Genomic DNA, 115,343 nt, shown 5'->3' on the forward strand with positions numbered 1-115,343 from the left:
TCGGGTTGTGCATCCTCGCCTTCTTCGTGCTCGTGGCGGTGTTCGCCCCCGTCCTCGCCCCCTACGGCGCGAAGGACAACACCTTCGAGCGCAACGCCGATGCGTCGTGGGCGCACTGGCTCGGCACGACGGCCGCGGGGGAGGACGTGCTCAGCCAGCTCATCTACGGCGCACAGGTCAGCCTGCTCGTCGGCTTCGCCGCCGGCATCCTGTCGACCATCGTGGCGGTGCTCATCGGTCTCAGCTGGGGCTACATGCGCGGTTTCGCCGGCGAGGTGGTCGGCTTCATCGTCAACCTCTTCCTGGTGATCCCCGGACTCCCGCTCATGATCGTGATCGCCGCGTACCTGCAGAACGGCGGCATCCTGATGATCATCGCGGTCATCGTGGTGACCGGCTGGGCCTGGGGCGCCCGTGTGCTCCGCAGCCAGACGCAGTCGCTGCGCGGCAACGACTTCGTCACCTCGGCGCAGTTCTCGGGTGACAGCAGGACGCGCATCATCTTCCGCGAGATCCTGCCCAACATGACGTCGATCATCGCCGGCACGCTCTTCGGGGCGGCGACGGCCGCGATCCTGGCGGAGGCAGGCCTGGAGTTCCTCGGCCTCGGCGACTCCAGCATCGTCAGCTGGGGCACCATGCTCTACTGGGCGCAGAACTCCAACTCCCTGCTCACCGGACAGTGGCTGCTGCTGTTCGCCCCCGGTCTGTGCATCGCACTGCTGGCGTTGAGCCTGACACTGATCAACTTCGGCGTGGACGGCATCTCCAATCCGCGCCTGCGAGAGGGGAAGGGTCGATGACCGCCATGGCACCCGCGACCACCACCACGGAGAACGACATCCTGCTCGAGGTGCAGGGGCTGTCCGTCGAATACGCCTCGCCGGGCACGAAGCCCGTCACCGCGGTCGAGAACGTGTCGTTCTCGCTCCGCCGCGGCGAGTTCGTCGGTCTGGTCGGCGAGTCGGGGTCGGGCAAGTCGACCCTCGGCTTCGCCCTCACGCGACTGCAGAAGCCCCCGGCGCGCATCAGCGCTGGGCGCATCCTCTTCGGCGGGCGCGACATCCGCGAGCTGGATGCCGAGGAGCTGCGTCGTCAGCGTCAGGGCGGATTCGCCATGGTGCTGCAGTCGGGCATGAACGCCCTCAACCCCGTGCGCACCATCGGCAACCACTTCCGCGACATCTTCGCGGCGCACGGACACGTGCCCAAGGACGCCCGCGATGCGCGTGCCCGTGAGCTCATCGGCAAGGTCGGCCTCGACGCGTCGGTGCTCGCCCGTTACCCGGGCGAGCTCTCCGGCGGTATGCGCCAGCGTGCCTCGATCGCGCTCGCGCTGTCTCTCGAACCACAGCTGATGGTGTTCGACGAGCCCACCACGGCGCTCGACGTGCTCGTGCAGCACGCGGTGATGGACACGATCAAGGAGCTGCAGCGGGCCGAGCACTTCACCGCCATCCTCATCAGTCACGACCTCGGCATCGTGCTGGAGGCGACCGACCGGGTGATGGTGATGCACGAAGGGCACATCGTCGAAGACGCCAGGAGCATCGACATCCTCGAGCGCCCGCAGGACGAGTACACCCGGATGCTGCTGAGCCACTACGCGGACCCCCGCGCGGAGAAGATCGAGATCCCCGGCTTCCTCGATGCCGGTACCCGCCGTCGTGAAGGACGTGCGCGGACCGACGTCACCGAGACGCTGCCGACCGTGTCGTCGCGCGACACCCGTCGTGCGGATGCGGCGATCGTGGTGGAGGGCGTCTCGAAGCACTACCCGGCCCCTCGACGTGGGCAGGACGCCGTGACCGCGGTCGACGACGTGTCGTTCCGGCTCGAACCGGGGGAGGCCCTGGCACTCGTGGGCGCCTCGGGCTCGGGCAAGTCGACCATCGCCAAGATGTTGACGGGCGTCGAGAAGCCGACCTCCGGTACGGTGCACTTCGGCGATGTCGACGTGGCCTCTCTCAAGCGACACGGTCTGCGTGACCTCCGCAAGGACGTGCAGATGGTGTTCCAGGATCCGTATGCGGCGCTCAACCCGCTGCACACGGTCGAGTACGCCCTCACCCGTCCGGTCATGAACTACACGACGCTGCGGGGGCCCGAGGCGAGGGCGCGAGTGCTCGAGCTGCTCGAGACGGTGGGCCTCACGCCCGTCGAGCAGTTCGCCGCCAAGCTGCCGCACCAGCTCTCCGGCGGGCAGCGGCAGCGCGTCGTGATCGCCAGGGCGCTCGCGAGCGACCCGCAGGTGCTGATCGCCGATGAACCCGTCTCGATGCTCGACGTCTCGCTGCGTGCCGGGGTGCTGGCGCTGCTGGAGGACCTGCGCGAGAGGTGGGGCATCAGCATGCTCTACATCACGCACGACCTGCTGAGCGCGCGCCTGGTGACCCAGAACATCCTGGTGCTCAACGGCGGACGGGTGGTCGAGCGCGGCGAGACCTCGGAGGTGCTGCAGCATCCGGAGGATCCGTACACGATCCAGTTGCTCGACGCCGTGCCCAACCCCGCGCGCCTGCGCTGACCGTCACGACTTCAACACAAGAGAGAGGAGAGCACTCGTGCTCGCATTCCCCGACGGCTTCCTGTGGGGTGCCGCGACAGCGGCCCACCAGGTGGAGGGCAACAACACCACGAGCAACTGGTGGGCGATGGAACACGCGCCCGGCTCGCCCATGGTGGAGCCCTCCGGTGACGCCGCCGACCACTTCCACCGCTACCCGGAGGACATGCGGCTGCTCGCCGCCGCCGGGCTGAACTCCTACCGGTTCTCGGTGGAGTGGGCGCGGATCGAGCCCGAGCGCGGCTTCGTCTCCCGGGCGATGCTCGACCACTACCGTCGCATGATCGACACCGCCCGCGAGAACGGGCTCGACCCCACGGTCACGCTCATGCACTTCACGGTGCCGCAGTGGTTCCAGAAGGACGGCTTCTGGCGTGCCGACGACGCGGTGGATCTGTTCGCCCGCTACGTCGAGACCGTGCTGCCGATCCTCGACGGCATCGACTACGTGTGCACGATCAACGAGCCGAACATCGCGGCGATGCTGGCCGGGGGAGAGGACGCGGCGAACCTCGTCGCCTACGGCCTCCCGAACCCCGATCTCGCCGTCGCCGACACGCTGCTCGAGGCGCACCACCGCGCATCGGAGATCCTGCACTCGGTGCCCGGTGTCAAGGCCGGATGGACCATCGCCACGCAGGCCTTCCACTCCACGGGAGAGCCTGGCGCCGACGAGATGCTCGCCGCGTACGGCGACCCTCGCGACCACTGGTACCTCGACCAGTCGGCCGGCGACGACTTCGTCGGCGTGCAGGCCTACACCCGCACCTTCATCGGTCCCGAGGGCCCGCGCCCGGTGGCGGACGATGTGGAGACCACGCTGACCGGCTGGGAGTTCTTCCCCGAGGCGCTCGAGATGGGAGTGCGCAGCGCCTGGGAGCGCAGCGGGGGAGTGCCCGTGCTCGTGACCGAGAACGGCATCGCGACCGCTGACGACACGCGGCGCATCGCCTACACGCAGGGTGCGCTCGAAGGACTGCACCGCGCCATCTCCGACGGCATCGACGTGCGCGCCTACCAGCACTGGAGCGCGCTCGACAACTACGAATGGGCCAGCGGCTTCCGGCCCACGTTCGGCCTGATCGGCTTCGACCACGAGACGTTCGAGCGCTCGCCGAAGCCGTCGCTCGCCTGGCTCGGAGAGGTCGCGCGCCGCAACGGCCTCTGAGAGGCGCCGCCGACCCCGCCGCGGATGCGCCCCCGGCATCCGCGGCGGGGTTACCCTCGGGTCATGACGAACGCGATGCACGCGACGCGGGGGGAAGAGACGCGGCGGGACGCCCTCCGGGCAGCCGCCGCCGGCCTGAGCGCGTCGTTCCTCGCCGTCGGCCTGGCGGAGCTCGTCGCCGCGGTGGTGGAGCCGAGCGCGAGCCCGTTCGCCGTGATCGGGAGCGGGCTCATCGATCTCGCACCGAGCTGGGCGAAGGACACCGCCATCGCGCTATTCGGCACCGGGGACAAGGCGGCCCTGATCACGGGGATCGCCGTCGTGCTCGTCGTCGTCGCCGCCGTCGCCGGGATCCTGGAGCGCAGACGATCCGGTCTCGGGGCGGTGATCCTGGGAGCCCTCGGCGTTCTCGCCGTCGTCGCGGCGATGATCCGACCCGGCGCGGGACCCTTCGCCTGGCTCCCCGGTCTCATCGCCGGGCTCGTGGCGGTGATCACTCTGCGTCTCCTCGTGGCGCGACTGCGACCGGTCGCGGGCCTGCAGCCCGACGGCGAGGACCGGAGACGGTTCCTGCTGTGGACCGCCGGGGTCGCCGCGGCCGGCGCCGTGGCTCTCATCGTCGGGAACGTCGCGCGCGGCGCGAGCCGTTCGATCGAAGCCGTCCGCGATGCCCTGCGGCTGCCGAGCGCGGCACGCGCAGCGGCCGCGGTTCCTGCCGGCGCGGAGCTGGGGATCCGCGGTCTGGCTTCCGTCGTGACACCGAACGCGGAGTTCTACCGGATCGACACCGCGCTCATCGTGCCGCAGGTCGACCCGGCCGACTGGTCGTTGCGCATCCACGGGATGGTCGACCGCGAGATCGAGATCACCTGGGACGAGCTGCTGGCCATGCCGATGCAGGAGTCCGACGTGACGCTCGCCTGCGTGTCGAACGAGGTCGGGGGATCACTGATCGGCAACGCCCGCTGGCTGGGTCTTCCGGTGCGGGCGCTGCTCGCGCGCGCGGGTGTGGATCGCGACGCCGACATGGTGCTCTCGACCTCGGCCGACGGCTTCACGGCATCGACCCCGATCGAGGCGCTCACGGATGACCGCGACGCTCTGCTCGCGATCGGCATGAACGGAGAGCCGCTGCCGATCGAGCACGGATTCCCGGTGCGGATGGTGGTGCCGGGTCTCTACGGCTATGTGTCGGCCACGAAGTGGGTCACACAGCTGGAGGTGACGCGGTTCGACCGTGCCACGGCCTACTGGACGACGCGAGGGTGGTCGGATCGCGGGCCCATCAAGCTGCAGTCCCGCATCGACGTCCCGCGCCGTGGGCAGTCGGTCCCGGCGGGGGCCGCGGTGATCGCCGGGATGGCCTGGCAGCAGCACGTCGGCATCGCCGGGGTGGAGGTGCGCATCGACGACGGCCCGTGGCGCGCCGCCGAGCTCGCGACCGCGATCTCCGCCGACACCTGGATGCAGTGGAGTCTCGACTGGACCGCCGAGAGCGGTGCGCACACCATCGAATGCCGGGCGCTGAGCGCCGACGGCGAGACGCAGACCTCGGATCCGGCTGCTCCGGCACCCGACGGCGCTCAGGGATGGCACCGCATCGACGTCTCCGTCGGCTGAGCGCGTAACCACCCGCGGCATCGCACCTAGAATTGCTCCATGCCCGCAGGCGAATCCTTCTACATCACCACGCCCATCTACTACCCGTCCGACGTGCCTCACATCGGTCACGGGTACACGACGGTGGCCGTCGACACGCTCGCACGGTGGCACCGCCAGGCGGGGGATGACACCTGGATGCTCACGGGCACCGACGAGCACGGTCAGAAGATGCTGCGCGCGGCGGCGGCGAACAACGTCACCCCGCAGGAATGGGTCGACAAGCTCGTCAGCGAGAGCTGGTTCCCGCTGCTGACGACGCTCGACGTCGCCAACGACGACTTCATCCGCACGACGCAGGAGCGGCACGAGACGAACGTGCAGACGTTCTTCCAACGCCTGTACGACCGCGGGTACATCTACGCGGGCGAGTACGAGGCGCTCTACTGTGTGGGCTGCGAGGAGTTCAAGCCCGAGTCGGAGATCGTCGACGGCACCGGTCCTTTCGAGGGACTCAAGGTCTGCGCGATCCACTCCAAGCCTCTCGAACTGCTGCAGGAGAAGAACTACTTCTTCAAGCTCAGCGAGTTCCAGGACCGCCTGCTCGAGCTCTACAAGACCCAGCCCGATTTCGTGCGCCCCGACTCCGCGCGCAACGAGGTCGTCTCCTTCGTGAGCCAGGGTCTGAAGGACCTGTCGATCTCGCGTTCGACCTTCGATTGGGGCATCCCGCTGCCCTGGGACGAGTCGCACGTCATCTACGTGTGGGTCGACGCCCTGCTGAACTACGCCACGGCCGTGGGCTACGGCTCCGATGAGGAGACCTTCGCACGCCGCTGGCCCGCCTACCACGTGGTCGGCAAGGACATCCTGCGCTTCCACGCCGTGATCTGGCCCGCGCTGCTGATGGCGGCCGGCCTCGACGTGCCCAAGGGCGTGTTCGCGCACGGCTGGCTGCTCGTCGGCGGCGAGAAGATGTCGAAGTCGAAGCTCACCGGTATCGCGCCGACCGAGATCACCGACGTCTTCGGCTCGGACGCGTACCGCTTCTACTTCCTCTCGGCGATCGCGTTCGGCCAGGACGGATCCTTCTCGTGGGAAGACCTGTCGGCCCGCTACCAGGCCGAGCTCGCGAACGGTTTCGGCAACCTCGCCTCGCGCACGACCGCGATGATCGAGAAGTACTTCGATGGCGTCGTGCCGCCCGCGGCCGAGTACACCGAGAAGGACCTCGCGATCCAGAAGATCGTGGCGGATGCGGCGACGAATGCGGATGCGTCCATCGCGCAGTTCCGCATCGATGAGGCGATCTCGGCGATCTGGACGATCGTCGACGCGCTCAACGGCTACATCACCGCGAACGAGCCGTGGGCACTGGCCAAGCAGGCGAACAGCGGAGACGAGGACCAGCGCGCACGCCTCGGCACCGTGCTGTACACCTGCGCCGAGGGGCTGCGCGCCCTCGCGGTGCTGCTGTCGCCGGTGATGCCGGAATCGACCGAGAAGCTCTGGGTCGCCCTCGGCGCCGCCGAGACCCTGGGCCGCCTGCAGGACCAGCCGATCCGCGAGGCGGGCGCCTGGGGCGTGCTGCGCCCCGGCACCAGTGTCAACGGCCTCTCGCCGCTGTTCCCGCGGGTGGAGTCAGCGGGCTGAGCCGCGGCCCGGAACACAGAGCGCGAAGAGATGGCCGAGACCTACGTGCGTGAGCGTTCGGGGGACGGACGCAAGGATCTGAAGTATCCGTCCGCCCCCGAACCGCTGACGGTTCCGGTGTACGACAACCATGCGCACCTCGAGATCCTCGACGGAGACGATCCGCTCTCGCTGAGCGAGCAGCTCGACCGGGCGGCGGCCGTGGGCATCGCCGGGGTCGTTCAGGCTTCGGGCGACATCGAGTCGTCGCGGTGGGCGGTCGAGGCCGCGGCATCCGACCCTCGTGTGCTGGCCGCCGTCGCGATCCACCCGAACGATGCGCCGACGTACGCAGAGGAGGGGCGTCTGGATGAGGCGATCGCGGTGATCGACGAGCTCGCCGCACACCCGCGCACCCGGGCGATCGGCGAGACGGGGCTGGACTTCTTCCGCACGGAGCCCGAACGGCGGGCGCCGCAGTTCGAGTCGTTCGAGGCGCACATCGCGCTCGCGAAGAAGCACGGCATCGCGATGCAGATCCACGACCGCGACGCACACGACGCGGTGCTGGAGACGCTCGCCCGCCTCGGTGCCCCGGAGCGCACGGTGTTCCACTGCTTCTCGGGCGACGACGCGATGGCGCGCATCTGCGCCGACGCCGGGTACCACCTGTCGTTCGCCGGCAACGTCACGTTCAAGAACGCCCAGAATCTGCGCGATGCGTTGAAGGTCACCCCGCTCGATCGCCTCCTGGTCGAGACGGATGCGCCGTTCCTCACCCCGGTGCCGCTGCGCGGACGCCCGAACGCGCCCTACCTGGTGCCGATCACGGTGCGCTTCATGGCCGCAGAGCTCGGCCTCGACGTGGATGAGCTGTGCGCCCAGCTCGCCGAGAACACCCTGCGGGTCTACGGCTCCTTCGACTCCTGAGGCTCGTTCGCCGACGGACTCGCGGGTTCCGCGTCGTCGGGACCGGTGTCGGCGATGGGCTTCGCCGACACGATCTGCGAGATGGGCTTCCACACCAGCAGCAGGGTGAGGGCTGCGCCGACGAAGGCGAACCACCACGGGGCGGTGAGCCCCCAGACCTGGGCGATCACGCCGCCGAGCGCCTGACCGACGACCATGCCGCCGAAGACGCCGACCATGTTCACGGATGCCACCCGGCCCTGGAGCTCGGCGGGGACGAGCCGCTGTCGCACGGTCGTGGAGATCGTGCCCCACACGAACGCGTAGGCGCCGAAGAAGAACATGATGACCAGCGCCACCCAGCCGGTGGTGGTGAGTGCGAAAGACAGGTGCATGAGCACCTCGAGCGAGAGCACGACGCGCATCAGCGTCGCGAACGACACGTGCCGTTCCAACCAGCCGAAGCTGAGGGTCGCGAGGATCCCCCCGGCCGCCGATGCCGTCGTGAGTGCACCGTAGCCGACCGCGCCCATGTGCAGGTGCTCGGTGGCGTACAGCACGAGGACGCCCCAGGGGGCCGCCCAGGTGATGTTGAAGACCAGGATGATGAGCACCAGCATCCGCACCGGCGGGTTGCGCCACAGCCACCGCAGGCCTTCGGCGATGTCGGTGTGCACGGGCGGGTGGGTGTCGGTCTCCCGGGGCGGGACGGGCGTCTTCGCCATGCGCGAGATGAGCACCACGGCGAAGCTCACGCACACGACCTCGAGCAGGAAGGGCCACGCCGTGCCGGCCGCGAACAGGAATGCTCCCAGCGGGGGACCGGCGAACTGGTTCGCGACCAGGTATCCGGCCTGCAGGCGCGCGTTGCCGACGCCGAGGTCTGCGGGTTTCACGAGCATGGGCAGCAGCGTGCTTCCCGCCGTGTCGACGAAGACCTCGGCGGTGCCGTAGAGGAACGCGACCGCGAGCACGATCCAGATGTTCGCGACCCCGGTGAGGAGGAACACGCAGAGAGCTGCGAGCACGAGGGCTCTGGCGGCGTTGGCGAACATGACCAGGCGACGACGGTCGAAGCGGTCGGCGATCGCGCCGGCGTGCAGGCCGAAGAGCAGCCAGGGGAGGAACTGCAGGATCGCGCCGGCCGCCACCAGGATCGGCGACGAGGTCATCGACGCGATGAGCAGCGGAGCGGCCGCGAGCGCGACGCCGTCGCCGACGTTGCTCGTCCACGACGACGCGAGCAGCCAGCGGAAGTCTCGGCCCATGCGGCGGGGCGCGACGAGTTCACCGAGAGAAGGCACCAGAGAAGACTACTGACGGCGGGGGACATCGAAGGAGTGGGGGAGAATGGGGGGATGACCGTCACCCTGCTCGGCGCCACCGAGATCCGCCGCCTCGCCGCCGAGCTCGACGTCACCCCGACGAAGAAGCTCGGCCAGAACTTCGTCACCGATGCGAACACCGTCCGCAAGATCGTGCAGGCGGCCCGCGTGCAGCCGCACGAGCGTGTGGTCGAGGTCGGACCGGGGCTCGGCTCCCTGACGCTCGCGATCCTCGAGACCGGCGCCTCCGTCACAGCCGTCGAGATCGATCACCGACTGGCCGCCCGCCTCGCGCAGACCGCGGCCGAGCACGGCGTCGAGGCCGATCGGCTCACGGTCGTCGATGCGGATGCGCTGCGCATCACCGCGCTGCCGGGGGAGCCCACCGTGCTGGTGGCCAACCTGCCCTACAACGTCTCGGTGCCGGTGCTGCTGCACTTCCTCGAGAACTTCGCCTACCTCCAGCGCGGCGTCGTGATGGTCCAGGCCGAGGTCGCCGAGCGCCTGGCCGCGAAGCCCGGCTCGAAGATCTACGGCTCGCCCAGCGTCAAGGCCGCCTGGTACGGGGAGTGGAAGCTGTCCGGAAACGTCTCCCGCCAGGTGTTCTGGCCGGTGCCGAACGTCGACAGCCTGCTGGTCGGCTTCGACCGCTCCGAGGGCGAGCGCGGCACCGAGGAGGAGCGTCGCCGCACGTTCCAGATCGTGGACGCGGCGTTCAACCAGCGCCGCAAGATGCTCCGCCAGGCCCTCTCCGGGATCTTCGGCAGCTCGGCCGCAGCGTCGGAGGTGCTGATCGCCGCCGGCGTCGCCCCGACCGCACGCGGAGAAGACCTCACGGTCGAGGACTACCAGCGCATCGCGCAGCACGCCCCGGCGGCGGACGCCGCGGCGGAGATCGTCACCGACGACGTCGCTCCCACCCAGTAATCTGGCACCGTGACCGACTCCCCCCGCTTCCGCCCCGATGTCCCCGAGCTGCACCGTCCGTATGCGGCGGACGAGAACCGCTACCAGCAGTTCGCCTATCGCCAGGTCGGCACGTCCGGCCTGTACCTGCCCCCGATCTCGCTCGGGCTGTGGTGGAACTTCGGCGACAACATCCCACTCGACAACCAACGCGCATTGCTGCGCCACGCGTTCGACCGCGGCATCACGCACTTCGATCTGGCGAACAACTACGGCCCGCCCTACGGCTCGGCCGAGAAGAACTTCGGGCGCATCTTCGCCGAAGACCTCCGCCCGTACCGCGACGAGCTGATCATCTCGTCGAAGGCCGGGTGGGACATGTGGCCCGGCCCCTACGGCGACTTCGCGAGCCGCAAGTACATCCTCGCCAGTGCAGAGCAGTCCTTGACCCGCATGGGTCTCGACTACGTCGACATCTTCTACTCGCACCGCGTCGACCCGGTCACCCCGATCGCCGAGACGGTCGGCGCGCTCGACACCCTGGTGCGGCAGGGCAAGGCCCTGTACGTCGGGATCTCGTCCTACAGCGCCGAGCGCACGGCCGAGGCCGTCGCGGTCGCGAAGGACCTCGGCACGCCGCTGGTCATCCATCAGCCCGCGTATTCGATCCTCAACCGCTGGGTCGAGGACGGCCTGACCGACACCCTCGAGCAGTCGGGCCTGGGGGCGATCGCCTTCACGCCGCTGGCGCAGGGGCTGCTCACCGACAAGTACCTCGGCGACGGTACGGCCGAGCGCGCGCAGAAGCGCGGCTCGCTGCCGGAGGGCCGGCTCACCGACGACGCGGTGCAGACGCTGCGTTCACTCAACGAGGTCGCGCAGGGACGCGGCCAGTCGCTCGCGCAGCTCGCCCTGCAGTGGACGCTGCGCACCCCCGTCGTGGCCTCCGCACTGATCGGCGCTTCCCGTCCCGAACAGCTGGACGAGAACATCGCGGCGGTGAACGGACCCGCCTTCACGACGGAGGAGCTCGCCCGCATCGACGAGCTCGCCGGCGCCATCGACGTCAACCTGTGGGCGAAGTCCTCGGAGCTGTGACCCGATCATGAGCCATGCCGCGTTCACCGATTCCGTGCACGTGCGCGCCCCGGGGAAGATCAACGTCTTCCTCGGGGTCGGCGGGCGGCATGACGACGGCTACCACGCGCTGGCGACGGTGTTCCAGGCGGTCTCCCTCTACGAAGACGTGATCGCGCGCCCGGCCGACGACTTCTCGGTCACGGTCTCGGGTGTGGAAGACATCGGCTCGGTTCCTCTCGACGACCGCAACCTCGCGATGCGTGCGGCCAAGCTGCTCGCCGCGGCCGTGGATCATCGCGGCGGAGTCGCCCTGGAGATCCGCAAGAGTGTGCCCGTCGCGGGGGGCATGGGGGGAGGATCTGCGGATGCTGCGGCCGCCCTGGTCGCCTGCGATGCGCTGTGGGGCACCGGGCTGTCGCAGACGCGCCTGCACGACCTCGCCGCGCGTCTCGGCGCGGATGTGCCCTTCGCGCTGCACGGCGGCACGGCGGTCGGCACCGGTCGCGGCGATCAGCTCAACCCGGCACTCGCGCGCGGACGCTTCGACTGGATCCTGGTGCCCAGCGAGCAAGGGCTCTCGACGCCCGTGGTCTACGAGCGCCTCGACCTGCTGCGCGAGGAGGAGGGGGCTCTCGCCGACGATCCGCCGCTGTCGCTCGACGTGCCGATCCCGGTGCTGCAGGCGCTCCGGTCGGGCGACCCGGTGAGGCTCGCCGAGACGCTGTTCAACGATCTGCAGGCTGCGGCCCTCTACGAGCGACCCGACCTCGCCGACACGATCCGTCAGGGGGTCGCTGCCGGCGCGTTGCAGGGCATCGTCTCCGGTTCCGGACCCACCGTGGCCCTGCTGTGCCCCGATCCCGAGACCGCACAGGACGTGCAGTCCTCGCTGCGGGAGGGAGGGCTCGACCCCCTGCATGTGCACGGTCCCGTTCCGGGCGCGCGCATCATCGGCTGACGGGCGAGACGCTCACTCCGCCTGCAGCAGTGCGCTCACCCGGTAGGGGATGACCTCGCGCAGGAACAGGCTCGTCGAGGTGCGGAGGATGCCGGGGCACAGCCGCACCACCTCGGCGACGCGGTAGAGGTCGTCCGGGTCCCGGGCGACGACGCGCAGCAGCAGGTCGGTGTCACCGGCCGGCGCGAAGCACTCCAGCACCTCGGGAACACGGCTGAGCGCCTCGATCGCGGCGGTGATCTTGTGCTGGTCGAGCTCGACGAGGATCGAGGCGGCGACGCCGCGGCCCAGTGCCTGCGGGAGGATGCGCGAGCTGTGCGCACGCAGATAGCCACCCGACTCGAGACGGTCGAGACGTGCGTGCACGGTGCCGCGTGCGAGGCCGAGGTCCTGGGCGATCAGGGCCACCGGGCGCCGTGGGTCGGTGTCGAGCACCGTGAGGATCCGTCGGTCGGTCTCGTCGAGGTTGGCCATTTCGATCACCGTCACCTTCTTCGGGTCGCGTGGATTGATCGGATCGATCAATCGAAACTCACTCTATGGTCTGAATGCCCTATACGTGTTGAAATGAGTGTCAGATACGCAGGATGTCGGCCACGAGCGGGCATCACGCGCACTCGACGGAGAGGCCACGAGCCGCCCCTGCCGGGTGTCGACGGCGACGGGCCACGAGCCTCTGCCGGCCCCGTCCCCGGGAGGGGCGGGGCAGGCGCTGTCCCTGAGGTGGCGCTGTCCGCTGATGCGGCCCTGTCCCTGAGGTGGCGCTGTCCCCTGATGGTGCGAGGGGTGCGTCAGTCGCGGGGAACGAGCAGACGCAGCTGCACCATGGCCGAGAACCGGGCTTCCGGATCGGTCAGATCGAGTCCGCTGATCTCCGACAGTCGGCGCAGCCGATACCGAAAGGTGTTCGGGTGCGTGTAGACCCGGGCCGCGGCCACCGCGACATCGCCGAAGGCATCGAGCCAGGCCCGCAGCGTCTCGACCAGGTGCGTGCCCTTCTCCCGATCCTGGGCGAGGAGATGGGCGACGGGGCCGGTGGGCTGGTCACCCCGTGCACGCACGAGGTCGCCGAGCTCGACCAGCAGTGCCTCCATCTGCACAGCGGTGAAGCGTGCCACCGGTTCATGCGACGGGGCCTGTCGGACCACGCGGAGGGCGCGGTCGGCGTTCGCGCGGGATGAGGGGATGCCGGTGGTCTCGTCCGCCACCGTACCGACGCCGATGCGGATCTCGCTGGTCGCTCCGAGCCGACCGAGGAAGTCGGTGGCCACACGCGCAGCGCGGTTGTCCGCGTCGCTGCGCTCGGCTCCGGATTCGGCATCGCCCTGCTCCGGGCGGGTGCCGACCACGGCGTACACGACATCGCCGATCACGGCGACGGCGGAACGGAGGTAGACCGCGCCCAGGTGCACGGCGAAGGCGTCGGCGATGTGCTGTCTCTCCGCGACGCCCCGGGCGCCGGCCGATGGTTCGTCGTCGGCTTCTTCCGCGGCGGACAGCGCGAGGACCACGCATCGGTGGTCGTTCAGCCGCAGCCGCGCCGTGGCATCCGCCGCCCCCGGACCCCCTTCGAGGATGGTGGCGAGCAGGTCGGCGCGCAGCCGGCGCTCGACATCGGCACCGGCCCGCAGGCGCAGCATGTGCAGGGCCACCAAGCCGGCGGAGTCCTTCAGCGCACGCACACGGTCGGGGGAGAGCGGTTCCTGCACCGCGGCCCAGATCGATCCGAGGATCTCGTCGCCCGCGCGCACGGCCAGGGCCACGCGGGGGAAGGACGGAAGGCCCTCGGTGTTGAGCACGGGGCCGACGTCGATCGGATCCTCGCTGCGATACAGCTCCTGGAAGACCCCGCGCTCTTCGAGCTGGCGTGCGAACCGCTCGGGGACCTGTCGTCCGAGAACCGTCTCGATGCGTGCCGGATCGGCTTCGTGCTGGCGCCCCGAGAACGCGACGACCCGGGAGTTGCGGTCCTCGATCGTGACCGGTGCGTTCAACAGGGTGGCGATCGCGTTGGCGAGGGCGAAGAGATCGCCGGAAGGCATCCCGCCGAGCGTGGTGGCTCCCTGATCGCCGACGTCGCCCTCGGCGATGAGCGAGCGCAGCATCGCGGCCAACTGTGCCCACGACGCCCCACGGGTGAGGGCGAGGACAGGGATGCCGGTGGCCTCGGACGCATCGCGCACCGGCTGCTCGGCGCGCACCGGGGCGCGTAGCACGAGGGCGGAGGCGTGCTGGGCGGCGAGGGTCTGCAGCAGTGCGGCGATCTCCTCGGGGTCGCTCAGCCCGACGCCGAGGACGAGGGCACCGCGCATCGGCATGGCGTCGTCGAGGACGTCGTGGATGACGACCGTCTCGATCTCGGCGTCGTCGTCGGCCGCACCGCTCACGACCTCGAGCAGGGTGTTGCCGAGGTCTTCGATGACCCGGCCGAGGCTGGCGCGGGGCCTGGTCGTCACGGACATGAGCACAGGGCCCAGGGTAGGGGGAGACCGCCGGTCGCGGAGCTGTGGGGCACGACGAAATCGTATCGACTCTTGGTCGATCTCGACAGGATCGTCGTGCCCCGCTCGGGCGGTCATCCTGTGCTCAGACGGCGATCCACTCGGTGCGGACCGTCACGGCGTCCAGCGCAGCCTGGTCCGGGGTGACACCGATCCCCGGGCCCGTCGGAACCGTGAGCGTGCCGTCTTCGACGACGAACGGCTCGGTGATGTCGCGGGAGTAGTAGCGGCCCGAACCCGAGGTGTCGCCGGGGAGCGTGAAGCCCGGCAGCGCCGCGAGAGCGACGTTCGCCGCACGGCCGATCCCGGTCTCGAGCATCCCGCCGCACCACACCGGGATGTCGTTGGCCACGCACACGTCGTGGATGCGACGCGCTTCGAGGTATCCGCCGACGCGGCCGGGCTTGATGTTCACGATCGAGCACGCGCCGAGGGCGATCGCATCCGCCGCCGCGCGGGCCGACACGATCGACTCGTCGAGGCACACCGGAGTCGTGATGGCCCGGGCGAGCTGCGCGTGGCCGAGCAGATCCTCCTCGTCGAGGGGCTGTTCGATCAGGAGCAGGTCGAACGGGTCGAGCTTGGCAAGATGCCGGGCGTCGCCGCGGTGGTACGCGGTGTTCGCGTCGACCTGCAGCAGCACGTCGTCGCCGAAGCGCTCCCGCACCGCGCGCACGGGGTCGATGTCCCATCCCGGTTCGATCTTCAGCTTGATGCGCACGTACCCCTCGTCGAGGTATCCGCCGACGGCGTCGAGCAACTCGGGAATGGAGTCCATGATGCCGACCGAGACACCGCAGTCGACCCGGTCGCGCACGGCACCGAGCTCGCGGGAGAGCGGCACTCCGGCCGCGCGCAGCTGCGCATCGAGGATCGCCAGCTCGACCGCGGCCTTCGACATGCGGTGCCCCTTGAACTTCGCCAGCGCCGGCGCGACGCCACCCGCGTCCAGATCCTTCACCTGCGCGAGCGCCGGTAGCAGGAATCGCGTGATCACATCCACGCTCGCCTCCACGTACTCGGAGGAGTACAACGGGTCGTTCATCGCGACCCCCTCGCCCCAGCCCTCCGCCTCGTCGGTGACCGCGCGGACCAGCAGCGCCTCGCGCACGGTCTGCACCCCGAACGACGTCCGGAACGGCGATACCAGGGGCATCTCGATCACGCGCAGCTCGAATCCGGTGAGCTTCATCCCTGTTCTCCTCTGTCGATGGTGTAGGCGCCGGAGCGGTCGAACGCGAGCACGCGACCTCCACCCTCCAGCGATGATCCGAGCGTCTCCCGCAACGCCAGACGCCACGCGGTCGCGCGGGCGGGTTCGGTCAGACGCAGGGTCTCGATGTCGCGCGGCAACGCCACGCGCACCAGGCGCGCGTCGGTGCGATGACGGAGCGGCCCGAGGTCTTCGCCCACGCTGAGCAGGGGCTCGACGTGCGCGGATCCGTCGGCGGATCCGTCGGTCAATCCCTCGTCGGGTCGGTCGGCGGAGACGGCGGGATCGCCGTGGCAGGCGGCCACGACCCGGGGGTCGCGCACATACCAGGTCACCAGCATCCGATCGGTGTCGTCCGCGCCGTTGAGGGCGTCGGCCATGTGTCCGTAGAAGTTGCGGTGATACGACGTCGGGCTCGCCGCGAGCTTCACGAGGTTGAAATGCGCGTTCCGGCTGATGAGCGGATCGAACGTCCAGGAGATCTCGTCCAGCCCCTCGTCGAGCGCCCATGCCCGCTGATGCACCTTGAGGGCGAAGCCGACGCTGCGGCCCCGCATGCGCGAGGAGACACCGGCGATGTGGCTGTGCAGGGCGCGCTGGCCGGGGGCGGCGAAGAACCCGAAGCACGCTCCCACCAGCTCGTCGTGCTCGAAGGCGCCGCCCACGTAGCTGCCGGCCTTCGACAGCGCCCGCAGGGTCTCGACGTTGACGGGAGAGGCCTCGCCCTGCTTCGTCCAGATGCCCTGGAACAGCTCGGCGACCCGGGCGAAGTCGTCGACCTCCGAAAGCAGGCGGACATCCACTCCCGCTCTCCTGGCGGCGGCGCTCGCGGCATCGGCCGCCTCCTCCGGCGAGGCCCGGAACGCGGCGGCATCCGTCATGCTCATGCCCTTCCTCCGGCCCGTGCATCCCGATCGAGCGGTGTCTCCCGCTCGGCCAGGACGGTGGCGATCAGCTCCTGCAGCAGCAGGGTGCGTTCGGGGATCATCGCGATCACCACGTGCTCGTCATCGGCGTGCGCGCCACCGCCGACGGCACCGAGGCCGTCAAGCGTCGGCACGCCGAGCGCTGCGGTGAAGTTGCCGTCCGAGGCCCCGCCGACCGCGACGCCCTGGAACGGAGTGAGTCCGGTGCGCGCGGCGATCGCGACCGCCTGCGCGAACAGGTGCGCCGACGACTCCGGCTCCAGCGGACGTCGGTTCGCACCGCCCTCGATACGGACGGACGCACCCGGAATCGTCGGAGGGAGGTCGCGGAGCGCCGCATCCACCCTGTCCTGCTCCGCCACCGTGTGCACCCGTACGTCGACCGCGAACTCCGCCGCGGCCGGCACCGTGTTCGTGGTGCTGCCGGCGCGCACGAGCGTAGGGGTCACACTGGTCCCCGCCGCGCGGTCGCCGAGGTCGGCGATCGCGAGCAGCAGATGCGCGGCCTCGACGGCGGCGTTCACCCCGCGCTCCGGTTCCAGCCCGGCGTGAGCCGCCCGGCCGGTGACGTGCACCCGGTAGAGCGAGACGCCCTTGCGCGCGATCTTCACGGCGCCGCCCTCGGCCGCGGCCTCCAGCACGAAAGCCGCGGCACAGCCGAGCGCCTCCTGCTCGATCAGTGCGCGTGAGCTCGGCGAACCGAGTTCCTCGTCACCCGTGATCAGGATGCTGACGCCGGTGCGGTCGGGCAGCGCCGCCACGGCGTGCAATGCCATCACCACGCCGGTCTTCATGTCGAAGCATCCCGGCCCCCGCAGCACGCCGTCGTCGAGGCGGAACGGAAGTCTCCGCAGCGAGCCGAGCGGCCAGACCGTGTCGTGATGACCGAGCACCAGCACCGCCGGTTCGCCGAACCGCCACCGCAGATGCGTGCGCCCTTCGATCACGATGCGCTCGGGGGCCACGCCCAGCAGCCGCTCGCCGAGGGATGCGACGACATCGGCGCTGCGGGAGACGGCGTCGAGGTCGTCGGAGGGGGACTCGCAGGAGACGAGGGTCTCGATGTCGGCCAGGACCCGGTCGAGGTCCACGTCCGCCTGCACGCTCATCACGACACCTTCGGCGCCGCGCGGACGCCGTGGTGCAGGTAGCGCTCGCCGGTGGGCAGGGAGTAGAAGACCACGGCATGCCACCCCTGCTCGCCCTCCGGCCGCATCACGAACTCGCCGTGACGCACCGGGACCAGCGGGTGCTCCTGCACCGGGTCGGGGAGCAGCGCGGCGAGGGGGCCGTTGAGCGTGGTGCGCATGCGGAGACCTTCGTCACCGCGGAAGATCTCGGTGCGGACCCCGGAGCGGTCGTAGATGCCCTCGAACTCGGAGAAGTCGTCGGCGAACGGCTCCTCCGGAGGGGTGAGGCCCGCCGGCACGTGCACATCCGCGAGCTCGGAGAAGATCTCGTCGAACAGCTCGGCATACAGGTCATGCGTGTTGCCGCCATTGGTGAGCATCGTCACCGCGAGCTGCTCGTCCGGCAGGATGCGCAGGAATGCGGCTTGGCCGATGGTGTTCCCGTCGTGTCCGTAGAGCCGGCGCCCGTCCCAGTCGAACAGGATCCACCCCACGCCCCAGGCATCGCCGAGCGAGTACGGATCGGGCATGTGGACCTCCCGCTGCTGCATCCGTCGCACGCTCTCCTCCGACAGCACCCGCGTGCCGTCGGCGGCGAGTCCCCCCGTGAGGTGCATGCGCGCGAACGCGAGCACGTCGGCGGTCGTGGAGTTCACCAGTCCCGCCGGTCCCATCGCACGGGGGAGCATCCACGCCGGGGCGAGCACGGGACCGTCGTCGCCGGTCTCGGTGTGGCCGCTGGCGGCACGGAACATGATGGCCTCTTCGGGGAGCGTGCAGGAGTGCGTGAGACCGAGGGGCGTCATCAACAGGTCGCGCATCGCCTGGTCCCAGCTGGTACCCGTGATCTTCTCGATCACCCGACCGGCCAGCACGAATCCGGAGTTGCAGTACGACATCGTGGCACCGAGCGGGTGGTTCTGCGCGATGCCGTCGAGCAGCGCGACGTACTTCTCCAGGGTGTCGTCTCCGCGGCCGGTATCGGTGAACACGTCGCCGTCGATCCCGCTCGTGTGGTTGAGCAGGTGACGCATCGTCACGGTGCGGGTGACCTCGGGATCCGACGAGGCGAACTCCGGGACGTACTCCACGATCGGGGTGTCGAGGTCGAGCCTGCCCTCGTCGACGAGCTTCATCACCACCGAGGTGGTCCACACCTTGCTCATCGAGCCGATCTGGAACACCGAGTCGTCGGTGGTCTCGATCCCCGTGCGCACATTGAGTATGCCGTGGTGCGCATACACGGGCTCTTCCCCGAGACGGAGGATGCCGAGGGTCGCCCCGGGAACCTTGTGCGCCTCGGCCAGGGCGCTCAGTCGCTGCTGCCAATGCCGGGCGTCGAGTCGTGCGCGCACGGGCTTCCCCGCGGCAGGGGCGTACTGCTCGACCCAGTCGATCACGCGCTGTGAGAAGTCCGCCCGGTGCGAGGGCGCGCCGGAGAGGACGAACAGGTGAGAACCGCCGGGGTAGAGCACGAGACGCGTGGGGACACCGCGTTCGCGCAGGGCGGTGAACCACTGCTCCGCCTGACCGACCGGGCAGCGGTCGTCGGCCGCTCCGTGCAGGATGAGGGTGGGCGTGGTGACCCGATCGACCTGCGTGAACGGGGACTGCGCCGAGATGCGCTCCTCGTCGCGCCAGGGCAGTCCGCCGTTCTCCTTCGACGACAGGTAGTGGCCGAAGTCGGACGTGCCTCCCATCGAGAACAGGTCGGTGACCACACCTCCGGCGACGGCAGCGGCGAAGCGGTCGTCGCGCGAGGTGAGGAAGCAGGTCATGAAGCCGCCGTAGCTGTAGCCGGTGACGGCGAGGCGAGCCGGATCCGCGATGCCCTCGGCCACGAGCTGGTCGATCGGCTCGAGGAAGTCGTTCGCGTCGCTGACGCCCCACCCTCCGGAGACTGCGGAGAAGAAGGCGTCGCCGTAGCCGTCGCTGCCGCGCGGATTGAGGGTGAGGACGGCCCAGCCGCGTCGTGCGAGCACCTGGTGATACGGGTGGATGACGTCGGCCGCGCCGTTCCACGCGTTGTGCGGGCCGCCGTGGATGTCGAGCAGCAGCGGGAGAGGCCCTGCGGCGTCGGGGTCTCGACGCAGCCATCCGGTGACGACCGTGCCGTCCGAGATCGTGAAGCGGCGCTCCTCGGCGCGGACGAGGTCGAAGTCGGGGGTGCCGTATCCGGTGAGCACGCTCGTCGTCCCGTCGGCGAGGTCCAGGAGTGCGACGTCGCCGAACGACTCCGGTGTGGCGAGCACGATCGCCGCGGATGCTCCGGCGACCGACAGCCCGGACACGTTCGCGGTGCCGCCGACGAGCGTCACAGCGCCCGACCCGTCGGGGGCCACGCGGTACACGTGCGAGTAGCCGTTGTCACGCAGGCAGAACACGATGTCCCCGCCGTCGGTGAACCGCGGCATCCCACCGGGGTAGCCGGGGCCACCCGGCATCACGTTGCGGTCGAGGCTTCCCGTGATGTTCTGCGGCTCTCCGCCGTCGACCGGGAACAGCAGCAGATCCGCGTTGCCGACCTCGGTGTCGAGACGTCCGGCCGCCAGCACGTGGCGACCGTCCGGAGTCCAGCCGACCGCTGTGGCCTGCACGTCGGCGGCACTGATCTGCACGGCCTCGCTGTTCGGGTCGGTGGAGGAGCGCACGAACACGGGGATCCGCATCGTCAGGTCCGCATCGTCCTCGACACTCGACGAGTAGGCGATCCGCGTGCCGTCGGGCGACCAGAACGGCTCGGAGGCGTGGGAGGATCCGCGGGTGAGGACCGTGACGGCGCCCGAGTCGACGTCGAGCACGTGCACCTGCTGCACGAGGGTGCCGAGGTTCCCCGCGCCGTCCGCCTTGTAGCCGAGACGGTCGGTGGCCGTCGGTGCCGAACGCCGGGCGAGGATGGTCTCCGCGCCCTCGCCGGGGAGCGCGGCGCCGTCGACCGGCGCCGTGAAGGCGATGCGCTGTCCGTCGGGGCTCCAGGCGGGGGCGCCGGCGCCGAGAGGGAGAGTCGTGAGGTTGCGCGCCTCGCCACCGGCAGCCGGGAGGAGCCAGAGCTGCGCGGGGCCGTCCTGCGCGCGCAGGAACGCCAGCTGCGAGCCGTCCGGGCTCCATACCGGCGTCGAGTCCGCCGTCGCGTAGGTCAGCGCGGAGGGGGTTCCGCCCGCGGCCGGAACCTGCCACAGCGCCCGTGCGTCGCGGTCGCCGTCGCGGTCGGTGGTCCGCAGCACGAAGGCGATGCGGGTGCCGTCCGGAGACAGCGCGGGCTGCTCGGGCGTGCGGACGGAGAGCAGGTCGTCGACGGTGACGCGGTTCATGAGAGCTCCAATCGATGGTCAGTCCACTGTGTCCGCTGAGGGCGGGGACCGTGTTGTGGTCGCGGCCGAAACCAGGGGGATGCTTTGGGAGGTGGGCACAGTCCCGAGCGCGGCGTCGGCAGGCGTCCCCGCGAAATGACAGGCAGCGCCCGCCGTGCCCGCGGGCAGCGGAGGCTCCGCGATGACGCAGATCTGACGGTCGGGTCGTGCGGCCGGGCCGATCGGACACCGCGGGTGGAAGCGGCATCCGCTGGGCGGCGCGTGCGGATCGGCCGGCTCGACATCGATCGGTGCGAGCGGATCGACCGCGAGCAGGTTCCCGTGCCGGGTGGGCGCCGCCTGCAGCAGATCCCGCGTGTACGGGTGCTGCGGGTCGGCGAGCACCTGCTCGGTGGGCCCGAACTCGACGATGCGCCCGAGGTACATCACCGCGATGTGGTCGCTCAGGTAGCGCACGACAGACAGATTGTGCGAGATGAACAGCATCGTGAGGTCGAGCTCGCCACGCAGCTCCCGCACGAGGTTGAGCACGGAGCCCTGCACCGACACGTCGAGTGCTGAGGTGATCTCGTCGGCGATCACGACCTCGGGCCGGGCGGCGAGCGCCCTGGCCAGGGCGATGCGCTGACGCTGTCCGCCCGAGAGCGCGGCCGGGAGCGACTGCGCGCGGTCGGCGTCGAGGCTCACGAGGTCGAGCAGACGGGCGACCTCGGTGCGCCGGGCGTTCGCACCGCGGATGTCACGCGGCAGCGCCTCGGCGATCGACTCGCCGATCGTCATGCGCGGATCGAGTGAGGAGAACGGATCCTGGAACACCATCTGGATCGGGCGACGACGACGGAAGGTCCGCACGTCCACGCCGTCGAGCGTGATGGTCCCCTCGCTGATCGGGGCCAGCCCGATCGCCGCGCGGGCCAGGGTCGACTTTCCGGATCCCGACTCGCCGACGAGTCCGACGACGGATCCGGACGGGACCACGAGCGAGACGTCGTCGACGGCGGTGAGGCCGGAACGATGCGTGCCGTAGCGCACGCTGACCTGATCGAAACGCAGCTCGCTCATCGCAGGACCGTCTCTTCCTCTTCTGCGGTCGTCTCGTCGGCGACCGTGGCGATCGCCACCGGGACCGGGGCCTCGCCGTCCACCGGGTGCCAGCACGCGACGCGGTGTCCATCGGCATCCGCCACCAGCTCGGGATCGCTCTCGCGGCAGAGATCGGTCGCGAGAGGACAGCGGGCGGCGAACGCGCAGCCGACCGGGAACGCCCCGGGAGCCGGGGGACGGCCGGGGATCATCTTGAGCGGCTCGCTGCGGTCGGCGTCGAGCTCGGGAACGACCTCGAGCAGGGCTCGCGTGTACGGGTGCCGGGCGTCTGTGTGCAGCGTGGCCGCAGGCAGGTCCTCGACGATGCGGCCCGCGTACATGACCAGCACGCGGTCGCAGGTCTGGGCGACCACGGCGATGTCGTGGCTGATCAGCAGGATGGCCGCATCGGTGTCGCGGCGCACGCGCGCCAACAGCTGGAGCACCTGCCGCTGCACGGTCACGTCGAGCGCCGTCGTCGGCTCATCCGCGATGATCAGACGCGGGTGGTTCATGAGTCCCATGGCGATCATGGCGCGCTGTCGCATGCCGCCGGAGAACTCGTGGGGGTACTGGTGGGCGCGTCGGGTGGCCGCGGGCACCCGGACCGACTGCAGGCGTTCGATCGCCCGATCCATGGCCTGCTTCCGGGTGATGTCCTGGTGCTCGGAGGCGGCCTCGGCGAGCTGCGATCCGATGCGCCTGGTCGGATTGAACGAGGTCATCGGGTCCTGGAACACCATCGAGAGCGAGGTGCCGAGCAGGCTCCGCACCGCGCGGTCCGATGTGGTCATCAACGGCGTGCCGCAGAAGTCGAGGCGGGCGGCGGCGACATGACCCGGGCGTTCGATGAGGCGGGCGGCCGCGAGCGCGGTGAGGCTCTTGCCCGAGCCGGATTCGCCGACGACACCGATCGCCTCACCGCGCGAGATCGTGAACGAGACGCCGCGCACCGGGGTGACCCAGCCGGCCGGCGTCGGGAAGGAGACGCGCAGGTCGTCGACGAGGAGCACCACTTCTTCACCGTCGACCTGCGCGGGCTGGGCGGCGCCGGGCGTGCTCGCGCCGGGGAGCGCGACGGCGGGGAGACGGTGCCGGCGCCTGGCGGATCGTCCGCCGAGGGCTGCGGCCGCGGTCTCGCCCAGGAGATTGAACGCGAGTCCCGCGATGACGACCGCCACGGCGGGGCCGAGGGCGGCCGCCGGGTTCAGGTAGATGCGGTTCAGGCCCTCGCCGAGCAGTCGGCCCCAGTCGTATTCGGGCACCTGCACGCCGAGGCCGAGGAACGACAGCCCGGCGAAGGCGAGCAGCGCCGAGCCGGCCGCCACTGTCGCGTTCACGATGAGCGGTTCGCCGATGTTCGGCAGGACGTGGCGGATCAGGATGCGGAAGCGCGAGACGCCGGCGACCTGGGCGGCGGAGATGAAGTCGCGGCCCGCGATCGCGGCCGACAGGGTCTGCGTGAGTCGGGCGAACTGCGGAGCCATCGCGAATCCGATCGCAAGCACGGCGCCCGTGGAGCCGACGCCGAAGATGACCGCGAAGAACAGGGCGAGCAGGAGGCCGGGAAAGGCGACCGCGATGTTGACGAACCCGACGATCGGGCGTCCGAGCCACCGGGGGAGCACCGACGGCGCCGTGCCGAGGAGGGTGCCGGCGACCACCCCGATGATCACGGCGATCACCGCGAGCACCACGGAGAGCCGGGTCGCGACCAGGACACGGGCGAGCACGTCGCGTCCGAGGGTGTCGGTGCCCAGCAGGTGCTCGGCGCTGGGGCCCTGGGTGATGGCGGCCGGATTCACCTGCTCGGCCTGCGCACCCCAGATGATCGGGGCGAAGATCGCGCCGAGGGTGACGAGGAGCATCAGGCTGAGAGCCGTGATCCCGAGGGGTGAACGGACGATGCCCGACCAGGCGGTGCGTGCCGACATCATGCCTCCCTGATGGTGGAGCGAGGATCGAGGAGCGCGAGGATCACGTCGATCACGAGGTTCACGACGAGCACCCCGACCCCGTAGACGAGCACGATGCCCTGCACGACGGAGTAATCCTTGCTGAGGATCGACTGCACGATCATGGTGCCAAGGCCCGGCCAGGCGAAGACGTTCTCCACCAGCACGGTGCCGGCGACCATGCCGGTCAGGAGCAGGCCGGTGAGAGTGAGGGTCGCGGTCATGGCGTTCGGCAGCGCGTGGCGCGAGTAGATGCGGTGCGGGGCCAGACGTTTCGCCCGTGCGGTGCGGATGAAGTCTTGACCGAGCACCGAGAGCACCTCGACCCGGATGATGCGGGAGAACACGGCGATCGGTCCGACCGCGAGCGCCACCACGGGCAGCACGAGCGAGAACGGCGCGGTGTTGCCCGCCACCGGGAACCAACCCAGCGACACCGCGAAGACGTAGACGAGACCGACGGCGAGCAGGAACTCGGGAATCGCGGCCAGGATGACCGATCCGGTCGCGAAGGCGAGTTCGAGGCCACGTCGCCGCCCGCCGCGGGTGGCGACGGCCATCGTCACCCCGAGGGGGACCGAGACCAGGAGCACGAGCACGACAGCGAGCACGGCGAGCTGCAGCGTGGCGGGGAGCCGGGTGGCGATGATCTCGGAGACCGGCTGACTGGTGATCATCGAGGAGCCCATGTCGCCCGTGAACAGGCCCCCGATGTAGCGGAAGTACTGCACGATGAGCGGCTGGTCGAGGCCGAGCGCCGCGCGTCGGGCCTCGACCAGCTCGGCCGGGGCGTTCAGCCCGAGGGCAGCGCGCACCGGGTCGCCCGGCACGAGGTGGATCATGAGGAAGGCAGCCGTGACCAGCACCCACACCGAGAGCACGAACTGCCCTCCGCGCCGGACCAGGAAGGACACCCACGGGTTGTCCGACCGTGCGGATCTGATCAGTATCGCCTGCGTGGCGGTGGTGCTGGCCATCGGCTGTCTCCGGTCTTCGGTCTACTCGTACATGCGGATCGACGTGGGGTCGATGCCGTCGCCCTCGGTGAACGTCGATTTGGTCGCGAAGGTCGAGCGGTTGATGTTCGCGTACGGCACGACGCTGGTCGTCGCGTACAGGGCCTGTTCCGCGGCGCCCCAGTCGTCGCATCCTTCGCTGCCGGCCTTGGCGGATGCCGCGGTGACGGCGTCGGTGTACTCCGGGTTGTCGATGGAGGCGAAGTTGGTGCCGTTGGGCGGTGTCGGACCGGAGTAGAACGGCACGAGCATGCTGGGCAGCGAGACCGTGAGCGGTGCGGCCGAGATGTCCCAGTCGCCGGTGGAGAACAGGGTCTCGCTCAGCGTCGGGGAGTCCACGGCGGCGACGGTGATGTCGACTCCGAGATCCTTCCACGCGGCCTGGGCGAGCTCCGCCGACGCGTTGCCGGCGTCGCCGAGCTGCGAGGAGTAGATCATGCGCAGCGTCAGCGTCTCCCCGTCCTTGGTGCGCACCCCGTCGCTGCCGGCCTTCCAGCCGGCGCTGTCGAGGGCGGCGGCGGCGGCCTTCGCATCGAACTCCGGCATGAAGCCCGTGAGCACGTCGGCGCGGCAGGGGTTCGGCGACACGGTCACGAGACCCGTCGGAACGGTGCCGGCGCCGCTGCCGAGCACCTGGCGCATCTGGTCGAGGTCGAGGGCTTCGATCAGCGCTTCGCGCACGGCCTGATCGGCCGTGGGGCGTCCCTCCGCCTGATTGAAGATGAACTGCCCCGCCGGGGTCGGGATCTCGGTGTGGAACAGGCCCGCGTCCTTCAGGCGCTGGTTGTCGGGGCCGATCACGAGAGCGGCGTTGACCTCACCGGGGAGCAGCAGGTTGGTGGCGGTCGTCTCGTTCGGGACCACCCGGAACACCACCGCGTCGGGGAGACCCTTCTGCTTCGGGTCCCAGTCGTCGGGTCCCCAGGTGAAGTCGTCGCGGCGGGTCAGCGTGTACTGGCTGTTCGGCACGACCTCGGTCATGGTGAACATCCCGGTCGCGCCGGCGCCCTTCGCGAGCGCATCCGGGTCGTCGATCACCGAGCCGCAGACGATGGAGATGCTCCCGATGTTCTCGATCAGGAACGAGTCCGGTCGTCCGCTGGTGACCGTCACGGTGCCGGTGGCGTCGTCACCCACGGCACTGGTGCCCGGCTGCACCTGCAGCCCGACCAGAGGAGAGCCGTTGGCGGGGTCGCCGATGTGGGTGATGTTCGCCGCCACATCGGTCGCCGTCAGCGGGGTGCCGTCTTCACAGGTGATGCCGTCGCGCAGCGTGAAGGTCGCCGTGGTCGTGTCCGCCTCCCAAGAGTCGGCGAGGCCTGAGGCGATGCTGCCGTCCTCCAGCACTTCCACGAGCCGTGCGTAGAGGAAACGGTCGATGGATCGCGCCACCGACATCACGGTGACGAACGGATCGAGACTGCCCGGATCGGTGGAGATCACCGAGGTGAAGGTCTTGCCGTCGGCGAGCACGCCGTCGGCGCCGTCGCCTCCGCTCGGTGGGGCGCCTGCGGCGCAGGATGTCAGGGCCAGCGCCGCAGCGCCGAGCAGCGCGATCAGCGGGGTACGAGAACGCATCAGAAGCCTCCAGCAGTGTTCGGGATGGTGCAGGTGGGTCGTGCAGGGGGAGTGCGGTGGTGCAGGGGGAGTGCGGATCAGACGGTCTGTGTGCGCAGGGCCTCGACGGCGGCGAAGGCGGCACGGCCGATCGAGGCGTCGACGAGCGGCTGCCGGTCGGCGAGCGAGGCGGCCCGGGTGAACACGGCCACCGCGTACCGACGGCCGTCGGGATAGGTCACGACGCCGGCCTCGTTGCGCCAGGTGGGCAGCGTGCCGGTCTTCGCGGCGATGCGCACCTCGCCGGGGAATCCGGCGGTCAGCCGATGCGGCCAGATCTGCAGCGCCATGATGTCGCGCGCCTGACGGCAGGCCTCGGCCGGGGCTGCGGTGTCGGTCCACAGGGCATTCAGCAGTGTGGTGACATCCCGCGGCGTGGAGTGCGAGGTCCGCAGCGGCTGCACGGCGTCGAGCGCGAGGATCTGCTCTGCGGTCGCGCCGGTGAACAGCTCGTCCAGGTGGCTGTCCGGGGTACCGCCGAGGTCGGCGATCACCGAGGCGAACAGGTCCTCGCAGCATCCGATGAGTCGGGTGTCCGCCAACCCCAGGTCGGCGATGACCCGGTCCACCGCCTCGGTTCCGAGGCGGTGGTAGATCACGTCGGTCGCCGCGTTGTCGCTCATCGACATCATGTTCAGCGCCAGGTCGCGCCAACTGGCCTCGACGTCGTCCGCGAAGCCGGCGGTGCCCACGCCGCCGATCCGGTAGCGCGCCGTCACGGTCGTGCGGGCCGTCGGGTCGAGCTCGCCCGCGGCGACCGCCCGCACGTAGGCGGTGAGCACCAGGATCTTGAAGACCGAGGCGAGCACCACCGGATCGTCGGCGCCGACGGTCACCTCGGGACCGTCGGCCACGCCGATCTCCCGCGCGTGCAGGAAGCCCGTGGCTCCCGCGCCGGCGAAGATCTCGGCGATCTGCGCCGACGTCTCGGATGCCGGGGTCGTCGTGATGGTCACGCGTCCACCCGGCGATCGGCGCGTCCGGTGTGCAGGTACAGCGCGCGGCCGCTGCCGTCGTCGCCGACGAACGCATGCGGCATGTGCATGCCGTTCTGCGGTTCGCGAGGGAGCAGGGTGTCGCCGGCCCAGCCGACGAGCTCCACCGGTTCGGGAGCCGGACCCAGCTCGGCGAAGATGCCCTTCATGGTGCGCTCCAGCCAGATGCGACCCTGGTCGTCGACGCGCACCGTCGAGTCGGAGACCGACGACGAGTAGGTGCCCAGCACCCGTTCGAGGTCGATCGGCACCGGTGACTCCGGAACCGAGGGGAGCGCGGGTACGGTGACCCCGGCGAGAGCCGCCAGCACCTTCGATGTGATCGCGTGATAGGCGTCGACCGTGCGCCCGCCGTTCGTGAGCACGGCCACCGCGACCCCCGCGCCAGGGACCATCCGTAGGAACGCGTTCTGTCCGATCGTGCCGCCGTCGTGCCCGATCACGGGTCCGCCGTCCCAGTCGAAGATCTCCCAGCCGAGGCCCCAGGCATCGCCCATCAGGCCGAGCTCCGGCAGATCGACCTGCCGCTCCTGCATCGCTCGCACGCTCTGCTCCGAGAGCACCCGCGTGCCGTCGGCGGAGACTCCGCCGTCGAGGTGCATGCGGGCGTAGGTCACGAGGTCGCGTGCCGTCATGGCGAGCATCGATCCGGCCGGGGCGTTCGAGCGCACCAGGCTCCACACCGGCGCGGGGACCGGCTCATCGCCGCTCTCGGCGGGGATGTGCCCGAGCGCTGCACGGAACATGATCGCCTCGGCGGCCGTCGTGGCCACGTGCGTGAGGCCCAGCGGGGCGGCGAGGTGCGTGCGCAGTGCCTGGTCGTACGATGTGCCGCGCAGCACCTCGACGATGCGGCCGAGCACCACGAATGCGGCGTTGTTGTACGAGAAGCGCTCGCCGGGGGCGAAGAGCTGCGGAGCGTCGGCGATCGTCGCGAGATACTTCTCGACCGCGTCATCGCCGACACCCGTGTCGTTGAAGAGGTCGCCCTCGAACCCGCTCACGTGGCTCAGCAGCTGGCGGGGGGTGATCGCGCTCGCCGCCGCGTCATCGCCGATCGCGAACGCGGGCACGGTGTCGCGCACCGGGGCATCGAGGTCGAGCAGACCCTCGTCGACGAGCTGCATGATGAGCGTCGCGGTCCACGTCTTCGTGATCGAGCCGATCTGGAAGACCGAGTCCTCGTCGGCTTCGACGCCGGTGTTGCGGTTGAGGATCCCGGCTGCGGTGGTGAAGATCTCGCCACCGGCCAGGATCGCGACGGATGCCGCGGGGATGTGCGCGTCGGCCAGCATCGTGGGAAGGTTCTCCCGCACCCAGCTGCCGATTTCGTTCAGGTCGGACACGTGCGCTCCTCTTCGTCGAGTGGGGCCGTCGTCTTCGGGCGACGGCGATGGGGCCGAGACTATTCGCGTGCTCCATCGCCTCGTTGGTGCCCGGCGACGAGACTTCCCCAGACCTTGGTGCGCTCGGACGAAGGATCGGCGGTCAGCGGCGTCGCACGGCGCGCATGCCCACGTGGAGCAGCTCGGGACCACCCTCAGCCGCGTCGAGCACGCGCCCTACGGGCTGATCGGCGTCGGTGATGAGGGCGCCGTCGGCGCGCACGCGCAGCCGCAGCGGCGGGCGGGCCGGGATACCGAGGGCGGCGATGTCCTCACGCAGCACCATCGCGAACTCGAGCGCATCGCCGACACGGGTGACGTCGTAGCGCCACTGCCCGGCGTCGTAGGTGCCGACCATCTCCTCGAGCAGCTCCACCGCGTGCAGCTCCGCCGTCTCGGGGGGCTTCTCGATGCCGCGAAGCCGTGCGAAGCACCAGTCGACGAGCTGCGCCCCGAGTGCCTTGCCGCTGCCGCTGTTGGTCAGCACGGTGACGGCCAGGTCTTCCTCCGGAGCCATCACGAACTCGCTCAGCTGCGTGTCGGAGATGTTCCCCCCGTGCATCACGACGCGAGCCGAACCGTGTCGGCTGAGCAGCCAGGGCAGACCGATCGCGTCGATGGGCGGACCGGCGGCGAGGTGGGGCTGCTGCATCAGGAGCCGGGTCGCGTCGCCCACGGGTGGCGTGCCCTCGGACTCGCCGCGCATCTGGAAACGGGCGTAGGCGAGCTGATCGCGCACCGACGACACGATGCCGCCCTCGGCCGCGATGTCGCGAGTCAGGGGCCAGTGCGGGAAGGTCGCCATCGCTCCGTTCTCGCCGGGGACATGCCCCACCGCATGGGGGCGAGCGATCACGTCCCACGGGAAGAAGAACGTCTCCGTCATGCCCAGCGGATCGAGGACGACGCGCTGCACCGCCTGCTCGAACGTCTCACCCGTGATCGTCTCGATCACGCGACCCAGCAGCCGGATGCCGGCGTTGCTGTAAGAGGCGATGGTACCGGGCGCGAAGAACTGCGGAAGATCGGAGAAGGTGGCCACGTTGCGGGCGAGGGCGTCGTCATCCCACCCTGGCTGATCATCCGCGTCACCCAGGAACCCTCCGGAATGCGTGAGGAGGTGCCGGATGCGCAGCGCCGCGAGGGCCTCCCCGTCGGCGAGACGAAAGTCGGGGAGCACGTCGACCACGCGTGTGTCCAGGTCGAGCGCGCCGTTCTCGACCAGGTGCATCGCGACGGTTCCCGTGAAGGTCTTCGAGGTCGAGCCGACCTGGAACAGGGTGCTCTCCGTCACCGCGGCGCCGGTGTCGACCGCGGCGACGCCGGTCGTCGCGATGAGCTCCCGATCCCCGTCGATCACACCGACCACCGCGCCGGGTACGCCCAGGTCTGCGGCGGTGGCGTCCAAGAACTCCTGCAGGTCGTCGTTCACGCGGCATCCCCTCGTACGGCGCGGCCCGGCAGGGCTGCGGTCACGATCTCTCCTTCGTGCACGACGCGAGTGCCGCGGACGTAGAGCTCCCGGACGCCCCGCGACGGTCGGATCGGGTCGGCGTAGCTCGCCCTGTCGGTCAACGTCGTCGGGTCGATCACCACGATGTCGGCATCCGCCCCGACCGCCAGATGTCCCTTGCCCCGCATGCCGGACGAGACCTCGTCCAGGACCCGCGCGGGGAGGAACGAGCAGCGGCGGAAGGCTTCGAGCCAGCTCCACGTGCCGCTCTCGAGAACCATGAGCCGCAACGACTTCGCGAAGGTGCCCGCGGTGCGCGGATGAGTGTGGCCGCCGGCGGGAAGCGGCCAGTCGCGCTGTTCGTACACGGTGCGTCCGCCGCTCGCGTTCCACGAGATCGGCATCGCATCGCTCGCCACGATCGAATCCGGGTAGGCCAGGGCACGGTGCAGGTGTGCGCGGTCGAACGGGTCGCCCTCGTCGAGGAACGTGACGATGCAGGTGGCGCCGGGGTCCGTCGCGCGTACCTCGCGCAGGCGGGCCTCATCGGCGATGCGCTCGCCGGTGTCGACGAGCACGAGAGACCGTGGAGTGATGCCGAGGCCTGGGAGCTTCTCCGGCGCCAGGAAGAAGGCGCCGATCGCTGTGCTGCCGGCCCCGTAGGGGTACGCCTCGACGGTGACGCGGGATCCGGCGGCGCGGCTGCGGTCGAGCAGGCCCAGCACGCGGTCGACGTGGCGCAGCGAGGTGCTGTTCACATGGCAGTGGTGCATCGCGGCCCCGGTCTCGGCAGCGGCGCGCACGAGCTCTTCCGAGCCGTCGATCGGCGTGCGGGGGTCGGCTTCGATCAGCTCCCGCACGTGCGTGAAGGTCGGGGCGTGCGCTGCGGCGGCCAGACGTGCGAGGTCGAGATATTCGTCGGGATCGGACCGTGGTGCGTATCCCATGAGAACGCCGATGCCGAGAGCCCCCGCCCCCAGCTCGTCTTCGAGCAGACCGAGCCAGCGGCGGCGTTCCGCGGGGGAGGAGGAGCGCTGCCACTCGGGCGTGCCGAGCAGATCCATCGACGCGGTGAAGTCGGCGACGGGCACCCGGTCGAGGTGCGCGTATGCCCGTGCCTGCGACCAGGAGGCCGAGAACCCGTAGTTCAGGGGGCGCCCGTCGGCCGCGGCGCGCGCGAGGGCCTCGGCGATCGGCATGAGCCCTGCTTCGAGGTCGAGGGCGGTGGTGACACCGTCCATCGCCTGCAGCCGGTGCCCCGCGATCGAGTGCACGTGGCTGTGCAGGTCGACGAAACCCGGCCCGATGATGAGGCCGGCGGCATCGACGACCTCGCCATCGGGTGGCGCCGTGAGCCCGTCGCCGACCGCCGCCACCCGCCCGCCCGCGATCAGCAGATCGGTGATCCGGTCGGTCTCCGTCTTCGGGTCGATCACGCGCCCGCCGCGCAGCAGAGTGTCCACGTCGTCACCATGCCATGCGGGCCGGAGCGGATCCGGTGCCGCCCGACGAAACCGGGGGGTCGTTCCGGTGCCCGGGCACAAGCCGTTCGGCGATGGTCCCGCCGTCGAGAGGTGCACGCACCGGCGTCGACCGACATAATGTAGTGGGGATGTGACCGTGCACACGCAAGGAGGCAAGTGATGTCCACCGCCTCCGAGCGCGCCCGCCTGCCGAGCATTCGCGACGTCGCCCGCCTCGCCGGTGTCTCGCATCAGACCGTGTCCCGCGTGCTCAACGATCATCCGAGCATCCGGCCCGAGACGAAGGCCAAGGTGCTCGATGCCATCTCGGTCCTCGACTACCGGCCGAACCTCGCCGCGCGCGCCCTGGTCACCAGCAAGTCGAACATGCTGGGCATCCTGTCCGCGACGATCGGCGAGTTCGGACCCACCTCGTCCATCGCCGGCATCGAAGATGCGGCGCGGGAGGAGGGCTATTCGGTCTCGACCCTGAACCTCGCCGACACGACACCGGAAGCCATCGGCCATGCGGTGCGGCAGCTGTCGCGTGAGCAGGCCGACGGCATCGTGGTGCTCGCCCCGCAGGTGCGGGTGTTCCATGTGCTGCGCGGCATGTCGGTCGACATGCCGTTCGTGACCCTGCAGACGGCTTCGGGTTCCGATGGCGTGAGCCTGTCCGCCGATCAGGTCGCGGGTGCCAAAGCGGCGACCGAGCACCTGATCTCGCTCGGTCACAGCGACATCCTGCACCTGGCTGGTCCCCAGGACTGGATCGAGGCGGAGTCGCGCATGCGCGGCTATCTCGACGGTCTGCGCGAGGCCGATCTGCCGACGTTCCCGCCGATCCGCGGCGACTGGACGGCCGACTTCGGTTACTTCGCCGGCAAGGAGCTGTCGCTCCGGCGTGACTTCACTGCGGTGTTCGCCGCGAACGATCTGATGGCGATCGGGCTGATGCACGGTTTCCGTGATTCCGGTGTGCGGGTGCCGCACGATGTGAGCGTCATCGGCTTCGACGACATCCCGGTCGCGGCGCACGTTGCTCCCACGCTCAGCACCGTGCACCAGGACTTCCCCGAGCTCGGTCGTCGAGCAGTGCGCATCCTGCTCGCGCAGATCCGGGGGGAGCAGCCGCCGACGTTCGGGCCGCTGCAGACGATCCTGCGCGCGCGCGAGTCCGCCGCGATCCGCTGACGCGTTCCGTGCAGCGCTGGCGCGCCGCTCGAATTCATCGAATCCTTTCGATCCGTGCCGTCGCATGGTGGATCGAGATGGCGCCGGCAGCAACAGTGTCACGGTCCGGATTCGAATTGCCGGTGCCGACTTGACACCGGTCCCACGGAAGACGACGATATACCGATGTGAACGGTCACATCGAAGGTGACCGCACGTCGCGAGGAAGATCCGTGAGCACCACAGCAACGTTGCCTACCGTGTCAGGCCCCATCTTGGAGATGCGCAGCATCACCAAGGAGTTCCCGGGGGTCAAGGCGTTGGCCGACGTCTCCATCACCGTCCGCGCCGGCGAGATCCACGCGATCTGCGGGGAGAACGGCGCCGGGAAGTCGACCCTGATGAAGGTTCTGTCCGGGGTCTACCCCTACGGAACCTACGACGGCGAGATCCTGCTCTACGGTGAGGAGCAGCGGTTCAGGGACATCGCGGCCAGCGAGCAGGCGGGTATCGCGATCATCCACCAGGAGCTCGCGCTCATCCCCGAACTCTCGGTCACCGAGAACATCTTCCTCGGCAACGAGATCCAGCGCGGCGGACGCATCGACTGGACGGCTCAGAAGGAGCGGGCCATCGAGCTCCTCGCCCGCGTCGGGCTGAGCGAAGACCCCGACGTGCCGATCAAGACCCTCGGCGTCGGCAAGCAGCAGCTCATCGAGATCGCCAAGGCGCTGAACAAGGACGTCAAGCTGCTCATCCTCGACGAGCCGACCGCTGCCCTCAACGAGAACGACTCGCAGCACCTGCTCGACCTGATCCTGGGGCTGAAGGCCAAGGGCATCGCGTCGATCATGATCAGCCACAAGCTCAACGAGATCGAGCAGATCGCCGACGAGATCACGATCATCCGAGACGGCCGCACGGTCGAGACGCTCGACATCTCACGCGGGGAGATCAACGAGGATCGCATCATCCGCGGCATGGTCGGTCGTTCGCTCGAGAGCCGCTACCCGGATCGCACCCCCGAGATCGGCGAGGTGTTCTTCGAGGTCAAGGACTGGTGGGTGCAGCACCCGACCGTGCCGGAGCGCATGGTCGTGAAGGGCTCGAACATCAACGTGCGCCGCGGCGAGGTCGTCGGCATCGCCGGTCTCATGGGTGCGGGGCGCACCGAGTTCGCGATGAGCATCTTCGGGCGCTCCTACGGCACCTTCCTCTCCGGCACCCTGATCAAGGACGGCCAGGAGGTCGCCCTGCACGACGTCGCCTCGGCGATCAAGCACGGGCTCGCGTACGTCAGCGAGGACCGCAAGGTGCTCGGACTCAACCTGCTCGACACGATCAAGCGGTCCATCGTCGCGGCGAAGCTCTCGAAGATCGCGCACAACGGCGTCGTCGACTCCCGTGAGGAGTTCTCGGTGGCTGAGCGCTATCGCAAGGCGCTACGCATCAAGACGCCCTCCGTCGAAGAGGGCGTCGGCAAGCTGTCCGGTGGGAACCAGCAGAAGGTCGTGCTGGCGAAGTGGATGTTCACCGACCCCGACCTGCTCATCCTCGACGAGCCCACGCGTGGCATCGACGTCGGTGCGAAGTACGAGATCTACGCGATCATCAACGAACTCGCGGCTCAGGGCAAGGGCGTCATCGTCATCTCCAGCGAGCTCCCCGAACTCCTCGGCATCTCCGACCGCATCTACACCGTCTTCGAAGGTCGGGTCACCGACTGCATCCCGGCCGACCAGGCGACACCTGAGGACCTCATGCGCAGCATGACCTCCGCGACCCAGAAAGCATCCGCATGACCACCGACACCACCGCAACGAAGCGCGGCTTCCACTTCAAGGACATCACGAAGATGTTCGGGGGAGGGCAGTCGACCCTCCGTCAGTTCGGCATCCTCGGCAGCCTGGTCGTGATCCTGGTCGTCTTCCAGGTGCTGACGTGGATCTTCAAGGGCACCGGACTGACGCTGTCCTCCGGCAACCTGATCAACGTCGTCAACCAGTACTCGTACATCCTGATCCTGGCCATCGGCATGGTGATGGTCATCATCATGGGTCACATCGACCTCTCCGTCGGATCCGTCGCCGCGTTCACGGGCATCGTCGTGGCCAAGGCCATGCAGGACTGGAACCTCCCCTGGCCGTTGGGCGTCCTCCTCGGTCTCGGTGTCGGCGTGCTGGTCGGTGCCTGGCAGGGATTCTGGGTCGCCTACGTCGGGGTGCCGGCGTTCATCGTGACGCTGGCCGGCATGCTGTTCTTCCGAGGGGCGAACCAGGCGGTGGGCGACTCGCTGTCGATTCCGGTGCCGCAGGGCTTCAAGGTCATCGGCGCGGGATACCTTCCCGAGCTGTCGTTCATCCCGGTGCCCTTCAACGTCTTCACCATGCTCCTCGCTCTCGCCGGCGTCGCGTGGATCGTGTTCTGGGAGATCCGCACCCGTCGCATCCAGCACAAGATGGGCGCCGACATGGCGCCGCTCTGGGTGAGCGTCACCAAGGTCGTGCTCATCTCGGTCGTGATCCTCGTCGCCGGTTGGCTGTTCGCCACCGGGCGCGAGGGGACCAGCTTCCCGATCTCGGGCATCATCCTGCTGGCCCTCGTCATCCTCTACTCGTTCATCACGAACAACACCGTCTTCGGTCGCCACATCTACGCGGTCGGCGGCAACCGGCAGGCCGCGCGACTGTCGGGTGTGAAGGACCGCTGGGTCGACTTCTTCGTGATGATGAACATGTCCGTGCTCGCCTCGTTGGCCGGCATGATCTACGTCGCCAGGGCGACGGCATCGGGTCCGCAGGACGGCAACGGCTGGGAGCTCGACGCGATCGCGTCGGTGTTCATCGGTGGCGCCGCCGTCTCGGGCGGTATCGGAACCGTGATCGGGTCGATCATCGGTGGTCTCGTGATGGCGTTCCTCAACAACGGCCTCGCCCTCCTGGGCGCCGGAGCCGACGTGGTCTCCATGATCAAGGGCCTCGTGCTCCTGTTCGCCGTCGGGGTCGACGTCTGGAACAAGCAGCAGGGCCGCCCGTCGATCATCGGATTCCTCACGCGTCGCTTCGGCCGCAAGCAGGACCCGGCGACCGACACGTTCGATCCGACCAAGACGAACTACCCCACGAGCCAGAAGTACGAAGCCCCCGCCGTCGAAGAGACGCGCGGATAGTAGGGGCCCAGGCGCGTACCGCACGCGCACCTGGACCTTCACACACCAGAGAAAGAGATCACATGAAGAAGATTCTTCTGTCGGCGACAGCGCTTGTCGTCGCGGGCGCCTTCGCCCTCACCGGCTGCTCCTCGGAGCGCGGCGGTGACACCGGTTCCGGATCGGGGGACGAGGCCAAGGGCTTCGCCGCCGATGCCACGATCGGCGTCGCCCTTCCGGACAAGACCTCGGAGAACTGGGTCCTCGCCGGTCAGCTGTTCACGGACGGCCTGGAGAAGGCCGGGTTCAAGGCTGACGTGCAGTACGCGCCGGCCAGCAACACGGTCGCCGAGCAGCAGAACCAGATCCAGGCGATGGTCACCGGTGGCGCCAAGGTCATCATCATCGGTGCGAAGGACGGCAAGCAGCTCGCCACCCAGGTCGAGGCCGCTCGTGACGCCGGCGTCACCGTCATCGCGTACGACCGTCTGATCGAGAACACGGAGGCCGTCGACTACTACGTCGCGTTCGACAACTTCAAGGTCGGTCAGCTGCAGGGCCAGGCTCTGCTCGACGGGCTCGCCGAGCGCGCGGGTCATGAAGCTCCGTACAACATCGAGCTGTTCTCGGGCTCGCCCGATGACGCGAACTCGGCCGTGTTCTTCAACGGTGCGATGGACGTGCTGCAGCCGAAGATCGACGACGGCACGCTGAAGGTCGTGTCCGGTCAGACCGAGATCGCCCAGACGGCGACCGAGGGCTGGAAGGCGGAGAACGCTCAGCGCCGCATGGACTCGATCCTGACGTCGACGTACAGCTCCGAGACGCTGGACGGCGTCCTGTCCCCGAACGACACCCTCGCTCGCGCCATCATCACCTCGGTGCAGGGTGCGGGCAAGCCGGTCCCGGTGGTCACGGGTCAGGACTCCGAGGTCGAGTCGGTCAAGTCGATCATGGAGGGTGTGCAGTACTCCACGATCAACAAGGACACCACGCTCCTCGTCGAGCAGTCGATCAAGATGGTCGGCCAGCTGCAGAAGGGTGAGAAGGTCGACGTCAACGACACCGAGCAGTACGACAACGGCGTGAAGGTCGTTCCGGCCTACCTGCTCGACCCGATCATCGTCACGAAGGAGAACGCGGCTGAGGCCTACGCCAACGTCCCGAGCCTCCTCGAGATCGTGAAGTCGTACCAGTAACACGCACCCTCTTCACGACGCTCACCGTCGTGGAACGGCGAGCCGTCCTGACCTTCGGGTCGGGGCGGCTCGCTCGCGTTCGGCACCGGCGTGGTCCGTCCGCCGCCTTCCTCAGCCGCGAAGGGCGCGGGTGGCCTGGCCCGTGCGCTGCAGAGCATCGACGGTCTCGGTGTATCGACGCTTCGCGACGCCGATGAACAGGCAGTCCACGAGCGTGAGTTGGGCGATGCGGCTCACCATGGCACCGGCGCGGAAGGTCGATTCGCGCACCTCGGTGAAGAGCGGGTGATCGGCCGCACGCGCGAGGGCAGAATCCTTGGCCGAGGTGACAGCAATCGTGGCGGCACCGCTGGCGCGTGCGGTCTCCAGGAAGCGCACCGTCTCGAGCGTGGACCCCGAATGGGAGAAGCCGATCGCGACGGTCAGAGCGGTGGGCAGCACCGAGACGGCCACGGCTTCGTGCGGGTCTGCCGGCATGTGCGCGTTCCGACCGACGCGCAGGAGTTTGTGGGTGAGGTCTTCGGCCACGAACCGACTGGCGCCGAGCCCGTAGAGGAGGATGCGGTCGGCGCGGTCGAGCGCATCGACCGCGGCTTCGAGCACGGCGAAGTCGAGACGGGCGACGGTCTCCTCGATCGCCAGCAGTTCGAGAGCCGCGACCTTCGACACCGCCTCCTGCAGGGTGTCGTCGTCGGAGATCTCCGAGCCGTAGGCTCCGCGTGCCGAGAACTGCGCCGCCTCCTTGCCGAGCTCGGCGGCCAGGGCCATGCGCAGCGGCGCGTAGCCGCTGAAGCCGATGGCGCGGCAGAAGCGCACGACCGACGCGACCGAGGTCTCGCATTCCGCGGCCAGCTCGTTGATCGTGTTGTCGATCACGACCGAGGGGTTCTCCCGGACGACCAGCGCGATGCGGGCGAGCGACGGCGTGAGCGTGGAAGCCGCGGCTTCGATCGTCGACTGGATGCTCATCGGTCCTCCATCGTGCGGTGCCGCCGGTGCGGTGAAAATTCTTTTTGCAGAGTCTACTTCGCATGTAGTCTCTTTTCATAGCCTTTTTCCGCCGATCCGAGGAGAGCCGATGAGCGTGCAGAAGAGCGCCTCCGTCGATCTCGGCAAGTCGCGGTGTCGTGTCCTGGTCTCCGACGCCGAGGGCCGGATCGAACGTGACGGTGTCGGCGCTCCCGGCCTGGCCGCAGCAGGCGGGGTGGCCAGCGCGTTCGACGCCATCCTCCCGCTCCTGGCGGGGGAGCGACTCGACCGGATCGGCGTCGGTGCCGCGGGAGCCTGGATGGCACCGGATGCGGCGCAGGGGCTGTCCTCTCGGCTCGCCGCCGCGACCGGTGCCGCAGTCGCTGTCGCCTCCGACGTGGTCACCGCCCACGCAGGTGCGCTCGACGGGGCCGGGGGAGTGCTCCTCATCGCGGGCACCGGAGCGGTGGCGCTCGGCATCGACGCCGACGACGCACGGCTCGTCGACGGCTGGGGGCCGGAACTCGGCGACTTCGGCAGCGGTTCGTGGCTCGGGCGCGAAGCGCTGCGTGCGGTGCTGCGCGCCGATGACGGGTTGGTGCCGGACACAGTGCTCACCGAGGCCATCGCCGAGCCCGTCGGCGCGGTCACCGACATCCAGTCCTGGCTCGCGGTCGGCGGTCCGCTCCCTCGGCGCCTCGCGACGCTCGCCCCGCTCGTCCTCGACGCCGCGCAGTCGGGCGACGTCGTCGCCGGCGCGATCGTCACCGAGGGGATCCGACTGCTCACGGCGACGGCGTCCGCCGCGTCCGCGCTCACGGCCGACGTCGTGCTCCATGGCGGACTCACCGCGCATTCGTGGTTCCGCGAGCGCCTCACCTCCTCCCTGCAGGCTGCCGGGCGTCGGGTCGTCCCCGCGCGCGGTGACGCCCTCGACGGTGCGCTGCTGCTCGCACGCCGCACCGACCTCCCCCACGAAAGGTTCGTCCACCGTGCCGAATGACGATTCCCGCCTCGCCGCCCTCCTCTCCGTGCTCGACCGCCTCGACACCGAGGCCTCGACGACCGAGCGCGGCGACCTCGACCTGCTCGGCACCGCTGAGCTCGTCCGGCGCATGAACGCCGAGGACCGGCGGGTGCCCGAGGCCGTCGCCGAGCACGCCGAGGAGATCGCGGCCGCCGTCGACGGCATCACCGCGCGGTTCCGGCGCGGGGGGCGCCTCATCTACATCGGCGCCGGCACGGCAGGCCGTATCGGCGTGCTCGACGCGAGCGAGTGCCCGCCGACCTTCGGCACCGATCCCTCGATGGTGGTCGGTCTGATCGCCGGCGGAGAGACCGCGATCCGCTCGGCCGTGGAGAACGCCGAAGACGACGACACCGCCGCGGAGGCTTCGCTGCGGAGGCTCGCACTCTCGGAGAGCGACACGGTGGTCGGCATCTCGGCATCCGGCCGCACCCCCTATGTCGTGGGAGGGCTGACCTACGCGCGCAGCGTCGGCGCCTTCACTGTCGCGATCGCCTCGAACGCCGACTCCGAGATCGGTGCGGCCGCCGAGATCGCGATCGAGGTCGTCACCGGTCCCGAGTTCATCTCCGGATCCACCCGGCTCAAGTCGGGCACCGCGCAGAAGCTCGTCGTCAACATGCTCACCACGCTGTCGATGATCAACCTCGGCAAGACATATCGAGGGGTGATGGTCGACCTGCTGGCCACGAACGAGAAGCTCCACGCCCGCTCCATCCGCACGGTGTCGCAGCTCGCCGGCGTCGACACCGATCAGGCGGCCGGGGCGCTGCAGGCGGCGGACGGCTCGGTCAAGCTCGCACTCCTCATGCTCGCCGCCGACGCGACGCCCGAGGATGCGGCATCCGCCCTCGACGAGGCCGACGGCATCCTTCGCGACGCGATCGCGGCACTCGCCTGATCTTCATACGCACCTGATCTCAGCACGCACCTGCGTCTCGGGCGCTGGGCGCGGTGCTGATTCCGGACGCCGGACGTGGTCCTGGGGTGCTCCTGCGTCAATAGGATTCGGGTGTGGATGATCTCGTTCCGGTGGCGCCCTGGTTGCTCTTCGGTGCGGCCGTCGTCGCGGCGGTGGCCTCGCTGATCGCGGGGCGCGCCGTGCCGTGGCAGGGTCGACAGGCCGTGCTGGTCATGGCGGCCGCGATGCTCGTGGCCGCGCTCGCCGGAGATGCCCCGATGGTCGGTCTGGGGCTCGGGGCCGTGCTTCTGCTCTCCGCCATGCTCGGCACGGTGGGGGTGCGCGGAACCTCGGCTGCCGGCGAGTGCTTCCGCCGTGCGCTCATCGCCCTGCTCGTCGCCGTCTGCTCGTTCGAGAGTGCGGTGACAGGCGAGGCTCCAGAGGCCGGTGCGGGGGCGCACGGAGGTCACGGAGGTCTCTCGGGGCTGCTGTCGGTCGTGATCGTCGCCGGAGTGATCGGCGTGGTGCTGTGGACCGTCGTGGCGGACTGGTTCGTCGAGCCCGTCCATCACGGGCGCACCGCGCGAATGGTCGCGACCGAATCGTGGGCGCTGGCCGCCGGGGTCGCCCTGATGTGCCTGGCGACGTGAGGGGAGTTCCGGGTTCCGATAGCGTGGCGACATGCCTCTCGCTCTGATCACCGGTGCCGCCCGTGCCGACAGCATCGCCGCCGGCATCGTCCCTCGACTGCGCGCCGCCGGATGGACCGTCGTCACCAGCGACCTGCACGATGCCGACCACCCGGCCGACCTCTCGACGCACGAGGGACCGGAGGCGCTGATCGCCGAGGTCACCGCCGCGCACGGACCGATCACCGCCCTCATCCTGAGCCATGCGCACGACGTGGAGTCGGGCATCCTCGACACGACCGCCGAGAGCTTCGACCTGCACGTCGCCGTGAACGCGCGGGCGACTCTGCTGCTGATCGCCGCGTTCGCGCGGCAGATCGGCGACGATGGGGGAGTGATCCTCGCGCTCACCAGCGACCACGTCACCGGCAACCTCCCGTACGGCGCATCCAAGGGTGCCCTCGACCGCCTCGTGATCTCTGCGGCGCGCGAGCTCGGTCCGCGCGGGATCTCGGCGAACGTGCTGAACCCCGGCCCCATCGACACCGGCTGGATGGACGACGAGACGCGCACGGGTCTGGCCGGGATGACGCCCCTCGGGCGCCTCGGGCAGCCGGCGGACGTGGCTGCGGTGGTGGAGTTCCTCGTGTCGGACGAGGGGCGCTGGATCTCCGGGCAACTGCTGAAGTCCGACGGCGCGTTCTCGGCGCAGTACTGAGGGGTGCGGGGCGCTCGATCAGTCGGCGGCGCTGGCGATCGTCAGTGCCCGCCGCCGAACTCGATCATCCCGACCCCGACGGCGATGAGTGCGACGCCGACGGCCATCATCGCCGAGAAGTGGTCCTTGAAGATGACCCGTCCCAGCACGGCGGTCAACGCGACGCCGGCGGCGGCCCAGATTCCGTAGGCGACGCCCACCGGCATCCCCAGCGCCAGGATCGTGCCGAGCAGCGTGAACGCCGCGACGTAGCCGACGACGATCACGGGGATCCAACGGCGACGGCGCAGACCCTCGGATGCGCGCAGGCTCAACGTCGCGGTGACCTCGCTGACGATCGCGAGGGAGAGGAGCAGCCAGGTCACGGCGCCACCTCCCTGGTCTCGCGCGTGTGGGAGCCGAGTTCGACGAGCAGCACGCCGACCACGATCACGCCGACGCCGACGATCTGCACCGGTCCCAGCAGCTCGCCGAACAGCACGGTGCCGAGCACAGCGGTCAGCACGACTCCGATCGCCGACCAGATGCCGTACGCGACCCCGACGGCCATGCCGCGATCGAGCACCACCGACAGCAGCCACAGTGAGCCGGAGTAGCCCAGAACCACGACGATCAGCCAGAGCGGATGCGTGAATCCCTCGGCCGCACGCAGCGAGAGGGTCGCGGTGACCTCCAGCCCGATCGCGAGCAGCAGGGGCGGCCATGCCGAACGGCGAGGACGATCTGTCATCGGGGGCCTTTCGTGGAGGGTCCGAGGGGGAGAACGCGAGGGCGGCGTGCAGGATTCCCGGCGCGTGTGGAATCGATGGCGGTCGAGAGCGGGACGGGAGCGAGCTGTCGACGTCGGACAGGAGAGGGATCGTGTCACCGCTGATATGCCGGCATGGATTCGAATATAGCTTCGAATGTCGGTGGTGGTCGCGGTAAAATCGAGTATGTCGAATTTGACCGCGTTGCATGAGGCGATGTCTCGCTTGGATGAGGTGTGGGCGGGTGTGGGGGATTCGGGGGAGTTGTCGCGGGAGCAGTTGGTCGTGGTGAGTGCGTCGATCGGGGTGTTGCGGCGTCGGTTGGATGCGGTGCATGTGTCGGTGGCGGCGTGTATCTCTCGGGAGTCGCGTGCGGAGTTGGGTGCGGGGAGTCTGGCGAAGCAGCAGGGTTTCCGTAGTCCGGCGACGTTGATCGCGGCCGCGACGGGGGTGTCGACGGGTGAGGCGTCGCGTCTTGTCAGGGTGGGTGAGGCGACGGCGCCGCGGAGTGATCTTCTGGGGGCGCGTCTGCCGGCGAGGTATCCGTTGGTGAGTGCGGCGTTGGATGCGGGGGTGCTGGGGGCTCCGGCGGCGGCTTTGATCATCGCGGCGCTGGATCGGTGCCGGGTTGTGGCGGGGGTGGAGCGGATCGCTGAGGGGGAGCGGATGCTGGTGGAGAAGGCGGCAGGGCTCGCGCTCGATGGTGTGCGCATGCTCGTGGTGCGGGTGGAGGCGTGGCTTGACCCGGATGGGGTGGAGCCGCGTGAGGACGAGCGCCGTGGCAGGCGGGCGTTGTCGCTGTTCGAGCGGGACGGGATGGTGCATCTGAACGCGGTGCTCGATGTGGAGACCGCGGCGCCGGTGGTGACGGCGATCCGGGGGTTCGTGACGGCGGTGTTCGCGGCGCGGAAGGATGCTCCCGATGCGGGCGCTCCTGATGGGGATCGGCGGACGGTGCCGATGATCCAGGCGGATGCTCTTTCGGTGTTCTGCGCGCATGTGCTCGGGTGTGAGCGGCGGGTTCCGGTGGCGGGTGCGAGGGTGATCGTGCGGGTGGGTCTCGATGATCTGGAGGCCGGGACCGGGTCGGCGACCGTGGATGGTGTGGATCAGCCGGTCAGTGTCGGGGCGGCGCGGCGGATGGCGGCCGGGGGTGGCGTGATCCCGTGTGTTCTCGGTGGGGACAGTGAGGTTCTCGATTGGGGGCGGGAGAAACGGTTGTTCACCCGGGCGCAACGGCTGGCGTTGGTGGAGCGTGACGGGGGATGCGCGATGTGCGGTTTGCCGCCGGAGATGACGAGGGCGCATCACATCCGCTGGTGGACACGCGATCGCGGGCCGACCGATCTCTCCAACGGGGTGCTGCTGTGTGAGACGTGTCACCATCGCATCCACGACAACGGGTGGGAGATCCGCATCGACGCTCCCGGGACCGGAACCAGAACCGGGAGTGGGACCGGGACCGGAACCGGGAGTGGGACCGGGACCGGAGCCGGGAGTGGGACCGGGACCGGAGCCGGGAGTGGGAGTGGAGCGCGGGTGTGGTTCATTCCGCCGCGATACGTCGACCCGCAACAGGCCCCGAGGCTCGGCGGGCGCGCACGCTTCGACATCGCCGCGTGACGGTGTCGCTGCACGATCACGGCGGCTCGGCATCAGGCCGGCGGCTCGGCGTCAGCCCGATCGTGTCATCCTTCGCACTCGGACATCTGCGGCGCGCTCCGCGACAAGCGCCGTGAGGAACGCCCGTCGACAATGAGAAGACGACCAGCTTCTCGACTGTCGCTGGCCCGCGCCACGCTCGAAGGAGAGTCCCCGATGTCCGATTCCGCCGCTTCCGCAGCCGCTGCGCTGCTCGACCGCATCCAGGCGCCGGAAGGCGCAGGCCGGGACATCCCGGATGCCGCGACCCGTGAGGTCATCGGGCGCGCCCCCGTGGCGTCGGTCGACGACCTCGACGATGCGATCGCTCGCGCGAAGGCCGCCCAACCGGCCTGGGAGGCGCTCGGCCACGAGAAGCGGAGCGCACTTCTCCTCGCAGCTGCCGATGCCATCGACGCCAACGCCGAAGGCCTCGCCCACCTGCTCTCCCGGGAGCAGGGGAAGCCGCTCAACGGTCCCAACGCCCGCTTCGAGCTCGGCGCGTGTTCCGCCTGGCTGCGCACCAACGCCACCACGGCGATCGAGCCGCAGGTCCTCGTAGACGACGAGACCCTGCACGCCGAACTCGTCTACAAGGCGGCCGGAGTCGTCGGTGCCATCGGCCCGTGGAACTGGCCGCTCATGATCAGCATCTGGCAGATCGGCCCCTCCCTGCGGATGGGCAACACCGTCGTCGCGAAGCCGAGCGAGTACACACCCCTGAGCGTGCTCGCGATGATCGCCGTGATGAACGAGGTACTCCCGGCCGACGTCTTGATCGGAGTCTCCGGCGACCGCGAGGTCGGCGCGCGGCTCGCCTCTCACCCGGACATCGCGAAGATCATGTTCACCGGTTCGACCGCCACCGGACGCCGCATCATCGAGAGTTCGGCCGGCAACCTCGCGCGCCTGACGCTCGAGCTCGGCGGCAACGACGCCGGCATCGTGCTGCCCGGCACCGACGTCGCGGCCATCGCCGAAGACCTCTTCTGGGGAGCCTTCATCAACACCGGGCAGACCTGCGCCGCGATGAAGCGCCTGTACGTGCACGACTCGGTGTACGACGAGGTCGTCGACGCACTGGCATCGATCGCCGGTTCCATGCCGATGGGCAACGGACTCGACGAGAACAACGTGCTGGGGCCGCTGCAGAACCGCGCACAGTTCGACATCGTCAGCCGCCTGGTCGACGATGCCAGGCGTCGCGGTGCGCGCATCGTCACCGGCGGAGAGTCGGCGCCCGAACTCGGGGAGCTCTTCTACCGCCCCACCATCGTCGCCGACATCGACAACGACGCGGCGCTCGTGCAGGAAGAGCAGTTCGGTCCCGCACTGCCGGTGATCCGATACAGCGACATCGACGAGGCCTTCGCGCTGGCCAACTCCCTCGACGTGGGACTGGGCGCCTCGGTCTGGTCGAGCGACCCGGAGGCGGCGCGTGATGCGGCCTCCCGGATGCAGTCCGGCACCGTGTGGATCAACTCGCACGGCGGACTGCATCCGATGGTGCCGTTCGGCGGCGTGAAGAGTTCGGGCTACGGGCTGGAGTTCGGCGTCGAGGGGCTCAAGTCCGTCGCCGTCACCCAGGTCGTCTCGGGCCCCGGCCGGAGGGCCTGACCCGTGCGCTCTGCCATCGTCGTCGGAGCCGGGACCTCGGGAGCCATCGTCGCGCGTCGTCTCACGGACGCGGGCGTCGCAGTGACCCTCATCGAAGCCGGCGGGTACGACACCAACCCGGCCATCCACGACCCCTCCCGCGCGGGCGAACTCTGGCACTCCGCAGAGGACTGGGATTACTTCACCGTCCCCCAGACGCACGCGGGCGGCCGTCGGCTGCATCTGCCGCGCGGCAAGGTCACCGGGGGATCGCACGCCCTCAACGCCATGATCTGGGTGCGCGGAGCCGCTTCAGACTACGACGCGTGGGAGCGCGCCGGCGCACACGGCTGGGGCTGGGCCGAGGTCGAGCCCGTCTACGAGGCCATCGAGAACGACCTGCTGCCGGTCACCGACGACTACCCGCTCTCGCCGATCCAGGCCTCGATCATCGACGCCGCGGTGCAGGAAGGACTGACGCACAACCCGGACTACAACGCGGGCACACTCGACGGAGTCTCGCAGGAGCAGGTCACCATGCGCGACGGCCGCCGGGCCAACACCTGGACGGCGTACGCGCAACCCGTCGCGGAGAAGCTGACGATCGTCACCGGACGCGAAGTCCATTCGGTCATCGTGCGCGACGGCCGCGCCGTCGGTGTGCGACTGGGGGAGGGGGAGGAGTCCGAAGAGGTCCTCGCGGACGAGGTCATCCTCTCGGCCGGTGCCATCGGGTCGCCCGTGATCCTGCTGCGCTCCGGCATCGGTCCGGCAGCCGACCTCACCGCGCTCGGCATCCCGGTCGTGCAGGACTCGCCCGGTGTCGGGCAGAACCTCCACGACCACCTCCTGTCGCCGGTGATCTTCACCACGCGGCGCCCGGTCGGGCCTCCGCAACCGGGAGTCTCCGTGACGCAGACGCACCTCTTCTGGCGCAGCCGCGACGACCTCGCCGAGCCCGACACGCAGCCGATCAACTTCTCGGTGCCCATGTGGGGCGAGCTCGAGCCCCGTGGCGACGACGGATTCACCCTCATGGCCGGCCTCGTGACGCCGCACAGCCGCGGCACTCTCCGACTCACCGGCGCGACGCTCGCTGACCTGCCGGCCATCGACCTGGCGGCGCTGGAGGACGACCGCGACGTCGCCTCACTGGCCGCATCCGTGCGGCAGTGCCGTCGGATCGGAGCACGCCCCGCCCTCGGTGAGGAGTGGGGCGCCGTCGAGGTGTACCCGGGCCCCGAGGTCTCCGACTCCGGAGTGGAGGACTGGGTGCGCCGCACCGCGATCACCTACCACCACCAGGTCGGCACCTGCCGCATGGGCACGGATGCGCAGGCCGTGGTCGATCCGCAACTGCGCGTGCGCGGCATCGCAGGGTTGCGAGTGATCGATGCTTCGGTCATGCCGACCGTGCCCACCGGCAACACCAACGCCCCCGCCGCGATGATCGGCGAACGTGGAGCCCGCTTCGTGCTCGAGGGCTGAGGTAAAAGGGCTGAGGTAAGAGGGCTGAGGGACGAGCGCTGGCGCCGGACAGATCCGGTGTCGACGCCTCTTCCTTTCAGTCGCCGTGCACCCGACGTCCGGCGAACCACGTCGAGATGACCTCGGTGCGCACGATGTCCTCGGCGGGGCCGGCGATCGCGTCACGGGCCAGCACGACGAAGTCCGCCGACTTGCCGGGGGTCAGCGAGCCGGTCTCGTCGCCGAGTCCCATCGCGGTCGCGGCGTTGATCGTGAAGACCTCCAACGCCTCCTCGGCGGTGATGGCCTGCTCGGGCCACAGGGTGCCGGGTGCGCGGCCGAGCGGATCGGCTCTCGTCACGAGACCCTGCAGACCTTCGAGGGTGTTCGGAGACTCGCTCACGGGCCAGTCCGAGCCGCCGGCGACGCGGGCTCCCGCGTCGATCAGTGCCCGGTTCGGCTGGGAATGCTCCGCGCGCTCGCCGAGAACCTCGGCCAGCGCCTGCGGGATCACACCCGGATACCAGATGAACGGCGAGATGTCGGCCGAGACGTCCAGAGCCTGCAGTCGCGGGATGTCCGACTCGGCCAGGAACTGCCCGTGCGCGATCTGGATGGGGGTGGTGAAGCCCTCGTCGCGCAGCTGCGCGGCCGCGTCGAGCACGAGGCGTGCCGAGCCGTCGCCCGTGCAGTGCACCTTCGCGCCGAGACCTCGCCGCGCCACGGAGCGGAGCCACCCGATGAGCTCGTCCAGGGTCATGGTGGTCTCGCCGTGGAAGTGCGCGCCGTGCGCGGCGTCCGCGAGATACGGCTCGAGGAACGACGCCGTGCGGGCGGGCGGGACACCGTCGAGGAAGATCTTCACGAAGTCCGGGCGGTGGTGCGCGGTGCGGAACTCCTCGCCGCGGTCGAGCAGCGGCTCGCCGATCGGGTCGAAACCGAAGATCTCGTCGTTGATCAGCAACGACGACACGACCCAGGCATCGAGCTCGTCGGCACGGTCGAGCGCAGCCAAGGCTTCGAGGATCTCGACGGACACGCCCGCATCCTGGAACGTCGTGATCCCGAACGAGTTGAGGATCTCGACGCCGCGGCGCGACGCGGCCGCGTGCTGTGCGGCAGTGAGGCCGCCGCTGCGGTCGTATGCCTCCTGCACCGGGATGCCCGCAGCCTCCAGCAGCACTCCTGTGGGGGTGCCGTCGTCGGGATCGAGCAGCGTGACGCCCGCCTCGGGGATGCTGTCCGCAGTGATTCCCGCGAGCTCCAGCGCCCGGCTGTTCGCCCACCGGTTGTGTCGTGAGTCCTCCATGAGGACCACCGGACGGCCCCCGGCCGCGTCATCGAGCAGCCGTCGGCTCGCGGTGTTCGCGAGCGACGGCAGCAACGTCGTGGCGACCGCTCCGCCCACGATCCACGCATCCGTCGGCAGGGTGGCCGCTTTCTCGCGCACCCGGTCGAGGATCTCGTCGAGCGTGAGCGAGGGTGCCAGCGACAGCTCGAACAGTTCGGTGCGCCCGGCGAGGGCATGGTGATTGTGCACATCGACGAAACCGGGGTACACCGCGGCGTCGCCGACGTCGAGCAGCTGCGTCCGGCGTCCGCGGAACGACTCGAGGTCAGCGCGCGACCCGACCGCGAGGATCCTGCCGTCGCGGACCGCGAAGGCCTCGACGATCGGGTTCGCCCGGTCGGCGGTGCGGATCACCGATCCGGTGACGATGAGGTCGGCGACGTCGCTCATGTCAGCGGTCTCCGAAGGTCGCGGGTTCGAGCTCCGGCGTGTGCAGCGTGGTGGAGAGCAGCCGACCGTGTGCACCGAAGGTGAAGTGCGTGGGCACCTCACCGCTCTCGTCGAGGCCGAACAGCACGCCGTGCGAGCGGATCGCGTTGACGTCGCGATGATCGGCGATCGTCACCGAGGCGCACGGGATCACCTTCTCGCGCCAGGCGAACACGTAGATACCCGGCCGCACCTCCCAGACGCTGTTCTCGTCGGTGTCGGCGAGGCCGCGCTCGGGGCCGGCGAGGCACTGCCACGAGTACCAGCGCGGCGAGAGGTACACGTGCTCGTAGGCGTGCTCGGTGCTGTAGACCCATTCGACGCGGCGCCCGATGAGCGTCGTCGTCGGTGCAGCCTCGGCACCCGAGACCTCGGCGCCCTCGATCACGCCGGGGGCGAAGTGGTGCTGCACCCGGGTGCGCCCCTTCTCGGGCGCGGCGAGGATCTCGGAGATCACCGCGAGGGCACGACCGTGACGGAGGTCGAGGATCAGCGAGACGGCCTCGTTCGGCAGGTACCGGTGGTGGAACTGCACGAAATACAGGTCCGCATCGACTTCGAAGGCCTCGTAGTCGTCGGTGTCGGATGCCGCCTCGGTCGCGTCCTCTGCGCCCGGCTGGTAGTCCCAGGTCACGGCGGCGTCGGCGAACCGGTGGACGATACGGGTGCCGCGGGCGTCGACGACCGTGATCTCGCGGCCGCTGAGGGCGGTGCTGTGCGGAGCCTTGTTGGCGTCGAAACCGGGGGCGAGGCCCTCCAGCGGCAGCCAGGTGGAGGTGTCGGCGGGGTTCAGCGTCGTCATGGTCTTCGTGGTTCCTTCTGTCGGTGGGGGCGGGGAGGTCAGCGGTCGCTGAACTTCTCGAGGTCGGTGGCGAGGCCCTCGTACACGGCGGGCCTGGAGCGGCGGAGATAGGCGCCGTAGACGATGCCGCCGATGAGGGCGAGCACCAGCAGCAGCGGCATCAGCCGGATCGCGAGCTCTTCGGACCCCGCCACGATGTTGAAGTTCACGATCGCGAGGACCGAGATCGCGGCGATACCGAGGAACCCGATGCCGGGGGCGATGAAGGTGCTCCACCACCGCGGATCCTGGCGGCGGCGGAAGTACACGACGATCGAGATGGCCGCGAGCCCCTGCAGGATCAGCACGCTCAGGGTGCCGAAGCCGAGCATCGCCGGCACGAGGGTGAGGATCGGATCGGCGCCGGCGATCGCGAAGATGATCGCGACGATGCCCGCGAACCCGGCCTGCACGATGCCGGCGAGCTGCGGGGCACCGTTCGCGCGGGTGCGAGCGAGTGCCTGCGGGAGGATCTTCGCGCGCCCCAGCGAGTAGAGGTAGCGGGTCGCCGAGTTGTGGAACGCCAGCATCGCCGCGAACAGGCTCACCAGGAGCAGGATCATCATCAGGGTCGTCAGCGGACCACCCAGGTACTGCTGCGAGATCGAGAAGATCAGGTCACCGGTCGGCAGATGTTCGAGGGCGGTGGCCTGCGCCTGGGCGACACCCGTCGCGCTGACGACCGCCCACGTGGTGACACCGAGGATCACGCCGATCGCGATGATCGAGGTGTAGGTGGCGCGCGGGATCGTGCGCAGCGGCTGCTTCGCCTCCTCGCTGAACAGCGCGGTCGCCTCGAAGCCGAGGAAGCCGGTCGCCGCCAGCAGCAGGCCGATGGGCAGCGACCCGGAGAACACGGCCTCGGGGCTGAAGGCCGCCAGGTCGTAGCCGGTCTGCACGAGCACGGAGATGTCGAAGACGACCAGCATGAGCACCTCGAGCACCAGGCAGACGCCCAGAACCTTCGAGCTGAAGTCGACGCCGATCCGAGCGAGGACGAAGCACACCACGATCGACAGCAGTCCCCACACCAGCCAGTTCACATCGAGACCGGTGAGGTCGCGGATGATCGTCTGCATGAAGAAACCGCTCGTGCCGATCGTGCCGACCACGAAGAAGTTGTAGCCCAGCGTGGCGATCAGACCCGCGATCAGGCCACCGGTGCGCCCGAGGCCCTTCACCACGAAGGCGTAGAAGCCGCCGGCATTGACCAGCTGCTTCGACATCTGCGCGTAGCCGATCGCGAAGAGCAGCAGGATCCCTGCCACCAGGAAGAACGACATGGGTGTGCCGCCGCCGTTGCCGAGGGCGATGGCCAGCGAGGCCACGACCACGATGCCGGTCAACGGTGCGACCGCGGCGAGGACGAGGAAGACGATTCCGGCGACGCCGAGGGCGCCAGGACGGAGGGAGGTGTGGTTCTGCGTCGTGGACGCAGATGTCGGGTCTGCCACGTCGGCTCCTTTGCTGGTGACGGCCGTGCGGACACGGCATCGACGACGAGGGGAATCGTCGATAGAGCGAGTCTGCTCGTGCCGCCGCAGCGGCGCTTGACCCTGAGCGAAGGACGGTGGTGTCACCGTGCACAGCCGCTCGGCGAGCGTTCGCGGTGCCGATGAGGGGGTGGAGGATGACCGGGACGACACCGCCGTCCTCAGATCGCACCGCCCGGTGCCAGACGGCGTGCGGAGGACGAGATGGATCTGCAGCTGCAGGGGACGACGGCCCTCATCACGGGGGCAGCCGGCGGCATCGGCCGCGCCACCGCCCACGGGCTCGCTGCGGAGGGCGTCCGTGTCGCTCTGCTCGACAGTGACGGTGCGGCGCTGGACGACGTGGCCCGCGACTGCCCGGATGCGGTGGTCCTGGCGGCCGATGTCACGGACGAGGGCCAGGTGCAGGCCGCCGTGCACGCCGGGGTGGCGGCGCTGGGGAGGCTCGACGCGGTCGTCTGCTGCGCCGGTGTGTCCGGCCCGGTGGGGACGCCGATCGAGGAGACCACTCTCGACGTCTGGAATCGGGTGCTCGCCGTCAACGTGACGGGGTCGTTCCTGGTCCTGAAGCACGCCCTGGCGGCGCTGCGCGAAGCGGAGGCCGCCTCCGTGGTGCTGCTCGCCAGTGACTCGGCCCTCGTCGCGTCGCCCGGTATGGTGCCGTACTGCACGTCGAAGGCGGCTCTGGTCCAGTTCGCTCGCGCGCTGTCCGTCGACCTCGCCGACACCCGTATCCGGGTGAACACGGTGGCCCCGTCGATCGTCGACACTCCGATGAGTCGGAGCGACCTCGGCGCTGCGGCCTTCGACGATCCGCCGTTCCCGGTGCAGAGCGCAGCGGAGGTCGCTGCCCACGTCGCGTACCTCGTGTCGCCTCGCACCAGGGCCGTCAACGGCACCAGCATCCTCAGCGACTTCGGGTACACCGCCCGTTCGGGATTCCCCGCCTGACGCGACCGCGTCGGGCAGCAACAGCGCACGCGCGCCAGAACACACAGGAGCACACATGGGAGCTGTGGTCGGATCGACCGTCTCGGGACGCGTCGTCGTCATCACCGGAGGAGGAACGGGCATCGGAGCCGCCATCGCCGAACGATACGCGGCCGAAGGTGCGCATGTCGTGGTCGTCGGGCGTCGCCCGGAGCCCCTGCATGAGGTCGAACGCGCGGTCGGGGCCCTGCCGATCATCGCGGATGCGGCCGATACCGCCTCCGCGAAGGCTGCCGTCGCCGACGTGCTCGCGCGGTTCGGGCGCATCGACGTGCTGGTCGCGAACGCGGGCGGCCACGGATTCTCGCCGGTGGGGGAGACCGACGACGAGAGCTGGGATGCGGCGATCCGCGCGAATCTCACCACGGCTTTCACGATGGCGAGGGAGGCCCTGCCCGCGCTGATCGAGGCGAAGGGGCAGATCGTGATCGTGTCGTCGCTCGCGGGGCTCTTCGCCGGACCCTCCGTCGCCGGGTACACGGTCGGCAAGCACGCCCTGGTCGGGCTCACGCGCACTCTCGCGCGGGACTACGGCCGGCACGGTGTGCGCGTGAACGCCATCTGCCCCGGGTGGGTGCAGACGCCGATGGCCGACGAGGAGATGGACGAGTTCGCCACGCACGCCGGTCTCGGCTCCCGCGAGGAGGCCTACGAGAAGGTCACCGCTGACGTGCCGCTGCGCCGTCCCGCCCGACCGGCCGAGATCGCCTCGGTCGTGCGGTTCCTCGGCTCCGGGGAGTCGTCGTACATCACGGGGGCGGTGATCGTCGCCGACGGCGGCTCGCACGTGGTCGACGTGCCGACCATCGCCTTCGATCACGCCGGGATGTGATCCGGCGCGCGGTCCGCGCTCATCCGCCGAGATAGGCGCGGTGCAGGAGGCCGGGGTCGGCTCGCAGGGCATCGGATGCCCCTTGGAACGACACCCGGCCTCCCGCCACGACCACGGCTTCCTGGGCGAGATCGAGGGCGAGCTGCGTGAACTGCTCGACGAGCAGCACGCCCACCCCGGAATCGGCGATCGACTTCACGATCGGCATCAGGCGCAGGAAAACGACGGGGGCGAGGCCCAGCGACATCTCGTCGATGAGCAGGATGCGCGGCTTCGCGGCGAACGCGCGCGCGAGCACCACCATCTGCTGCTCGCCGCCCGACAGCAGGGCTGTCGGCGCATCGATGCGCTTCTCGAGCTCGGGGAACTGCGCGAGGGCGGCGTCCAGCTCTCCGGGGGTGCGTGCGGTGAGGGAGATGTTCTCGCGCACGGTCAGCGAGGGGAAGACGGCGCGTCCCTGCTCGATGTGCACGATCCCGCGGCGGGCTCTCGCGACGCGGGACAGCCGGTCGATCGGCTCGCCGTCGAGGGTCATGCCGCCGGCGGAATGCGGGGTGACGCCGGAGACCGATTCGATCAGGCTCGTCTTGCCCGCGCCGTTCGGGCCCACCAGCGCCAGCACCTCGCCTCCGGTGACCCGCAGCGAGACGTCGGAGATCACGGGACCGGCGCCACGACTGACGGTGACACCGTCCAGGACGAGTTCGCTCACTTCAACAGCTCCGTCTCTCCCATGTACGCCTTGACGACGTCGGGGTTCGCGAGGACCTCGGCCTGTGGTCCGCTGGCCAGCACGCGGCCGAAGTCCAGCACCGTGAGGGTCGGGCACACGGAGCGGACGAGATCGAGGTCGTGCTCGATGATGATGAGGGCGACGCCGTAGCGCGCAGGCAGCTCCCGCAGCCTCGCGGCGAGGGCGAGATGCTCGTCATGCGAGAGCCCGGCGGCGGGTTCGTCGAGGATCAGCAGACGGGGACGGGAGACGACGTTCGCGGCGACCTCCACGAGCCGGCGTGTGCCGACGTCGACGCTCGACAGGCGTGCACGCGCGGGCGGACAGCCGAAGAACTCGAGCACCTCGTCGATGTCGGATGCGGCGAGCCGGCGCCGGGCCACGAACCGCACGTATGCGCCGACGGTGAGCGACGGCGGCACCCGGTCCTGCTGGAAGGTCCGGCGCAGACCGAGACGCGCGCGCCGCGTGGGGGAGAGGCCGACGAGGTCGCGGTCTCCCAGGAGCACGCGCCCCGTGTGCTTCGGGAGGAACCCGCTGATCGCGTCGACGAACGTCGACTTCCCGGCTCCGTTCGGACCGATGAGTCCCATGATCGACGCGGCGGGAACCTGGAACGAGACGTCGTCGAGGGCCTTCAGGGTGCCGAACTGCACCGTCAGGCCGTCAACGGTGAGCACCGGCGTCCCGGCGAGCGCCGCCTCGTCGACCGTGGCCGTGGTCGTGGTGGTGATCACCGCGGCATCCGCTCCGGCGTCAGGGGGAAGCGCCGTCAGCGCGACGGTGGCGGCCTGGCGATCCGCGCGGCGCCAGATCAGGTTGCGGATGCCCTGGCCGAGGTTCGTGCCGCTGGTGAGCGCCTGCACACCGAGCACGCCGAAGACGACGAAGCCCCAGTCCTGCGGGATGCCCCAGCGTTTGAGGAGCTCGGGGACCAGCACCCACAGCAGGCCCCCGAAGATCGCCATGTCGATCAGGTGCGCGCCCGACATGATCGCGAGCACGTAGAGGGCCAGCGACTGCAGGGGTGTGAAGCTCGAGGCGAACGGGAGTTGCACCTGACCGGCGAGCAGCCCGCCGGAGATGCCGCCGAGGGCGGCCGAGACCGCGAATGCGGTGAGCTTCGCGGTCTGCACGCTCTGTCCGGCGGCGGCCGTGCCGCGCTCGGAGAACGCGACGGCCTTCCAGCTCGATCCCCACCGGCCGCGCTGCAGGAAGAACGCGCCGAGTGCGCAGACGGCGAGCACGACGATGGAGAGGAAGAAGAACTGCCGGTCGTTCGAGAACATCTCGGGACGCTCGATCGCCGTGCCCTGAGCCGAACCGGGGAACTGGATCTGCACGAGCGTCACGTCGGCGGCTGCCGCGAAGCCCAGGGTCACGACGGCGAGGTTCACACCGCGCAGCCGCAGAGCGGGGAGGCCGACGAGAATGCCGACGAGGCCCGCCGCCACCCCGCCGAGGACCAGCCAGACGATGAATCCGCCCGGCGCCTGCATCACGTTCAGCAGGGAGACGATCCAGGCCCCCACGGCGGCGAAGGTGAGTTGGCAGAGCGCGATCATCCCTGCGGAGCCGGTGACGATGCCGAGACCGAGGATGGCGATCGCGGCCGTGACCGCGCTGATCGCGAGGAAGACGAAGTACCCCGGCAGGGAGGCGCTGAGGATCGCACCCGCTCCGATACCGGCGAGTGCGACGGCGAACGGCCAGGTGATCCGGAACCAGGGACGGTCAGCGAGCGGCATCCCACACCTCCTTGCGCTGCGTCCAGAGCAACAGGACGACGATGAACAGGAACGGGAGGAAGTTGCGCACCAGCGCCACTTCGTCGATCTGGGCGACGAGACCACCGAGCACACCCAGGACGATCCCGCCGACGACGGCGAGGTCGAGTCGTCGGAAGCCGCCGAGCAGGGCTGCCGCCGCGGCCGGGACGATGAGCATCGCGAGGCTGGTCGCGTCGTTCGACTGCGAGGGGGCCACGATGATGATGGCCATCGCGCTGATCACACCCGTGACGAACCAGACGGCGATCGACAGCGGGCGCGAGCGGATGCCGAGGAGTTCCGCCGTGGTCGGGCGCTCCGAGAGCGCGCGCAGCTGCGTGCCGACCCTGGTGCGGCGCAGCACGAGGCGGACCACGACGGCGGTGATGATCGCCATCGCGACGGTCGCGACCGTGACCTGGCTGATCACCACGCCGCCGAACGAGAACGCCGGTCCGGCGATGATCGGCGTGAACGGCTGCGGCTTGTTGCCGAAGAGGATGAACGACAGGGAGATGAGCAGCAGGAGGGGGCCGACGGTCATCGCCGAACGGGTGGTGGTGGAGGCCTCGGACAGCCAGGTCGCGGCGATGAACCCGATCGCTGCCGAGAGCAGCCCGGCGACCAGGACGCCGAGCACCGAGCCGAGCCAGATCGGCAGGTCGATCTCGCGCACGAGCCACACCGCGGTGAAGGCCCCGAACATCCCGGTCGCGGCCTGGGCGAAGTTCACCACGCGCACGAGTCGGGACATCAGCGTCAGGCACACGCCGAGGACGGCATAGAGGCCGCCGGCGGCGAGACCGGCGATGGCGCCTTGCAGCATGAGGCGTCCTTTCTGTTCCGAGGGGGGACCTGCCGCCGGTAATGCGCCCGGCGGCAGGCGAGGGGTGACTACTCGCCGATGCGGAGCCAGTCGTCGGCGACCTTCTCCCAGGCGTTCGTGCCGGACTCGAGGATGATCGGCCAGCCCGCGGTGTTCTGGGTGCCGAACGCGTAGGGCGTTCCGACCATCGGGTTCTCGATCGGCTCCATGCCCTTCAGCGCTTCCGAGACGGTCTCGCGGGTGATGTCGCCGTCCATCCCTTCGAGCACCTCGATGAAGTACGTCGCGGCGAGGTACCCGCCCTGGCTGAACGAGGTGAGCGGGATGTCGTTGGCCTCCATCAGCTCTCGCCAGTCGGCGTTGATCTCGCTGTCGTCGGTGAACGGGTAGAACTCCGCCGGCACGTAGATGCCCGCACCCGCGTCGTCGATCGCCTCGGCGAAGTTCTCGCTGTAGACGCTCGTCAGGTAGAGCCAGGTCACGTCGTCCCAGCCCTGGGCGTTCGCGGCCTTGACCTGTCCGATCGCGTCGGGCTCCACGGGATTGATCGCCAGGGCCTTGCAGCCCTGGTCGCGTGCCTTGACGATGTAGGGCGTGTAGTCGGAGGCGCCGTACGGGACGGTGTCGTCGACGTACTTCGGCTTCTTGCCGGTGATCTCGGTCCACTCGTCGATCGCGGCCTGGTAGGTGGGACGCGTGGAACCGGCGATCTCGAGCAGGATGCAGATGTCGTCGAGGCCGAGCACCTCGGATCCGTACTGCAGCGTGAGCGTCATGTCGTTGAACGGTCCGACGTTCGCGGGGGAGATGTTGTCGCTGTCGAAGCAGCCGGTGTCGACTCCGATGCCCGGCATCGAGAGGATGCCCTCCTGCTCGTAGTACTTGGCGTTGATCTCGCACTCGATGAGGCTGGCGGAGCCGACGAGTGCGACCGCGCCGTCGCTGCCGACAAGCTCGCGTGCGGAGGCGGTGGCCGTGGCCGGGTCGCCCTTGTCGTCCAGCATCTTGTAGTCGATCGTGCGGCCGTCGAGCCCGCCCGCCTCGTTGAAGGCCTCGAACACGGCGGCGGCGGCCTGCGAGGCCTCGGGGAAGGTCGCGGGACCGCTGATGGTGTTGACGGAGCCGACGACGATCGGGTCGCCGCTCCCACCGCCGGTTCCACCGTCTCCACCGGCGCAGCCGGCGAGGGTGAGGGCTGCCACGGCGAGGAGCGCCGCGGTGCCGGATGCTCGTGTGTTCATGTGCTTCCTGCCTCTCGTGTTCGGGTGGTGCTGTGTTCGGGTGGTGCTGTGTTCGGGTGGTGCTGTGCGGGGTGTGCGGTGTTCAGGCGCGCATGGCGCGGTTGACGAGCTCCGTGTCGGTGATCTGCTCGAAGGCGACGACCTCGCCGCCGACGACCCGCCACACATGGGCGACGCGGGCGGCGAAGAAGCGCCCGGTCTGCGTGTAGGTGCCCGAGTAGGTGCCGATGGCCACCACGACGTCGCCGCCGTCGACGATCTCGTCGATCGCGACGGTGTAGTCGTCCCATTCCTCCTGGATACGGCGGAACACGTTCCGGGCGACGGCATCCGGGCCGATGTACGTTCCGGCGTACGGGAAGCCGGCAGCCTCGGTCCAGCGGATGTCGGTGGCGAACGGCGCGAGCATCCCGTCGAGGTCGCCGCGGTCGTTGGCGGCGTAGTGCTGGCGGATCAGGTCGGCGTTGCTCATGGGCTCTCCTCGGAGTGGGGGTGCGGCGAACGGTCAGACGGGCTGGGCGTCGGGGTAGGAGACGGCGCCCAGCGGGTAGATGTGGCCGCCGGCCCGCGAGTGCTCGGCGTCGCCCTCTCCGGTGAGTCCGAGGAAGATCCCCGTGGTCATCAACTGGTAGCCGAGGTCGTGCAGCCAGACGCTGGCCACCGCGATACGGAACTCGCGGAAGCAGAACAGGTACAGGCCGTCGGCGAACTTCCACACGGTCGACAGGTCCATGTCGCCGTGGCCGCGCTGCACGCCCTCGAGGCACTGCCAGGCATAGCGCCGGCTGGAGATGTACACGTGCTCGTAGAGGTGGTGCGGGCTGTATCGGTAGAGGTTGCGTTTGCCGATGAGGTCGCGGCTCGGGCCGGGGGCGTCGCCGCTGACGGGCCCCGCATCGGTCGTCGCCGCCCAGAAGTCCTGGCCGACCTGAGGGGTGCCGTCGACGGCTTCGGGGGCGATGCGCGAACGGATGACGGTCGCCCGGTTCGTCGTCGTGGAGAACACCACGGTGACGGCCTCGCGCGGACGGCTCCGCATCGGGATGTTGACGAACACGACGTCGTCCCGCACTCGCACCGCGTCGTACGGGTCGGTGCCGGAGGCTCCGAGTCCGCTCCAGACGACGGCGTCCTCGGAGAACTCCAGGGTCAGGGTCGAGTCGTCGTCGAGGGTGAGGGTGAGGGCGGTGCCGGCGAGGGGCGTGTTCGGCAGGCGGAAGGTGTCGATGCCCGCGGCGAACTCGTCGTACGTGCGCCATTCGTCCAGCGCCGGGTCGGTGGAGGTGTCGGTCATGAGGGTCCTGACGTCGCACGCGGCGGGGCCGCATCGCCCCGGGCACCGCGTCGTCGCGGTGCGCTTGCCTCATGCTGGTGGGGTGTTCCTCATCCCCTCAAGGGGGCGGCGGTCATCGCGCGCCGAGAGTCAACCGGCGTGCCCTCCCGGGCAAGCAACGTGCCGGTGCGCGGCAGACGGAGCGTCAGTTTTCCTGGCAGACGGAGCGTCAGTGCGCGGCAGACGGAACGTCAGTGCGCGCGGCAGACGGAACGTCAGTGCGCGGCGCGATACTCACTGGGTGAGACGCCGAAGGTCGACTTGAACGCGCGGCTGAAATGCGCGGCGTCGACGAAGCCCCAGCGTGCCGCGATGGCCGCGACCGGGCGGTCGGCGAGCATCGGGTCGAGCAGGTCGCGACGGCACTTCTCGAGGCGCCGTGTGCGGATCCAGGTCGACACGGTCACGCCCTGCTCCTGGAAGAGCCCGTGCAGGTGCCTGGTCGAGATGAAGTGCGCGGCGGCGATCGACGCGGGTCCGAGATCGGTCGACGCGAGGTTGCGGTCGATGTACGAGCGGATGCGCTGCACCAGCGCACGGTGCGGGTCGGCGGACACCTGATCGAGTCCGAGCTCGCGTGTGAAGACCGTCGTCACGAGGTCGAGCGCGCTGTGCGCGAGCCGGGCCCCCGTCGTGCCGGCCAGCTGATCGAGATTACCGGCGAGCTGCGTCAGATACGGCACGACCATGCTGCCGAGGCCTTCGTGACCGGAGATGCGCACGGCGGTGAGCTGCCCGACCATCTCGGCGGGGAGGCTGATGAGGTGCTTCGGGAACATCACGACCATCGTGCGGAAGTCGTCGTCGAACACGAGGGAGTACGGGCGGTCGGTGTCGTAGACCGCGAGGTCGCCCGCCTGGAGCACGGCCTCGCGATCGTCCTGGATCAGCAGGCCGGTGCCGGCGATCATCAGGCTGACCTTGAAATACGAACGGTCGCCGCGGGCGATGAGCTCGGGGGTGCGCTCGACGACATGCGACGTGGCGCGCACGTCGTTCACATGCACCTCGTCGACGGAGGCTCCGCGGATGATCCCTCGGAAGTGGTCGGGTCCGGCGGTCGTGACCTGCAGGGGCACGAAGGACTCCGAAACGGCGGCACGGAAGTCGCTGATGTTGCGCGCGACGAGCGTGGAAACCAATTCGGAGGGGGCGGCGGGTGCACCGTTCATGACTGATCACCTCGGGTGGTGGAACGACGACGTTGTATACGATCCGTTCCGTGATGCTATCACCGGGATCGGCCGTGCGGGACGACGTCTCGCAGATCAGTGCTCGCAGGTGCACGCGCCTGCGCCGCAGCAGCCGGTGGACGCGACCGCGTGCGCCTGCGTCGACTCGGGCACATCCATCGCGGGGTTCTGGTCGAGGAAGCCGTAGGGCTTGAACCAGAAGCCGGCGTAGTCGACGGGCATGATGGGCCAGTCCTCCGGGCGCGGGAAATGCGTCAGCCCGAACGTGTGCCACAGCACGATGTCCTCTCCGTCGATCGATCGATCGCCCGCGGTGTACTCCGGCAGGCCGGCGCCGCCCTGGTGGGCGTTGGGATAGCGACCGGCCGGCCAGATCTGCCCCTGTTCGTGCCGGGTGGCCCAGAGGTGCTTCGTGGCGAATGCGGCGCGCGCGGCGACGGAGGATGCGGGATCGGCCATGAGCAGAGCGGTCGGCTCCGGCACCAGGTGGTAGGCGGTCGGGCGCCCGACGCGGTTCGTGCGGGAGGCGCTCTGCACCTCCCAGACGCGGGCGACCGAGCTGTCCGCCTCGCGCTGTGCCTCCGCTTCGGTCGCGAGGGTCGTCTCGGTCCAGCTGAACGCGTTGCCGAAGGGGTTCTCCTGGCCCATCGGCACCCGTTGAGCGTCGACCTCGACCAGGCGGTTGTCCTCGCCATCGATCGCCACGTCGAGGCGTGCGCAGAAGACGTGCTGGTGCACCGGGGCGAAGACGCCGGGGGCGAGTTCGGTCGCGTGCTTCTGGCGGACGCCCGGCTCGCCGGCCGCGGCGAACACGATGCCGGTCGCCTTCGCGACCACCTCGATCGATCCGTCCAGGGAGAAGTTCCAGTAGAAGCCGTAGTCGTAGTTGCCGATCGTGGAGAAGTACGACACCACGAAGCGGCGCGAGCGACGCACGTCGGCGCGGCCGGCGAGATCGGTGTGCTTCCAGAGGATGCCGTAGTCCTCCTCATGCATGCAGATCACATTCGAGATGCGCACAGGGTGACCGTGGTCGTCGGCGACGTAGCCGTCGAGGTAGCGGATGACGCCGAGGCAGTCGCAGCCGAGCTCGAGGTGGTTGGCGTTCTTTCCGAGCAGGTACTCACCGGCATCGAAGTAGCTGATCCAGAAGCGGCCGGGGGCGGTGTCGCCGTAGGGCACGACCATCTCCGGAACGCTGGCCCGACGGAGCACCGAGCGACCCTGGAAGCAGACGTCGTGCAGCACGAGTCCTTCGCGGGCGTTGAAGTCGACGCGCATCGACCAGCCTTCCCACTCGACGAGCGAGCCGGAGACCGTGAAGCTCGGACCCTCCGGCTGGCTGATCTCGATGGGCTTGAGCGAGGTGCGAGCGTCGCCCTGCGCCTCGGGGTAGTAGTTTCCATGGCCGGCGGGGACGGGCACGTCGCCATGGTCTTCGACGCGGATGACGCTGTTCGCCGTGAGGTCGATGTGCACGATGAGTCCCTCGACCGGGTGTGCCCACGGCGAGTCGTGTTCGTCGTAGCGGAGGAACGTGAGGGAGCGGATCACCCGACGCCCGACCTCATCGGCGCGTCCGGTGTAACCAGGGGCGAGCGGCCCGCAGAACGCGAGGTCCATGTGCGCGGCGAGGCCGCGGCGCGTCATCGCCGCCTGCCATTCGGGGGAGGCCTTCGCGATCGCTTCGGCGCGCTCGTACTCCTCGAACAGGTACTGCGGCTGGCCGTAGGGCGGGGCGTCGTTCGGCACGCGCGCGGTGCGCAGGACCTCGCCCCGTGTGATCGACACGATGGCCTCGGTCGCGACGCCGGTCGCCGTGTCGAGCAGGGTCACATCGACGCGGCGATCGATCGGGGCGCCGGGCTGCCAGGCGGCGAGCTCCTCCTTCGTGATCTCGTCGGGAAGCAGCATCGGCACGCGGGTGCTCTCCGTCAGGAGTCCTGCCGCGTCGAGGACCGCGCGAGCGGCGGCGATCTCGTCGCCCGTCAGCGGATCATGCGGGTGCGCTGCGGCGATCTTCTCGATCGAGACGGGCTGCGGTGCGTGGTGGGACATCATCGACCTCACTATTTTCGAGCAACTGCTCAATAAACGGGTTGCGATGATGATACGACGGGTCGTCGGCGGTCCACAACCACCGATTCCCGGGGCGTCGAGAGGGGCTGGCGCGGCTCAGGCGCGCCAGGGCGCGAGGATGCTGTCGAGCACCGCGAGGTGCGCGGCCGCGGGCTGGGGCTCGGTGACCTCGACGATCTGCTGCCCGTAGGTGATCGAGCGCAGCAGCGACAGTACGGCCTCGGTGGGGGTGTCGGTGCGCAGCTCGCGGTCGTGGACGGCCTCGGCGAGAGCGAGTCGGATGCTGCTCTGCCAGGTCGCGAGTGTGGGGGCTCCGGCGTCAGGGGTGGGGGCGAGGGTCGCCAGTCGTCCCCAGAAGCCGACGACCACGTGCGCCTCGGTGCGGGTGGTCTCATCGATCGGCAGCACTTCACGCATCAGCGCCTGGAGTCTCGCCAGTCCCCGCAGCCCCTCGGTGGCTGCGGCGATGCGGGCGTCGGTGCGGCGGGTGACCTCGGCGGCCGCGGCGCGCACGACCTCGTCGAAGCCCTCGAAGTAGTGCCAGAGCGATCCGGTGGCGACGCCGAGCTCCTTGGCGACGGCGCGTGAGGAGACGCTCTCGTGCCCGTCGCGGGCAGCCACGGCGAGCAGCGCCTCGGCGATCTGCCGGCGGCGCTCATCGTGGTCGACGATGCGGGGCACGTGCCCATCCTCTCGCATCATGACGAGGTCTAGCTAGATTGAGCGATTGCTCAATATACTTCCCGGGTGGAACACCTCCTTCCCGCAGCACCGTGGCTGATGGCCGCAGCGGCGATCGTCTCGGCGGTCGCCTGCATCGCGGCGTGGCGCGTCGTGCCGTGGCAGGGACGGCAGGCGGCCCTCGTGATGGCCGCGGTGATGCTGTTCCTCGCCGTCACGGACGGCGACACCCTCACGGGGCTGATCCTCGGCGCCGTCCTCCTGCTTTCGGCGATGCTCGGCACCATGGGGGTGCGGGGCACGCCGTCGGCGGCCACGTGCTGCCACCGCGCCCTCGTGTCGCTCGTGATGGCCGCGTGCGCCTTCGAGAGCGCGTCGACGAACGCCACGGGAGCGACCGGCGCGTCGATGCAGGCGGCGGATGCGGGGCACCGCGGTCATGCACTGGACGGCGTCCTGTCGGTTCTGGTGCTGGTCGGGGTGGTGGGGGTCGTGGTGTGGACCGTCGTCGCCGAGTGGTTCGTGGCGCCGGTGCATCACGGCAGGACCGCACGACTGCTCACGACCGAGTCGTGGGCCATGGCCGTCGGTGTCGCTGCGATGTGCCTCGGGTTCTGATCGGCGAGGCCCGTCTCCGCTGGCCGGTGGCCGACGGGCTGCTACCGAGGCTCTGCGGCGGGGCGCACGAACACCCAGGCCGCGACGGCTGCCACGGCGGCGGCGATCGTCATGGTGACGGCCATGGTGAGGGCATTCGTGCCGCCGAGGCCCGCGGCGAGGGGCGCGAGCACCGGACCGAACAGGAACGTCGCCATGCCGAGCAGGGCCGAGGCCGTGCCGGCGCGTGCGCCGTGGTGGGCGAGTGCGAGCGTCTGGCCGTTGGGGCCACCCAGCCCGGAGCACAGCATGAATCCGATGAGCGCCCCGATGACTCCGGAGACCCCGGTGCCGGTCGAGGTCAGCACGAGCAGCAGGACGGTGGCGAGCAGCGTCGCCGTGATACCGCCGAGATACACGCAGAGGGGTCCCCAGCGGCGCACCACGAGCCGGCTGGTCTGGCTGCCGACGATGCTGGCCAGCGCCCCCGCCGCGAACGCGAGGCTGAAGGCCTGCGGGCTGAGGCCGAACTGATCCTGCAGCACGAACGACGACATCGACAGGTAGGTGAAGAACGCGACACCGCCTCCCGCCGCGGCGCACAGCACCGCCACGAAGAGGCGATCGCGCACGACGGCTGCGGCGTGCGTCCGGAGCGCCACGGGGCCGGCGCCGTGCCGCCTCGACGGAGGCAGCGTCTCGGGCAGGGCGAACACCACGACGAGGAGCAGGACGACCCCGACCGCGCTGAGCACGCCGAAGATGCCGCGCCAGTCCATGATCAGGGCCAGCTGGCCGCCGACGACCGGCGCGATGATCGGCGCCGTGCCGGACACGAGGAACAGCAGTGACAGCATCCGCGACAGCTCGACACCCTCGAACTGGTCGCGGGCGATGGCCAGGCAGATCACGATGCCGGCCGAGCCCGCGAGCCCCTGCAGGAAACGGGCGATCAGCAGGAGCTCGATGTTCGGAGCGACGGCGCACACGAGGGAGAGCACCGCGAAAGCCGCTACTCCGACCATCAACGGCAGTCGTCGGCCGAGTCGATCGCTCAGCGGCCCTGCCACGAGCTGGCCGAGTCCGAGGCCGATCATGCACGCCGACATCGTCACCTGCGCGAGAGCCTCCGTCGTGCCGAGCGACGCGGCGAGCTGCGGCAGCTGCGGAAGGTACAGGTCCATCGACAGAGGCCCGAAGGCCTCCAGCATCCCCAGCACCAGCATCGCCCGCAGGGTGCTCATGCGCGGGCGAGCGGGCTCCTCGGGGGCGGAGAGGCTCATCCGCCGAGGCGCAGGATGCGGCGCAGCCAGCTCTCGCGGGCGGCGACGGCGGCCTTCGAGACCTCGGCATCGGGGGAGAACCCGGAGAACCCGTGATATCCGCCGGCCCATACGTGCAGTTCGGCTCGTCCCCCGGTCGCCCAGATGCGGAGAGCGTAGTCGACGGCCTCGTCGCGGAACGTCTCCGCGGCGCCCACCTCGATGAACGCGGGGGCGAGTCCTGAGAGGTCAGCGGCGCGCGCGGGCGCGGTGTACGGCGAGACGCCGTCGGTGAAGCGGTCCTCTCCGGCGATGGCGTCCCACGCGGTGTCGTTGTTGTTCCGATCCCACGCGCCGAAACCGTCGTACTGACGGCTGGATGCGGTCTCGTTGCGATCGTCGAGCATCGGACACCCGAGCAGCTGACCGGCCAGGCGTGGCCCGCCCCGATCCCGAGTGATCAGAGCGACCGCGGCCGAGAGGCCGCCACCGGCGGACATCCCCGAGGCGATGATGCGGTCGGGGTCGATGCCGAGTTCCTCGGCGTGCGCGGCCATCCACTCGAGCGCGGCGTAGCAGTCCTCCGCCTGGGCGGGGCCGGGGTGCTCGGGCGCCAGGCGATACTCGACGGCCACCCCGACGACACCGTGCCGCTCGGCGAAGTCGATGAGCTCCGCCGTGCCGAAGAACCGGGTGCCCAGCACCATGCCACCACCGTGGATCGACAGCACGGCGGGGGCGGGGGCGGGCGCCGGCCGGGCGGGCCGTACAATCGTGATCTCGATGGCGGGAGCCCCGATGGGCCCGGGGATGGTCCGGTCCTCCCACGTGATCGCACGGCCATCGGACTGCATGGCCATGGACGGGATGATCGTCGCGAAGTGGTCGCGGTTCGCGTGGATCGTGTCGGCACGCAGCGGGATGATCTCGACCATCTCGACGAACGCATCGAGTCCGGCGACGAGCTCCGGGTCGTAGGGGACAGGCAGCGGCGCGGTCATCGCGCGGCCCGCCAGATGCGACGCAGCCACGACGCGCGGGCCGCGAGAGCGGCGCGCGAGATCTCGGCGTCGGGCATGTACATGTCGAAGCCGTGCGCGCCACCTCCCCACACATGCAGCTCGGCCTGCCCGCCGGTAGCCCAGATGCGCAGCGCGTACTCGGTGTCCTCATCGCGGAACGCCTCGGCCTCGCCGACCTCGATGAAGGCGGGTGGGAGTCCCGCCACATCGGCGGCGCGGCTGGGGGCGGCGTAGGCGGGAGCATCCGGATGGAAGGCGAGGTCGTCGCCCAGCACGCACGACCACGCGAGCAGATTCATCTCGCGCTGCCAGGTTCCGATGCCGTCGTACTGAAGACTGGCGACCGTGGTGTTGGTGTTGTCGATCATCGGGCACAGCAGCAGCTGTCCGGCCATGACCGGACCCTGCCGGTCGCGGGCCAGGAGAGCCACGGCCGCCGTGAGACCTCCGCCCGCGCTGCCGCCGCCGACGACGATGCGCTCCGGATCGACGCCGAGCCCGGCAGCGTTCGCGTGCACCCAGACGAAGGCGGCATAGCAGTCCTCGACTCCGGCGGGGTAGGGGTTCTCGGGGGCGAGGCGGTACTCGACGTTGACCGCGACCACGCGGTGTTCGTCGACGATGTCGACCACGCGCCCCGTCTCCCACGAGCGGTGACCGACGATCATGCCCCCGCCGTGGATGTTCACGAAGGCGGGAAGCACCTCGTCGCGGGTGTCGGCCGGACGGAACACCGTGATCTCGATCTCGGGCGCTCCGGGAGGACCGGGGATGACGCGGTCCTCCCACTCGATGTCGCGCCCGGCGATGACCGCGTCGTTGTCCGGGAACATCCGGTCGACTCCGTCGCGCGGAAGGGTGTCGCGAGTGAGGGGCGGCTGCGGATTCTTGGCGAGCTCGTCGAGCACGGCCTGCACCTCGGGGTCGAAGGGCACGGGGGCGACGGTCGGGTGTCCGGCGGCGGTGGCGGTCATGGTTCTCCTGGAAGCGATGGGGGCGGCGGGTCAGGGGCCTTCGGGGTCGACGACCCCGCGGTCAGCCCAGAACGGCTCGACGAGGCGGCGCAGCTCCTCGATGCCGATGCGGTCGACCAGGGCTGCGGCGTCGAGATTCGCGCGCAGCTGGTCGATGCTCGATGCGCCGAACAGCGTGGTCGTGAGTGCCGGATGGGTGAGCGTGAACGCGATCCCGAGCTGCGCGGGTGAGACGTCGAGCGACGAGGCCAGGTCGGAGAAGGCGGGTACATCCGCGATGATCCGTTCCCGGATATCGCCGGGATCGCGGCCGATCTGCCTGTCCCCGTTGATCTTGCCTGCGAGCACACCGCCCTCCAGGCAGTCGGAGGCCTGGAGCGTCAGCCCCTGATCCCACAGGCGTGCGAAGGGCGCGCCGTCGGGGATCGAGCGCCGGGAGACGCTGTATTTGAGCTGCGCGATCTGCGGCCCGGAGACGCCCTCCGCGGCGGCGATGTCGATCAGGGTCTGGATGCTCGACGCCGACCAGTTGTTCACACCCCAGGCACGGATGAGTCCGGCCCCCTCGAGGCGGGCGAGGTCGAGGACGAGGTCGCGCAGCGCGAGGTCGTCGCGGCGCAGGTCGCCGAGGATCACCAGGTCGGCGTGCTCGACGCCGACCCGCATCAGCGCGTTCTCGAGCTGCGGGCGGAACCCGTCATCGCTGAACGCCTCGAGCCACAGCTTCGACGAGAGCAGCCACTCGTCGCGCCGGAGCCCTGCGGCGCGCACCATCGCCGAGAAGATCACGTCGGTGAAGACGGGCGGCGCTCCCGGTGCGGAGTACACGCCGACGTCGAACAGGTTCACGCCGCGGCCGACGGCCGCCCGGAGCATCGTGACCGCGTCGCCGAAGTCCATCCGGTCGTAGGTGTGCCAGGAGCCGAGGGAGAACAGCGAGGCGTCGATGCCGCTGCGGCCGATCTCGCGGCGGGGCAGGAGGGGAGTGGTCACGGGGTCCTCACCGTCTCGGGTCGATGACGGCCTTGACCTCATCGAGCTGGTGCATGTGGGCGATCTTCGCGGAGGCGTCGGCCAGGCCGACCGGGGCGCTGAACAGGTCGTCCCAGGGGAAGCGGTCGGCGAACGCGGTGAAGAAGTCGATCGCGCGCGAGTAGTCCGAGATGTCGCCGTTGAGCGAGCCGACCACCGTGAGCTCCTTGCCCATGATCGTGCTGAGCGGGAAGCCGTCGCCTGCGGGACCGGTGGACCCGACGATGGCGACCGTGCCGCGCTGTGCCGCCATCGCGATCGCGTCGGGCCCGACGCTCGGCGCGCCGGCGAAATCGAACACGTGGTCGGCTCCGCGGCCTCCGGTGAGCGCCATGACCTGTTCGACGACCGGGCCGTCGCGGAAGTCGACGACCGCGTCGGCGCCGAAGCGTCCGGCGAGTTCCAGGCGCGACGCGGGGGCGCCGATCGTGATGACCTGGCCGGCTCCCGAGATCTTCGCGACGGCCGTGGCGAAGATGCCGAGCGCGCCGGCGCCCTGCACGACCACGCGTGAGCCGGGCCGGATGCGCCCGGCCCGTTCGAAGGCCCGCAGCACGGTCTTGGCCGCGCACCCGGCCATCGACGCCCAGGTGTCCTTCACCGACGCCGGGAGCAGCAGTTTCGCCGCCCCCGGGGTCACGTAGGCATACTCCGAGAGTCCAGCGGTGGCGAAGGGATGCACGTCGGCCCGCTGCAGGAACCCGTAGCCGCGGCGGGAGCACGCGACGGGTTCGCGCAGCACCACGCATCCGTGGCACTCGCCGCAGGTCGACTCGGACCAGCCGATGCGGTCGCCGGGGGAGAGCGGGCGTCCCAGGGCGTCCTTCGTGTCGGGCCCCGTAGCGACGATCTCGCCGACCATCTCGTGTCCGAGCACCATCGGGAGCATGCCGGGGAAGCTCATCCGGCCCTCCCAGATCTCGATGTCGGTGCCGCACAGCGTGGTGCACGAGATGCGCACGAGGGCGGCGCCGGGCTCGATCTCGGCGGGGAGGGGAAGGTTCTGCAGGGTGAGCGGTTCGCCGTGCGCGGTGAGCACGGCGGCGCGGGTCGAAGTCGGAAGCCCGGGGGCGGGCGGCAGGTCGAGCGTGGGGAGGGACATGGTTCTCCAGACGGCGGTGTCGGTCAGACCAGGAGCTGTCCGCCGTCGACGGCGACGGAGACTCCGGTGATGTGGCTGGCGGCATCGCTCGCGAGGAACAGCACGAGCGGCGTGATCTGGGAGACCTCGGCGATCGAGCCGAGGGGGATGCGCGACTCCCAGGCCGCGCGCGCCTGCGGGTTCGACGCGAAGTCGGCGGTCAGGGGCGTGAGCACAGGCCCGGGGGCGACCGCGTTCACGCGCACGCCCGCCGCGGCGAGCTCGATCGCGGCCGTGCGGGTGAGGGCGTCGACCGCGGCCTTGGTCGCCTCGTAGTGGCCGAGGCCGGGGGTGGGCTGTCGGGCGCCGATCGAGGAGATGTTGACGATCGACCCGCGTCCCGCCTCGGCGAGCAGACCGCCGAAGACGCGGAGCATGAGGAAGGTGCCGCGCACGTTGACCCGCAGGGCCGCGTCGACGACGTCGACCGGGACCTCCTGGAGGGTGCCGCCGCCGGCGACGATGCCCGCGTTGTTGACCAGGACGTCGAGGCCGCCGTCGGCGACGACCCGCTCGGCCGCGGCGCGCACGGAGGTCTCGTCGCTGATATCGAGCGTGAGGGCCGTCGCGCCGATCTCAGCAGCGACGGCGGCCGCGGCATCCGCGTTCACATCGCCGATGAAGACCTCGTCTCCGGCGTCGCGGAAGGCGGCGGCGATGCCGCGGCCGAGCCCGGATGCGCCTCCGGTGACCAGGATCCGGCGGGGAGATGCGGTCATGTTCGTCCTCACTGACGGCTGTTCTGACGGGATGTCTCCGTTATATTCTACAAACATAGAAAAACACAACCCCGTGTCTCGAGAAGGCGAAGGAGCCTCCATGCCCGAAACGACATATCCCCGGAACCGCTTGGCCCCCGCAGGCGTGCCCGTGCCTCCGCTGGCGCTCGGATCGTGGAACACCTGGGACCGGATGGGGCCCGACGAGGCGGTCGCCCTGATCCGCCGGGCGGTGGAGCTGGACGCCGGGTTCTTCGACGTCGCGTACTACAACATGGGCCCGCACGCCGAGAACTCGAAGACCGACGTCCTGTTCGGGCAGGCGCTGCGAGCCAGTGGCGTCGATCGTGCCGAGATCGTGCTGTGCGGCAAGCTCTGGCTGTGGGACTGGCCGAACCAGGGATTCCGCGCGCAGCTCGAGGAGTCGCTGGAGCGAGCGGGACTCGACCGCTTCGACACCCTCGTGGTGGGCGACTACCTCGACGCCCCCGATATCCCGCGCCTCGTCGCCGACGTGAACGAGCTCATCGCCGAAGGGCTCGTCGACTCCTGGGGCATCAACAACTGGCGCATCGAGCACACGCGCCAGGCGCTCGCCGAGGCCGCGGAACAGGGCGCGGCAGGTCCCGCGTTCGCGCAACTGAAGTACGGCATCGCTCGGAGGGCGATGGCGGAGGGCGATGCCTACGGCCCGCTGTTCGCCGACGGCACGCTCGCCCTGCAGGCGTCCGATGTGTTCGAGGGCGGCATCCTGGCCACGGGGCGTGTGCCCGAGCGGAAGATCGGCGCCGACGTCGGAGGCGTCCGTGAGCAGATCGTCGCCGTGTATCCCGAGGTCGCTCGCGTCGCCGCCGGGTTCGGGGTCACACCGGCCGCACTCGGCATCGCCTTCTGCCTGTCGAACCCCGCCACCGCGAATGTGCTGTTCGGTGCCTCTCGCCTCGCGCAGCTGGAGGAGAACCACGCGGCGCTCGCGCTCGCCCGGGATCACGGAGCCGAGGTGCGTGCCGCGCTCGCCGGATGCCGGGTCGACCGCGAGGTGCGGGCCGACGGCGCGTGGTGAAGGGGGGCCTACGCCTCGCGCTCGCGGGCGACGGTCAGAGCGCGCTCGAACGTCGAGACGATGACCTGCCGCCGGTCGACGCGGTAGTCCTCATCGGGTTCGAGCTCATCGATGTACTCGTCCCACACGCGGACGTAGCGATCCCGCCAGGCTTCGAGCGTGCTGCTCGGCGGGAACGTCGCCCCCACGCGGCCGGCGGCACCCTCTTCCTCTCGGCCGTTGCGATCGGATCCAGTGAACCACGGAGTGGGTGCGGTCTGCGTGCTCGCGTCAGTGCGCGCCGCCGAACTCGATCATCGCCGCACCGGCCGCGATGAGCACGACGCCGATCGCCATCCCGCGATCGAGCGCGACCGACAGCAGCCGCAGTGAGCCGGTGTGGCCGATCATGACAACGATGAGCCAGAGCGGATGCGTGAAACCCTCGGCTGCACGGGGCGAGCGGGTCGCGCTGACCTCCAGGGCGATCGCGATCAGAAGAGGTGGCCAGGCCGACGGGCGCGGGCGGTCTGTCATCGCGTGCCTTTCGTGGAGCGCACGAGGGAGGGAAGGGGTTTTCGCGCGCAGCGCTCGACCGGGAACGACCGTCAGAATACCGGCATCCATTCGAAGATCTGTTCGAAACTCGCGACCTGCTTCGGTAGAATCGAGTCATGTCGAAGTTGGCCGTACTGCACGAGGCGATGTCCCGCCTCGACGCGGCGTGGGCTGGCGCGGACGAGTCGGGCGAGTTGTCGCGCGAGCAGCTGATCGCGGTGAGTGCATCCCTCGGGGAGCTGCAGAGACGGTTGGATGCGGTGCACGTCGAGGTGGCCGCGTGCATCTCCCGCGAGTCCCGTCCGGAGTTGGGCGCGGAGAGCCTCGCGAAGCAGCAGGGCTTCCGGAACCCGGCGACGTTGATCGCGGCGACGGTGGGTGTGTCGCGGGGTGACGCGACGCGGCTCGTGAGGGTCGGGGAAGCCGTGGTGCCCCGCGAAGACCTCTTGGGCGCGCCCCTGCCGGCGAAACATCCGGTGGTGCGCGAGGCGCTCGGTGCGGGGGTGTTGAGTGCCCAGGCGGCGGCGGTGATCATCGCGCTGTTGGATCGGTGCCGACTGCCGGCGGGGGCGGTGCGTGTCGCCGAGGCGGAGCGGGTGCTCGTGGAGAAGGCGGCGGGGCTCGCTCTCGACGACGTGCGCAAGCTGGTGGTTCGCGCAGAAGCGTGGCTCGATCCGGATGGCGTGGAGCCGCGGCTCGAGGAGCAGCGTTCCCGCCGATCGCTCACCATTCATGAGCGCAACGGGATGCTGCATCTGAACGCGATCCTCGACGCCGAGACCGCAGCCCCCGTCGTCACGGCGATCCGCGGGTACGTGACCGCCGCATTCGCCGCTCGGAAGGATGCGACGGACGCCGATGCGCCGGACGCCGACCGCCGCACGGTGCCGATGATTCAGGCTGATGCGCTCGCCGTGTTCGCCGCGCACGTGCTCGGTTGTGCGACCAGGGTGCCGCTGGCGGGTGCCACGATCGTCGTGAGGGTGGGCCTCGACGACCTCGAGGCCGGCACCGGCTCCGCCGAGATCGACGGGATCGAGCAGCCGGTGAGCATCGGAGCTGCGAGGCGCATGGCCGCCGGCGGGGGAGTGATCCCGTGCGTGCTCGGAGCCGCGAGTGAAGTGCTCGACTGGGGGCGCGAGAAGCGCCTGTTCACACGGGCGCAGCGGTTGGCGTTGGCGGAACGGGATGGCGGCTGCGCCATGTGCGGGCTGCCGCCCGAGATGACGAAGGCGCATCACATCCGGTGGTGGAGACGCGACCACGGACCGACGGATCTCTCGAACGGCGTGCTGCTGTGCGAGACCTGTCACCACCGCATCCATGACAACGGATGGGATGTCCGCATCGACGGTGGCGGCGGGTGCGCGAGGGTGTGGTTCCTCCCGCCGGCCTCGGTCGACCCCGCCCGCACACCTCGTCCGGGTGGCAGAGCGCGCTTCGACATCGCCGCCTGAGCGCTGCGATCCGAGGGCAGGATGCGCCACGCCCGGCCATGCCTGCGCGCACGGACAAGGCCGGTGCGCCCCGAGGCATGAGTCGGCGCTCTCCGCGGAGGAAACGCTCTTGCGCTCTTTTTCCACGCATGTAGACTAAACAGCACGACACATCGAAGTGACGTCGGATCCGGCCTCCGGTCAGCGGCACCTCACCCCTTCTTCACCACCCCTGCACCCGAGAGAAGGAACCATGAAACGAATGCCCCTCGCGCTCGTCGCGGCCGTCGCCGCGACCCTCGCGCTCACCAGCTGCAGCGGCTCGACACCCTCGCCGTCCGGCGGCAGCGATGTCGAGAGTCCCGATGCTCTCAACATCGGGAACTTCCTCGACATCACGTCCTGGGATCCCTCGCTCGCCGACATCGGCTTCGACGGCCCGTACCTCTCCGCGGTCTACGACGCCCTGATCGCCCTCGACGCCGACGGCAACCCGATCCCGTCGCTCGCCACCGAGTGGAAGGTCGCCGACGACGACCTCAGCATCGACCTCGACATCCGCACCGACGCCGTGTTCAGCGACGGCACCCCGGTCGATGCCGACGCCGTGATCACGAGCCTCGAATACCTCAAGGCCGGTGCTCGTTCGGGGGAGGCCTACGTCAATGCCGCCTCCTTCGAGAAGGTCGACGACGACACCGTCCGTATCGCCCTCACCCAGCGCGACGACACGATCCTGTACCTCATGGGACTCGGCCGCAGCTACATCGCCTCCCCGGCGTCGATCGAAGCGGGCACGCTCGGCAGTGAGCCGATCGGCTCCGGGCCCTACGTCCTCGACAGCGCGACGAGCGTGGCCGGCGCCGAGTATCACTTCACCAAGGCCGCCGATCATTGGGATGCCGAGACCTATCCGTTCTCCGAGCTGGCGATCTTCCCGATCACCGACGCCACCGCACGCCACAACGCCATGCTCAGCGGTCAGATCAACGTGCAGTACGGCGACGTCGCCAACCTCGAGCAGGCGAAGCAGCAGGGCTGGAACACTGCCGAGCGCGTCTCCGGCTGGGCAGGGCTCGTGATCACCGACCACACCGGCGCCAAGAGCGAGCCTCTCGGCAAGCTCGAGGTGCGGCAGGCGCTCAACTACGCCTTCGACGGAGCCGCCGTCCTCGCTGCCGTCGGCAGCGGAGCCGGGGTCGCCACGAACCAGGTGTTCCCCGACGGCGGGCCGATCAACGACCCGTCGCTGAACGAGACGTACGCCTACAGCATGACCAAGGCCAAGGAGCTGCTGGCCGACGCCGGCTACCCGGACGGGTTCGCGATCTCGATGCCGATGTCGCCCATCTTCGAGATGTGGAAGCCCTCGGCCGAGCAGGCGCTCAACGAGCTCGGCGTGAAGGTCACGTGGGACAACATGCAGATGCCGGACTACCAGTTGAACGCGCCGAACTACCCGATGTTCATCTCGTTCCTCGCGATGGACGGCAACGACGTCGCCACCGTCTCCCGTCAGGTGACCAGCGTGCAGTGGTTCAACCCCGAGCCCGACTACGCGCAGAACGAGGTCATCGCTCCGCTCGTCGAGAAGGTGCAGACCGAGCGCGGCGACGCGCAGACCGACGCCGTCAAGGAGCTCAACAAGGCCCTCGTCGACCAGGCGTGGTGGTCGGTCTGGTACCAGGCGAACAACATCTACTACACGGCGCCCGGCATCCAGCTGCAGCCGGTGGTGGGGATGATGTTCCCGACGCTGCGCTACATCACTCAGGGCTGACGCCCGTCGGGGCGGCCGCGACGCCGGCCGCCCCGACACCCTTCCCCCTCCGACCCCCACCTTCCGAGAGGTCCCCATGCTCCTGTTCACGGCGAAGCGGTTGCTGTCCGGCATCCTTCTGCTCGTCGCGGTCTCGATCGGCACCTTCTTCCTGGCGCATCTCGCCATCAGCGACCCGACCGCTTCGCTCCTGGGGACCACGGCGAGCCCCGCCCAGCAAGCGGCCCTCGCCGAGAAGATCGGTCTGGACCGTCCGCTCCTGGTGCAGTTCTGGGACTGGCTCTCGCATGCCGCGCTGCTCGACTTCGGCGTCTCCTGGCGCAACTTCCAGCCTGTCAGCGCACAGCTCGCGATCAAGGTGCCCGTGACGCTGTCGGTCGTGACGTTCGCGACGCTGATCACCGCTGTCATCGGCATCGCCTTCGGGATGATCACGGGGTTGCGGCCGGGAACCTGGTTCGACAGGATCATCAAGGGCATCTCCGTCGTCCTGTTCGCGCTCCCCGGCTTCTGGGTGAGCCTCGTGCTCGTCATGTGGCTCGCGGTGCAGCTGAAGTGGTTCCCCGCCGTCGGCTACGTGCCGCCCACGCAGTCGGTGGACGGATGGCTGCGTTCCATCACCCTCCCGGCGATCTCGCTCGCCCTCGGCGGCATCGTCGCCGTCTCCGAGCAGTTGCGCAATGCCGTGATCACCCAGAGCCGCCAGGACTGGGTGCGCACTCTCCGCAGCCGCGGTCTCTCGGCGACCAGGGTCAACCTGCACATCCTCCGCAACGCCTCACCGGCCGCCCTCACCGTCATCGCCCTGATGTTCGTGGGGTTGCTCTCCGGAGCCATCGTGGTCGAGCAGATCTTCAGCCTCCCCGGCCTCGGACAGCTCACCAACCAGTCCTCGCAGAACGGCGACATCCCGATGCTCCTCGGCATCACGGTCGTCTCCATCGTCTTCGTCGTCCTCATCAACCTCCTGCTCGACCTCGTGCTCGGCTGGATCAACCCGAAGGTGCGCGTCGCATGACCACCACAGACATCCGGGTCGCCTTCGACCGGGCGGCGCAGAAGCGACGGTCGAGCCTGTTCCGTCGCTTCCTCCGGCACCCCGGCGGGTACATCCCGCTGGCGATCTTCGTCCTCATCGTGCTCGTGGGGGTTTTCGCGCCGCTGCTCGCGCCGATGGACCCCAACTTCGTCGACCTCGCCGCAGCCAAGGCGCCTCCCGGGCCCGAACACCTCCTCGGCGGCGACTCGACCGGCCGTGACATCCTGAGTCGTCTCATCTACGGCACCCGCACGACCCTGTGGGGCGCGCTCATCACGATCGTCACCGCGCTCGTGATCGGCGTGCCGTCCGGCGTCGCGGCCGGCTACTTCGGGGGCACGTTCGACCGGGTCGCCACCTGGATCAGCGACGCACTCCAGTCGATCCCCGGCATGATCATCCTGCTCGTGGTGGCCGCGGGCAGCCGCAACAACTTCGAGCTGCTGATGGCGACGGTCGGCGTGTTCATGGTGCCCGGCTACTTCCGCATCGCGCGGTCGCAGACGCTCGCCGTCCGCAACGAGCCCTACATCGACGCGGCCCGTGTCTCCGGGCTGTCGGACGGGCGCATCATCTTCCGGCACGTCATCAGGGCCGTCTACCCGCCGGTCATCATCCAGACGGCGCTCACTGCGGGCATCGCGATGGGCATGCAGGCCGGACTCCAGTTCCTCGGCATCGGCGACTCCAACGTTCCCAGCTGGGGGGCGATGATGCTCGAGGGCTTCCGTCTCATGCTCACCTATCCGCTTATGCTGCTGTGGCCTTCGGCGGCCCTCGGGCTCACGATCGCGGTGCTCGCGATCATGGGATCCACGCTCGCCGAACTCGTGCAGGTGCGCACGCCGCGGGTCTCCCGACGGCGTGCCGACGCCGAGGCCACCCCGACGGCACCGCGGCACGCCGCCACCGGTCACGCACAGCACGCGCCAGAGGATTCGGCGCTGCGGGTCGAGAACCTCCGGGTCGTGCACGCCACGCCGACCGGTGAGACCGAGGTCGTGCACGGCGTCACCCTCGACGTGGCCCCCGGCGAGGTCGTCGGCATCGTGGGAGAGTCGGGCTCCGGCAAATCGCAGACCGTGTTCTCGGTGCTCGACCTGCTGCCCGCCACCGGGCGGGCGGTCGCCGATGCCATCTGGGTGCGCGGAACCGACGTGACGAAGGCGACGCCGAAGCAGCGACAGGCGCTGCTCGGCCGCGAGATCGGCTACGTGCCGCAGGAGCCGATGAGCAATCTCGACCCCTCGTACACGATCGGCAGCCAGCTCGTCGAGCCGCTGCGGCGCACCCACGGTCTCCGCAGGTCGGAGGCCGAGGCGCAGGCACGGGCGATGCTCGTGCGTGTCGGCCTCACCGACCCCGATCGGGTGATGCGCAGCTACCCGCACCAGGTGTCCGGCGGCATGGCGCAGCGGGTGCTCATCGCCGGCGCGATCGCGGGCAAGCCGTCGCTGCTCGTGGCCGACGAGCCCACCACGGCGCTCGACGTGACCGTGCAGGCCGAGGTGCTCGAGCTCCTGCGCGAACTCCAGGCCGAGTACGGCATGGCGCTGCTCATCGTCACCCACAACTTCGGCGTCGTCGCCGACATCTGCGACCGCGTGATCGTGATGCGCGGCGGCGACATCGTGGAATCGGGACCGGTCGATTCGCTGTTCGCCGCGCCGACCGAGGAGTACACGCGCCAACTGATCGCCGCCTCGCTCGACGACGCCGAAGGTCGCGCCGCGCTCGACCGCACCAGGATCGAGGCGAACGCATGAGTGCGCTGCTCGAAGTGAACGATCTGGTCGTGGAATACGGCCGAGGGCGGACCGCCTTCCGTGCCCTGCGCGGTGTCTCCCTCGACATCGCGCCGGGCGAATGTCTCGGCCTGGTCGGCGAATCCGGCTCGGGCAAGTCGACGCTCGGCAAGGCGATCCTCGGCCTCGCGCCCGTGACCGACGGGAGCATCCGCTTCGACGGGAAGGAGATCAGCAGACTCGGCGGCCGTGCCCGACGCTCTCTCGCGGATGATGTCCAGGTCGTCTTCCAGGACCCGTACGGCTCGCTGAACCCGGCCATGACGATCGGCGACATCCTCGCCGAACCGCTGCTCACCAGCGGCATCGGGACGAGGTCTGCCGAGACGAAGGTGCGCGAGATGCTCGACCGCGTCCGTCTGCCCGAATCGGCCATGGACCGCTACCCGAGCGAGTTCTCCGGAGGGCAGCGTCAGCGCATCGCGATCGCCCGTGCCCTCGTGCGCGGACCGCGGCTCATCGTGTGCGATGAGCCCGTCAGCGCCCTCGACCTGACCACGCAGGCGACGATCCTCGATCTGTTCATCGAGCTGCAGCGAGACACCGGGGTGGCGTACCTCTTCGTCTCGCACGACCTGGGCGTCGTCCGCCGCGTCTGCCACCGCGTCGCCGTCATGTACCGCGGCGAACTCGTCGAGGTCGGCGAGGGTGAGCAGGTCACCCGAGCCCCGGAGCATCCGTACTCCGAGCGGCTGCGCCTGGCCTCGCCCGTCGCCGACCCCGTCGCGCAGCGGGAGCGGCGTGCACAGTGGCTCGCTCTGCGGGAGGTGCGCGATGCGGCGGTACGGTAGCTCCAGGCCCGATCACTCCACGCACCGGAATCGGCCGGAAGGACCTCATGCCGAAGATCATCGATCACGACCAGCGTCGACGGGACATCGTCGAGGTGGCCAAGAGCATCATCCTGAAGGGGGGCTTCGAGGCGGCGACGATGCGCAGCATCGCGGCGGAGGCCGGCTTCGCGAACGGCGCACTGAAGCACTACTTCCCCGGCAAGGAGAGCATCGTCGCGGCGACGTTCGAGACGATCCTGCAGCAGATGTCCGAAGGGGTGCAGGCAGCGGGCGAGGAGCCGGCGTCGGCGGACGCCGCGTTGCGGGGGTTCCTGCGGGCGACGATTCCTCGCGACCAGGAGCAGATCGCGGCGGGGCGGGTGCTGCTCGCGCTGTGGGAGTACGCGATGGCCAACGAGGCCCTCGCCGAGCTGTATCGCGGGCACCTGGCGTCCTGGCGCACCTCGCTCATCGAGCGGATGGAGGCGGCGCGCGACGAGGGGTCGATCCGCGACCAGGACTACGGGCCCCTCGCGAACGAGTACATCTCGGCGGCGGTCGGCGCGACGGTGATCAACCTCATGTATCCCGATGGCGAGCGGATCGCCGACTACGAGACCTATATCGACCAGTTCCTGGCGCGGCTCCGCTGACCGCGACGCGCCTGATCCGAGAGGACGGCGCGTCATGACCTCACCTCTTTTCGTCGAGCGGCACCCGGGTGCCGGGCGTCCGGTGGTGTTCCTGCACGGCCTCGCCTCGCACGGCGCGCAGGACTGGCCGGAAGCCGAGTGGGGCGGATCCTTCGGCGACCGTCCCCGCGTCGTGGTCGATCTCCCGGCACACGGTGCGAGCCCGACGTTCGGCACGGCCCCGACCTCGGCGGTGCTCGACGCGCTCGCGGTCGCCGTCGGTGCGGATGAGATCGACCTGGTGGGGTACTCGCTGGGGGCCCGGCTCGCCTGGGACCTGGTGCGGCATCCCGCGGTCGCGGTGCGCCGGGCAGTGCTCGGCGGACTCAGCGCGGGGGAGCCCTTCACCCTGGTCGACCTCCCGGCCGCGCGCGCGGCCGTCTCCGGCGGCGCCGCCCCGGCGGATCCACTCACGGGAATGATCGTGCACATGGCCTCACTGCCCGGCAACAGACCGGGCGACGTGATCGACCTCATCGAGGGCCTGGCCGCGGAGCCGTTCGCCCCGCGGCCCGATGGGCTCACGCTGCCCGTACTGCTGATCGGCGGCACGGACGATGCGATGGCTGCCGGGATCGACGAGCTCGCACAGCTGCTCCCGGCGGCGCGCGCCCACCGCGTCCCCGGTGATCACCTCTCCGCGCTGCACACGGCGGAGTTCCGCACCGCTGTGCAGGACTTCCTGGCGGACTGACCCGGTTGGCCGTCCATCGGTCTCCTCATGCCCTTTAATTCCAACATTCGTAGATAAACATCGAAAGGCCACTCATGACCGACACTCCCACCGCGGACGCGGCCCGGATCCTCGACATCGCCACCGGATACATGGCATCGAAGCAGCTCTTCCACGCCCGTCGCATCGGCCTCTTCGCTGCCGTCGACGGCGGAGCCGACACGGTGTCGGCGATCGCCGAGAGATGCGGGGTGAGTGAGCGCATCGCGCACCTGCTCGCCGACGCGATGGCGGCCCAGGGGCTGCTGGTCCGCACGGACGGCAACTACGTCGTGGCCCCGGATGCGGCCGCCTACCTCACCGGTGCCGATGCGGCGATCGACCTCGGCCCGTTCCTCACGTTCCTCGACGAGATCAGCTACCCGCACTGGCTGCAGTTCGCCCATACGGTCGACACCACCGAACCGGGTGACCTGCAGATGGACGACGCCCGCTGGGCGACCTTCATGGCCGGCGTCATGACGTACAACCGCCTGCACGCCCAGGAGTTCGGCCGACACATCGACCTCGCCGGTGCCACGAAAGCCCTCGATTTCGGCGGGCTCTCGGCGGATTTCGCGCTGTCGGTCATGGCGCAGAACCCGGCGTTGCACACCACGTTCGTATACGCTCCCGGCTTCGAGGACGGCATCGCCGAAGCCGTGGCGGCGGCGGGCGTCGCCGACCGTGTCGTCGTCGAGATCGCCGACACCGCGACTGCCGCACCCGAGGGGGCATACGACGCCGTCTTCGCCAATCACGTCATCCATCGCTTCACCGCCGAGGAGAACGCCCGGATCTTCCGAAACCTGCGGGCGGCAGCGACTCCGGGAGCGACCCTGACCGTGCTCGACTTCTTCCTCGACGACGACGCGGAGCAGCGCGGGATCGACGCCCGGCACGCCGGGGAGTACCTCGTCATCGACGGGACCGTCGTGTATCCGGAATCTCAGGTGCGCGGCTGGCTGAACGATGCGGGCTGGGAGGTGCGGGATAAGGTCGCCCTGCCCGGAAGCCCGCGGGTGCTGGTCGCGACGGCGGTGTGAGACTTCCCCGGCGTCGGGTGCCCGACGCCGGGGGCGCGGACTGGTCCGAGGGGGATCAGAGGCGGGCGGCATGCGTGAACATGCCGCCCGCCGTTTTCGTGCGCGGGCGGGCTCAGTCGCGGGAGAAGACCGTACGGCCGTCGACGATCGTGCGCACCACCTCGAGCGAGGAGAACGGGCGGATGGGCGTCAGCGGGTCCTCGTCGAGGATCGTCAGGTCGGCGACGTGCCCGACCTCGAGCGACCCCTTCCAGTCCGATGCGCCGTCCTGTCGCGCGGCATCCACGGTCATCGATCGCAGGAGCAGGTGGCGGGTCGCTGCGTCGTCGATGAAGCCCGCGTCGGTGAGCAGGGCGAGCGCGGCGTCGAGCCCGAGCCGCCAATCCGGACTCGCGATCGGCGCGTCGCTGGTCACGGTCGTGAGGGCGCCGGAGGCGAGCATCGCGGCCAGCGGCCAGGCCGTGGCGATGCGCGCCTCGCCGAGCTGCGCCGCCGCCCAGGAATGGGTGTGCGCAGCGATCAGGGGCTGCACGGCGAATCCGGCATCGACCCGTCGCATGCGCGCGATCTGCTCGGGCGTGGCCAGGTCTCCGTGGACGACGTAGTGCGGAGCGGCCGGTGCGGGCGCATCGGAGAGGCGCTCCAGGACCGCGAGGAACTCGGCGATCGACCGGTCGCCGGTCGCATGCACGGCGATCTGCATCCCGCGGGATGCGGCCAGCTCGACCATCTGCTGGAATGCGGAGAGCGGGTCGCTCCCTCCTCGGGTGAGCAGTGCTCCGGTGGTGCCGTCCGCATACGGCTCCTCGACCCAGGCGGTCGCCATCGGGGGGATGCCGTCGGCGAAGATCTTCACTCCGGGGATCGCAAGCCATCGCGGGTCGTGGGTGGGTGGCGGGGTGCGGATGCCGTGCGCGAAGTCCTCGAGCGTGCTCTCGCCGTCGATCGTGCCGAAGAGCCGCAGCAGAGTCACCCGCGATGTCTGGGCGCCTTCGCGGTGCAGTTCGCCGTAGGTGTCGAGCATGTCGGCGCCGAAGCATCCGGTCTCCCCGGCGTCCTCTCCCGGACCGATGCCCGGTTCGGTGTAGCTCGTGATGCCGTGTTCGGCGAGGAGGCGCCACGCGCGGCGCAGGGCGGATCGCCGCTCGCTCGCGGTCGACACGAGTCTTCCGGGCGGCTGCTCCTCCGGGGGAGTGTCCGAGAAGAACAGGTGCGGCCAGCGCGCACCGAGCCATGCGGCATGCAGGTGTGCATCGTTGATGCCGGGGACCGCGGTGCGTCCGTCGAGTTCGAGGACGTTCCGTGCGTGGAGTCGGGTGGCGGCGGCATCGGTGGCGACGATAACGCCGTCGCGAACGGCGAGGGCGTGAGCGATATCGCCCGTCCCGTCGAAGGTGTGGATGCGGCCGCCGCGGATGATCAGGTCGGCGTCGTCGCCGGGAAATGTCTGGCTCATTATTCCACCAGTGTAGACGTAAAACCCGGCCGAATGCGGGGCGGGGACGCACCGATTCGGCGCGCGGTTCTGCGGCTTGTACGCTGGAGACATCCCCCCGATTCACCCGGCAACTCGCGCGCCGGCGACCTCGGCGCGCGCTCACACATGCAAGGACGCAGATGAACGATTCCGCGGCACACCGCGACGACTGGACTGAGAGCGAAGAGCTGGCGGAGCGGATGATCCCGCTCATCGGGGCGCTCCGACGCGAACACGACGTCGTCACCTCGCTCCACGGGCACCGCCTGCTCGGTCTGTCGGCGACCGGCCTCGTCGAGGTGCACGAGCGCGTCGCGCAGCTCGGGCACGAGAGGCTCCCCATCGAGGACAGCCTGGCCGTGCTGGAGGCGATCCATGCGCTCGCCCCCGGTGCATCCTCCCTCGATGTCGCCCGCCTCGTCGCCGGCCATGCCGAGAGCGGTCAGCCGCTGGAGACGTACCTCGCAGACGTGCTCGCCCCTGCGATGGGAGCCGTCGCCGCCGAACCCACCGACGTCGTGCTCTACGGCTTCGGGCGCATCGGCCGCCTGCTCGCCCGCATCCTCATCGCCCACACCGGGGGAGGAAGCGGACTGCGCCTGCGCGCCATCGTCGTCCGCCGCGGCGCCGAGAACGACCTCGTCAAGCGCGCATCCCTGCTCCTGCGCGACTCCGTGCACGGCCGCTTCGCCGGCTCGGTCACCGTCGACGAAGACGCCGAGCAGATCATCGCCAACGGCACCCGCATCCAGGTGATCTACTCCGACGACCCGGCGACCATCGACTACACCGCCTACGGCATCCACGACGCGATCGTCGTCGACAACACCGGGCGCTGGCGCGACGAGGCCGGTCTGTCGCAGCACCTGCGCTCGACCGGCGTCGCCCGGGTGCTGCTGACCGCGCCGGGGAAGAGTCCGCTCAAGAACATCGTCCACGGCATCAACGACGACACGATCGTCGAGACCGACCGCATCCTCTCGGCCGCCTCCTGCACGACCAATGCCATCACGCCGGTGCTCGCGGCGATCGACGAGGCCTACGGCGTCGTCAAGGGACACGTCGAGACCGTGCACTCGTTCACGAACGACCAGAACCTGATCGACAACTTCCACAAGGGCGATCGACGCGGACGCTCGGCGGTGCTCAACATGGTCATCACCGAGACCGGTGCCGCCAAGGCCGTCGCCAAGGCGCTGCCGCAGTTGGAGGGCAAGCTCACGGGCAGCTCGATCCGTGTGCCCACCCCCGACGTCTCGCTCGCGGTGCTGCACCTGACGATCGAGCGGCCCGCGACGAAGGATCAGGTCAACGACTACCTGCGCCGGGTCTCGCTGCACTCGAAGCTGCGCCAGCAGATCGACTACGTGGAGAGCCCGGACGTCGTCTCCACCGACTTCGTCGGGTCGCACCGTGCCGGCATCGTCGACGGTCTCGCCACGATCGCCGATGAGGACACCCTCATCCTGTACGTCTGGTACGACAACGAGTTCGGCTACTCGTGCCAGGTGATCCGCGTGCTCGAGGTCATGGCGGGCTCGCACCCGATCGTGCTCCCCGAGCGCCGAGAGGTGACGCTGCAGAGCTGAGGTTCCTCGTGCGCCGCGTCGGCGGCACCCGGCATGATGAGGTCATGAAGACCGCGACCCTGCGTGCCGAGCGCCTCCGATCGCACCGCTTCCGATCGCACCGCCTCCAATCGCACCGCCTCATCTCGCCGGCACCCACGGTGACGGATGCGGCGCGCCACATGCTCGCGGTGCAGAGCCAGGACTTCACCGCGGGTCGCTGGGCTCTGGCCGTCCGCACCCGAGGAGAGACCACGGTGCGCGACGTCGACCGCGCCTTCGACCGCGGCGACATCGTGCGCGGGTGGACCATGCGCGGCACCCTGCACACCGTCCCGGCGCGCGACCTCGGCTGGATTCTGCAGGTCACCGCGGGGCGGCAGCGACAGCAGGCGGCCTCGCGCCACCGCGATCTCGGCATCGATGACGACATGGTCGCCGCGAGCGTCCGGGCGCTGACGCCGGCGCTCCGCGACGGAGGGTGCACCCGCGCCGAGGTGTTCGACATCCTCCAGGGCATCGACATCGACCCCTCGGGCCAGCGCGGCATCCATCTGCTGTTCACCCTCACGATCGACGGTCTGATCTGCCAGGGGCCGGTCGTCGCCAGGGCCGGCTTCGCCCGCGAGCAGCGCTTCGTGCTCGTGCAAGATCACATCCGCGAGCACGTCACGCCCGATGACCCGCTCGCCGAGCTGTTCGTCCGCTACATCGACGGACACGGCCCCGCCGGTATCGCCGATTTCGCCTGGTGGGCGGGCCTCACCCTCGGTCAGGCGCGCGAGGCGGCCGAGCGGGCGGGAGCGGGAACGGACGGTGGCAGGCTCGACGAGATCGACGAGGGTCTCTTCGCCGCGCGCCGACGTCCGCGAAGAGCATCGGGTGCGGCCTCCGTCCACGCCCTCGGCGCGTTCGACGAGTACTACATCTCCTACGCCGATCGCACGACCGTCTGCGCCCCGGAGCATCTCGCGGCCGTCGGCCCCGGAAAGAACGGCATGGTGCGTCCGACCCTCGTCGAGCAGGGGCGCGTGATCGGGACCTGGTCCCACGCGACCGCGACCAGGGGTACGCCGCCTGAGCTGTTCGAGGAGCCGGAGGATCCCGCCGCCGTGGCTGCGGCCCTCGCCCGGTTCGCCCGGTTCGCCGACGACTGAGCCGCAGGGATCACCGACCCCGCCGCGACTACTCGCTCGCGTGACGCGCGAGGAAGTTGTAGACCTCGTTGTCGTCTACCCCGGGGAACGCGCCGCGGGGGAGCGGCGAGAACATGTGCGTGTGCACCCGCGCGCTCGGCCACGCCCGTCCGCTCCAGCGATCGCTCAGCTCGGCGGAGGGGCGACGGCAGCACGACTCGTCGGGGCAGGTCGACACCGCTCTGTCGTTGGTCTCGCGTCCGCGCCACCAGCGGGCGTCGTCGAACGGCACGCCGACCGTCACCGAGAACTCGCCGTCGCTCGACGATCCGGTCTGGGTCGAGCACCAGAACGTGCCAGAGGGGGTGTCGGTGTACTGGTGGTGCTCCACCGTGCGGTTCTGCTGCGTGAACGCCGCGCGTGCCTGGAACTTGCGGCACACCCGCTGTCCCTCGACCGCGCCGGTCACGTCCATCGGCAGCGGGAGGTCGTCGTTCTCGTACACGCGGGTGATCGCGCCGGTGGAATCCACGCGCAGGAAGTGCAGCGCCATGCCGAGGTGCTGCGTCAACAGGTTCGTCATGCGCATGCCGGCGGCTTCGTGCGTCACGCCGAAGCCGTCGCGGAAGTCCTCGACCGCGAGGTTGCGGTCCTTCTTCGCCTGCTGCAGGAACGCGACCGATGCGGTCTCCGGCATCAGGCAGCACGCGGCGAAGTAGTTGATCTCCAGGCGCTGCTGCAGGAAGTCGGCGTAATCGGTCGGCGGTGTGTGCCCGAGCAGTCGGTGCGCCATCGCCTGCAGCGCCATCGAGCGCAGACCGTGGCCACCCGGGATCGACGCCGGCGGCAGGTAGATGCGTCCGTTCTCGAGGTCGGTGACCGAGCGGGTCGAGTGGGGAAGGTCGTTGACGTAGATCAGCTCGAAGCCGAGCTTCTCCGCCATGATGCTCACCGTGCGGTGGGTGAGCGCCCCCTGTACGTGCCCCGCGGCCTTGAGGTGCTTCTCGGCGAGCTTCTCGATCTCGGGGAGGTAGTTGTTCTGCGCGCGCATCCGCAGCCGCAGCTCGGTGTTCGCGCGCCGCGCCTCCTCCGGCGTCGCGATGGCCTCGCGTTCACGACGCTCGAGCTCGCGGTGCAGCCCCAGGACCGATTCGATCGTCTCGTCGCTCATGCCCTTGGTCACGCGCACGGGCGCGACGCCGAGCTGCCGGAAGGCCGGGCTCTCCTGCGCGCGCTCCAGGGCGATCTCGAGGGCGGCCCGACGGTTCGGCGGTTCACCGGAGATCAGGTCGGTCACCTCGGTCTTGGTCGCCTGTGCGATCGCCTGCAGCAGCGAGAGCTTGGGCTCGCGCTTGCCGTTCTCGATCAGGCTCAGTTGAGAGCCGGCGACGCCCACCAGAGCACCGAGCTCGTCGAGCGTGAACCCGTTCTCCAATCGGTGGTGACGGATGCGGTGGCCGAGAGTCGTGAGGTGGATGCCGGAGGACGCCATTCCTTGAGTCTAGCGAAAGAATTGAAGTTCTTATCGCTCGAATTGTCCGAAAGTCGCGCTCAAACCGGAAGAAGATAGGTGCAACGCCCCACACTTCAAAGGAGCACACGTCATGGCTATCGCCGAAGTCTTCACCCCCCGCACGTCTCCCGTCGCACCGACGCGTACGTTCGGCGCGGCTCCGACGTATGACACCCCCGCCATGGCGGAGCTGGCCGCGTGGGTCGAGGAGATCCGCGCTCTCACCCAGCCCGACGCCGTGCACTGGGTCGACGGCTCGCGCGCCGAGAACGACTGGCTGCTGCGCGGGCTCGTCGATGAGGGCAAGCTCATCAAGCTCAACCCCGAATGGCGTCCCGGTTCGTACCTCGCACGCTCGCACCCCAGCGACGTCGCCCGCACCGAGGGGCGCACGTTCATCGCCTCCGAGCGCGAGGAGGACGCCGGCCCCACGAACAACTGGGCGGCACCTGCCGACATGCACGCCAAGATGGACGAGATCTTCGAGGGCTCGATGCGCGGCCGCACGATGTACGTCGTGCCGTTCTCGATGGGCCGCGTCGGCGGCCCGCTCTCGCACATCGGCGTGCAGATCACCGACAGCGCCTACGCGGTCGCTTCGATCGGCATCATGACCCGTGTCGGCGATGCCGTCACGCGGCAGATCGCCGAGGGTGCGCCGTGGGTCAAGACCGTGCACACGGTCGGCGCCCCGCTCGCCCCGGGGGAGCAGGACGTCGAGTGGCCCTGCAACGACGACAAGTACATCGTGCACTTCCCCGAGACGCTCGAGGTCTACTCGTACGGTTCGGGCTACGGCGGCAACGCGATCCTCGCCAAGAAGTGCTTCGCTCTGCGCATCGCCTCGGTGATCGCCCGCGATGAGGGGTGGCTCGCCGAGCACATGCTGCTCATCCGCGTGATCGACCCGCAGGGCAAGGCGTACCACGTGGCCGCGGCGTTCCCCTCTGCCTGCGGCAAGACGAACCTCGCGATGCTGCGTCCGACCATCCCCGGATGGCGGGTGGAGACCCTCGGCGACGACATCGCCTGGATCCGTCCCGGCGAAGACGGCCGCATGTGGGCGATCAACCCGGAGGCGGGCTTCTTCGGCGTCGCACCCGGAACCGGCGAATCGACCAACGTCACGGCGGTCGAGACGCTGTGGGGCAACACCATCTTCACGAACGTCGCTCTCCGTCCGGACGGCGACGTGTGGTGGGAGGGTCTGACCGATGAGGCGCCCGCGAACCTGATCGACTGGGAGGGCAACGACTGGACTCCCGAGTCGGGACGGCCGGCAGCGCACCCCAACTCCCGCTTCACGGTGTCGGCGGCGCAGTGCCCGCAGATCTCCGAGGACTGGGAAGAGGCCGTTCCGCTCGACGTCATCCTGTTCGGTGGACGCCGCGCCAGCAATGTCCCGCTCGTGGTCGAGGCCACCGACTGGACGCACGGCGTCTTCCTGGGCTCGAACATCTCGTCAGAGCGCACGGCTGCCGCCGAGGGCACGGTCGGGGAGTTGCGCCGCGACCCGTTCGCGATGCTGCCGTTCTGCGGCTACAACATGGCCGACTACTTCGGGCACTGGCTCAAGGTCGGGCGCGGTCTGCGCTTCGACCGGGCGCCGCGCATCTTCCAGGTGAACTGGTTCCGACGTGGCGACGACGGCCGGTTCCTGTGGCCGGGCTTCGGCGACAACTCGCGTGTGGTCGACTGGATCATCCGCCGCATCGCGGGTGACGTTCCTGCGGTCGACAGCCCGATCGGTCGCCTGCCGCGCGTGGAGGACCTGAACCTCGACGGGCTCGACATGCCCGCCGCCGACCTCGACGAGCTGTTCTCGGTCGATGCCGAGGCATGGAAGACCGAGGCCGACCTGACCGAGGAGTTCTACGACACCTTCGGCGACAAGGTCCCCGCAGCGCTGCGCGCCGAGCTGGCGTCGCTGCGCTACCGCCTCGACAAGGCGTAGTTCCCCCAGACCGGTGCCGGTTCGGGGGAGCCGGCACCCTCGGGGCTTCGTGCCCCGCAAACCCGCGAAGGCGGGACATCAGAGACGAACCCATGGCTGAGTGGTCTCCGACGTCCCGCCTTCGTGTTGTCGTGCGTCAGGTGAGCAGCTGGTGTCGCGCGAGGCCGCGGTACAGCGGCGTCGACTCCACGAGCTCGGCGTGCGTGCCCTGGCCGACGACGACGCCGTCCTGCAGCACCACGATGAGATCGCTGTCGACGACCGTCGAGAGGCGGTGCGCGATCACGATGAGCGTGCGGTCGGTCGACACGGCATCGATGGCTTCCCGCATGCGCTGCTCGTTCACGCCGTCGAGCGATGACGTCGACTCGTCGAGCAGCAGGATCGGGGCGTCCGTGAGCAGGGCGCGCGCGATCGCGAGACGCTGACGCTCACCGCCCGACAGCATCACGCCGTCTTCGCCGACGGGGGCTTCGATGCCGAGCGGATCGCGCTCGAGCACGTCGCCGAGGTTCACGGCGCGCAGCACCCGTTCGCAGTCGGTGTCCGTCGCTTCGGGAGAGGCGAGCCGCAGGTTCTCGGCGAGCGTGCCGGCCAGCGTCGGCGCATCCTGCTCGACGTAACCGAAGTGGGCGCGCAGCTCGTCGCGCGGGTAGGTGCGCGCGTCGTGGCCGTGCAGGCGGATCGAGCCGCCGGTCGGGTCGTAGAAGCGCTCGATCAGCGAGAGGATCGTGCTCTTCCCCGCGCCGCTGGGGCCGACCAGGGCGACGCGGGAGCCCTGCGGCACGGCGAACGACACGCCGCGGAGCACCTCGTGGTCCTGCACGGCGGGGGCGGCGTCCTCCGCGGTTTCCAGGTGCGCATCGGCGAGCAGCGTGCGCGCCTCCTTGGCCGCGGCCTGACGGGCGGCGACGACGTTCGCAGGGTAGTGGAAGCGCACGTCGCGGAACTCGATGGCCGGTGCGTCCGCCGCAGCGGTCTCGCGCGGCAGCGAGGCCGCGATCTTCTCGTCGTCCTGCGACTCGGTGGGCAGGTCGAGAACCTCCTGGATGCGGCCGAGCGCACCGAGAGCCTGGTTGACCGAGGTGATCGCGCCGAACGTCGTGGCCAGCGGCATCACGAGCAGGAACAGGAACATGATGAACGAGATCAGCGAGGCGATCGTGATCGCTCCCGCGGCCACCCGGAATCCGCCCACCCCGAGCACCACGAGCAGCGACAGCTGCAGGGCGATGCCGGAGACGGGAACGACCATCGAGGAGATCTTGGCGATGCGCACGCCGATGCCGTAGGCGTCGGAGGCGAGGCCCGACACGGCGGTGGTCTCCCGTTCGGTGGCTCCCGAGGCGCGGATGGTGCGGATCGAGCCGACCGCGCGCTCCACGCCGGAAGCCAGCTCGCCGACCTTCTCCTGCTGCGCGGTCGACGCGGTGCGGATGCGTCCGCTCAGCAGCACGACGACGGCGACCGAGATGCCGATCACCACGACGATGAGCAGCAGCAGGATCGGGTCGATCACGAGCATCGCGATGAGCGCGCCGAGGAAGAGCACGGCGCTGCCGACAGCATCGGCGAGGCCCTGGGTGAGCACGGCGTAGAGCAGCGTCGTGTCGGTGCCGACGCGGGAGACGAGGTCGCCGGTGCGGCGGGCATCGAACTCCGAGGTCGGCAGGTGCAGGATGCGGGCGATCAGCTTGCGGCGGCTCGAGTACACGACCGCGGTGCCGGTGCGCTGGAGCAGGTAGTGCTGGAAGCCGGAGATGACCGATGACACGATCACGAAGCCGACGAGCAGCCACACCAGGATCCCGATACCGGTGTCGGACTGCACGGCCTCGATGACCTGGCCCACGAGCAACGGCTGCACGAGCGAGGTCGCGGCGCCGATGACGCTGAGCACCGCGACCACGATGAGGGTGCGCTTGTGTTCGAAGAGGAAGGGGAGGAGCTGGCGGAAGGTGGCGCGGGGGCCTTCGGGCTGTGCGCCACGTCCGCGGCGGCGTGCTGTCGCCGAACCGGACATGCGGGACCTCTATCTGGAGATGGTACTTCGACCGTACTTCGTTCGCGGTCGAATCCTATGGAGCGGCTGTATGCGGCATATCGCGGGCTCAGGACCGGCCGAATCGCCGATGAGCCGCCTGCTTGCTCACGCCGAGGGCGCTGGCTATCGCCTGCCAGGAGTACCCGAGGTTCCGCGCGCGACGCACGTTCGCCTCCTCGGCACGGGCCACCTCCTTGCGCACCTCGGCGAGCCGGTGCAGCGCGGCCAGGGGCTCGCTGCCGTCGTCCTGTGCGATCGCGGTCGGCATTGTCATGATGGACCTCCTGCGTCAATCATCGTTGACGTGTCCGCGAGTGTCAATACATGTTGACGTGGCAGTCTGGGGGGATGCCGACGAAGAAGTGGATCCTGTTCGACATCGGGGGAGTGCTGGAGGTCGTCGACGACGATGCCTGGCAGCAGCAGTGGTGGGAGCGCTGGCGTGCGGTGGTCGGTCTCGAACCCTCCGCTTTCGAGGTGCGCATCGCAGAGGCCGATCTTCCGCCGATCGATGTCACCGTCGGCACCGAACCCGCTTTCTGGACGGCGGTGGGCACGGCGCTCGGTCTCGACGAGGTCCAGCGCCGCGCGATGCGCGCAGACTTCTGGGATGCCTACTGCGGCACCGGCAACCACGACCTGATCGCGTACGCGCGCACGCTCTCGGCGCGGGCGGGAACAGCGATCCTCTCCAACTCCGCCGATGGCGCGCGCGAGGAGGAGGAGCGCCGCTTCGGCTTCTCCGAGGTGTTCGACCCGATCTGCTACAGCCACGAGCAGGGCGTGAACAAGCCGGATCCCGAGGCCTACCGACGAGCACTCCAGCGCATGGGCGCCGACCCGGGCGACGTGCTGTTCATCGACGACCATCAGGTATCGGTCGACGGTGCCGAGGCGGTGGGGATCCGCGCCGTGCGACACCTCGACAACGCGACCACCATCGCCGCGATCGAGGAGTTCCTGCGGCCGTGACGTGAATCGTCACGGCCGCAGGATCACAGCTCGACGGCCGCCGCGACGCCGAGGTCGTCGTCGTAGTCGTGGTCCTTGGTCTCGGGGGAGAGGATCAGCGCGATGAACGTGAGCACACCCATCGCGGACAGGTACAGACCCACCAGCCACGGAGCGCCGCCGGCCACCTCCCACAGCTTCAGCGCGATGAGCGGGGCCACCGCGGCGCCGAGGATCGACGAGACGTTGTAGGCGATCGCCGACCCCGTGTAGCGCACGTTGGTCGGGAACAGCTCGGGAAGCAGAGCGCCCATCGGGCCGAACGTCGCGCCCATCAGCATGAACCCGAACACGAGGAACGCCTGGGTGAGCGCACCCGTGAACTTCGGGTCGACCGCGGGCAGGAGGAAGGCGTTGAACGTGAGACCGAACACGATGATGGTCCCGGTGACCCACAGCAGCAGCTTCCGTCGGCCGACCGCATCGGCGATCGGACCGGAGAGCAACGTGAAGATGCCGAAGAACACCACGCCGATGATCTGCATCAGCACGAAGTCGGTGTAGCCGAAGCCGAGACCGGGATAGAACTGGGCCGCGAACTTGATCGGGTCGAACGGGGCGCCGGTCGCCTCGGCAGCGGCCTTCGCGGCGGCGGTGGCGGTCTCGAGCGAGGCGGCCTTGGTTCCGTAGGCGAGGGTGAAGTTCGTCATCAGGTAGAACAGCACGTACGTCGCCAGCATGATGAACGTGCCGAGGATGAGCTGCTTCCAGTGGTGACGGAACACGGTCGCGAGCGGGAGCTTGCGGATCACGCCCTTCGTCTCCGCCTTCTTGAAGGTGTCGGACTCGACGAGCTTGAGCCGCACCCACAGGCCGATGATGACCAACACTGCGGAGAACAGGAACGGGATGCGCCAGCCCCAGGAGAGAAACGCCTCGGACTTCAGGACCGGGTTCTCGGCGTGCGGCAGCAGCCAGTTGATCGCGAGGAAGAGGAAGTTGGCGATGATGAAGCCCAGCGGCGCGCCCAGCTGCGGGAAGGTGCCGTACCAGGCGCGCTTGCCCTTCGGCGCATTCTCGGTGGCGACCAGTGCCGCGCCCGACCACTCGCCGCCGAGCGCGAAGCCCTGAGCGAGTCGCAGGATCAGCAGCAGCAGGGCGGCCCACCACCCGATGTCCTGGTAGGTCGGCAACAGGCCGATCACGAAGGTCGCGATGCCCATCGTCAGCAGTGATGCCACGAGCGTGGCCTTGCGCCCGAACTTGTCGCCGAAGTGGCCGAAGACCACCGCGCCGATCGGACGGGCGACCATCGCCGCACCGAACACCGCGAACGAGGAGAGGAGCGAGGTGGTGTCGTCGCCGGTGGGGAAGAACAGCACCGGGAACACGAGCACGGCCGCCGTCGCGTACGCGTAGAAGTCGTAGAACTCGATCGTGGTGCCGACCAGGCTCGCGGTGATGACGCGCGAGCGAGGATTCGCGGGCGCAGTGGCAGTACTCATGAAGCTCCTCCGATCGAGTCCCCGGTATACCGGGGGACCCGGGCGAGTTTACGCCTTCCTGAGTGTTTGCTGTGCGCGTGTTTCGCGTGTCATCTCGCAGCGGGACCCGGCCCCGGGTCTCCCACGGATCGGCGACGGCAGCCCGTCTGCACGATGATGCGGGTCGGGATCGAGGGGACGATGGTGGACGCGACACCGGTGCCGCTGACGTGAGCGGTCCGCCCGCCTCCCGCGCGGGGACTATTCCTCCGTGTCGCCGAGCGCGGGGGCTCCGACGAAGACGGCGCGCGGCTGCAGCACGTCTTCGAGCTCCAGCACGACGAGGTGATTGGCGCCCGCTCGGGTGACGGGTGCGGGCACGGCGAGCGTGCGCTGCGGGCCGTTGCGCCAATATCGACCGAGGAAGAATCCGTTCACGAACGCGTAGCCCTTGCTCCACGATGCGGTGTCGACGAAGAGATCCGCAGGGGCATCCAGGGAGAACTCGGCCGTCCACGCGGCGGGACCGACCTCCCGGCCGCGCTCGCGGCCGCCGTCCGCATCGATCTCCGCGGCGATCTCCGCGACATCCAGGGTCGTCGCTCGCCAGCCCGTCACGGGCGCACCGTCGAGGGTGATCTCGCCGATCAGCCCCTTCTCCTCGCCCAGACGACGGTCGTAGTTCACGCGCCCCTGATCCTCGACGAGAATGCGGAGGCTGCGGCCATCCGGGATCCGGATCGCGCGGTCGTGCCGAGTGCGGGCGAGTGTGCCGACCGGGTGACCGTCGACGCTCACCCAAGCCAGGTCGCGCACGTCGTCGACGACGAGGAGCCCGCCCGCTCCTGCCGGCAGCTCGGTGTCGTAACGTACGAGGGCGCTCAGATGTCCGAGCTCGTCGAAGGTCTGCGGCAGGGCGGTGGTCGGCGCAGCCCCCGCGACATCGGTCCACGGTCCCGCCGCTCGAAGCGGAACCTCGAACGCGGGGGAGGCCTCGGCCGCCGCGGGCACCTCGTCGGGCACCGGCGCGTAGCGGGCGATCACCTCGCGGAAGGCGAAGAACTTCTCCGTCGGGTTCCCCGTCTCATCGAGCGGGGCGTCGTAGTCGTAGGAGGTCACCAGGGGCAGGTAGCGCCCCTTGTCGTTCGCGCCGTTGGTCAGCCCGAAGTTGGTGCCGCCGTGGAACATGTAGATGTTGACCGAGGCGCCGGCCGCCAGCAGCTCGTCGAGGTCGGCGGCGGCCGCGGCGACATCGGTCGTGTGATGCACGCCGCCCCACCAGTCGAACCATCCGTCCCAGAACTCCGCGCACATCAGCGGACCCGTGGGCTGATGGCGGCGCAGGGTGGCGAGCCGTTCGGTGCTCCGGGAGCCGAAGGATCCGGTCTTGTGCAGCCCGGGGAGGCTTCCGTCGCTCAGCATCCGGTCGACGGGCTGATCCACGGTCGTCAGCGGAACGGTGATCCCGGCATCGCGAGTCGTGGTCACCAGCGACTCGAGATAGGCGCGGTCGGCGCCGTAGGCGCCGTACTCGTTCTCGATCTGCACCAGGATCACCGGCCCACCGTGGTCGATCTGCCGCGGTGCGACGATGTCGTACACGCGGCGCAGGTAGGCGGTTACCTCGGCGAGGAAGGCCGGAGCGGAGGAGCGCAGTCCTTCGACGCTGCCCGTGAGCCACACCGGCAGTCCGCCGTTGTGCCACTCGGCGCAGATGTAGGGGCCGGGGCGCACGATCGCGTCGAGGCCCTCGGCGTGCACCAGGTCGAGGAAGCGCCCCAGATCGTTCCATCCACTAGCGTCCCACTCTCCGCGCCGAGGTTCGTGCGCGTTCCAGGCGACGTAGGTCTCGATCGTGTTCAGTCCCATCAGTCGGGCTTTGCGGATGCGGTCGCGCCACTGGTCGGGGTGCACGCGGAAGTAGTGGATGGCGCCGGAGATCACCTGGTGCGGCTGTCCGTCGCGGAGGAAGTCGGTGTCGCCGAGGGAGAAGGAGGTCACGTGTCGTGGTGCTTTCGATGAGGCGGGCGGAGCCGGCCCGGCGGGGACCGGGCCGGCTCAGCCGCGGGGTCACTTGTTGACGCTGAAGCCCTGGGAGTTGCCGTACTCGACCAGCGCGTCCTGCCAGGCGGCGAGGCCCTCGTTCAGGTCGGTGCCGTTCTGGTACGACTGGCCGACGGTGTCGCCGAAGATGCTGTTCCCGTACACCTGGTAGGGCAGGTAGCTCCAGCCCTCGACCACGTCATCGGCCGCGGCCGCGAGGACCTCGTTGATCTTCTGGCCGCCGAAGTACTCCGGCGCCTCGGCGAGGAACTCCGTGCTGGACAGCTCCGCGGTCGTCGACGGGAATCCGCCGGACTCGAGGGCGATCGAGGTGCTTTCCTCGGAGTTGTTCAGCCACCACAGGAAGCCCGCCGCCAGCTCCGGGTTCTTGCTCTGCTTCGTGACGGCCTGCCCGCCCCCGCCGTTCTCCGCGCTCGCCGGGGAACCGTCGTACGTCGGCATCGGCGCGACGCGCCAGTCTCCGGCGCCGTCAGGGGCACCGGAGATGAGGTTCGCGGGCATCCACGCGCCGATCACGAGGCTCGCCAGGCTGCCGTCGCCGAGGGCGCGGAACCATTCGTCGCTCCAGCTGCCGTACGGGGCCAGCAGGTCCTCCTCGACGAGGCGGTTCCAGTTCTCGGTCCACTTCTTCGAGCCGGTGTCCTGCAGGTCGATCGTGACGTCGGTGCCGGAGGTCTCGAACGGCTTTCCCCCGGCCTGCCAGATCATCGAGGTCGCGAAGCCCGCATCTCCCGTGTCGTTGGTGATGTACGCGTCGGGGTTCGCCGCGTGGATCGCCTTGGCGGCCTCGTAGTACTCGTCCCAGGTGGTGGGGACGGCGACACCGGCCGCATCGAACACGGTCTTGTTGTAGAACAGGGCCATGGGGCCGGAATCCTGCGGCAGACCGTAGATCGCGTCGCCGTCGGTGACGGAGTTCCAGGTGGAGGCGGTGTAGTCGTCCTCGAAGTCGGCGAACCCGTACTGCGACAAGTCGGTGAAGGCGTCCGTCAGCGCGAACTGCGGGAACGCGTAGTACTCGATCTGCACGACGTCCGGAGCGCCGGAGCCCGCCTTGATCGCGTTCTGCAGCTTGGTGTACTCCTCGTTGTTGGTGCCGGCGTTCACCAGCTTGACCTTGACGTTCGGGTACTCCTTCTGGAAGGCCTCGACCTGGGCCTCGGCCGACGGTGTCCACGACCAGTACGTGATCTCGCCGCCCTTCTCGAGCGCCGCCTCGACGGAGTCGAACGAGCCGGAACCCGTGTTGCCGGCGCCGGCGTCGCCGCCGGTGCTGCATCCGGCCAGCGCCAGCGCTGCCACGGTTCCTGCGGCGAGCACCGCGAGGGTGCGCCGCGTCGGGGAGGGAAGGTGCTTCATTGCTGTGTCCTTTCGGGAGGTGCGGTCCAGCGTCGGATCGCAGAGGTGATGCAGGGGGTACGGGGAGCTACTGCTTGACGCTTCCCGCGGTGAGACCTGACTGCCAGAAGCGCTGCAGCAGCAGGAAGGCGATGACGATCGGCACGATCGTGAGCAGCGAGCCCATGATCACGAGGTTGTAGATGGGCTGGGACCCCGCGCCGATGGCCTGGGCGCTCCACTGGTTCAAGCCGACCGTGAGCGGATACCAGGCGGGGTCCGAGAGCATGATCAGGGGCAGGAAGTAGTTGTTCCAGGTGGCGACCACCGTGAACAGCGCGACCGTCACGATGCCGGGCGCGAGCAGCCGCATCGAGATCGTGAAGAACGTGCGGAACTCTCCTGCGCCGTCGATGCGGGCCGCCTCGAGCAGCTCGGTCGGCACCGACTCCGACGCGAACACCCAGATCAGGTACAGACCGAAGGGACTGATGAGGGACGGGATGATCACCGCCCACGGCGTGTTCGTCAGTCCGAGCTCGCTGAACAGCAGGAAGGTCGGGACCGCGAGGGCGGTGCCGGGCACCGCCACGGCGCCCAGGACCACGGCGAACACCGCACGGCGTCCGGGGAAGCGGAACTTCGCGAGTCCGTAGCCGGCCATGGTGGCGAGCAGCGTCGCGCCCCCGGCGCCGACCACGACGTACAGGAGGGTGTTCCCGAGCCAGCGCAGGAAGATGCCGTCGCGATACGAGAACGTGGCGACCAGGTTGTCGAAGAATGCGAAGTCGTCGGCGAACCACAGTCCGAACGAGCTGAAGAGTCCCGCCTGCGTCTTGGTCGAACTGAACAGCAGCCACACCAGGGGCACGAGCGTATACAGCGCGTAGAGGATCATGACGATCAGCAGGGTGTTCGACGTGCGCGGCTTCAGCGGATCGTGGCGGCGGTGCGCGGGGCGGGCGAGGGGGAGTGCCATGTCAGCGCACCTCCGACTTCGAGCCGCGCAGCTGCACGACGTAGGCGATGACCGCGGTGATGACGCCCATGATGATGGCGATCGTCGCGGCGTAGTTGAACTGCTGCCCCGCGAACGACAGGTTGTACGCGTACATGTTCGGCGTGAAGAACGTCGTGATCACGTTCGGGGCCAGGGGGCGCAGGATGTTGGGCTCGTTGAAGAGCTGGAAGCTGCCGATGATCGAGAAGATCGTGGCGATCACGAGCGCTCCGCGCACGGACGGGATCTTGATCGAGAAGATCGTGCGCCACGCCCCGGCGCCGTCGAGGGAGGCCGCCTCGTACATGTCGGTCGGGATGGTCTTGAGCGACGAGTAGAAGATCAGCATGTTGTAGCCGACGAACTCCCAGGTGACGATGTTGCCGATCGAGACCAGCATCCACTCCTTGGCGAACGGCGTGATCGCATCGACGCCGAGGATGTCGTTGATGTTGCTCGTGAGGCCGAACTGGTCGCCGTAGATGTAGCCCCACATCAGCACCGCCACCACGGCCGGCACCGCGTAGGGCAGGAAGATCAGGATGCGGAAGAACGACGCTCCGCGCAGGCGGGCGCTGTCGAGGGCGAGGGCGGCGCCGAGGGCCAGGATCAGCATGATCGGCACCTGCACGACGAGGAAGACCAGTACGCGGCCGAACGCCTCCCAGAACTGCGGGTCGCTCAGGGCGCGGACGTAGTTGTCGAGCCCCACGAACGCGGTGCCGCCGATGAGCTTCTCCTGGAAGAAGCTCAGGTACAGCGCATAGGCGAGCGGCGTCAGGAACACCAGGGCGAACACGACCATGAACGGGCCGACGAAGGCCCATCCCCTCCAGTCGCGCTTGTCGCGGCGCCGGATGCCGGGGGCACCCGGGGCTGCGGGGATTTCAGTCGTCATCGACGAGTCCTTCTTACGTTTCGGGCGCACCGTGCGCCGTGTGTCAACGTCAACATATTGGACCGACTGGTAGTGTGTCAACGTCAACATATGAGGGGATGGGTGATCGTGACCCCGGAGCATCCGACAGAGACGTCGACGCGTCGACGTGAGCCCTCGATGGAAGACGTGGCCCGCGAGGCCGGCGTCTCCGGCCAGACCGTGTCGCGCGTCGTCAATGCCAGGGGCTACGTCGGTGCCGCCACGCGCGAGCGTGTCGAGGCCGCCATGCACAGTCTGGGGTACCGGCCGAACAGCGCCGCCCGCGCACTCCGGTCAGGGCGATTCCGCACGATCGGCGTCGTGATGTTCTCGTTCAGCTCTTACGGGAACCAGCGCACGCTCGATGCGATCGCCGTGCGCGCCGCCCAGCTCGGCTACGCGCTCACTCTCATCCCCGTCGAGTCGAGCGCGGGCGAGACCGTGGCCGGTGCGTTCCGTCGGCTGGAGGAGCACGCGGTCGACGGCATCATCATCGTGATCGAGGCGCATCAGCTCGACGAGGCCGACATCGAGATCCCCGAGGCGCTTCCCGTCGTATTCGTCGACTCGAACCGCACGGCGACGCATCCGTTCGTCGATACCGATCAGGCGCAGGGCGCTCGGCTCGCGACCGAGCACCTGCTCGAACTCGGTCACGACACCGTGTGGCACGTCACCGGTCCCGCGCGCTCCTACTCCGCCGAGCGCCGCCGTGAAGCGTGGCGGGAGACGCTCGAGACGCACGGGCGCACGGTCCCGGAGCCGCTGGCGGGGGACTGGACCGCGTCGTCCGGCTACGCAGCCGGTCTCGAACTGCGTGCGATCGGCGGTGTCACCGCGGTGTTCGTGGCGAACGACCAGATGGCGATCGGCGTGCTGCGTGCGTTCCGAGAGATCGGGCTCGACGTGCCGCGAGACGTGAGCATCGTCGGGTTCGACGGACTGCCCGATGCGGCACAGCTCTGGCCGCCGCTGACGACCGTGCAGCAGCACCCGGAGCGCGTGGGCGCGCTCGCGGTGGACGCGCTGCTCGCCGAGCTCGACGGTGTCGAGCGTCAGCAGACCCCGCTCGTCGGTACCGAACTCATCGTGCGGGCGAGCACGGCGGCGCCGCGGACGCGCTGACGGCTCAGCGCCAGATCGCGGCGATCGCGGCGTTGACGGCGGTGAGGATGCCGACGAGCCAGAACACCGCCGGCGGGATGGCCGCACCGCGGCGCTGACGACCCAGGCCGATGCCGAGCAGGGCGCCGATGATGAGCAGGATCACGAGCTTGACGCCGATCTTGACGTAGTTGAGCTCGTAGGAGATGCCCCACGGCGCCGCGAGCGCGAGGCCCGCGACCGCGGCGATCGCCATGCCGATGTTCATCAGACGCGTGAACTCACGCTTTCCGCCGAACGCCTGCGCGGCCCAGGAGCCGAAGAGCACGGCGAATCCGATGAGGTGGACGAACAGCACGATATGACGGAGGGTCTCCATGCCCTCACCGTACGAGTGAGGCGAGGTCCAGCGCTAGCAAGGGCAGGCTGACCTCAGCCGCGCAGCTCCCGTGTCACGAGGGCTGTGCGCAGGGCGGCGTCAGCTGCTTCGGCGCCCTTGTCCTCCTTGGAGCCCTCCAGGCCCGCACGGTCGAGACCCTGCTGCTCGTCGTCGAGGGTGAGCACGCCGAAGCCGACGGGCTTGCCGGCGTCGAGGGCGACGCGGGTGAGGCCATCGGTGGTCGCCGCCGACACGTACTCGAAGTGCGGTGTGCCCCCGCGGATGATCACGCCGAGTGCGACGACGGCATCCGCCCCGCCGGCGAAGGCCGCCTGGGCGGCGATCGCGAGTTCGAACGAGCCGGGCACGCGCACCAGTCGGTGCGTGGCCCGGGCCACGTCCAGCACGCGCTCCGCACCGGCGATCAAGCCGTTCGAGATCGTCTCGTGCCAGGTTCCGGCCACGATGACGACGTTCAGACCGCGTCCGTCGATGGTGCCGATCTCGGGTGCTCCTGCGCCGCTCATTTGTCGTCCTCTCCGTGGGCGAGCGCCTCTGCGAGTTCCGCTTCGCCGATGATGTGACCCATCCGGTCACGCTTGGTCTCCAGGTACTGATGGTTGTTGGGTCCCACACCGACGATCAGCGGCACCTGCTCGACGACGTCGAGGCCGAGCTCGCGCAGCTGCGCGACCTTGTCGGTGTTGTTCGTCAGCAGGCGCACCTTCGACACGCCCAGGTCGGAGAGGATGCCGGCCGCCGCTGCGTAGTCGCGGGCATCGGCCGGCAGCCCCAGCGCGAGGTTGGCGTCGACCGTGTCGAGCCCCTCCTCCTGCAGGCTGTAGGCGCGCAGCTTGTTGATGAGGCCGATCCCTCGACCCTCGTGACCGCGCATGTAGATGACGATCCCGCTCTCCTTCTCGATCGCGTCGAGGGCGGAGTCGAGCTGCGGGCCGCACTCGCATTTGAGCGAGCCGAACGCCTCGCCGGTCAGGCACTCCGAGTGCACCCGCACGAGCGCGGTCTCGCCGAGTTCGCCCGAGACGACCGCGATGTGGTCGGTGCCGGTGATGCGGTCCTTGTAGGCGAGGAAGCGGAAGGTGCCGTGCGTGGTGGGCACGGTGGCGTCGGCGCGCAGGCTCACGCGACGGCCGCGATGCGCACTCGGGGTGGCGCCCTCGGGATCGATCTCGTTGAGGTGGGCGATCAGCTGCTCGATCGTGATGACCGGCACGCCGTCGCGCGCACCGAGCTCGATCAGGCCGGGCAGCCGCATCATGCTGCCGTCCTCCGCCACGACCTCCGCGATCGCGCCGACGGGGCGGAGACCGGCGAGCTTCATGAGTTCGACCGCGGCCTCGGTGTGGCCACTGCGCTCGCGCACTCCGCCGTCGACCGCCCGCAGCGGCAGCACATGGCCGGGCCGGATGATGCTGGTCGACGTGGACTCCGGGTTCGACAGCACGTTCAGCGTGTGGGCGCGGTCGTGGGCGCTGATGCCGGTCGTGACCCCCTGCGCGGCGTCGACACTCACCGTGTATGCGGTCGAGCGGGCGTCTTCGCTGGCGGCGACCATCGGCGGCAGGTTCAGGTGATCGGCGAGATCGGCGGGCATCGGGGCGCAGATGAAGCCCGACGACCAGCGCACGGTCCACGCCACCCACTCGGGCGTCGCGAGCTCTGCCGACAGGATGACGTCGCCCTCGTTCTCGCGGTTCTCGTCGTCGGCGACGAGGACGGGACGCCCGGCGCGCAGCGCCTCCAGGGCCTCGGCGATGGTGGAAAGGCTCATCGCGAGCCTCCTTCCGGTGCGGCGCGGAACGCGAGCAGTCGCTCGACGTGCCGGGCGAGGATGTCGGTCTCCAGGTTCACGCGGTCGCCGACGGCGCGGACGCCGAGCGTGGTCGCGGCGAGGGTCTCGGGGATCAGCGAGACCTCGAACCAGGGGGAGGGGTCTGCGGGGGCGCTGACGGCGCTCACGGTCAACGAGGTGCCGTCGACCGAGATCGAGCCCTTGTCGACCACGAGCGGGGCGAGGTCGAGGGGCAGGCTGATCCGCAGCACGCTCCACTGCGCGCCGGGGCGCACCTCGAGCACGTCGCCGGTGCCGTCGACGTGGCCCTGCACGATGTGACCGCCGAGACGGGCGCCGACCGGCATCGCCTTCTCGATGTTCACGCGGGTTCCGACCGTCGCCGACCCGATCGCGGCGACGTCGAGAGTCTGCTTCATCACGTCGGTGTCGAAGGTGTCGGCGGTCGACCCCACCACGGTGAGGCACACACCCGAGACGGCGATGGACTCGCCGTGCACGGCGTCCGCTGCGGCCCGGGGCGCGCGGACGGTCAGGCGCCAGCCGTCACCCGCGGGGGCGATCGCGGTGATCTCGCCCATCTCCTCGATGATTCCGGTGAACATCAGGCGGCTCCTTCGTTCTGCGGGTCTTCCGCGGGATCGGTGGCGTGCGCGGGGTGCGCGATCGCGAGCAGGTCGTCTCCGAGGGGAAGCCACTCGTCGACGGTCAGGCGTCGGGCCTCGTCGATGGAACCGACGCCGATGTCGTTCAGGGCGAGTCGGCTGCCTCCGAGCAGCACCGGGGCGATGTAGGCGAGCACGCGATCGGCGAGCCCCGCCTCGATGAAGGCGCTGGCGAGCGTCGGGCCGCCCTCCACGAACAGGCTCTGCACCCCGCGGGCGTGCAGGTCGGCGACGACCGCGTGCAGATCGTGGGTCTCGAAGAACAGCGGGGTGCGGGGATGCCGGTGCACAGCGGCATTGGACGGGGTGGGCCGGGAGCCGATGACGACCGGGATCGGCTGGTGCGGCAGCAGGGCGTCGCCGTCGCGTGCCGTCAGAGCGGGGTCATCGGTCAGCACCGTTCCGGTGCCGACCGCGATCGCGTCGGCCTCCGCACGTCGGCGGTGCACGTCGGCGCGTGCGGCGGGCCCCGTGATCCACTGGCTCGATCCGTCGGCGGCGGCCGCGCGGCCGTCCAGGCTCTGCGCCCACTTGACAGTGACATGGGGGCGTCCGAGTCGTTGGGCGGTCAGCCATCCGGCGATGAGCGCGTGTGCGGCGTCCGCCTGCTCACCCGACTCGACGTCGACGCCTGCGGACCGCAGGCGTTCCGCCCCGCCGCCTGAGGCGACGCCGGGGTCGTCGAGCGCGTACACCACGCGTGCGACGCCCGCGTCGATGAGAGCGACGGCGCAGGGGCCCGTGCGGCCGGTGTGGTTGCAGGGTTCGAGGGTCACGACGGCCGTCGCTCCTCGCGCCTCGCCGGGGGCGAGCTTCGAGAGCGCGTCGACCTCTGCGTGGGGGGTGCCGGCGCCGTGGTGCCAGCCCTCGGCGATGACCCTGCCGTCGGGGGAGAGGAGGACCGCACCGACCTGCGGGTTCGCCCCGCGCGGTCCACGGGCGGCGAGGTGGAGCGCGCGATCCATCGCGTGGCGCTCTGCCGCGTTCACTGCCATCCGTCGTCCTCCTCTGAGGCTCCGGGTTCAGACAGGGGTGGCGGAACGGACGCACGGATGCGTCTCGTGCTGCCTCCCTTCCGGACTAGCGAGGTCGCCCTCGCATCACCGTCGGTCCCGGAATTCCACCGGATCGGCATCCCGATCTCTCGAGACGCTCGCGGACTGTCACCGCCGGTTCGGATTCCCACCGACCCCGGAGCACGTTGTTGTTCTGAGTGTACTCAACGCGTTCGGGCGCATTTCATTCCGCGACAGATCATTCCGCGACAGACGACTTCACCGTGCGGCGCGTCCGCCATCACTTCAGCAGTCGGGAGAGGCGACGGTCGGCCAGCACCTTGCCACCGGTCTGGCAGGTGGGGCAGTACTCGAGCGAGCGGTCGGCGAAGAACACGCTGCGGACCGTGGCTCCGCACACCGGGCAGGCTTCTCCTCGGCGCGCGTGCACCTGCATGCCGCGGCGCTTGGCATCCTTCAGGTCCGCCGGCGGTTTGCCGGAGGCTTGGGCGACCGCCTCTGTCAGCGTCTCGCGCATGGCTCCGAACAGGCGGTCGATCTCGGCGTCGTCGAGCTTTCCGGCGATCGCATACGGTGACATGCGCGCGGCATGCAGGATCTCGTCCGAGTACGCGTTGCCGATGCCCGCGATCACCGCCTGATCACGCAGCAGCCCCTTGATCTGCATACGCCGATCCTCGAGCAGGGCGGCGAACGCCTCGCGCGTGAACGCGGGGTCGAGAGGGTCGGGGCCGAGCCGGGCGATGCCGGGCACCTCCTGCGGATCGCGCACCACGTACACGGCGAGCGACTTCTTGGTCCCCGCTTCCGTGAGGTCGAAACCGCTGCCGTCGTCGAGGGCGATGCGCAGGGCGATGGGGGACTTGCCCGGTTTGATGAGCGTGGTCGGGAGCGTCTCGTACCAGCGCAGCCACCCGGCCTTCGCGAGGTGGAACACCAGGTGCAGCTCGTCGCCGCAGGAGAGCACGACGAACTTGCCCAGACGCGCGGATGCGGTGATCGGGGCTCCCTGGAGGGCGTGGATCGGAGGATCGTAGGTCTTCAACGCGGCGATCGCCGAGACGGTCGCGCGCGTGATGGTGCGCCCGACGGCGCGTTCGGCGAGAAACGTGGTCAGGCCCTGGACTTCCGGCATCTCCGGCATGGGTTCATCCTGTCATCGGGCGCCGACACTGTCACCCGGGGGCGCGCCCCTCAGAGGATCGGCCAGTCGACCGGCGTGCGGTCGTCCCCGGGGAGGAGGCCGGCCGTCCAGCCGTCGTCGCGCCCGCGCGGGCTCGTCAGCGCCTGCCGCTGCAGGCCCTCGTAGCGGAAGCCGAGGGCCCGGGCGGCGCGGGCCGAGGGGATGTTCCCCGCGACGGCCTGCCAGCGGATGCGGACGAGCCGGAGTCCGACGAAACCCCAATCGATCACGGCCGCTGCTGCTTCGGTGAGATATCCGCGGCCCCGTGCGCGGGCCGTCACCCAGTAGCCCAGCTCTGCGGTCGCGCCCGTGAAGTGGTCGGTCATGTTGTGAAGACCGATCATGCCCACGAGCTCGCCGTCCGCATACATGCCCCAGACGACCTCGGAACCGGCGTCCCACTGCGCGGCTGACAGACGCACGAACTGCGCGGCGTCCTCGCGGGTGTACGGACTCGGCACGGTGGTCCAGCGCGGGATCTCCGGATCCTGGCACGCTTCGGTGATCGCGTCGATGTCCGCCTCCGTCGGGGCGTGCAGGACGAGTCGGGGCGTGGTGAGGGCGACGGATTCCATCCCGACAGCCTAGGCAGGCTGGCGTTCCTCGACGGGCGCGGCGGCCGGAGTGTCCGTGGGCGCGACTAGTCTTGTCCGGTGACTGTTCCGGGGATTCTGCGCGCCTTGGAAGAGGCGTCTCTGTACCGTGACGCCCTCAGCTGGGCGCGCACCGACGCCGACCTCGGCCTGGTCGACGGGCTCGACGCCCCGGCGCTCGCCGGCCTGCTCGAGAAGAGGGCGGCGGCGGGACACCCGGCCGCCCTCCTCGCCGTCGTCCCCACCGGGAGGCGGGCGGAGAGCCTCGCGCTGGCGATGCACGCCTACCTGCCCGACGCCGACATCCTCACGTTCCCCGCCTGGGAGACGCTGCCGCACGAGCGGCTCAGCCCGAGCCCGGACACGGTCGGTCAGCGTCTGCAGACGCTGCGCCGGATCGCGGAGTGGTCGGGCGACCACCCGCTCGTCGTCGTCGCGTCCGTGCGGGCCGCGCTCCAGCCGATCGCCGGCAACCTGGGCGAGATCGCCCCGCTCGAACTCGGCGTCGGCAGCCGGGGGCACGAACTCGACCGCGTGGTCGAGCAGCTGGTCGAACGGGCGTACTCCCGCGTCGACATGGTGTCGCGGCGCGGCGAGTTCGCGGTGCGCGGCGGCATCCTCGACGTCTTCCCTCCCACGTCGGAGCACCCCTATCGCGTCGAGTTCTTCGGCGACGAGATCGACCAGATCCGTGCGTTCTCCGTCGCGGACCAGCGCTCGCTTCCGGGTGATGTCACCGGCGTCGACCTGCCGCCCACCCGCGAACTGCTGCTCACGGCCGAGGTCCGCGATCGGGCCCGCGCACTCGTCGGCGGCTTCCCGGCGATCTCGGGCATGCTCGAGAAGATGGCCGAGGGCATCCCGGTCGAAGGCATGGAGTCGCTGCTCCCCGCGGTCGCCGGACCCTTGAAGTCGCTGGCCGAGTACCTACCGGCGGGAAGTGCCACGGCGGTCATCGATCCCGAGCGATCGAGTGCGCGCGCCATCACCCTGGGCGACACCAACCGCGAGTTCCTCGACGCTGCCTGGAGCGCCGCCACCTCCGGCGCCTCCGCGCCCATCGATCTGGGGGCCGGTGACTTCCTGACCATCGCCGAGCTGCGCGAGGTCGTGCGCGACCGGGGCGGGGTGTGGTGGCGGCTCAGCCCGTTCGGCGCCGGGCTCGGTGAGGGCGATGCGGAGGCCACGAACCTCGGCGCCGCCGTCATCCCCTCCTTCCACGGCAACGTCGACGGCGCGATCTCGTTCGTCGAGGCGAAGGTGACCGACGGCTGGCGGGTGGTCGTGATCGCCGCCGGTCACGGTCTGGTCGATCGCGCACGCGACGTGCTCGCCGACCGCGGCCTGGCCGCGCGGGTGGTCGAGACGCTCACCGACGCACCGGAGGGCGGTGTCGCGACCCTCGTCACCGGATCCGTCGAGGCCGGCTTCCAGGTGGCCGAGGCGAAGCTCGCCGTCCTCACCGACAACGAGTTCTACGGCCGGACCATCGGCGGCGATCAGCGTGTCGTCAAGAAGCTCGCCTCGCGGCGCAAGAACGTGGTCGACCCGCTGCAGCTCAAGCAGGGCGACTTCGTGGTGCACGCCACCCACGGCATCGGCCGCTTCGTCGAGATGACCCAGCGCGAGGTGTCCACCGGCGGGCGCAACGCCACCAAGTCGATCCGCGACTACCTCGTTCTCGAGTACGCGCCGTCCAAGCGCGGCTACCCGGGCGACAAGCTGTTCGTGCCGACGGATCAGCTCGATCTGCTCTCGAAGTACGTCGGCGGCGAGGCCCCGACGCTCTCGAAGATGGGCGGCAGCGACTGGTCGCAGGCCAAGGGCAAGGCGCGCAAGGCCGTGCGCGACATCGCGGTCGAGCTCGTGAAGCTCTACTCCGCGCGCATGAGCGCGAAGGGCCACGCGTTCGGCCCGGACACCCCGTGGCAGCGCGAGTTGGAAGAGGCGTTCCCGTTCGCGGAGACACAGGACCAGCTGCAGACGATCGACGAGATCAAGGCCGACATGGAACGGCCCATCCCGATGGACCGGCTGCTCTCGGGCGACGTCGGCTTCGGCAAGACCGAGGTCGCGGTCCGGGCGGCGTTCAAGGCGATCCAGGACGGCAAGCAGGTCGCGATGCTCGTGCCGACGACGCTGCTGGTGAAGCAGCACCTCGAGACGTTCACCGAGCGCTTCGCCGGCTTCCCTGTCAAGGTGCGGCCCTTGTCGCGCTTCCAGACCGACAAGGAGGCGCGTCTCACTCTGCAAGGCCTGCTCGAGGGTTCGGTCGACATGGTGATCGGCACCCACCGCATCCTCACCGACCAGGTGATGTTCAAGGACCTCGGCCTGATGATCATCGACGAGGAGCAGCGGTTCGGCGTCGAGCACAAGGACGCGCTCAAGAAGATGAAGACCAACGTCGACATCCTCGCCATGAGTGCCACGCCCATTCCGCGCACGCTCGAGATGGCGGTCACCGGCATCCGGGAGATGTCCACGCTGGCGACCCCGCCGGAGGACCGGCACCCGATCCTCTCGTTCGTCGGCCCGCGCAGCGACAAGCAGATGGCCGCGGCGATCCGTCGCGAGATCCTGCGCGAAGGGCAGATCTTCTTCGTGCACAACCGGGTGCAGTCGATCCAGCGCGTCGCGAGCGAGCTCGCCGAACTCGTTCCCGAGGCCCGGATCGCGGTCGCGCACGGACAGATGGGAGAGCACCAGCTCGAGCAGGTCGTCGACGACTTCTGGGAGCGCAAGTTCGACGTGCTCGTCTCGACGACCATCATCGAGACGGGTCTCGACATCGCGAACGCGAACACGATCATCATCGACCGCGCCGACAAGTACGGACTCAGTCAGCTGCACCAGCTGCGTGGACGCGTCGGACGAGGGCGCGAGCGCGCCTACGCGTACTTCCTGTACGACGAGATGAAACCGCTGAGCGAGACCGCGGCCGACCGCCTGCAGACCATCGCGGTCAACAACGACCTGGGCTCCGGCATGCAGGTCGCGCTGAAGGACCTCGAACTGCGCGGGGCGGGCAACCTGCTCGGCGCCGAACAGGCCGGACACATCGCGGGCGTCGGATTCGACCTGTACCTGCGCATGATCGGCGAGGCCGTGGCGACGTTCCGCGGGGACGAAGTCGAGACCGGGCAGGAGCTGCGCCTGGAACTGCCCCTCGATGCGCGCATCCCCGAGTACTACATCGACAGCGAGCGGCTGCGGCTCGAGGCCTACCAGAAGCTCTCCGCCGCCTCGGCGGCGACCGCCAAGGATGAGGCGATCGATCTGGTCGTCGAAGAGCTCGTCGACCGCTACGGCACGCCGCCCGAAGAGGTCGAAGGCCTGTTGGCGATCTCGCGTCTGCGCCGTCGCGCTGCCCGGGTCGGGCTGACCGACGTCGTCGTGATGGGCTCGAACCTGCGCATCGCGCCCGCGCGGCTCGAAGACTCGATCAAGGTGCGGCTGCAGCGGCTCTACCCGAAGGCGAAGCTCGTGGCCGGGGGAGAGGCGCTGGTCGTGCCGATGCCCACCGTCCCCGCGGCGGTCGGGGTGGGTCTCGAGCCGCTCCCCGACGCACAGCTGCTCGAGTGGGTCGGGCAGCTGTTCACCGCGATCTTCCCCGAGCCGGCCAAGACCGAGTAGCGCGCGACGGGGGGCCGCGGTACTAGTCTGGCCGCATGTTGTACGAGCACCTCGGGGCTCGGCCCCGCGTCCATGACACCGCCGTCATCGCCCCCACCGCCGTCGTCTCCGGAGATGTGGAGATCGGGCCGGGCTGCCAGGTTCTGCACGGTGCCGTCATCACCGCCGAGGGCGGAGCGATCACGCTCGGCGAGCACGTCATCGTGATGGAGAATGCGCTCATCCGGGCGACGGCGGCGAATGCGGTGCACATCGGGTCGCACACCCTGATCGGCACGCTGTCGAGCATCGCCGGTGCGACGGTGGGAGACGAGACGTTCCTCGCCTCGGGGTCGCGGCTGTTCAACGGCTCGCTGATCGGGCCGCGCTGTGAGGTGCGCGTGAACGCCATCGTGCTCCGTCGCGCCGTGCTGCCGGAGGGCACGGTCGTGCCGATCGGCTGGGTGGCGGTGGGCGACCCCGCACAGCTGTTCTCGCCGGACCGTGAGGAGGAGATCGCGGCGGCACAGCCCGATCTCGACTTCCCGGGGCACGTCTTCGGCGTCGATCGGGACACCCCCGACCTGATGGTGCAGCTGACCGAGCGCTACGGCAGCTCGCTCGCGCGGCATGCCCACGACGTGAGCCTCGGCGACGCGCACCGCGGGCAGCACCGCGCATGACGGCGGGCGTGGGCCTGGTCCGTCCCGACGTCGATACGGCCGATGCCGCGCGCATCGCGCTCGAGTGCTGGGGGATCACGGCGACAGCGGAAGAGCTCGGCAGCAACCAGGACCGGAACTTCCTGCTCACGGCAGAAGACGGCACGAGGAGCGTGCTGCGGATCGACAACCCGGTGTTCGGCGACGACGAACGCGACGCCCAGCATGTCGCTCTCGAGGCCTACCGCGCTGCCGGCGTTCGCGTACCGGCAGTGCTCCCCGGCCTCGACGGTGCGCTGACCCAGCGCTGGAACGGCTTCGCCGCGCGGCGCAGTGAGTTCGCGCCGGGCGAGCCGATGGTGGGTTCCGGATATCTCGCACCCGTCGTGCTCGCGGAGTTCGGCGCGCTCGCCGCCGCCTCCGTGCGCGCGCTGGAACCGCTCCGACACCCCGGGCTGGATCGTCGGCAGATGTGGGACATGCGCGTCGCATACGAACAGATCGATGCGCTCGCGCCGTCGATCGCCGATGCCGCACTTCGGGGACGGGTGCTGCGCGCCGCGACCAAGGCGCACGCCGCCGTCGAACCTCTCGCCGACCGGCTCCCCGTGCAGACGATCCACGGCGACCTCACGGACGACAACGTGATGGGCGAGCGGGGCGACGACGCACGGCTGCACCCGCGCACGGTGCTCGACCTCGGCGACCTCGGGCTCGGTTGGCGCGTCGCCGAACTGGCGGTGTGCGCGGCATCGATGCTGCACCACGACCCGGAGCGGCCGCTGCGGGTGATCGAGACGATCGCGGCATTCCATCGCCAGGTGCCGCTGGGCGATGCGGAGGCGAGGGCGGTCTGGCCGCTCGTGGTGCTGCGCGCTGCCCTGCTGGTGGCGAGCGGGTGGCGTCAGCTCGAGATCGACGGGGACAACGACTACGCGCGTGAGAGGGTCGCGGGCGAGCAGGCGATCTTCGACGCCGCGACGCTGCTGCCGCTCGTGGAGATGACCGAGCACGTGCTCGCCGCGGTCGGGATCGACGCCCCGGGATTCTCCGCGCCCGAACTCGCAGGGGACGACGACGAGGCTCCGCTGCGCGCACTGCTGCCGGATCTCACCGGTCGCGTGGCCGTGATCGATCCGGGTGTCGAGTCCGCCGCCCTCGACAACGGGCGCTGGCTCGAGGAATCGGTCGAGCACGCTCTGGTCGCCGAGGCATTCGACCTCGGCGCCGCTGTGGCGGTCATGCCGTACGGGGCGTTCCGCCTGACCCGCGCGACCGTCGACGAGGCGGACCCGGGGCATACCTGGGCGACCGCGACCGAACTGCATCTGCCTCCCGGCCCTCGGGTGCGGGTGGTGGCACCGACGGAGGCACGGGTGACGCAGCGGGGCGCGATCGCCCGCTTCGCGCTCGACCTCACCGGTCCGGACGACGGCCAAGAATGGGTGCTGGAGGTCTCGGGTCTCGATGCGGAGGAGCGGCGCGAGCGCCCCGTCGATGCGGGGGAGACCGTGGGCTGGCTCGCCGCGTCGTTCGAGCCGCGGCGCCTGACCGTCGGAATCCACCGCGACGACGCTCCGGAGCGCCAGGCGGACGGAGCGGCACTGATCGCCCCCGATCGGGTCGCGGCCTGGCGCCGCCTCACCGCAGATCCTGCGCCGCTGCTCGGGCTGCCCTCCTTCGCCCAGCGGGATGATTCGGCGGCGGAGCAGGCGCGCCGTGAGCGCATCTTCGCGGCGGCGCAGGAGCGCTACTACGCGCACCCGCCGCAGATCGAGCGCGGCTGGCGGCACCACCTGGTCGACACCACCGCGCGCACCTACATCGACATGGTGAACAACGTCGCCGGTCTCGGCCACGCGCATCCGAAAGTCGCGGATGCGGCGGACCGCCAGCTGCGCACCCTCGCCACGAACTCCCGGTTCCTGTTCCGCGATCTCGCGGAGTACAGCGAGCGGCTGCTCGAACTGATGCCGGAGGGCAGCGACCTCGACACCGTCCTGTTGGTCAACAGCGGCTCGGAAGCGGTCGACCTCGCGATCCGTCTGGCCCAGGCCGCGACCGGACGGCGGACGGTCGTCGCACTGCGCGAGGCGTACCACGGCTGGACCATGGCGAGCGATGCGGTCACGACCAGCGCCTACGACAATCCCTCCGCCCTCGCGACGCGCCCGGACTGGGTGCACGTGGCCGATGTCCCCAATCGCTTCCGCGGCACCTATCGAGGCTCCGACGTGGCGGGCGACTACCTCGCCGATCTCGCTGCCGATCTCGACCGGCTGCAGGACGAGGGACGAGAGGTCGCCGCGTTCCTGTGCGAGTCGATCCTCGGCAACGCGGGAGGCGTGGTGCTCCCCGACGGCTACCTGGCCGGGGCCTACGCACAGATCAGGGCGGCGGGTGGACTGTGCATCGCCGACGAGGTGCAGGTCGGATTCGGGCGGATGGGATCGACCTTCTGGGGATTCGAGCTCGCGGACGTCGTGCCCGACATCGTCACGATCGCGAAGCCGATGGGCAACGGGTATCCGATCGGCGGGGTGATCACGACGAAGCGCATCGCGGACGCGCTGTCGACGCAGGGACAGTTCTTCTCGTCTGCGGGGGGAAGCACGCTCAGCTGCCGGGTCGGCATCGCGGTGCTAGACGCGATGGCCGAGGACGACCTGCAGCACAACGCCGCAGTGATCGGTGCCCGCCTCGCCGAGGGCCTGCGCGGCCTCGCGGACCGGCATCCGCTCGTCGCCGTCGTCCACGGCGAGGGGTTGTACCTGGGCGTCGAACTCGTGCGCGATCGCGAGACCATGGAGCCTGCCGCCGCCGAGGCTGCGGCGATCTGCGAGCGGATGCGCGAACTGGGGGTCATCGTGCTGACGACCTCGGAACGCTCGAACGTGCTGAAGATCAAACCGCCCCTGTGCCTCAGCGCCGAGAGCGCCGACCACGTCGTCGCGATGCTGGATCGCGTGCTCACCGAGGGATGGTGAGGTCGGGCGTCTCCTTCGAATCCCGCCGTCGTTCGGAATGTTAAAAGCGCATTTCGAACCGAATTCACCGTAGCGCTGACGATTCCCTCCGGTCCATACTGTTGCTCAGCGTCGGACGACCCGAAGTCCGACCCATGCGCTGTCCCCCGAGGAGTACCCATGGCCACGAAGACGAAGCCGCTCGCGCACGGCGGAGGAACGCTCAAACGAAATCTCGGACTGTGGGCGATCGTCGGGCTCGGGCTCGGATACATGACGCCGACGGTCGTGTTCGACACGTTCGGCATGGTCGCCCGTGACACCGACGACGTCGTACCGGCCGCCTACCTGGTCGCCTTGGTCGTGATGGTCTTCACGGCGATCAGCTACGGCAAGATCTCGAGCGCGATCCCGAGTGCCGGTTCGGCGTACACGTACGTGCGCGAGTCGATCCACCCGAATCTGGGGTTCATGGTCGGGTGGACCTCGCTGATCGACTACGTGCTGCTGCCGATGGTCAACTGCCTCATCATCCGCAGCTACCTCGAAGCGCTGTTCCCCGAGATCCCGGGCTGGATCTGGGTCGTGCTGTACTGCATCCTCGTCACCACCATCATCTACCTCACGATGCGCGGCACCTCGAACATGAACATGATCCTCCTGGTGTTCTCGATCGTCGTCATGGCCGTGTTCGTGGTGATGGTGATCGCCCAGCTGATGCGCGGCGAGGGGGCGGGAACGGTCGCGTCGATGACCCCGTTCTTCCACGACGGCGCCACGATGGGCGCGGTGCTGATGGGCGCCACGATCGTCTGCTTCTCGTTCATCGGCTTCGACGCCGTCACGATGTACGCGGAGGAGGCGAAGGATCCGAAGATCATGCCGAAGGCCATCCTGTTGACGGTGCTGCTGGGCGGGGCGATCTTCCTGATCTCGGGTTACCTCACGCAGTTGCGCTTCCCCGACTGGAACGAGTTCGCGCCCGGCGGCGACATGCAGTTCGTCGAGGACTCCACCCTCCCGATCATCGGCAACCTGGTCGGCGGACCCGTGCTCATGGCGGTGCTCACCGCGGCCGGTTTCTGCGCGACCCTCGCCTCGGGCCTCGCCTCGCACGCCTCGGTGTCGCGCATGCTGTTGGTGATGGGGCGCAACAACGTGCTGCCGCAGAAGGCGTTCGGCTACATCAACCCGCGCACCCACACGCCGACGTTCAACATCGTGCTGGTCGGCGCCATCTCCCTGCTGGCGATCCCGTTCACCCTGGAGCTGATCGCGGCGTGGATCAACTTCGGGGCGCTGATCGCCTTCACGTTCGTCAACATCTCGGTGATCGCCTGGTTCGCGATCCGCAAGGGCCGTCGCAAGACGCCCGGCGACATCTTCAACTTCATCGTGATGCCCGGCATCGGCATGGTCCTCACCGGCCTGCTCTGGGCGAACCTGCATGAAGACGCTCTGCGCGGGGGCCTCGTGTGGACCGCGATCGGAGTCGTCTACCTCGCGATCATCACCAAGGGCTTCCGCAAGAAGGTCGTCGCGTTCGACGAGAACCAGGCGGTGACCGGGTACAACAAGGTCGTCAAGGTGCCGGTCGACGAGAGCTGACGACGGCTCCGTGACGCAGAAGAGCCGCCTTCCGAAGAGGAAGGCGGCTCTTTCGCCGCGGGAAGGGACGGATCAGATGACGCCCTGGGCGAGCATCGCCGCGGCGACGCGCTCGAAGCCCGCGATGTTGGCACCGGCGACGTAGTCGCCCGCGACGCCGTGACGCTCCGCGGCGTCGAAGGCGGCATCGTGGATGTCACCCATGATCTCGCGCAGCTTGTTCTCGCTGTCGCCGAAGCTCCAGCGCTGACGGGAGGCGTTCTGGCTCATCTCGAGCGCCGAGGTCGCGACACCACCGGCGTTCGCGGCCTTGCCGGGGGCGAACAGCACACCGGCCTTCTGGAAGGCGTCGACGGCATCCGGCACGCAGGGCATGTTCGCGCCCTCCGACACGGCGCGCACGCCGTTGGCGATCAGTGCCTCCGCGTCGGCGAGGGAGACCTCGTTCTGCGTGGCGGACGGCACGGCGATGTCGACCGGCACCTCCCACACGCTGCCGCCCTCGACGAAGCGGGCGCTCGGGCGGCGGTGGGCGTACTCGACGATGCGGGCGCGCTCGACCTCCTTGATCTGGCGCAGCAGGTCGACGTCGATGCCGGCATCGTCGACGACGTAGCCGGAGGAATCGGAAGCCGTCACCGCGGTGGCGCCGAGCTGGGTGGCCTTCTGGATCGCGTAGATCGCGACGTTGCCGGATCCCGAGATGCCCACACGCTTGCCGCTCAGGGAGTCGTCGTGCACGGCGAGCATCTCCTGCGCGAAGAAGACCGCGCCGTAGCCGGTGGCCTCGGTGCGCACTTCGGCACCACCCCACCCCGTGCCCTTGCCGGTGAACATGCCGGACTCGTGGCGGTTGGTGACCTTGCGGTACTGGCCGAACAGGTAGCCGATCTCGCGGCCGCCGACGCCGATGTCGCCCGCGGGAACATCGGTGTGCTCGCCGAGGTGGCGGTACAGCTCGTTCATGAACGACTGGCAGAAGCGCATGACCTCGGCGTCGGACTTGCCGTGCGGGTCGAAGTCGGAGCCGCCCTTGCCGCCGCCGATGCCCTGACCGGTGAGCGCGTTCTTGAAGATCTGCTCGAAGCCGAGGAACTTGATGATCGACAGGTTCACCGAGGGGTGGAAGCGCAGTCCGCCCTTGTACGGGCCGAGCACCGAGGAGAACTGGATGCGGTAGCCGCGGTTGACCTGCAGCTTTCCGGAGTCGTCGATCCACGGCACGCGGAAGAGGATCTGACGCTCGGGCTCGACGAGCCGTTCGAGGATGCCGCCGTCGACGTACTCCGGGTGGCGTTCCAGGACCGGGGCGATCGAGTGCAGCACCTCGTGGACGGCCTGGTGGAACTCCGGCTCGTGCGGGCTGCGGGAGAGCACCGTGTCGAACACGGGCTGCACCGATGCGGCGAGCGGATGGAAGTCGGCGGGAGACGAAGCGGTCACGCGGAAGAGCTTTCTGGTG

95 protein-coding genes, 1 pseudogene and 1 riboswitch (1 of these 97 only partly in view) are annotated in these 115,343 nt (G+C 69.6%); of the genes and pseudogenes, 41 read left to right on the forward strand and 55 right to left on the reverse strand.

The window, feature by feature from the left end:
- The 6 genes from ACLFA2_RS14470 to ACLFA2_RS14495 all read left to right on the forward strand — a co-directional run.
- Positions 1-803, forward strand: partial view of an ABC transporter permease gene (locus tag ACLFA2_RS14470; RefSeq protein WP_021199907.1) — the 3' portion only. 112 nt of this gene lie to the left of the window's left edge; 803 of the gene's 915 nt are visible here — the last part of the coding sequence; its start codon lies off the left edge, out of view; its stop codon occupies positions 801-803.
- The gene (locus tag ACLFA2_RS14475; RefSeq protein ID WP_426621532.1) at positions 800-2,527 is read left to right on the forward strand and encodes an ABC transporter ATP-binding protein; all 1,728 of its coding nucleotides are present in this window, start codon (positions 800-802) and stop codon (positions 2,525-2,527) included. Before ACLFA2_RS14470 ends, ACLFA2_RS14475 begins: the two co-directional genes overlap by 4 nt.
- A 37-nt stretch (positions 2,528-2,564) precedes the next feature.
- Complete coding sequence (locus ACLFA2_RS14480; RefSeq protein ID WP_021199905.1) at positions 2,565-3,734, forward strand: glycoside hydrolase family 1 protein; 1,170 nt, start codon at positions 2,565-2,567, stop codon at positions 3,732-3,734.
- Positions 3,735-3,797: 63 nt separating this feature from the next.
- Positions 3,798-5,354, forward strand: coding sequence for a molybdopterin-dependent oxidoreductase (locus ACLFA2_RS14485; RefSeq protein ID WP_426621533.1), 1,557 nt, complete (start codon positions 3,798-3,800; stop codon positions 5,352-5,354).
- A 39-nt stretch (positions 5,355-5,393) separates the two neighbouring features.
- Positions 5,394-6,986 (forward strand): methionine--tRNA ligase, encoded by a 1,593-nt coding sequence (gene metG / locus ACLFA2_RS14490; RefSeq protein WP_021199903.1) that lies wholly within the window; start codon positions 5,394-5,396, stop codon positions 6,984-6,986.
- A gap of 30 nt (positions 6,987-7,016) precedes the next feature.
- Entirely contained in the window at positions 7,017-7,895 is an 879-nt protein-coding gene (locus tag ACLFA2_RS14495; RefSeq protein WP_136024208.1) for a TatD family hydrolase, read from the forward strand.
- Here the strand turns inward: ACLFA2_RS14495 and ACLFA2_RS14500 are convergent.
- On the reverse strand, positions 7,874-9,142 hold the full coding sequence (locus ACLFA2_RS14500; RefSeq protein ID WP_399553082.1) for an MFS transporter: 1,269 nt from the start codon (positions 9,140-9,142) through the stop codon (positions 7,874-7,876). The genes ACLFA2_RS14495 and ACLFA2_RS14500 overlap by 22 nt on opposite strands.
- A gap of 90 nt (positions 9,143-9,232) precedes the next feature.
- Between ACLFA2_RS14500 and rsmA the strand changes: the two genes are divergently transcribed.
- Genes rsmA through ACLFA2_RS14515 form a run of 3 tightly spaced genes read left to right on the forward strand, consistent with a single transcriptional unit; the run spans position 9,233 to position 12,143 of the window.
- Positions 9,233-10,126: a 16S rRNA (adenine(1518)-N(6)/adenine(1519)-N(6))-dimethyltransferase RsmA gene (gene rsmA, locus ACLFA2_RS14505; RefSeq protein ID WP_021199900.1), complete on the forward strand. Its 894-nt coding sequence runs from the start codon at positions 9,233-9,235 to the stop codon at positions 10,124-10,126.
- A 9-nt stretch (positions 10,127-10,135) separates the two neighbouring features.
- Complete coding sequence (mgrA, locus tag ACLFA2_RS14510; RefSeq protein ID WP_021199899.1) at positions 10,136-11,203, forward strand: L-glyceraldehyde 3-phosphate reductase; 1,068 nt, start codon at positions 10,136-10,138, stop codon at positions 11,201-11,203.
- 7 nt (positions 11,204-11,210) lie between these two features.
- A complete protein-coding gene (locus ACLFA2_RS14515) occupies positions 11,211-12,143 on the forward strand; it encodes a 4-(cytidine 5'-diphospho)-2-C-methyl-D-erythritol kinase (protein ID WP_021199898.1) in 933 nt (310 codons plus the stop codon).
- A 12-nt stretch (positions 12,144-12,155) separates the two neighbouring features.
- Here ACLFA2_RS14515 and ACLFA2_RS14520 read toward each other — a convergent pair whose 3' ends face one another.
- From ACLFA2_RS14520 to ACLFA2_RS14585, 14 genes are all read right to left on the reverse strand, one after another.
- A complete protein-coding gene (locus ACLFA2_RS14520) occupies positions 12,156-12,617 on the reverse strand; it encodes an Lrp/AsnC family transcriptional regulator (protein WP_029267058.1) in 462 nt (153 codons plus the stop codon).
- Positions 12,618-12,934: 317 nt separating this feature from the next.
- Positions 12,935-14,605 (reverse strand): helix-turn-helix domain-containing protein, encoded by a 1,671-nt coding sequence (locus ACLFA2_RS14525; protein WP_167256264.1) that lies wholly within the window; start codon positions 14,603-14,605, stop codon positions 12,935-12,937.
- Positions 14,606-14,729: 124 nt separating this feature from the next.
- Positions 14,730-15,836, reverse strand: coding sequence for an o-succinylbenzoate synthase (menC, locus tag ACLFA2_RS14530; protein ID WP_021199895.1), 1,107 nt, complete (start codon positions 15,834-15,836; stop codon positions 14,730-14,732).
- The gene (locus tag ACLFA2_RS14535) at positions 15,833-16,744 is read right to left on the reverse strand and encodes a GNAT family N-acetyltransferase (protein WP_426621534.1); all 912 of its coding nucleotides are present in this window, start codon (positions 16,742-16,744) and stop codon (positions 15,833-15,835) included. The genes menC and ACLFA2_RS14535 overlap by 4 nt, the downstream gene beginning before the upstream one ends.
- On the reverse strand, positions 16,741-17,892 hold the full coding sequence (locus tag ACLFA2_RS14540) for a M20 family metallopeptidase (RefSeq protein WP_426621535.1): 1,152 nt from the start codon (positions 17,890-17,892) through the stop codon (positions 16,741-16,743). The genes ACLFA2_RS14535 and ACLFA2_RS14540 overlap by 4 nt, the downstream gene beginning before the upstream one ends.
- Positions 17,892-21,224 carry a serine hydrolase gene (locus ACLFA2_RS14545; protein WP_426621536.1) on the reverse strand — a complete coding sequence of 1,111 codons (3,333 nt, stop codon included), beginning with the start codon at positions 21,222-21,224 and terminating at the stop codon, positions 17,892-17,894. Before ACLFA2_RS14545 ends, ACLFA2_RS14540 begins: the two co-directional genes overlap by 1 nt.
- An 18-nt stretch (positions 21,225-21,242) precedes the next feature.
- Complete coding sequence (locus tag ACLFA2_RS14550; RefSeq protein ID WP_426621537.1) at positions 21,243-22,286, reverse strand: ABC transporter ATP-binding protein; 1,044 nt, start codon at positions 22,284-22,286, stop codon at positions 21,243-21,245.
- Positions 22,283-24,241, reverse strand: coding sequence for a dipeptide/oligopeptide/nickel ABC transporter permease/ATP-binding protein (locus ACLFA2_RS14555; RefSeq protein WP_426621538.1), 1,959 nt, complete (start codon positions 24,239-24,241; stop codon positions 22,283-22,285). Before ACLFA2_RS14555 ends, ACLFA2_RS14550 begins: the two co-directional genes overlap by 4 nt.
- On the reverse strand, positions 24,241-25,239 hold the full coding sequence (locus tag ACLFA2_RS14560) for an ABC transporter permease (protein WP_051668055.1): 999 nt from the start codon (positions 25,237-25,239) through the stop codon (positions 24,241-24,243). The genes ACLFA2_RS14555 and ACLFA2_RS14560 overlap by 1 nt, the downstream gene beginning before the upstream one ends.
- Positions 25,240-25,260: 21 nt before the next feature.
- Positions 25,261-26,856 carry an ABC transporter substrate-binding protein gene (locus ACLFA2_RS14565; RefSeq protein ID WP_426621539.1) on the reverse strand — a complete coding sequence of 532 codons (1,596 nt, stop codon included), beginning with the start codon at positions 26,854-26,856 and terminating at the stop codon, positions 25,261-25,263.
- A 77-nt stretch (positions 26,857-26,933) separates the two neighbouring features.
- Entirely contained in the window at positions 26,934-27,851 is a 918-nt protein-coding gene (locus tag ACLFA2_RS14570; protein ID WP_426621540.1) for a serine hydrolase, read from the reverse strand.
- Positions 27,848-29,236 carry a serine hydrolase domain-containing protein gene (locus ACLFA2_RS14575; RefSeq protein WP_297556344.1) on the reverse strand — a complete coding sequence of 463 codons (1,389 nt, stop codon included), beginning with the start codon at positions 29,234-29,236 and terminating at the stop codon, positions 27,848-27,850. The genes ACLFA2_RS14570 and ACLFA2_RS14575 overlap by 4 nt, the downstream gene beginning before the upstream one ends.
- 142 nt (positions 29,237-29,378) lie before the next feature.
- Complete coding sequence (locus tag ACLFA2_RS14580; RefSeq protein ID WP_167256106.1) at positions 29,379-30,707, reverse strand: serine hydrolase domain-containing protein; 1,329 nt, start codon at positions 30,705-30,707, stop codon at positions 29,379-29,381.
- Positions 30,704-32,191: an amidohydrolase family protein gene (locus tag ACLFA2_RS14585; RefSeq protein WP_426621541.1), complete on the reverse strand. Its 1,488-nt coding sequence runs from the start codon at positions 32,189-32,191 to the stop codon at positions 30,704-30,706. The genes ACLFA2_RS14580 and ACLFA2_RS14585 overlap by 4 nt, the downstream gene beginning before the upstream one ends.
- Positions 32,192-32,371: 180 nt before the next feature.
- On the opposite strand from ACLFA2_RS14585, the gene ACLFA2_RS14590 reads away from it, so the two are divergent.
- From ACLFA2_RS14590 to ACLFA2_RS14605, 4 genes and pseudogenes are all read left to right on the forward strand, one after another.
- Entirely contained in the window at positions 32,372-33,385 is a 1,014-nt protein-coding gene (locus ACLFA2_RS14590) for a LacI family DNA-binding transcriptional regulator (RefSeq protein WP_021199883.1), read from the forward strand.
- 299 nt (positions 33,386-33,684) lie between these two features.
- Positions 33,685-35,166, forward strand: a pseudogene (gene mmsA / locus ACLFA2_RS14595) (multiple monosaccharide ABC transporter ATP-binding protein); the annotation flags it as partial.
- A complete protein-coding gene (mmsB, locus tag ACLFA2_RS14600; protein ID WP_426621542.1) occupies positions 35,163-36,533 on the forward strand; it encodes a multiple monosaccharide ABC transporter permease in 1,371 nt (456 codons plus the stop codon). The pseudogene mmsA and the gene mmsB, both read left to right, overlap by 4 nt.
- A 62-nt stretch (positions 36,534-36,595) precedes the next feature.
- Positions 36,596-37,711: a sugar-binding protein gene (locus tag ACLFA2_RS14605; protein WP_021199880.1), complete on the forward strand. Its 1,116-nt coding sequence runs from the start codon at positions 36,596-36,598 to the stop codon at positions 37,709-37,711.
- A 111-nt stretch (positions 37,712-37,822) separates the two neighbouring features.
- Here the strand turns inward: ACLFA2_RS14605 and ACLFA2_RS14610 are convergent, their stop codons facing one another.
- A complete protein-coding gene (locus ACLFA2_RS14610; RefSeq protein WP_021199879.1) occupies positions 37,823-38,680 on the reverse strand; it encodes a MurR/RpiR family transcriptional regulator in 858 nt (285 codons plus the stop codon).
- 109 nt (positions 38,681-38,789) lie between these two features.
- Between ACLFA2_RS14610 and ACLFA2_RS14615 the strand changes: the two genes are divergently transcribed.
- From ACLFA2_RS14615 to ACLFA2_RS14630, 4 genes are all read left to right on the forward strand, one after another.
- Complete coding sequence (locus tag ACLFA2_RS14615; RefSeq protein ID WP_347123099.1) at positions 38,790-39,683, forward strand: N-acetylglucosamine kinase; 894 nt, start codon at positions 38,790-38,792, stop codon at positions 39,681-39,683.
- Complete coding sequence (murQ, locus tag ACLFA2_RS14620) at positions 39,673-40,608, forward strand: N-acetylmuramic acid 6-phosphate etherase (RefSeq protein ID WP_029259632.1); 936 nt, start codon at positions 39,673-39,675, stop codon at positions 40,606-40,608. The genes ACLFA2_RS14615 and murQ overlap by 11 nt, the downstream gene beginning before the upstream one ends.
- 113 nt (positions 40,609-40,721) lie before the next feature.
- Entirely contained in the window at positions 40,722-41,258 is a 537-nt protein-coding gene (locus tag ACLFA2_RS14625; protein WP_426621543.1) for a hypothetical protein, read from the forward strand.
- Between the two features lie 31 nt (positions 41,259-41,289).
- A complete protein-coding gene (locus ACLFA2_RS14630; protein WP_021199875.1) occupies positions 41,290-41,955 on the forward strand; it encodes an SDR family oxidoreductase in 666 nt (221 codons plus the stop codon).
- Positions 41,956-41,996: 41 nt separating this feature from the next.
- Here the strand turns inward: ACLFA2_RS14630 and ACLFA2_RS14635 are convergent, their stop codons facing one another.
- Together ACLFA2_RS14635 and ACLFA2_RS14640 are read right to left on the reverse strand one after the other, a co-directional pair.
- Entirely contained in the window at positions 41,997-42,320 is a 324-nt protein-coding gene (locus tag ACLFA2_RS14635; RefSeq protein WP_021199874.1) for a DMT family transporter, read from the reverse strand.
- Positions 42,317-42,685, reverse strand: a complete 369-nt coding sequence (locus ACLFA2_RS14640; protein WP_347123094.1) for a multidrug efflux SMR transporter — start codon at positions 42,683-42,685, stop codon at positions 42,317-42,319. The genes ACLFA2_RS14635 and ACLFA2_RS14640 overlap by 4 nt, the downstream gene beginning before the upstream one ends.
- Positions 42,686-42,920: 235 nt before the next feature.
- Here ACLFA2_RS14640 and ACLFA2_RS14645 point away from each other — a divergent pair, with 235 nt between their 5' ends.
- The 3 genes from ACLFA2_RS14645 (at position 42,921) to ACLFA2_RS14655 (ending at position 47,429) form a co-directional block, all read left to right on the forward strand.
- Positions 42,921-44,327: a DUF222 domain-containing protein gene (locus ACLFA2_RS14645; protein ID WP_426621544.1), complete on the forward strand. Its 1,407-nt coding sequence runs from the start codon at positions 42,921-42,923 to the stop codon at positions 44,325-44,327.
- A gap of 195 nt (positions 44,328-44,522) precedes the next feature.
- Positions 44,523-45,962, forward strand: coding sequence for an aldehyde dehydrogenase family protein (locus ACLFA2_RS14650; protein ID WP_021200031.1), 1,440 nt, complete (start codon positions 44,523-44,525; stop codon positions 45,960-45,962).
- Between the two features lie 3 nt (positions 45,963-45,965).
- Positions 45,966-47,429 carry a GMC family oxidoreductase gene (locus ACLFA2_RS14655; RefSeq protein ID WP_426621545.1) on the forward strand — a complete coding sequence of 488 codons (1,464 nt, stop codon included), beginning with the start codon at positions 45,966-45,968 and terminating at the stop codon, positions 47,427-47,429.
- Between the two features lie 76 nt (positions 47,430-47,505).
- Here ACLFA2_RS14655 and ACLFA2_RS14660 read toward each other — a convergent pair whose 3' ends face one another.
- From ACLFA2_RS14660 to ACLFA2_RS14670, 3 genes are read right to left on the reverse strand one after another with little or no spacing between them, the layout of a single operon-like run.
- A complete protein-coding gene (locus tag ACLFA2_RS14660; protein WP_426621546.1) occupies positions 47,506-49,149 on the reverse strand; it encodes an amidohydrolase in 1,644 nt (547 codons plus the stop codon).
- A gap of 1 nt (position 49,150) precedes the next feature.
- On the reverse strand, positions 49,151-49,990 hold the full coding sequence (locus tag ACLFA2_RS14665; RefSeq protein ID WP_426621547.1) for a molybdenum cofactor biosynthesis F family protein: 840 nt from the start codon (positions 49,988-49,990) through the stop codon (positions 49,151-49,153).
- 38 nt (positions 49,991-50,028) lie between these two features.
- Positions 50,029-51,483 (reverse strand): APC family permease, encoded by a 1,455-nt coding sequence (locus ACLFA2_RS14670; RefSeq protein WP_021200035.1) that lies wholly within the window; start codon positions 51,481-51,483, stop codon positions 50,029-50,031.
- A 243-nt stretch (positions 51,484-51,726) separates the two neighbouring features.
- On the opposite strand from ACLFA2_RS14670, the gene ACLFA2_RS14675 reads away from it, so the two are divergent.
- A complete protein-coding gene (locus ACLFA2_RS14675; RefSeq protein WP_426621548.1) occupies positions 51,727-52,473 on the forward strand; it encodes an SDR family NAD(P)-dependent oxidoreductase in 747 nt (248 codons plus the stop codon).
- A gap of 55 nt (positions 52,474-52,528) precedes the next feature.
- The gene (locus ACLFA2_RS14680) at positions 52,529-53,344 is read left to right on the forward strand and encodes an SDR family NAD(P)-dependent oxidoreductase (RefSeq protein WP_029260460.1); all 816 of its coding nucleotides are present in this window, start codon (positions 52,529-52,531) and stop codon (positions 53,342-53,344) included.
- Positions 53,345-53,363: 19 nt separating this feature from the next.
- On the opposite strand, the gene ACLFA2_RS14685 is transcribed toward ACLFA2_RS14680, so the two are convergent.
- The 9 genes from ACLFA2_RS14685 to ACLFA2_RS14725 form a co-directional block, all read right to left on the reverse strand.
- Positions 53,364-54,056 carry an ABC transporter ATP-binding protein gene (locus ACLFA2_RS14685; protein WP_167253207.1) on the reverse strand — a complete coding sequence of 231 codons (693 nt, stop codon included), beginning with the start codon at positions 54,054-54,056 and terminating at the stop codon, positions 53,364-53,366.
- On the reverse strand, positions 54,053-55,825 hold the full coding sequence (locus ACLFA2_RS14690) for an ABC transporter permease subunit (RefSeq protein ID WP_021200353.1): 1,773 nt from the start codon (positions 55,823-55,825) through the stop codon (positions 54,053-54,055). The genes ACLFA2_RS14685 and ACLFA2_RS14690 overlap by 4 nt, the downstream gene beginning before the upstream one ends.
- Complete coding sequence (locus ACLFA2_RS14695; RefSeq protein ID WP_136025077.1) at positions 55,812-56,672, reverse strand: branched-chain amino acid ABC transporter permease; 861 nt, start codon at positions 56,670-56,672, stop codon at positions 55,812-55,814. The genes ACLFA2_RS14690 and ACLFA2_RS14695 overlap by 14 nt, the downstream gene beginning before the upstream one ends.
- Before the next feature lie 68 nt (positions 56,673-56,740).
- Complete coding sequence (locus tag ACLFA2_RS14700) at positions 56,741-57,913, reverse strand: ABC transporter substrate-binding protein (RefSeq protein ID WP_426621549.1); 1,173 nt, start codon at positions 57,911-57,913, stop codon at positions 56,741-56,743.
- Positions 57,914-57,995: 82 nt separating this feature from the next.
- On the reverse strand, positions 57,996-58,385 hold the full coding sequence (locus ACLFA2_RS14705) for a nuclear transport factor 2 family protein (RefSeq protein WP_029260455.1): 390 nt from the start codon (positions 58,383-58,385) through the stop codon (positions 57,996-57,998).
- 33 nt (positions 58,386-58,418) lie between these two features.
- Positions 58,419-59,207 carry a MoaF C-terminal domain-containing protein gene (locus tag ACLFA2_RS14710; protein WP_029260454.1) on the reverse strand — a complete coding sequence of 263 codons (789 nt, stop codon included), beginning with the start codon at positions 59,205-59,207 and terminating at the stop codon, positions 58,419-58,421.
- A 254-nt stretch (positions 59,208-59,461) separates the two neighbouring features.
- Positions 59,462-60,418, reverse strand: a complete 957-nt coding sequence (locus ACLFA2_RS14715) for a helix-turn-helix domain-containing protein (RefSeq protein ID WP_426621550.1) — start codon at positions 60,416-60,418, stop codon at positions 59,462-59,464.
- Between the two features lie 96 nt (positions 60,419-60,514).
- On the reverse strand, positions 60,515-62,500 hold the full coding sequence (locus ACLFA2_RS14720) for a primary-amine oxidase (RefSeq protein WP_426621551.1): 1,986 nt from the start codon (positions 62,498-62,500) through the stop codon (positions 60,515-60,517).
- A 114-nt stretch (positions 62,501-62,614) separates the two neighbouring features.
- Positions 62,615-63,199 carry a TetR/AcrR family transcriptional regulator gene (locus ACLFA2_RS14725; protein ID WP_347123086.1) on the reverse strand — a complete coding sequence of 195 codons (585 nt, stop codon included), beginning with the start codon at positions 63,197-63,199 and terminating at the stop codon, positions 62,615-62,617.
- A 66-nt stretch (positions 63,200-63,265) separates the two neighbouring features.
- Here ACLFA2_RS14725 and ACLFA2_RS14730 point away from each other — a divergent pair, with 66 nt between their 5' ends.
- Entirely contained in the window at positions 63,266-63,817 is a 552-nt protein-coding gene (locus ACLFA2_RS14730) for a hypothetical protein (protein WP_426621552.1), read from the forward strand.
- Between the two features lie 41 nt (positions 63,818-63,858).
- Here ACLFA2_RS14730 and ACLFA2_RS14735 read toward each other — a convergent pair whose 3' ends face one another.
- From ACLFA2_RS14735 to ACLFA2_RS14760, 6 genes are read right to left on the reverse strand one after another with little or no spacing between them, the layout of a single operon-like run.
- Positions 63,859-65,079, reverse strand: a complete 1,221-nt coding sequence (locus ACLFA2_RS14735; protein WP_426621553.1) for a multidrug effflux MFS transporter — start codon at positions 65,077-65,079, stop codon at positions 63,859-63,861.
- Positions 65,076-66,059, reverse strand: coding sequence for an alpha/beta hydrolase (locus ACLFA2_RS14740; protein WP_426621554.1), 984 nt, complete (start codon positions 66,057-66,059; stop codon positions 65,076-65,078). Before ACLFA2_RS14740 ends, ACLFA2_RS14735 begins: the two co-directional genes overlap by 4 nt.
- Positions 66,056-67,054, reverse strand: coding sequence for an alpha/beta hydrolase (locus ACLFA2_RS14745; protein WP_029260447.1), 999 nt, complete (start codon positions 67,052-67,054; stop codon positions 66,056-66,058). The genes ACLFA2_RS14740 and ACLFA2_RS14745 overlap by 4 nt, the downstream gene beginning before the upstream one ends.
- A gap of 30 nt (positions 67,055-67,084) precedes the next feature.
- A complete protein-coding gene (locus tag ACLFA2_RS14750) occupies positions 67,085-68,047 on the reverse strand; it encodes an aldo/keto reductase (protein ID WP_426621555.1) in 963 nt (320 codons plus the stop codon).
- A gap of 7 nt (positions 68,048-68,054) precedes the next feature.
- Positions 68,055-69,188, reverse strand: coding sequence for a zinc-binding dehydrogenase (locus ACLFA2_RS14755; RefSeq protein ID WP_136025084.1), 1,134 nt, complete (start codon positions 69,186-69,188; stop codon positions 68,055-68,057).
- A 23-nt stretch (positions 69,189-69,211) separates the two neighbouring features.
- Complete coding sequence (locus tag ACLFA2_RS14760; RefSeq protein WP_029260444.1) at positions 69,212-69,946, reverse strand: SDR family NAD(P)-dependent oxidoreductase; 735 nt, start codon at positions 69,944-69,946, stop codon at positions 69,212-69,214.
- Between the two features lie 100 nt (positions 69,947-70,046).
- Between ACLFA2_RS14760 and ACLFA2_RS14765 the strand changes: the two genes are divergently transcribed.
- Positions 70,047-71,009: an aldo/keto reductase gene (locus tag ACLFA2_RS14765; RefSeq protein WP_426621556.1), complete on the forward strand. Its 963-nt coding sequence runs from the start codon at positions 70,047-70,049 to the stop codon at positions 71,007-71,009.
- 8 nt (positions 71,010-71,017) lie between these two features.
- Here the strand turns inward: ACLFA2_RS14765 and ACLFA2_RS14770 are convergent, their stop codons facing one another.
- Positions 71,018-71,197, reverse strand: a complete 180-nt coding sequence (locus ACLFA2_RS14770) for a hypothetical protein (protein WP_021201009.1) — start codon at positions 71,195-71,197, stop codon at positions 71,018-71,020.
- Between the two features lie 82 nt (positions 71,198-71,279).
- Positions 71,280-71,525 carry an SMR family transporter gene (locus tag ACLFA2_RS14775; RefSeq protein ID WP_347123079.1) on the reverse strand — a complete coding sequence of 82 codons (246 nt, stop codon included), beginning with the start codon at positions 71,523-71,525 and terminating at the stop codon, positions 71,280-71,282.
- Between the two features lie 137 nt (positions 71,526-71,662).
- Here ACLFA2_RS14775 and ACLFA2_RS14780 point away from each other — a divergent pair, with 137 nt between their 5' ends.
- From ACLFA2_RS14780 to ACLFA2_RS14815, 8 genes are all read left to right on the forward strand, one after another.
- Positions 71,663-73,003, forward strand: a complete 1,341-nt coding sequence (locus ACLFA2_RS14780; protein ID WP_347123078.1) for a DUF222 domain-containing protein — start codon at positions 71,663-71,665, stop codon at positions 73,001-73,003.
- Positions 73,004-73,235: 232 nt separating this feature from the next.
- Positions 73,236-74,762: an ABC transporter substrate-binding protein gene (locus ACLFA2_RS14785; RefSeq protein ID WP_426621557.1), complete on the forward strand. Its 1,527-nt coding sequence runs from the start codon at positions 73,236-73,238 to the stop codon at positions 74,760-74,762.
- 76 nt (positions 74,763-74,838) lie between these two features.
- The gene (locus ACLFA2_RS14790; RefSeq protein WP_021201014.1) at positions 74,839-75,780 is read left to right on the forward strand and encodes an ABC transporter permease; all 942 of its coding nucleotides are present in this window, start codon (positions 74,839-74,841) and stop codon (positions 75,778-75,780) included.
- Positions 75,777-77,567 (forward strand): dipeptide/oligopeptide/nickel ABC transporter permease/ATP-binding protein, encoded by a 1,791-nt coding sequence (locus tag ACLFA2_RS14795; protein WP_029260439.1) that lies wholly within the window; start codon positions 75,777-75,779, stop codon positions 77,565-77,567. Before ACLFA2_RS14790 ends, ACLFA2_RS14795 begins: the two co-directional genes overlap by 4 nt.
- Positions 77,564-78,397: an ATP-binding cassette domain-containing protein gene (locus ACLFA2_RS14800; protein WP_426621558.1), complete on the forward strand. Its 834-nt coding sequence runs from the start codon at positions 77,564-77,566 to the stop codon at positions 78,395-78,397. Before ACLFA2_RS14795 ends, ACLFA2_RS14800 begins: the two co-directional genes overlap by 4 nt.
- Before the next feature lie 47 nt (positions 78,398-78,444).
- Entirely contained in the window at positions 78,445-79,032 is a 588-nt protein-coding gene (locus ACLFA2_RS14805) for a TetR/AcrR family transcriptional regulator (protein ID WP_021201017.1), read from the forward strand.
- Between the two features lie 34 nt (positions 79,033-79,066).
- On the forward strand, positions 79,067-79,765 hold the full coding sequence (locus ACLFA2_RS14810; protein ID WP_426621559.1) for an alpha/beta fold hydrolase: 699 nt from the start codon (positions 79,067-79,069) through the stop codon (positions 79,763-79,765).
- Between the two features lie 74 nt (positions 79,766-79,839).
- Positions 79,840-80,829: a methyltransferase family protein gene (locus ACLFA2_RS14815; RefSeq protein WP_426621560.1), complete on the forward strand. Its 990-nt coding sequence runs from the start codon at positions 79,840-79,842 to the stop codon at positions 80,827-80,829.
- A 112-nt stretch (positions 80,830-80,941) separates the two neighbouring features.
- On the opposite strand, the gene ACLFA2_RS14820 is transcribed toward ACLFA2_RS14815, so the two are convergent.
- Entirely contained in the window at positions 80,942-82,285 is a 1,344-nt protein-coding gene (locus tag ACLFA2_RS14820; protein WP_167253181.1) for an amidohydrolase, read from the reverse strand.
- 161 nt (positions 82,286-82,446) lie between these two features.
- On the opposite strand from ACLFA2_RS14820, the gene ACLFA2_RS14825 reads away from it, so the two are divergent.
- Both ACLFA2_RS14825 and ACLFA2_RS14830 read left to right on the forward strand, forming a co-directional pair.
- On the forward strand, positions 82,447-83,895 hold the full coding sequence (locus ACLFA2_RS14825) for a glyceraldehyde-3-phosphate dehydrogenase (protein WP_021201029.1): 1,449 nt from the start codon (positions 82,447-82,449) through the stop codon (positions 83,893-83,895).
- 44 nt (positions 83,896-83,939) lie between these two features.
- The gene (locus ACLFA2_RS14830) at positions 83,940-85,031 is read left to right on the forward strand and encodes a winged helix DNA-binding domain-containing protein (protein ID WP_426621561.1); all 1,092 of its coding nucleotides are present in this window, start codon (positions 83,940-83,942) and stop codon (positions 85,029-85,031) included.
- A gap of 28 nt (positions 85,032-85,059) precedes the next feature.
- On the opposite strand, the gene ACLFA2_RS14835 is transcribed toward ACLFA2_RS14830, so the two are convergent.
- Positions 85,060-86,502 (reverse strand): helix-turn-helix domain-containing protein, encoded by a 1,443-nt coding sequence (locus ACLFA2_RS14835; RefSeq protein WP_426621562.1) that lies wholly within the window; start codon positions 86,500-86,502, stop codon positions 85,060-85,062.
- Positions 86,503-86,614: 112 nt separating this feature from the next.
- Here ACLFA2_RS14835 and ACLFA2_RS14840 point away from each other — a divergent pair, with 112 nt between their 5' ends.
- Entirely contained in the window at positions 86,615-88,477 is a 1,863-nt protein-coding gene (locus ACLFA2_RS14840) for a phosphoenolpyruvate carboxykinase (GTP) (RefSeq protein ID WP_167253177.1), read from the forward strand.
- 136 nt (positions 88,478-88,613) lie between these two features.
- Here the strand turns inward: ACLFA2_RS14840 and ACLFA2_RS14845 are convergent, their stop codons facing one another.
- Together ACLFA2_RS14845 and ACLFA2_RS14850 are read right to left on the reverse strand one after the other, a co-directional pair.
- Positions 88,614-90,500, reverse strand: coding sequence for an ABC transporter ATP-binding protein (locus tag ACLFA2_RS14845; RefSeq protein ID WP_426621563.1), 1,887 nt, complete (start codon positions 90,498-90,500; stop codon positions 88,614-88,616).
- Between the two features lie 88 nt (positions 90,501-90,588).
- Positions 90,589-90,795 (reverse strand): hypothetical protein, encoded by a 207-nt coding sequence (locus ACLFA2_RS14850; protein WP_046399014.1) that lies wholly within the window; start codon positions 90,793-90,795, stop codon positions 90,589-90,591.
- 74 nt (positions 90,796-90,869) lie between these two features.
- Here ACLFA2_RS14850 and ACLFA2_RS14855 point away from each other — a divergent pair, with 74 nt between their 5' ends.
- Positions 90,870-91,493, forward strand: coding sequence for an HAD family hydrolase (locus ACLFA2_RS14855; RefSeq protein WP_021201035.1), 624 nt, complete (start codon positions 90,870-90,872; stop codon positions 91,491-91,493).
- A gap of 23 nt (positions 91,494-91,516) precedes the next feature.
- On the opposite strand, the gene ACLFA2_RS14860 is transcribed toward ACLFA2_RS14855, so the two are convergent.
- From ACLFA2_RS14860 to ACLFA2_RS14880, 5 genes are all read right to left on the reverse strand, one after another.
- Complete coding sequence (locus ACLFA2_RS14860; RefSeq protein ID WP_426621564.1) at positions 91,517-92,977, reverse strand: MFS transporter; 1,461 nt, start codon at positions 92,975-92,977, stop codon at positions 91,517-91,519.
- 240 nt (positions 92,978-93,217) lie between these two features.
- Positions 93,218-94,957, reverse strand: a complete 1,740-nt coding sequence (locus ACLFA2_RS14865) for a beta-galactosidase family protein (RefSeq protein WP_347123070.1) — start codon at positions 94,955-94,957, stop codon at positions 93,218-93,220.
- A 69-nt stretch (positions 94,958-95,026) separates the two neighbouring features.
- Entirely contained in the window at positions 95,027-96,379 is a 1,353-nt protein-coding gene (locus ACLFA2_RS14870) for an ABC transporter substrate-binding protein (protein ID WP_426621565.1), read from the reverse strand.
- Between the two features lie 67 nt (positions 96,380-96,446).
- Entirely contained in the window at positions 96,447-97,337 is an 891-nt protein-coding gene (locus ACLFA2_RS14875) for a carbohydrate ABC transporter permease (RefSeq protein ID WP_021201039.1), read from the reverse strand.
- A gap of 1 nt (position 97,338) precedes the next feature.
- Positions 97,339-98,256 carry a carbohydrate ABC transporter permease gene (locus ACLFA2_RS14880; RefSeq protein WP_021201040.1) on the reverse strand — a complete coding sequence of 306 codons (918 nt, stop codon included), beginning with the start codon at positions 98,254-98,256 and terminating at the stop codon, positions 97,339-97,341.
- A 159-nt stretch (positions 98,257-98,415) separates the two neighbouring features.
- Between ACLFA2_RS14880 and ACLFA2_RS14885 the strand changes: the two genes are divergently transcribed.
- A complete protein-coding gene (locus tag ACLFA2_RS14885) occupies positions 98,416-99,402 on the forward strand; it encodes a LacI family DNA-binding transcriptional regulator (RefSeq protein ID WP_426622478.1) in 987 nt (328 codons plus the stop codon).
- A 4-nt stretch (positions 99,403-99,406) separates the two neighbouring features.
- Here ACLFA2_RS14885 and ACLFA2_RS14890 read toward each other — a convergent pair whose 3' ends face one another.
- From ACLFA2_RS14890 to ACLFA2_RS14920, 7 genes are all read right to left on the reverse strand, one after another.
- Positions 99,407-99,760, reverse strand: coding sequence for a hypothetical protein (locus ACLFA2_RS14890; protein ID WP_029260425.1), 354 nt, complete (start codon positions 99,758-99,760; stop codon positions 99,407-99,409).
- A gap of 53 nt (positions 99,761-99,813) precedes the next feature.
- Positions 99,814-100,287 (reverse strand): 6,7-dimethyl-8-ribityllumazine synthase, encoded by a 474-nt coding sequence (gene ribH, locus ACLFA2_RS14895; protein ID WP_426621566.1) that lies wholly within the window; start codon positions 100,285-100,287, stop codon positions 99,814-99,816.
- A complete protein-coding gene (gene ribA / locus ACLFA2_RS14900; protein WP_426621567.1) occupies positions 100,284-101,552 on the reverse strand; it encodes a GTP cyclohydrolase II in 1,269 nt (422 codons plus the stop codon). Before ribA ends, ribH begins: the two co-directional genes overlap by 4 nt.
- Positions 101,549-102,178: a riboflavin synthase gene (locus ACLFA2_RS14905; protein ID WP_021201045.1), complete on the reverse strand. Its 630-nt coding sequence runs from the start codon at positions 102,176-102,178 to the stop codon at positions 101,549-101,551. Before ACLFA2_RS14905 ends, ribA begins: the two co-directional genes overlap by 4 nt.
- On the reverse strand, positions 102,178-103,233 hold the full coding sequence (gene ribD, locus ACLFA2_RS14910) for a bifunctional diaminohydroxyphosphoribosylaminopyrimidine deaminase/5-amino-6-(5-phosphoribosylamino)uracil reductase RibD (protein WP_426621568.1): 1,056 nt from the start codon (positions 103,231-103,233) through the stop codon (positions 102,178-102,180). Before ribD ends, ACLFA2_RS14905 begins: the two co-directional genes overlap by 1 nt.
- 63 nt (positions 103,234-103,296) lie before the next feature.
- A riboswitch (FMN riboswitch) is annotated at positions 103,297-103,441 on the reverse strand.
- Positions 103,442-103,534: 93 nt separating this feature from the next.
- Positions 103,535-104,398 (reverse strand): Fpg/Nei family DNA glycosylase, encoded by an 864-nt coding sequence (locus tag ACLFA2_RS14915; protein WP_426621569.1) that lies wholly within the window; start codon positions 104,396-104,398, stop codon positions 103,535-103,537.
- A gap of 50 nt (positions 104,399-104,448) precedes the next feature.
- Positions 104,449-105,012 (reverse strand): GNAT family N-acetyltransferase, encoded by a 564-nt coding sequence (locus ACLFA2_RS14920; protein WP_426621570.1) that lies wholly within the window; start codon positions 105,010-105,012, stop codon positions 104,449-104,451.
- Between the two features lie 78 nt (positions 105,013-105,090).
- Here ACLFA2_RS14920 and mfd point away from each other — a divergent pair, with 78 nt between their 5' ends.
- From mfd to ACLFA2_RS14940, 4 genes are all read left to right on the forward strand, one after another.
- Positions 105,091-108,666: a transcription-repair coupling factor gene (mfd, locus tag ACLFA2_RS14925; protein WP_031207203.1), complete on the forward strand. Its 3,576-nt coding sequence runs from the start codon at positions 105,091-105,093 to the stop codon at positions 108,664-108,666.
- 35 nt (positions 108,667-108,701) lie between these two features.
- On the forward strand, positions 108,702-109,328 hold the full coding sequence (locus ACLFA2_RS14930) for a gamma carbonic anhydrase family protein (RefSeq protein ID WP_021199505.1): 627 nt from the start codon (positions 108,702-108,704) through the stop codon (positions 109,326-109,328).
- Entirely contained in the window at positions 109,325-112,294 is a 2,970-nt protein-coding gene (locus ACLFA2_RS14935) for an aminotransferase (protein ID WP_426621571.1), read from the forward strand. The genes ACLFA2_RS14930 and ACLFA2_RS14935 overlap by 4 nt, the downstream gene beginning before the upstream one ends.
- A gap of 159 nt (positions 112,295-112,453) precedes the next feature.
- The gene (locus tag ACLFA2_RS14940; RefSeq protein WP_021199507.1) at positions 112,454-113,881 is read left to right on the forward strand and encodes an APC family permease; all 1,428 of its coding nucleotides are present in this window, start codon (positions 112,454-112,456) and stop codon (positions 113,879-113,881) included.
- Between the two features lie 72 nt (positions 113,882-113,953).
- On the opposite strand, the gene gdhA is transcribed toward ACLFA2_RS14940, so the two are convergent.
- Entirely contained in the window at positions 113,954-115,324 is a 1,371-nt protein-coding gene (gene gdhA / locus ACLFA2_RS14945) for an NADP-specific glutamate dehydrogenase (protein WP_021199508.1), read from the reverse strand.
- Positions 115,325-115,343 lie beyond the last annotated feature (19 nt).

It is taken from the genome of Microbacterium sp. As-52 (genome assembly GCF_049949185.1).
GTDB classification, from domain to species: domain Bacteria; phylum Actinomycetota; class Actinomycetes; order Actinomycetales; family Microbacteriaceae; genus Microbacterium; species Microbacterium maritypicum_A.

Bases quoted from the DNA above. Each gene is read 5' to 3' on its own strand.
- ACLFA2_RS14475 (WP_426621532.1), top strand. From the start codon at position 800: ATGACCGCCATGGCACCCGCGACCACCACCACGGAGAACGACATCCTG.
- ACLFA2_RS14485 (WP_426621533.1), top strand. From the start codon at position 3,798: ATGACGAACGCGATGCACGCGACGCGGGGGGAAGAGACGCGGCGGGAC.
- metG (WP_021199903.1), top strand. From the start codon at position 5,394: ATGCCCGCAGGCGAATCCTTCTACATCACCACGCCCATCTACTACCCG.
- ACLFA2_RS14495 (WP_136024208.1), top strand. From the start codon at position 7,017: ATGGCCGAGACCTACGTGCGTGAGCGTTCGGGGGACGGACGCAAGGAT.
- ACLFA2_RS14500 (WP_399553082.1), bottom strand. From the start codon at position 9,142: ATGGGCCGAGACTTCCGCTGGCTGCTCGCGTCGTCGTGGACGAGCAAC.
- rsmA (WP_021199900.1), top strand. From the start codon at position 9,233: ATGACCGTCACCCTGCTCGGCGCCACCGAGATCCGCCGCCTCGCCGCC.
- ACLFA2_RS14515 (WP_021199898.1), top strand. From the start codon at position 11,211: ATGAGCCATGCCGCGTTCACCGATTCCGTGCACGTGCGCGCCCCGGGG.
- ACLFA2_RS14520 (WP_029267058.1), bottom strand. From the start codon at position 12,617: ATGGCCAACCTCGACGAGACCGACCGACGGATCCTCACGGTGCTCGAC.
- ACLFA2_RS14525 (WP_167256264.1), bottom strand. From the start codon at position 14,605: ATGTCCGTGACGACCAGGCCCCGCGCCAGCCTCGGCCGGGTCATCGAA.
- menC (WP_021199895.1), bottom strand. From the start codon at position 15,836: ATGAAGCTCACCGGATTCGAGCTGCGCGTGATCGAGATGCCCCTGGTA.
- ACLFA2_RS14535 (WP_426621534.1), bottom strand. From the start codon at position 16,744: ATGAGCATGACGGATGCCGCCGCGTTCCGGGCCTCGCCGGAGGAGGCG.
- ACLFA2_RS14540 (WP_426621535.1), bottom strand. From the start codon at position 17,892: ATGAGCGTGCAGGCGGACGTGGACCTCGACCGGGTCCTGGCCGACATC.
- ACLFA2_RS14545 (WP_426621536.1), bottom strand. From the start codon at position 21,224: ATGAACCGCGTCACCGTCGACGACCTGCTCTCCGTCCGCACGCCCGAG.
- ACLFA2_RS14550 (WP_426621537.1), bottom strand. From the start codon at position 22,286: ATGAGCGAGCTGCGTTTCGATCAGGTCAGCGTGCGCTACGGCACGCAT.
- ACLFA2_RS14555 (WP_426621538.1), bottom strand. From the start codon at position 24,241: ATGTCGGCACGCACCGCCTGGTCGGGCATCGTCCGTTCACCCCTCGGG.
- ACLFA2_RS14560 (WP_051668055.1), bottom strand. From the start codon at position 25,239: ATGGCCAGCACCACCGCCACGCAGGCGATACTGATCAGATCCGCACGG.
- ACLFA2_RS14565 (WP_426621539.1), bottom strand. From the start codon at position 26,856: ATGCGTTCTCGTACCCCGCTGATCGCGCTGCTCGGCGCTGCGGCGCTG.
- ACLFA2_RS14590 (WP_021199883.1), top strand. From the start codon at position 32,372: ATGTCCACCGCCTCCGAGCGCGCCCGCCTGCCGAGCATTCGCGACGTC.
- mmsB (WP_426621542.1), top strand. From the start codon at position 35,163: ATGACCACCGACACCACCGCAACGAAGCGCGGCTTCCACTTCAAGGAC.
- ACLFA2_RS14605 (WP_021199880.1), top strand. From the start codon at position 36,596: ATGAAGAAGATTCTTCTGTCGGCGACAGCGCTTGTCGTCGCGGGCGCC.
- ACLFA2_RS14610 (WP_021199879.1), bottom strand. From the start codon at position 38,680: ATGAGCATCCAGTCGACGATCGAAGCCGCGGCTTCCACGCTCACGCCG.
- ACLFA2_RS14615 (WP_347123099.1), top strand. From the start codon at position 38,790: ATGAGCGTGCAGAAGAGCGCCTCCGTCGATCTCGGCAAGTCGCGGTGT.
- ACLFA2_RS14630 (WP_021199875.1), top strand. From the start codon at position 41,290: ATGCCTCTCGCTCTGATCACCGGTGCCGCCCGTGCCGACAGCATCGCC.
- ACLFA2_RS14640 (WP_347123094.1), bottom strand. From the start codon at position 42,685: ATGACAGATCGTCCTCGCCGTTCGGCATGGCCGCCCCTGCTGCTCGCG.
- ACLFA2_RS14645 (WP_426621544.1), top strand. From the start codon at position 42,921: ATGTCTCGCTTGGATGAGGTGTGGGCGGGTGTGGGGGATTCGGGGGAG.
- ACLFA2_RS14650 (WP_021200031.1), top strand. From the start codon at position 44,523: ATGTCCGATTCCGCCGCTTCCGCAGCCGCTGCGCTGCTCGACCGCATC.
- ACLFA2_RS14660 (WP_426621546.1), bottom strand. From the start codon at position 49,149: ATGAGCGACGTCGCCGACCTCATCGTCACCGGATCGGTGATCCGCACC.
- ACLFA2_RS14665 (WP_426621547.1), bottom strand. From the start codon at position 49,990: ATGACGACGCTGAACCCCGCCGACACCTCCACCTGGCTGCCGCTGGAG.
- ACLFA2_RS14675 (WP_426621548.1), top strand. From the start codon at position 51,727: ATGGATCTGCAGCTGCAGGGGACGACGGCCCTCATCACGGGGGCAGCC.
- ACLFA2_RS14680 (WP_029260460.1), top strand. From the start codon at position 52,529: ATGGGAGCTGTGGTCGGATCGACCGTCTCGGGACGCGTCGTCGTCATC.
- ACLFA2_RS14690 (WP_021200353.1), bottom strand. From the start codon at position 55,825: ATGCCGCTCGCTGACCGTCCCTGGTTCCGGATCACCTGGCCGTTCGCC.
- ACLFA2_RS14695 (WP_136025077.1), bottom strand. From the start codon at position 56,672: ATGCTGCAAGGCGCCATCGCCGGTCTCGCCGCCGGCGGCCTCTATGCC.
- ACLFA2_RS14700 (WP_426621549.1), bottom strand. From the start codon at position 57,913: ATGAACACACGAGCATCCGGCACCGCGGCGCTCCTCGCCGTGGCAGCC.
- ACLFA2_RS14705 (WP_029260455.1), bottom strand. From the start codon at position 58,385: ATGAGCAACGCCGACCTGATCCGCCAGCACTACGCCGCCAACGACCGC.
- ACLFA2_RS14710 (WP_029260454.1), bottom strand. From the start codon at position 59,207: ATGACCGACACCTCCACCGACCCGGCGCTGGACGAATGGCGCACGTAC.
- ACLFA2_RS14715 (WP_426621550.1), bottom strand. From the start codon at position 60,418: ATGAACGGTGCACCCGCCGCCCCCTCCGAATTGGTTTCCACGCTCGTC.
- ACLFA2_RS14720 (WP_426621551.1), bottom strand. From the start codon at position 62,500: ATGATGTCCCACCACGCACCGCAGCCCGTCTCGATCGAGAAGATCGCC.
- ACLFA2_RS14735 (WP_426621553.1), bottom strand. From the start codon at position 65,079: ATGAGCCTCTCCGCCCCCGAGGAGCCCGCTCGCCCGCGCATGAGCACC.
- ACLFA2_RS14740 (WP_426621554.1), bottom strand. From the start codon at position 66,059: ATGACCGCGCCGCTGCCTGTCCCCTACGACCCGGAGCTCGTCGCCGGA.
- ACLFA2_RS14745 (WP_029260447.1), bottom strand. From the start codon at position 67,054: ATGACCGCCACCGCCGCCGGACACCCGACCGTCGCCCCCGTGCCCTTC.
- ACLFA2_RS14755 (WP_136025084.1), bottom strand. From the start codon at position 69,188: ATGTCCCTCCCCACGCTCGACCTGCCGCCCGCCCCCGGGCTTCCGACT.
- ACLFA2_RS14760 (WP_029260444.1), bottom strand. From the start codon at position 69,946: ATGACCGCATCTCCCCGCCGGATCCTGGTCACCGGAGGCGCATCCGGG.
- ACLFA2_RS14765 (WP_426621556.1), top strand. From the start codon at position 70,047: ATGCCCGAAACGACATATCCCCGGAACCGCTTGGCCCCCGCAGGCGTG.
- ACLFA2_RS14775 (WP_347123079.1), bottom strand. From the start codon at position 71,525: ATGACAGACCGCCCGCGCCCGTCGGCCTGGCCACCTCTTCTGATCGCG.
- ACLFA2_RS14780 (WP_347123078.1), top strand. From the start codon at position 71,663: ATGTCGAAGTTGGCCGTACTGCACGAGGCGATGTCCCGCCTCGACGCG.
- ACLFA2_RS14785 (WP_426621557.1), top strand. From the start codon at position 73,236: ATGAAACGAATGCCCCTCGCGCTCGTCGCGGCCGTCGCCGCGACCCTC.
- ACLFA2_RS14790 (WP_021201014.1), top strand. From the start codon at position 74,839: ATGCTCCTGTTCACGGCGAAGCGGTTGCTGTCCGGCATCCTTCTGCTC.
- ACLFA2_RS14795 (WP_029260439.1), top strand. From the start codon at position 75,777: ATGACCACCACAGACATCCGGGTCGCCTTCGACCGGGCGGCGCAGAAG.
- ACLFA2_RS14800 (WP_426621558.1), top strand. From the start codon at position 77,564: ATGAGTGCGCTGCTCGAAGTGAACGATCTGGTCGTGGAATACGGCCGA.
- ACLFA2_RS14805 (WP_021201017.1), top strand. From the start codon at position 78,445: ATGCCGAAGATCATCGATCACGACCAGCGTCGACGGGACATCGTCGAG.
- ACLFA2_RS14810 (WP_426621559.1), top strand. From the start codon at position 79,067: ATGACCTCACCTCTTTTCGTCGAGCGGCACCCGGGTGCCGGGCGTCCG.
- ACLFA2_RS14815 (WP_426621560.1), top strand. From the start codon at position 79,840: ATGACCGACACTCCCACCGCGGACGCGGCCCGGATCCTCGACATCGCC.
- ACLFA2_RS14820 (WP_167253181.1), bottom strand. From the start codon at position 82,285: ATGAGCCAGACATTTCCCGGCGACGACGCCGACCTGATCATCCGCGGC.
- ACLFA2_RS14825 (WP_021201029.1), top strand. From the start codon at position 82,447: ATGAACGATTCCGCGGCACACCGCGACGACTGGACTGAGAGCGAAGAG.
- ACLFA2_RS14830 (WP_426621561.1), top strand. From the start codon at position 83,940: ATGAAGACCGCGACCCTGCGTGCCGAGCGCCTCCGATCGCACCGCTTC.
- ACLFA2_RS14835 (WP_426621562.1), bottom strand. From the start codon at position 86,502: ATGGCGTCCTCCGGCATCCACCTCACGACTCTCGGCCACCGCATCCGT.
- ACLFA2_RS14840 (WP_167253177.1), top strand. From the start codon at position 86,615: ATGGCTATCGCCGAAGTCTTCACCCCCCGCACGTCTCCCGTCGCACCG.
- ACLFA2_RS14845 (WP_426621563.1), bottom strand. From the start codon at position 90,500: ATGTCCGGTTCGGCGACAGCACGCCGCCGCGGACGTGGCGCACAGCCC.
- ACLFA2_RS14850 (WP_046399014.1), bottom strand. From the start codon at position 90,795: ATGACAATGCCGACCGCGATCGCACAGGACGACGGCAGCGAGCCCCTG.
- ACLFA2_RS14855 (WP_021201035.1), top strand. From the start codon at position 90,870: ATGCCGACGAAGAAGTGGATCCTGTTCGACATCGGGGGAGTGCTGGAG.
- ACLFA2_RS14860 (WP_426621564.1), bottom strand. From the start codon at position 92,977: ATGAGTACTGCCACTGCGCCCGCGAATCCTCGCTCGCGCGTCATCACC.
- ACLFA2_RS14870 (WP_426621565.1), bottom strand. From the start codon at position 96,379: ATGAAGCACCTTCCCTCCCCGACGCGGCGCACCCTCGCGGTGCTCGCC.
- ACLFA2_RS14875 (WP_021201039.1), bottom strand. From the start codon at position 97,337: ATGGCACTCCCCCTCGCCCGCCCCGCGCACCGCCGCCACGATCCGCTG.
- ACLFA2_RS14880 (WP_021201040.1), bottom strand. From the start codon at position 98,256: ATGACGACTGAAATCCCCGCAGCCCCGGGTGCCCCCGGCATCCGGCGC.
- ACLFA2_RS14885 (WP_426622478.1), top strand. From the start codon at position 98,416: ATGGAAGACGTGGCCCGCGAGGCCGGCGTCTCCGGCCAGACCGTGTCG.
- ACLFA2_RS14890 (WP_029260425.1), bottom strand. From the start codon at position 99,760: ATGGAGACCCTCCGTCATATCGTGCTGTTCGTCCACCTCATCGGATTC.
- ribH (WP_426621566.1), bottom strand. From the start codon at position 100,287: ATGAGCGGCGCAGGAGCACCCGAGATCGGCACCATCGACGGACGCGGT.
- ribA (WP_426621567.1), bottom strand. From the start codon at position 101,552: ATGAGCCTTTCCACCATCGCCGAGGCCCTGGAGGCGCTGCGCGCCGGG.
- ACLFA2_RS14905 (WP_021201045.1), bottom strand. From the start codon at position 102,178: ATGTTCACCGGAATCATCGAGGAGATGGGCGAGATCACCGCGATCGCC.
- ribD (WP_426621568.1), bottom strand. From the start codon at position 103,233: ATGGCAGTGAACGCGGCAGAGCGCCACGCGATGGATCGCGCGCTCCAC.
- ACLFA2_RS14915 (WP_426621569.1), bottom strand. From the start codon at position 104,398: ATGCCGGAGATGCCGGAAGTCCAGGGCCTGACCACGTTTCTCGCCGAA.
- ACLFA2_RS14920 (WP_426621570.1), bottom strand. From the start codon at position 105,012: ATGGAATCCGTCGCCCTCACCACGCCCCGACTCGTCCTGCACGCCCCG.
- ACLFA2_RS14930 (WP_021199505.1), top strand. From the start codon at position 108,702: ATGTTGTACGAGCACCTCGGGGCTCGGCCCCGCGTCCATGACACCGCC.
- ACLFA2_RS14935 (WP_426621571.1), top strand. From the start codon at position 109,325: ATGACGGCGGGCGTGGGCCTGGTCCGTCCCGACGTCGATACGGCCGAT.
- ACLFA2_RS14940 (WP_021199507.1), top strand. From the start codon at position 112,454: ATGGCCACGAAGACGAAGCCGCTCGCGCACGGCGGAGGAACGCTCAAA.